Source organism: Amycolatopsis sp. NPDC088138 (assembly GCF_044741685.1).
In the GTDB taxonomy this organism is placed as follows: Bacteria; Actinomycetota; Actinomycetes; order Mycobacteriales; family Pseudonocardiaceae; genus Amycolatopsis.
In genome coordinates, this window is the sequence record NZ_JBIUTB010000001.1 from 850,825 (window position 1) to 961,852 (window position 111,028).

106 protein-coding genes and 2 pseudogenes (2 of these 108 running past the window's edge) are annotated in these 111,028 nt (G+C 71.6%); 68 read left to right on the plus strand and 40 right to left on the minus strand.

Features of this window, described 5'->3' with window-relative positions; genetic code table 11:
* A protein-coding gene (locus tag ACIOD2_RS03910) for an SRPBCC domain-containing protein (RefSeq protein WP_400534031.1) crosses the window boundary here: on the plus strand, positions 1-728 show its 3' portion. It extends 19 nt beyond the left edge of the window; only the last 728 of its 747 coding nucleotides appear in the window; the start codon falls outside the window, past its left edge; it ends in the stop codon at positions 726-728.
* A 31-nt stretch (positions 729-759) separates the two neighbouring features.
* Complete coding sequence (locus ACIOD2_RS03915) at positions 760-1,257, plus strand: DUF2975 domain-containing protein (RefSeq protein ID WP_400534032.1); 498 nt, start codon at positions 760-762, stop codon at positions 1,255-1,257.
* Between the two features lie 264 nt (positions 1,258-1,521).
* On the opposite strand, the gene ACIOD2_RS03920 is transcribed toward ACIOD2_RS03915, so the two are convergent.
* The 3 genes from ACIOD2_RS03920 to ACIOD2_RS03930 form a co-directional block, all read right to left on the minus strand.
* Entirely contained in the window at positions 1,522-1,746 is a 225-nt protein-coding gene (locus tag ACIOD2_RS03920) for a DUF5703 family protein (RefSeq protein ID WP_323327957.1), read from the minus strand.
* Positions 1,743-2,750 carry a YncE family protein gene (locus ACIOD2_RS03925; RefSeq protein ID WP_400534035.1) on the minus strand — a complete coding sequence of 336 codons (1,008 nt, stop codon included), beginning with the start codon at positions 2,748-2,750 and terminating at the stop codon, positions 1,743-1,745. The genes ACIOD2_RS03920 and ACIOD2_RS03925 overlap by 4 nt, the downstream gene beginning before the upstream one ends.
* A gap of 118 nt (positions 2,751-2,868) precedes the next feature.
* Positions 2,869-3,837: an aldo/keto reductase gene (locus tag ACIOD2_RS03930; protein ID WP_400534038.1), complete on the minus strand. Its 969-nt coding sequence runs from the start codon at positions 3,835-3,837 to the stop codon at positions 2,869-2,871.
* A gap of 87 nt (positions 3,838-3,924) precedes the next feature.
* Between ACIOD2_RS03930 and ACIOD2_RS03935 the strand changes: the two genes are divergently transcribed.
* The 4 genes from ACIOD2_RS03935 (at position 3,925) to ACIOD2_RS03950 (ending at position 9,024) form a co-directional block, all read left to right on the plus strand.
* Entirely contained in the window at positions 3,925-4,962 is a 1,038-nt protein-coding gene (locus ACIOD2_RS03935) for an LLM class F420-dependent oxidoreductase (protein WP_400534040.1), read from the plus strand.
* A gap of 1 nt (position 4,963) precedes the next feature.
* Complete coding sequence (locus ACIOD2_RS03940; protein WP_400534043.1) at positions 4,964-5,806, plus strand: undecaprenyl-diphosphate phosphatase; 843 nt, start codon at positions 4,964-4,966, stop codon at positions 5,804-5,806.
* A 351-nt stretch (positions 5,807-6,157) separates the two neighbouring features.
* Complete coding sequence (locus tag ACIOD2_RS03945) at positions 6,158-6,877, plus strand: histidine phosphatase family protein (protein ID WP_400534046.1); 720 nt, start codon at positions 6,158-6,160, stop codon at positions 6,875-6,877.
* Between the two features lie 92 nt (positions 6,878-6,969).
* On the plus strand, positions 6,970-9,024 hold the full coding sequence (locus ACIOD2_RS03950; RefSeq protein WP_400534049.1) for a M3 family metallopeptidase: 2,055 nt from the start codon (positions 6,970-6,972) through the stop codon (positions 9,022-9,024).
* 309 nt (positions 9,025-9,333) lie between these two features.
* Here ACIOD2_RS03950 and ACIOD2_RS03955 read toward each other — a convergent pair whose 3' ends face one another.
* On the minus strand, positions 9,334-10,014 hold the full coding sequence (locus ACIOD2_RS03955; RefSeq protein WP_400534052.1) for an SGNH/GDSL hydrolase family protein: 681 nt from the start codon (positions 10,012-10,014) through the stop codon (positions 9,334-9,336).
* 77 nt (positions 10,015-10,091) lie between these two features.
* On the minus strand, positions 10,092-10,670 hold the full coding sequence (locus ACIOD2_RS03960; protein WP_400534055.1) for a ClpP family protease: 579 nt from the start codon (positions 10,668-10,670) through the stop codon (positions 10,092-10,094).
* A gap of 97 nt (positions 10,671-10,767) precedes the next feature.
* Between ACIOD2_RS03960 and ACIOD2_RS03965 the strand changes: the two genes are divergently transcribed.
* Positions 10,768-11,643 carry a virginiamycin B lyase gene (locus tag ACIOD2_RS03965; RefSeq protein ID WP_400534058.1) on the plus strand — a complete coding sequence of 292 codons (876 nt, stop codon included), beginning with the start codon at positions 10,768-10,770 and terminating at the stop codon, positions 11,641-11,643.
* 52 nt (positions 11,644-11,695) lie between these two features.
* On the opposite strand, the gene ACIOD2_RS03970 is transcribed toward ACIOD2_RS03965, so the two are convergent.
* Positions 11,696-12,676, minus strand: coding sequence for a malate dehydrogenase (locus ACIOD2_RS03970; RefSeq protein WP_400534061.1), 981 nt, complete (start codon positions 12,674-12,676; stop codon positions 11,696-11,698).
* 106 nt (positions 12,677-12,782) lie between these two features.
* The gene (locus ACIOD2_RS03975) at positions 12,783-13,223 is read right to left on the minus strand and encodes a MarR family winged helix-turn-helix transcriptional regulator (RefSeq protein WP_400534064.1); all 441 of its coding nucleotides are present in this window, start codon (positions 13,221-13,223) and stop codon (positions 12,783-12,785) included.
* Between the two features lie 105 nt (positions 13,224-13,328).
* Between ACIOD2_RS03975 and ACIOD2_RS03980 the strand changes: the two genes are divergently transcribed.
* The 4 genes from ACIOD2_RS03980 to ACIOD2_RS03995 all read left to right on the plus strand — a co-directional run bounded on the left by ACIOD2_RS03980 (position 13,329) and on the right by ACIOD2_RS03995 (position 15,843).
* The gene (locus ACIOD2_RS03980) at positions 13,329-13,739 is read left to right on the plus strand and encodes a nuclear transport factor 2 family protein (RefSeq protein WP_400534066.1); all 411 of its coding nucleotides are present in this window, start codon (positions 13,329-13,331) and stop codon (positions 13,737-13,739) included.
* Entirely contained in the window at positions 13,739-14,107 is a 369-nt protein-coding gene (locus ACIOD2_RS03985) for a VOC family protein (protein WP_400534068.1), read from the plus strand. Before ACIOD2_RS03980 ends, ACIOD2_RS03985 begins: the two co-directional genes overlap by 1 nt.
* Positions 14,108-14,119: 12 nt before the next feature.
* Positions 14,120-14,971 (plus strand): TIGR03560 family F420-dependent LLM class oxidoreductase, encoded by an 852-nt coding sequence (locus tag ACIOD2_RS03990; RefSeq protein WP_400534071.1) that lies wholly within the window; start codon positions 14,120-14,122, stop codon positions 14,969-14,971.
* 242 nt (positions 14,972-15,213) lie between these two features.
* Complete coding sequence (locus ACIOD2_RS03995; RefSeq protein ID WP_400534074.1) at positions 15,214-15,843, plus strand: DUF4360 domain-containing protein; 630 nt, start codon at positions 15,214-15,216, stop codon at positions 15,841-15,843.
* Between the two features lie 228 nt (positions 15,844-16,071).
* Here ACIOD2_RS03995 and ACIOD2_RS04000 read toward each other — a convergent pair whose 3' ends face one another.
* Both ACIOD2_RS04000 and ACIOD2_RS04005 read right to left on the minus strand, forming a co-directional pair.
* Positions 16,072-18,156 carry an FUSC family protein gene (locus ACIOD2_RS04000; RefSeq protein WP_400534076.1) on the minus strand — a complete coding sequence of 695 codons (2,085 nt, stop codon included), beginning with the start codon at positions 18,154-18,156 and terminating at the stop codon, positions 16,072-16,074.
* On the minus strand, positions 18,153-21,275 hold the full coding sequence (locus tag ACIOD2_RS04005; RefSeq protein WP_400534079.1) for a GH92 family glycosyl hydrolase: 3,123 nt from the start codon (positions 21,273-21,275) through the stop codon (positions 18,153-18,155). Before ACIOD2_RS04005 ends, ACIOD2_RS04000 begins: the two co-directional genes overlap by 4 nt.
* Positions 21,276-21,343: 68 nt before the next feature.
* Here ACIOD2_RS04005 and ACIOD2_RS04010 point away from each other — a divergent pair, with 68 nt between their 5' ends.
* Positions 21,344-22,117 carry an alpha/beta fold hydrolase gene (locus ACIOD2_RS04010; RefSeq protein WP_400534082.1) on the plus strand — a complete coding sequence of 258 codons (774 nt, stop codon included), beginning with the start codon at positions 21,344-21,346 and terminating at the stop codon, positions 22,115-22,117.
* A gap of 21 nt (positions 22,118-22,138) precedes the next feature.
* Here ACIOD2_RS04010 and ACIOD2_RS04015 read toward each other — a convergent pair whose 3' ends face one another.
* Positions 22,139-22,678: a YciI family protein gene (locus ACIOD2_RS04015; RefSeq protein WP_400534085.1), complete on the minus strand. Its 540-nt coding sequence runs from the start codon at positions 22,676-22,678 to the stop codon at positions 22,139-22,141.
* Between the two features lie 79 nt (positions 22,679-22,757).
* A complete protein-coding gene (locus tag ACIOD2_RS04020; RefSeq protein ID WP_400534088.1) occupies positions 22,758-27,068 on the minus strand; it encodes a GH92 family glycosyl hydrolase in 4,311 nt (1,436 codons plus the stop codon).
* 334 nt (positions 27,069-27,402) lie between these two features.
* Between ACIOD2_RS04020 and ACIOD2_RS04025 the strand changes: the two genes are divergently transcribed.
* Positions 27,403-28,038 (plus strand): class I SAM-dependent methyltransferase, encoded by a 636-nt coding sequence (locus ACIOD2_RS04025; protein WP_400534090.1) that lies wholly within the window; start codon positions 27,403-27,405, stop codon positions 28,036-28,038.
* A 30-nt stretch (positions 28,039-28,068) separates the two neighbouring features.
* Positions 28,069-28,341, plus strand: a complete 273-nt coding sequence (locus ACIOD2_RS04030) for a hypothetical protein (protein WP_400534093.1) — start codon at positions 28,069-28,071, stop codon at positions 28,339-28,341.
* Here the strand turns inward: ACIOD2_RS04030 and ACIOD2_RS04035 are convergent.
* Entirely contained in the window at positions 28,338-29,636 is a 1,299-nt protein-coding gene (locus ACIOD2_RS04035) for a M20/M25/M40 family metallo-hydrolase (protein WP_400534096.1), read from the minus strand. The two genes, ACIOD2_RS04030 and ACIOD2_RS04035, sit on opposite strands and share 4 nt — an antisense overlap.
* Positions 29,629-30,456, minus strand: a complete 828-nt coding sequence (locus ACIOD2_RS04040) for a M55 family metallopeptidase (RefSeq protein ID WP_400534097.1) — start codon at positions 30,454-30,456, stop codon at positions 29,629-29,631. Before ACIOD2_RS04040 ends, ACIOD2_RS04035 begins: the two co-directional genes overlap by 8 nt.
* 179 nt (positions 30,457-30,635) lie before the next feature.
* Between ACIOD2_RS04040 and ACIOD2_RS04045 the strand changes: the two genes are divergently transcribed.
* Genes ACIOD2_RS04045 through mptB form a run of 5 tightly spaced genes read left to right on the plus strand, consistent with a single transcriptional unit; the run spans position 30,636 to position 37,611 of the window.
* A complete protein-coding gene (locus ACIOD2_RS04045; protein ID WP_400534099.1) occupies positions 30,636-32,468 on the plus strand; it encodes an ABC transporter substrate-binding protein in 1,833 nt (610 codons plus the stop codon).
* 2 nt (positions 32,469-32,470) lie between these two features.
* The gene (locus ACIOD2_RS04050; RefSeq protein WP_400534102.1) at positions 32,471-33,490 is read left to right on the plus strand and encodes an ABC transporter permease; all 1,020 of its coding nucleotides are present in this window, start codon (positions 32,471-32,473) and stop codon (positions 33,488-33,490) included.
* Positions 33,487-34,392: an ABC transporter permease gene (locus tag ACIOD2_RS04055; RefSeq protein ID WP_400534104.1), complete on the plus strand. Its 906-nt coding sequence runs from the start codon at positions 33,487-33,489 to the stop codon at positions 34,390-34,392. Before ACIOD2_RS04050 ends, ACIOD2_RS04055 begins: the two co-directional genes overlap by 4 nt.
* Complete coding sequence (locus tag ACIOD2_RS04060; protein WP_400534107.1) at positions 34,389-36,062, plus strand: ABC transporter ATP-binding protein; 1,674 nt, start codon at positions 34,389-34,391, stop codon at positions 36,060-36,062. The genes ACIOD2_RS04055 and ACIOD2_RS04060 overlap by 4 nt, the downstream gene beginning before the upstream one ends.
* A gap of 13 nt (positions 36,063-36,075) precedes the next feature.
* Positions 36,076-37,611, plus strand: a complete 1,536-nt coding sequence (gene mptB, locus ACIOD2_RS04065) for a polyprenol phosphomannose-dependent alpha 1,6 mannosyltransferase MptB (protein ID WP_400534110.1) — start codon at positions 36,076-36,078, stop codon at positions 37,609-37,611.
* A 4-nt stretch (positions 37,612-37,615) separates the two neighbouring features.
* Here the strand turns inward: mptB and ACIOD2_RS04070 are convergent, their stop codons facing one another.
* Genes ACIOD2_RS04070 through ACIOD2_RS04080 form a run of 3 tightly spaced genes read right to left on the minus strand, consistent with a single transcriptional unit; the run spans position 37,616 to position 40,853 of the window.
* Entirely contained in the window at positions 37,616-38,029 is a 414-nt protein-coding gene (locus ACIOD2_RS04070) for a TIGR03668 family PPOX class F420-dependent oxidoreductase (protein ID WP_400534112.1), read from the minus strand.
* Entirely contained in the window at positions 38,026-38,931 is a 906-nt protein-coding gene (locus tag ACIOD2_RS04075; RefSeq protein ID WP_400534114.1) for an LD-carboxypeptidase, read from the minus strand. Before ACIOD2_RS04075 ends, ACIOD2_RS04070 begins: the two co-directional genes overlap by 4 nt.
* A complete protein-coding gene (locus ACIOD2_RS04080) occupies positions 38,928-40,853 on the minus strand; it encodes a prolyl oligopeptidase family serine peptidase (protein WP_400534116.1) in 1,926 nt (641 codons plus the stop codon). Before ACIOD2_RS04080 ends, ACIOD2_RS04075 begins: the two co-directional genes overlap by 4 nt.
* A gap of 77 nt (positions 40,854-40,930) precedes the next feature.
* On the opposite strand from ACIOD2_RS04080, the gene ACIOD2_RS04085 reads away from it, so the two are divergent.
* The 7 genes from ACIOD2_RS04085 to ACIOD2_RS04115 all read left to right on the plus strand — a co-directional run bounded on the left by ACIOD2_RS04085 (position 40,931) and on the right by ACIOD2_RS04115 (position 46,538).
* On the plus strand, positions 40,931-41,506 hold the full coding sequence (locus ACIOD2_RS04085; protein ID WP_323328024.1) for a DUF3090 domain-containing protein: 576 nt from the start codon (positions 40,931-40,933) through the stop codon (positions 41,504-41,506).
* A 2-nt stretch (positions 41,507-41,508) separates the two neighbouring features.
* Positions 41,509-42,324 (plus strand): SCO1664 family protein, encoded by an 816-nt coding sequence (locus ACIOD2_RS04090; RefSeq protein ID WP_400534118.1) that lies wholly within the window; start codon positions 41,509-41,511, stop codon positions 42,322-42,324.
* Positions 42,324-43,211 (plus strand): aminoglycoside phosphotransferase family protein, encoded by an 888-nt coding sequence (locus ACIOD2_RS04095; RefSeq protein WP_400534120.1) that lies wholly within the window; start codon positions 42,324-42,326, stop codon positions 43,209-43,211. Before ACIOD2_RS04090 ends, ACIOD2_RS04095 begins: the two co-directional genes overlap by 1 nt.
* A 51-nt stretch (positions 43,212-43,262) precedes the next feature.
* Positions 43,263-44,075 (plus strand): DUF3097 domain-containing protein, encoded by an 813-nt coding sequence (locus ACIOD2_RS04100; protein WP_400534122.1) that lies wholly within the window; start codon positions 43,263-43,265, stop codon positions 44,073-44,075.
* A gap of 84 nt (positions 44,076-44,159) precedes the next feature.
* Positions 44,160-44,594 (plus strand): NfeD family protein, encoded by a 435-nt coding sequence (locus ACIOD2_RS04105; RefSeq protein ID WP_400534125.1) that lies wholly within the window; start codon positions 44,160-44,162, stop codon positions 44,592-44,594.
* Complete coding sequence (locus ACIOD2_RS04110; RefSeq protein WP_400534127.1) at positions 44,591-45,079, plus strand: SPFH domain-containing protein; 489 nt, start codon at positions 44,591-44,593, stop codon at positions 45,077-45,079. Before ACIOD2_RS04105 ends, ACIOD2_RS04110 begins: the two co-directional genes overlap by 4 nt.
* A 91-nt stretch (positions 45,080-45,170) precedes the next feature.
* Positions 45,171-46,538, plus strand: coding sequence for an SPFH domain-containing protein (locus ACIOD2_RS04115; protein ID WP_400535398.1), 1,368 nt, complete (start codon positions 45,171-45,173; stop codon positions 46,536-46,538).
* A gap of 186 nt (positions 46,539-46,724) precedes the next feature.
* On the opposite strand, the gene ACIOD2_RS04120 is transcribed toward ACIOD2_RS04115, so the two are convergent.
* From ACIOD2_RS04120 to ACIOD2_RS04130, 3 genes are all read right to left on the minus strand, one after another.
* Positions 46,725-48,077: an MFS transporter gene (locus tag ACIOD2_RS04120; protein ID WP_400534130.1), complete on the minus strand. Its 1,353-nt coding sequence runs from the start codon at positions 48,075-48,077 to the stop codon at positions 46,725-46,727.
* Between the two features lie 82 nt (positions 48,078-48,159).
* Complete coding sequence (locus tag ACIOD2_RS04125; protein WP_400534133.1) at positions 48,160-48,603, minus strand: hypothetical protein; 444 nt, start codon at positions 48,601-48,603, stop codon at positions 48,160-48,162.
* Positions 48,604-49,086 (minus strand): MarR family winged helix-turn-helix transcriptional regulator, encoded by a 483-nt coding sequence (locus tag ACIOD2_RS04130; protein WP_400534136.1) that lies wholly within the window; start codon positions 49,084-49,086, stop codon positions 48,604-48,606.
* Positions 49,087-49,162: 76 nt separating this feature from the next.
* On the opposite strand from ACIOD2_RS04130, the gene ACIOD2_RS04135 reads away from it, so the two are divergent.
* The 6 genes from ACIOD2_RS04135 to ACIOD2_RS04160 all read left to right on the plus strand — a co-directional run bounded on the left by ACIOD2_RS04135 (position 49,163) and on the right by ACIOD2_RS04160 (position 53,195).
* The gene (locus ACIOD2_RS04135; protein WP_400534139.1) at positions 49,163-49,783 is read left to right on the plus strand and encodes a TetR/AcrR family transcriptional regulator; all 621 of its coding nucleotides are present in this window, start codon (positions 49,163-49,165) and stop codon (positions 49,781-49,783) included.
* Between the two features lie 82 nt (positions 49,784-49,865).
* Positions 49,866-51,395, plus strand: a complete 1,530-nt coding sequence (locus ACIOD2_RS04140) for an FAD-dependent monooxygenase (protein WP_400534142.1) — start codon at positions 49,866-49,868, stop codon at positions 51,393-51,395.
* A 25-nt stretch (positions 51,396-51,420) separates the two neighbouring features.
* Entirely contained in the window at positions 51,421-51,807 is a 387-nt protein-coding gene (locus ACIOD2_RS04145) for a VOC family protein (RefSeq protein ID WP_400534145.1), read from the plus strand.
* Entirely contained in the window at positions 51,807-52,127 is a 321-nt protein-coding gene (locus ACIOD2_RS04150) for a metalloregulator ArsR/SmtB family transcription factor (RefSeq protein WP_323328049.1), read from the plus strand. The genes ACIOD2_RS04145 and ACIOD2_RS04150 overlap by 1 nt, the downstream gene beginning before the upstream one ends.
* Complete coding sequence (locus ACIOD2_RS04155; protein ID WP_400534148.1) at positions 52,124-52,600, plus strand: SRPBCC domain-containing protein; 477 nt, start codon at positions 52,124-52,126, stop codon at positions 52,598-52,600. Before ACIOD2_RS04150 ends, ACIOD2_RS04155 begins: the two co-directional genes overlap by 4 nt.
* Positions 52,581-53,195: a TetR/AcrR family transcriptional regulator gene (locus tag ACIOD2_RS04160; RefSeq protein ID WP_400534151.1), complete on the plus strand. Its 615-nt coding sequence runs from the start codon at positions 52,581-52,583 to the stop codon at positions 53,193-53,195. Before ACIOD2_RS04155 ends, ACIOD2_RS04160 begins: the two co-directional genes overlap by 20 nt.
* On the opposite strand, the gene ACIOD2_RS04165 is transcribed toward ACIOD2_RS04160, so the two are convergent.
* On the minus strand, positions 53,175-53,951 hold the full coding sequence (locus ACIOD2_RS04165; RefSeq protein WP_400534154.1) for an SGNH/GDSL hydrolase family protein: 777 nt from the start codon (positions 53,949-53,951) through the stop codon (positions 53,175-53,177). The two genes, ACIOD2_RS04160 and ACIOD2_RS04165, sit on opposite strands and share 21 nt — an antisense overlap.
* A gap of 100 nt (positions 53,952-54,051) precedes the next feature.
* Between ACIOD2_RS04165 and ACIOD2_RS04170 the strand changes: the two genes are divergently transcribed.
* Positions 54,052-54,738 (plus strand): class I SAM-dependent methyltransferase, encoded by a 687-nt coding sequence (locus tag ACIOD2_RS04170; RefSeq protein ID WP_400534157.1) that lies wholly within the window; start codon positions 54,052-54,054, stop codon positions 54,736-54,738.
* Positions 54,739-54,772: 34 nt separating this feature from the next.
* Entirely contained in the window at positions 54,773-55,459 is a 687-nt protein-coding gene (locus ACIOD2_RS04175; RefSeq protein WP_400534160.1) for an SRPBCC domain-containing protein, read from the plus strand.
* On the opposite strand, the gene ACIOD2_RS04180 is transcribed toward ACIOD2_RS04175, so the two are convergent.
* Positions 55,456-55,965, minus strand: coding sequence for a CGNR zinc finger domain-containing protein (locus ACIOD2_RS04180; RefSeq protein ID WP_400534162.1), 510 nt, complete (start codon positions 55,963-55,965; stop codon positions 55,456-55,458). The genes ACIOD2_RS04175 and ACIOD2_RS04180 overlap by 4 nt on opposite strands.
* A gap of 25 nt (positions 55,966-55,990) precedes the next feature.
* Between ACIOD2_RS04180 and ACIOD2_RS04185 the strand changes: the two genes are divergently transcribed.
* The gene (locus ACIOD2_RS04185) at positions 55,991-56,155 is read left to right on the plus strand and encodes a hypothetical protein (protein ID WP_400534165.1); all 165 of its coding nucleotides are present in this window, start codon (positions 55,991-55,993) and stop codon (positions 56,153-56,155) included.
* Between the two features lies 1 nt (position 56,156).
* Here the strand turns inward: ACIOD2_RS04185 and ACIOD2_RS04190 are convergent, their stop codons facing one another.
* Complete coding sequence (locus ACIOD2_RS04190; RefSeq protein ID WP_400534167.1) at positions 56,157-57,203, minus strand: site-specific integrase; 1,047 nt, start codon at positions 57,201-57,203, stop codon at positions 56,157-56,159.
* A 9-nt stretch (positions 57,204-57,212) separates the two neighbouring features.
* Positions 57,213-57,887, minus strand: a pseudogene (locus ACIOD2_RS04195) (alpha/beta fold hydrolase); the annotation flags it as partial.
* Between the two features lie 33 nt (positions 57,888-57,920).
* On the opposite strand from ACIOD2_RS04195, the gene ACIOD2_RS04200 reads away from it, so the two are divergent.
* A complete protein-coding gene (locus tag ACIOD2_RS04200) occupies positions 57,921-58,265 on the plus strand; it encodes a YciI family protein (protein ID WP_400534170.1) in 345 nt (114 codons plus the stop codon).
* A complete protein-coding gene (locus ACIOD2_RS04205; protein ID WP_400534173.1) occupies positions 58,262-59,464 on the plus strand; it encodes an RNA polymerase sigma factor in 1,203 nt (400 codons plus the stop codon). The genes ACIOD2_RS04200 and ACIOD2_RS04205 overlap by 4 nt, the downstream gene beginning before the upstream one ends.
* Here the strand turns inward: ACIOD2_RS04205 and ACIOD2_RS04210 are convergent.
* The 3 genes from ACIOD2_RS04210 to ACIOD2_RS04220 are packed head-to-tail and all read right to left on the minus strand — an operon-like array spanning position 59,437 to position 63,630.
* Positions 59,437-60,108, minus strand: coding sequence for a VOC family protein (locus ACIOD2_RS04210; RefSeq protein ID WP_400534176.1), 672 nt, complete (start codon positions 60,106-60,108; stop codon positions 59,437-59,439). The genes ACIOD2_RS04205 and ACIOD2_RS04210 overlap by 28 nt on opposite strands.
* Before the next feature lie 2 nt (positions 60,109-60,110).
* Positions 60,111-61,286 carry an LLM class flavin-dependent oxidoreductase gene (locus ACIOD2_RS04215; RefSeq protein WP_400534178.1) on the minus strand — a complete coding sequence of 392 codons (1,176 nt, stop codon included), beginning with the start codon at positions 61,284-61,286 and terminating at the stop codon, positions 60,111-60,113.
* A gap of 55 nt (positions 61,287-61,341) precedes the next feature.
* The gene (locus ACIOD2_RS04220; RefSeq protein ID WP_400534181.1) at positions 61,342-63,630 is read right to left on the minus strand and encodes an ATP-binding cassette domain-containing protein; all 2,289 of its coding nucleotides are present in this window, start codon (positions 63,628-63,630) and stop codon (positions 61,342-61,344) included.
* 393 nt (positions 63,631-64,023) lie between these two features.
* Here ACIOD2_RS04220 and ACIOD2_RS04225 point away from each other — a divergent pair.
* The 9 genes and pseudogenes from ACIOD2_RS04225 to ACIOD2_RS04265 all read left to right on the plus strand — a co-directional run.
* Positions 64,024-64,113 (plus strand): annotated as a pseudogene (locus ACIOD2_RS04225) (MarR family transcriptional regulator); the annotation flags it as partial.
* 719 nt (positions 64,114-64,832) lie between these two features.
* Positions 64,833-66,611, plus strand: coding sequence for an amino acid adenylation domain-containing protein (locus ACIOD2_RS04230; RefSeq protein ID WP_400534184.1), 1,779 nt, complete (start codon positions 64,833-64,835; stop codon positions 66,609-66,611).
* 56 nt (positions 66,612-66,667) lie between these two features.
* Entirely contained in the window at positions 66,668-71,089 is a 4,422-nt protein-coding gene (locus tag ACIOD2_RS04235) for an amino acid adenylation domain-containing protein (RefSeq protein ID WP_400534187.1), read from the plus strand.
* A gap of 51 nt (positions 71,090-71,140) precedes the next feature.
* Positions 71,141-72,391, plus strand: coding sequence for a 3-deoxy-7-phosphoheptulonate synthase (locus ACIOD2_RS04240; protein ID WP_400534190.1), 1,251 nt, complete (start codon positions 71,141-71,143; stop codon positions 72,389-72,391).
* Complete coding sequence (locus ACIOD2_RS04245; RefSeq protein WP_400534193.1) at positions 72,388-73,155, plus strand: 2,3-dihydro-2,3-dihydroxybenzoate dehydrogenase; 768 nt, start codon at positions 72,388-72,390, stop codon at positions 73,153-73,155. Before ACIOD2_RS04240 ends, ACIOD2_RS04245 begins: the two co-directional genes overlap by 4 nt.
* Positions 73,156-73,165: 10 nt before the next feature.
* The gene (locus tag ACIOD2_RS04250; protein ID WP_400534196.1) at positions 73,166-73,810 is read left to right on the plus strand and encodes an isochorismatase family protein; all 645 of its coding nucleotides are present in this window, start codon (positions 73,166-73,168) and stop codon (positions 73,808-73,810) included.
* Entirely contained in the window at positions 73,807-75,669 is a 1,863-nt protein-coding gene (locus ACIOD2_RS04255) for an anthranilate synthase family protein (RefSeq protein ID WP_400534199.1), read from the plus strand. Before ACIOD2_RS04250 ends, ACIOD2_RS04255 begins: the two co-directional genes overlap by 4 nt.
* The gene (locus ACIOD2_RS04260; protein ID WP_400534202.1) at positions 75,666-76,217 is read left to right on the plus strand and encodes a flavin reductase family protein; all 552 of its coding nucleotides are present in this window, start codon (positions 75,666-75,668) and stop codon (positions 76,215-76,217) included. Before ACIOD2_RS04255 ends, ACIOD2_RS04260 begins: the two co-directional genes overlap by 4 nt.
* Entirely contained in the window at positions 76,199-77,731 is a 1,533-nt protein-coding gene (locus ACIOD2_RS04265) for a 4-hydroxyphenylacetate 3-hydroxylase family protein (RefSeq protein WP_400534205.1), read from the plus strand. Before ACIOD2_RS04260 ends, ACIOD2_RS04265 begins: the two co-directional genes overlap by 19 nt.
* Before the next feature lie 64 nt (positions 77,732-77,795).
* On the opposite strand, the gene ACIOD2_RS04270 is transcribed toward ACIOD2_RS04265, so the two are convergent.
* The gene (locus ACIOD2_RS04270; protein ID WP_323328096.1) at positions 77,796-78,458 is read right to left on the minus strand and encodes an O-methyltransferase; all 663 of its coding nucleotides are present in this window, start codon (positions 78,456-78,458) and stop codon (positions 77,796-77,798) included.
* A 219-nt stretch (positions 78,459-78,677) separates the two neighbouring features.
* Between ACIOD2_RS04270 and ACIOD2_RS04275 the strand changes: the two genes are divergently transcribed.
* Genes ACIOD2_RS04275 through ACIOD2_RS04300 form a run of 6 tightly spaced genes read left to right on the plus strand, consistent with a single transcriptional unit; the run spans position 78,678 to position 84,318 of the window.
* Complete coding sequence (locus tag ACIOD2_RS04275; RefSeq protein ID WP_400534209.1) at positions 78,678-79,169, plus strand: VOC family protein; 492 nt, start codon at positions 78,678-78,680, stop codon at positions 79,167-79,169.
* Positions 79,166-80,080 carry a hypothetical protein gene (locus ACIOD2_RS04280; protein ID WP_400534212.1) on the plus strand — a complete coding sequence of 305 codons (915 nt, stop codon included), beginning with the start codon at positions 79,166-79,168 and terminating at the stop codon, positions 80,078-80,080. The genes ACIOD2_RS04275 and ACIOD2_RS04280 overlap by 4 nt, the downstream gene beginning before the upstream one ends.
* 3 nt (positions 80,081-80,083) lie before the next feature.
* Entirely contained in the window at positions 80,084-80,947 is an 864-nt protein-coding gene (locus ACIOD2_RS04285; RefSeq protein WP_400534215.1) for an LLM class flavin-dependent oxidoreductase, read from the plus strand.
* A 10-nt stretch (positions 80,948-80,957) separates the two neighbouring features.
* Positions 80,958-81,818, plus strand: a complete 861-nt coding sequence (locus tag ACIOD2_RS04290) for a PhzF family phenazine biosynthesis protein (protein WP_400534218.1) — start codon at positions 80,958-80,960, stop codon at positions 81,816-81,818.
* A gap of 1 nt (position 81,819) precedes the next feature.
* A complete protein-coding gene (locus ACIOD2_RS04295; protein WP_400534221.1) occupies positions 81,820-83,592 on the plus strand; it encodes a gamma-glutamyltransferase family protein in 1,773 nt (590 codons plus the stop codon).
* Between the two features lie 24 nt (positions 83,593-83,616).
* Positions 83,617-84,318 (plus strand): 3,4-dihydroxy-2-butanone-4-phosphate synthase, encoded by a 702-nt coding sequence (locus ACIOD2_RS04300; protein WP_400534224.1) that lies wholly within the window; start codon positions 83,617-83,619, stop codon positions 84,316-84,318.
* On the opposite strand, the gene ACIOD2_RS04305 is transcribed toward ACIOD2_RS04300, so the two are convergent.
* Entirely contained in the window at positions 84,233-86,941 is a 2,709-nt protein-coding gene (locus tag ACIOD2_RS04305; RefSeq protein ID WP_400534227.1) for a P-loop NTPase fold protein, read from the minus strand. The two genes, ACIOD2_RS04300 and ACIOD2_RS04305, sit on opposite strands and share 86 nt — an antisense overlap.
* Positions 86,942-87,027: 86 nt before the next feature.
* Between ACIOD2_RS04305 and ACIOD2_RS04310 the strand changes: the two genes are divergently transcribed.
* From ACIOD2_RS04310 to ACIOD2_RS04330, 5 genes are all read left to right on the plus strand, one after another.
* Positions 87,028-87,936, plus strand: coding sequence for an SAM-dependent methyltransferase (locus ACIOD2_RS04310; protein ID WP_400534230.1), 909 nt, complete (start codon positions 87,028-87,030; stop codon positions 87,934-87,936).
* Between the two features lie 204 nt (positions 87,937-88,140).
* Positions 88,141-89,217: a hypothetical protein gene (locus tag ACIOD2_RS04315; RefSeq protein WP_400534233.1), complete on the plus strand. Its 1,077-nt coding sequence runs from the start codon at positions 88,141-88,143 to the stop codon at positions 89,215-89,217.
* Positions 89,218-89,241: 24 nt separating this feature from the next.
* Complete coding sequence (locus tag ACIOD2_RS04320) at positions 89,242-89,589, plus strand: ArsR/SmtB family transcription factor (RefSeq protein WP_400534236.1); 348 nt, start codon at positions 89,242-89,244, stop codon at positions 89,587-89,589.
* Positions 89,586-90,014 (plus strand): SRPBCC family protein, encoded by a 429-nt coding sequence (locus tag ACIOD2_RS04325; protein ID WP_400534239.1) that lies wholly within the window; start codon positions 89,586-89,588, stop codon positions 90,012-90,014. Before ACIOD2_RS04320 ends, ACIOD2_RS04325 begins: the two co-directional genes overlap by 4 nt.
* Complete coding sequence (locus ACIOD2_RS04330) at positions 90,011-90,445, plus strand: YybH family protein (protein ID WP_400534242.1); 435 nt, start codon at positions 90,011-90,013, stop codon at positions 90,443-90,445. Before ACIOD2_RS04325 ends, ACIOD2_RS04330 begins: the two co-directional genes overlap by 4 nt.
* Here ACIOD2_RS04330 and ACIOD2_RS04335 read toward each other — a convergent pair.
* Positions 90,405-91,349 (minus strand): AraC family transcriptional regulator, encoded by a 945-nt coding sequence (locus tag ACIOD2_RS04335; protein WP_400534245.1) that lies wholly within the window; start codon positions 91,347-91,349, stop codon positions 90,405-90,407. The genes ACIOD2_RS04330 and ACIOD2_RS04335 overlap by 41 nt on opposite strands.
* 82 nt (positions 91,350-91,431) lie before the next feature.
* Here ACIOD2_RS04335 and ACIOD2_RS04340 point away from each other — a divergent pair, with 82 nt between their 5' ends.
* Both ACIOD2_RS04340 and ACIOD2_RS04345 read left to right on the plus strand, forming a co-directional pair.
* Complete coding sequence (locus tag ACIOD2_RS04340) at positions 91,432-92,259, plus strand: NmrA family transcriptional regulator (RefSeq protein WP_400534248.1); 828 nt, start codon at positions 91,432-91,434, stop codon at positions 92,257-92,259.
* A gap of 17 nt (positions 92,260-92,276) precedes the next feature.
* Positions 92,277-92,729 carry a DUF1772 domain-containing protein gene (locus ACIOD2_RS04345; protein ID WP_400534251.1) on the plus strand — a complete coding sequence of 151 codons (453 nt, stop codon included), beginning with the start codon at positions 92,277-92,279 and terminating at the stop codon, positions 92,727-92,729.
* 14 nt (positions 92,730-92,743) lie between these two features.
* Here the strand turns inward: ACIOD2_RS04345 and ACIOD2_RS04350 are convergent, their stop codons facing one another.
* The 5 genes from ACIOD2_RS04350 to ACIOD2_RS04370 are packed head-to-tail and all read right to left on the minus strand — an operon-like array spanning position 92,744 to position 96,741.
* Positions 92,744-93,229: an AraC family transcriptional regulator gene (locus ACIOD2_RS04350; protein ID WP_400534254.1), complete on the minus strand. Its 486-nt coding sequence runs from the start codon at positions 93,227-93,229 to the stop codon at positions 92,744-92,746.
* Positions 93,229-93,564 carry a YciI family protein gene (locus ACIOD2_RS04355; RefSeq protein WP_392772402.1) on the minus strand — a complete coding sequence of 112 codons (336 nt, stop codon included), beginning with the start codon at positions 93,562-93,564 and terminating at the stop codon, positions 93,229-93,231. The genes ACIOD2_RS04350 and ACIOD2_RS04355 overlap by 1 nt, the downstream gene beginning before the upstream one ends.
* 1 nt (position 93,565) lies before the next feature.
* Complete coding sequence (locus tag ACIOD2_RS04360) at positions 93,566-94,363, minus strand: alpha/beta fold hydrolase (protein ID WP_400534258.1); 798 nt, start codon at positions 94,361-94,363, stop codon at positions 93,566-93,568.
* Complete coding sequence (locus tag ACIOD2_RS04365) at positions 94,360-95,649, minus strand: RNA polymerase sigma factor (protein ID WP_400534261.1); 1,290 nt, start codon at positions 95,647-95,649, stop codon at positions 94,360-94,362. The genes ACIOD2_RS04360 and ACIOD2_RS04365 overlap by 4 nt, the downstream gene beginning before the upstream one ends.
* 21 nt (positions 95,650-95,670) lie before the next feature.
* Positions 95,671-96,741, minus strand: a complete 1,071-nt coding sequence (locus ACIOD2_RS04370) for a TetR/AcrR family transcriptional regulator (RefSeq protein WP_400534263.1) — start codon at positions 96,739-96,741, stop codon at positions 95,671-95,673.
* An 86-nt stretch (positions 96,742-96,827) separates the two neighbouring features.
* On the opposite strand from ACIOD2_RS04370, the gene ACIOD2_RS04375 reads away from it, so the two are divergent.
* The gene (locus ACIOD2_RS04375; protein ID WP_400534266.1) at positions 96,828-98,006 is read left to right on the plus strand and encodes a cytochrome P450; all 1,179 of its coding nucleotides are present in this window, start codon (positions 96,828-96,830) and stop codon (positions 98,004-98,006) included.
* Here ACIOD2_RS04375 and ACIOD2_RS04380 read toward each other — a convergent pair.
* Positions 97,989-98,765 carry a TetR/AcrR family transcriptional regulator C-terminal domain-containing protein gene (locus tag ACIOD2_RS04380; protein WP_400534268.1) on the minus strand — a complete coding sequence of 259 codons (777 nt, stop codon included), beginning with the start codon at positions 98,763-98,765 and terminating at the stop codon, positions 97,989-97,991. The genes ACIOD2_RS04375 and ACIOD2_RS04380 overlap by 18 nt on opposite strands.
* 79 nt (positions 98,766-98,844) lie before the next feature.
* On the opposite strand from ACIOD2_RS04380, the gene ACIOD2_RS04385 reads away from it, so the two are divergent.
* The 6 genes from ACIOD2_RS04385 (at position 98,845) to ACIOD2_RS04410 (ending at position 105,419) form a co-directional block, all read left to right on the plus strand.
* The gene (locus tag ACIOD2_RS04385; protein ID WP_400534271.1) at positions 98,845-99,771 is read left to right on the plus strand and encodes an ATP-binding cassette domain-containing protein; all 927 of its coding nucleotides are present in this window, start codon (positions 98,845-98,847) and stop codon (positions 99,769-99,771) included.
* Positions 99,768-100,550: an ABC transporter permease gene (locus tag ACIOD2_RS04390; protein ID WP_400534274.1), complete on the plus strand. Its 783-nt coding sequence runs from the start codon at positions 99,768-99,770 to the stop codon at positions 100,548-100,550. The genes ACIOD2_RS04385 and ACIOD2_RS04390 overlap by 4 nt, the downstream gene beginning before the upstream one ends.
* A 44-nt stretch (positions 100,551-100,594) precedes the next feature.
* Positions 100,595-103,111 (plus strand): DEAD/DEAH box helicase, encoded by a 2,517-nt coding sequence (locus ACIOD2_RS04395; protein WP_400535400.1) that lies wholly within the window; start codon positions 100,595-100,597, stop codon positions 103,109-103,111.
* On the plus strand, positions 103,108-104,202 hold the full coding sequence (locus ACIOD2_RS04400) for an SWIM zinc finger family protein (protein WP_400534277.1): 1,095 nt from the start codon (positions 103,108-103,110) through the stop codon (positions 104,200-104,202). The genes ACIOD2_RS04395 and ACIOD2_RS04400 overlap by 4 nt, the downstream gene beginning before the upstream one ends.
* A gap of 328 nt (positions 104,203-104,530) precedes the next feature.
* On the plus strand, positions 104,531-105,127 hold the full coding sequence (locus tag ACIOD2_RS04405; RefSeq protein ID WP_400534280.1) for a DinB family protein: 597 nt from the start codon (positions 104,531-104,533) through the stop codon (positions 105,125-105,127).
* Positions 105,128-105,158: 31 nt separating this feature from the next.
* Positions 105,159-105,419, plus strand: coding sequence for a hypothetical protein (locus ACIOD2_RS04410; RefSeq protein WP_400534283.1), 261 nt, complete (start codon positions 105,159-105,161; stop codon positions 105,417-105,419).
* On the opposite strand, the gene ACIOD2_RS04415 is transcribed toward ACIOD2_RS04410, so the two are convergent.
* Positions 105,403-106,614 (minus strand): FAD-dependent monooxygenase, encoded by a 1,212-nt coding sequence (locus tag ACIOD2_RS04415; RefSeq protein WP_400534285.1) that lies wholly within the window; start codon positions 106,612-106,614, stop codon positions 105,403-105,405. The genes ACIOD2_RS04410 and ACIOD2_RS04415 overlap by 17 nt on opposite strands.
* Before the next feature lie 77 nt (positions 106,615-106,691).
* On the opposite strand from ACIOD2_RS04415, the gene ACIOD2_RS04420 reads away from it, so the two are divergent.
* Positions 106,692-107,225 (plus strand): TetR/AcrR family transcriptional regulator, encoded by a 534-nt coding sequence (locus ACIOD2_RS04420; RefSeq protein WP_400534288.1) that lies wholly within the window; start codon positions 106,692-106,694, stop codon positions 107,223-107,225.
* 270 nt (positions 107,226-107,495) lie between these two features.
* Here ACIOD2_RS04420 and ACIOD2_RS04425 read toward each other — a convergent pair whose 3' ends face one another.
* The 3 genes from ACIOD2_RS04425 to ACIOD2_RS04435 are packed head-to-tail and all read right to left on the minus strand — an operon-like array spanning position 107,496 to position 110,196.
* Positions 107,496-109,118, minus strand: a complete 1,623-nt coding sequence (locus tag ACIOD2_RS04425; RefSeq protein ID WP_400534291.1) for an acyl-CoA dehydrogenase family protein — start codon at positions 109,116-109,118, stop codon at positions 107,496-107,498.
* Positions 109,102-109,707 (minus strand): TetR/AcrR family transcriptional regulator, encoded by a 606-nt coding sequence (locus tag ACIOD2_RS04430; protein ID WP_400534294.1) that lies wholly within the window; start codon positions 109,705-109,707, stop codon positions 109,102-109,104. Before ACIOD2_RS04430 ends, ACIOD2_RS04425 begins: the two co-directional genes overlap by 17 nt.
* A gap of 33 nt (positions 109,708-109,740) precedes the next feature.
* Positions 109,741-110,196: an SRPBCC family protein gene (locus ACIOD2_RS04435; protein ID WP_400534297.1), complete on the minus strand. Its 456-nt coding sequence runs from the start codon at positions 110,194-110,196 to the stop codon at positions 109,741-109,743.
* Between the two features lie 22 nt (positions 110,197-110,218).
* On the opposite strand from ACIOD2_RS04435, the gene ACIOD2_RS04440 reads away from it, so the two are divergent.
* A complete protein-coding gene (locus ACIOD2_RS04440; RefSeq protein WP_400534300.1) occupies positions 110,219-110,830 on the plus strand; it encodes a TetR/AcrR family transcriptional regulator in 612 nt (203 codons plus the stop codon).
* Here the strand turns inward: ACIOD2_RS04440 and ACIOD2_RS04445 are convergent.
* A protein-coding gene (locus ACIOD2_RS04445; protein ID WP_400534303.1) for a DNA topology modulation protein FlaR crosses the window boundary here: on the minus strand, positions 110,814-111,028 show its final stretch. The gene runs 241 nt beyond the window's last position; 215 of the gene's 456 nt are visible here — the last part of the coding sequence; the start codon falls outside the window, past its right edge; its stop codon occupies positions 110,814-110,816. The two genes, ACIOD2_RS04440 and ACIOD2_RS04445, sit on opposite strands and share 17 nt — an antisense overlap.

Consider the following 111,028-nt stretch of genomic DNA (forward strand, 5'->3'; position numbering starts at 1 on the left):
TGACCGACACCGCCGAGGTCGACGCGACGCCGGAGCAGCTGTGGGAGGCGATCGCCACCGGGCCGGGCATCGACTCGTGGTTCATGGGGCGCAACGAGGTCGAGGGCGGCACCGGCGGCGTGATCCGCGGCGCTTTCGGCGGTTACCAGCCGGAGTTCGGGATCCGCGAGTGGGATCCGCTCGAACGGCTGGTCTACGGCACCGAACCCGCGCCCGACGGCCGTCGTGTCGGGTACGAGTTCCTCATCGAGGGCCGCGAAGGCGGCAGCTCGGTGATCCGGTGCGTCACGAGCGGCTTCCTGCCCGGCGACGACTGGGAGGACGAGTTCGAGGCGATGACCACCGGCGGCGCGCTGTTCTTCCGCACGCTGGTCGAGTACGTCACGCACTTCGCCGGCCGCGCCGCGGTGCCGATCACGGTGTTCGGCCCGCAGATCCCGGACTGGGACGAGGCCTGGACGAAGCTCGGCACGGCACTGGGCCTGCCCGCGCGGCCCGCGCTCGGCGATCGGGTGCGGCTGGACGTGGACGGCCGCGTGCCGGCCGAGGGGGTCGTCTACGCGGTGAACGACCAGGCCGTCGGGATCCGGACGGCCGACGCGATGTACCGGTTCATCCGGGGCTTCCAAGGCGCGATGGTCGCGGGCCACCACGTCTTCACCCCCGGCGCGGACGCCGAAGTCGAAGAAAAGGCCTGGAGCGGCTGGCTGGTGCGCGTGTTCGATTGACATTCGAGCGGTAGGCATCGAATATCGATACATGCCTCGAATACTCGTCGCCGCCCTGCAGGCCATCGTCGCTTGTGCGTTCCTGGTCGGCCTGTACGCCCAGATCGTCGTGATCCCGACTTCGGCGGCCGACCAGGTCGAGCTGTTCCCGCCGCTCGCACCGCACCGGATACCACTCGTGGCGGCGGCGATCTTGTTCGTCGTCTGTGGCCAGGTCGCCCTGGTCGGCCTGGGAATGCTGCTGCGCCGGGCGGGCCGAGGTGCGGTCTTCGAGCGTGCGGCGCTGCCGTGGGCGAACGTCGTGGTCGGCGCCGCGGCGGGGGCGACCGTCGTCACCGCCGGGGTCTTCGTCTACGTGACCCTCGCCGACATCCCGTCACCCACCGACGGCATGGATGTCATCGGCGTCTGGCTCGGCACGGCCGCGGCAGCCGCGGTGGGCACGGCGGCGGTGCTCCTCCTGCTCGCCGGCCGGCACCTGCTGGTCAAGGCGATCGGCCTGCGCACCGAACTGGACGGGGTCGTCTGAGGGGGTTGAAATGTCCGTGAAGGCCACATTGAGGGACTCAGAGTCCCTCAATGTGGCCTTCACGGACTTGCCGGGAATGAGATCAGGTGGGCAGACCAGCTGGCCAGGCTCAGCGCTCGGGCTGGTCGGGGAGGTTGCCGATGGAGGAATCTGGACGTTCGGCGGCCAGGACTCTCCAGCGAGCGGTGGAGGCGATCGGCCCCGAAGCGGCCGAGCTTCAATCCCTCGGGTGCGTCCACCCGAGGTCGGCCGGAGCCCGTGGGATCAGGTGGGCAGGCCCGCGGGCAGGGTTTCCGCCGTCTTCTTGCGGCGCAGCCAGACCCTGCGGGTGCCGTCGGCGTAGAGCCGGACGTTCCGCAGTTCCCAGCCCGCGAACTCCGCGTGGATGGAGAGCTGGATCGCCGCCGCACGCCGGGACACGCCCGGGGGAAGGTGCAGGCGGCGGTACTCCCAATCCCCTTCGACCACCGCCTCGCTGACCGTCGTCATGGCTGGATCACCTGGGTCCCTTCTCCGGCGGCGGAGCCGATGATCACCCGGCCGCTCTGGTCGTCGACCCCCACCGAGTCCGGTTGGCGGACGGTGGGGAACCGGTACTTCTCCACTGGTTCGCCGCCGCGGACGTCGAACCCGACCACTTCGTTGCGTTCCGTCAGCGTCACCCAGGCGAGGCTCCGCTTCGCGTCGTAGGCGATCCCGTACGCGCCACCCGGCACCGGGAACCGCTGCCGCATGATCAGCGGTGACGCCGAGAACGCGATCAGCGCGCCCGCGCGCGCGTCCGTCACCAGGATCCGGCCGTAGGAGTCCGCGACCGCGTTGGCGGCGCCGTCACCCGCCCGCAGGCCCTCGTTGATCTTGCCGCCCGCGACGTCCACGGAGAACACGGCCGTCCGCAGCCGGTCGAGCACCACGACACCGTTCCCGGACGCCAGCACGTCGTCGGCGCTGTAGATCTGCCCGCCGATCGTCCGCGCGGGACCGTTCGCGGGCAGCACCTGGATGTCCTTCGCCGCGCCCATCGCGACCAGCCGATCGGCGCCGTAGGCGATGCTCGACGACGGCTGCCCGCCCGTCTTCGTCTCCGTGAGCTTCCGGTCCGGCAACGTCAGCTGCTGCACGACACCCTGATCCGGCTCGGCGATCTCCACCCGTCCCGGCGCCACGGTCAGCCGCGTGGCCTTGCCGTATAACGGCATACTCACCGGGGGTGACGCGAGCGCGTTCAAGTCGTAGAGCTGCAAAGACGGCTGCTGAGCAAGAGCGACGACCAGGGTCGATCCCGAAACGGCCACCGCGGAAACGGCGGCGCCGGGCAGCACCTGGCCGGCGGGCTGCACCGTGACGGCGGGGGAGACGGCGGCCTGCGCGGCCACCGGGTTCGCGACGATCTGCAGGTCGTCGCTGTCCGACTTGGCCGAGGAGCAGCCCGAGAGCACCAGAACACCGGCGAGCGGGATCGCGATCCGCGACGCGGCGGTGAGCCGACGCACGTTGGGGCCTCCGGTTTTTCCTCGGCGGACAGTCCTCACCAGCATCCTCCACGATCGTTCTGCCGTCACGTGCATGTCACCCAACAGACACCTGCCGTGGTGTTGATCACCGTGTCGATCATCGGGGCCAGCGTTCCGGGTACCCGACCTCGATCGCGCTGACGTCGTCCAGCGCCGACCGGATGGCGGGCGGCAGGGTGATCTCCTCCGCCGTCAGCGAGCCGGTGAGCTGGCCGGTGTCGCGGGCGCCGACGACCGGGGCGACCACGCCGGGCCGGTCGCGGACCCAGGCCAGCGCGACCGCGAGTGGGGACGTCCCGAGCCCGTCGGCGGCGGTCGCGACCGCCTGCACGATCCGCGCGGCGCGGTCGGTGCGGTGGTGCTCGACGTACCCGGCGAACACGCTTGAGGCGCCGCGGGAGTCGGCCGGCGTGCCGGTGCGGTACTTGCCGGTCAGCACCCCGCGCCCGAGCGGCGCCCAGGGCAGCAGCCCGATGCCGTGGTGCTCGGCGGCGGGCACGACCTCGCGGTCCACCCCGCGTTCCAGCAGCGAGTACTCGACCTGGGTGGAGACCAGCGGCGCGACCGCGGCGGCCCCGGCGGCGGCCGTGGCCAGCTGCCAGCCGGAGTAGTTGGAGACGCCGACGTAGCGGGCCTTCCCGCTGTTGACGGCGTACTCGAGCGCGGCGAGGGTTTCGGCGACCGGCACGGTCGAGTCCCACGCGTGCAGCTGCCAGAGGTCGACGTGGTCGGTGCCGAGGCGTTTCAGCGAGCCGTCGAGGGCGGAGAGCAGGGCGCCGCGGGAGGCACCGCCGCCGAACGGGCCGTCGGTGCGGCGGGCGACGGCCTTCGTCGCGAGAACGACGTCGTCGCGCGGTACGAGATCACCCAGAAGTGAGCCGAGCACCCGTTCGGCCTCACCCTCGCCGTAGATGTCGGCGGTGTCCACCAGGGTGCCGCCGGCGTCGACGAAGGCGACCAGCTGGCTCGCCGCTTCCTCCGCGTCGGTGTCGCCACCCCAGGTCATGGTGCCGAGCGCCATTCGCGAGACCCGCAGTCCCGAGCGGCCCAGCTGTCGCTTTTCCACGACCGCCGAGCCTAGTGGGCCGCCCCGCTCCGACCTGACCAAGGTGAGTCGTGTCGCCCACAAGGGCCCCCGTTAGGGTCTGGCCCCGTGCGACTCGGACTGAATCTCGGCTACTGGGGAGCGGGGAACGACCCCGCGAACCTGGCCCTGGCGAAACAAGCGGACGACCTGGGTTACGCCGTCGTATGGGCGGCTGAGGCCTACGGCTCGGACGCGGTGACGGTGCTCTCGTGGATCGCGGCGCAGACGTCGCGGATCGACGTCGGCGCCGCGGTGCTGCAGATCCCGGCCCGGACCCCGGCGATGACGGCGATGACCGCCGCCACCCTCGACACGCTCTCGGGCGGCCGGTTCCGCCTGGGCCTCGGCGTGTCCGGACCGCAGGTGTCCGAGGGCTGGCACGGCGTGCGGTTCGCCTCGCCGCTGGGCCGCACCCGTGAGTACGTCTCGATCGTGCGCTCGGCGCTGCGCCGGGAACGGGTGAAGTTCGAGGGGGAGCACTTCACGCTCCCGCTGCCGGACGGGCCCGGCAAGGCGCTGCGGCTGACCGTCCGCCCGGCGCGCAAGCACATCCCGCTGTACCTGGCCGCGATCGGGCCGAAGAACTTGGCTCTGACCGGCGAGATCGCCGACGGCTGGCTGCCCGTCTTCTTCTCGCCCGCCCACGCGGGGGAGCAGCTGGCGCAGATCCGGGCCGGTGCCGAGGCGGCCGGGCGGTCGATGGACGGCTTCGACGTCGTCCCGACCGTGCCGCTGGTCGTCGGCGACGACTGGCGGGCCTGCGCGGACGCCGTCCGCGGGTACGCGGCGCTCTACCTCGGTGGCATGGGCAGCCGGGAGAAGAACTTCTACAACCAGCTGGCCTGCCGCATGGGCTTCGAGGCCGAGGCGGCCGAAGTGCAGGAGAAGTACCTGGCCCGCGACCGGGCGGGGGCGATGGCGGCGGTGCCGCTGGAGTTCCTAGACGCGACGTCGCTGCTGGGTCCCAAGGAACGGATCGCGGAGAAGATGAGCCAATTCGCCGAAGCCGGCGTGACGACCCTGTCGGTGTCGCCGTTCAGCCCCGACCCGGCAGCCGCGCTGACCACGGCCGTCGAGGCGCTCGAGCTGGCGGGGGTGGCCTGACGTGGGGTGGTTCGAAGCGCTCGTCCTGGGCCTGGTCCAGGGGCTGACGGAGTTCCTGCCGATCTCGTCGAGCGCGCACCTGCGGATCGTCGCGGCGCTCGTCGGCTGGGACGACCCGGGGGCGGCGTTCACCGCCGTCACCCAGATCGGCACCGAGCTCGCGGTGATCCTCTACTTCGGCAAGAAGATCGGGAAGATCCTGCAGGCCTGGTTCTTCTCGCTCTACAAGCCGGACTGGCGCCACGACCCGGACGCCCGGCTGGGCTGGCTGATCATCGTCGGCTCGCTGCCGATCGTGGTGCTTGGCCTGCTGCTGCAGGACGCCATCGACAGCGCGTTCCGCGACCTGCGGATCACCGCGACCGTGCTCATCGTGTTCGGCCTGATCCTGCTGGTCGCGGACCGGATCGGGAAGCAGGACCGCGGCCTGGACGACCTCAACGTGCCGCACGGGCTCGGCTTCGGCTTCGCCCAGGCGCTGGCGCTGATCCCGGGCGTCTCCCGTTCGGGCGGCACGACCAGCGCGGGCCTGCTGATGGGCTACACCCGCGCCGACGCGGCCGAGTACTCGTTCCTGCTCGCGCTGCCCGCGGTGTTCGGGTCGGGGGTGTACAAGCTCAAGGACATCGGCTCGGGCGCGGTACCGGCCCAGTGGGGCCCGACGATCCTGGCCACGCTGGTCGCCTTCGGCGTCGGCTACATCGTGATCGCCTGGCTGATGGCCTACATCAAGAAGCGCAGCTTCGTCCCGTTCGTGATCTACCGCCTGGTCCTGGGTGTGCTGCTGTTCGTGCTCATCTTCACCGGCGCCCTGGACCCGAACGCGGGCCCGGTCGGCAGCTGATCCGGTCGGCGGCGCGAGGGTCTCCCCGCGTTGCCGTCCCGGGACCTTCGGCGCGGGTTCCCCCGCGTTCCCGCGCCGGAGCTGTGACTTCCCCAGGAACGGTCGGCACGCCGCGGTCCTCCCGCGTGTCGGCCGTTCCGGTCGGGGTGGCGGGCGGTGTGTCGTCGCCCACCGACTGGGGAGCCGGCTCACGAACCGGAGCGGTCAACGCACTGTCCGCAACGACCGCCGCACCGGTAGCCCGTGGCGCCTGGCGAGCGGGCGCCGTTGTCACCGGCCGATCGCCGCGGGTCGGCTGTGTTGCCGCCCATCACCCGGGAGGATGATCGGCGGCAACGTAGGGTGGGGCCTGTGAGTACGGTCATTCTGGTCAGGCACGGCAAGTCGACGGCCAACGGATCCGGCGTTCTCGCCGGCCGGTCCCCGAAGGTGAACCTCGACGACACCGGCCGGGGCCAGGCCGAGAAGCTCGTCGAGCGGCTCGACGGCGTCCCGCTGGCCGGTGTCGTCGTGTCGCCGATGCTGCGGTGCAAGCAGACCGTCGCGCCGCTGCTGGCGGCGCGGGGGATCGAGAAGGTCGTCGAGCCCGGACTGTCCGAAGTGGACTACGGCGACTGGACCGGCAAGGAGCTCAAGCACCTCGCCAAGGAACCGCTCTGGCGCGTGGTGCAGGCGCACGCGTCCGCCGCGGTGTTCCCCGGCGGTGAGGGGCTCGCGCAGATGCAGGCCCGCTCGGTGGCCGCCGTCCGGGCCCACGACCGCCGGATCGCCGCCGAGCACGGCGACCACGCCGTGTGGCTGCTGTGCAGCCACGGCGATGTGATCAAGTCCATCATCGCCGACGCCCTCGGCCAGCACCTCGACGCCTTCCAGCGGATCGTCGTCGACCCGTCGTCGATCTCGGTCGTGCGCTACACCGAGACCCGGCCGTTCGTCCTGCGGGTCAACGACCACAGCGCCGACTTGAGCGGCATCGTGCCGCCGGCGCCGAAGCCCGCGAAACGGGGCAAAAAGGCCGGCAAGGACGCCGCGAGCAGTGACGCCGTGGTCGGCGGTACCACCGGCCGGTGACCCGGGCCACCTACGGAAAGCGCTGACATCGTCACCGGGGGAGCCCGTAGGGTGGCGAGACCGAGTGTTTCCCCGACCAGGAGCCTGCCCCGATGATTTCGCCGGACAATCCGTTCGCCGCACCGAGCGACCTGCCCTACGCCCTGCCGCCCTTCGACCGGATCTCCGACGAGCACTACCGCCCCGCGTTCGAAGCGGGCCTGACCGAGCACGCGGCCGAGATCGAGCAGATCGCGGCGCAGGACGCCGAGCCGACGTTCGACAACACCGTGGTGGCCCTCGAACGCGCCGGTGAGCTGCTCAGCCGCGTGGCGAGCGTGTTCTACAACCTGGCCGGCTCCAACAGCACCGACGAGCTGCAGGCCATCCAGGCCGAGTTCGCGCCGAAGCTGGCCGCCCACCACGACGCGATCCACCTCAACCCGCGGCTGTTCGCCCGGATCGACGCGCTCCACACGCGGCGTGCGGAACTGGGGCTGGACACGGAGTCGCTGCGGCTGCTCGAACGCCGTCACACCGACTTCAGCCGCGCCGGCGCCGGGCTGGGCGAGGCCGAACAGGCCCGCCTGCGCGAGCTCAACGGGCAGCTTTCGACGCTGCAGACCAAGTTCCAGCAGAACCTGCTCAAGGACACCAACGAGCTGGCCGTCGTCATCGGCGACCGCGCCGAGCTGGCCGGCTTCGGCGACGGCGCGGTCGCCACCGCGGCCGAGGCGGCGACCGCCCGCGGCGAGGCGGGCAAGTACGTCATCAACCTGACCCTGCCGACCAGCCAGGCCTCGCCCCTGGAGACGCTGAGCGACCGGGACGTCCGCGCGCGCATCCACACCGCCTCGATGGCGCGGGGCAACCGCGGCAACGACTTCGACAACAACGCCGTCGTCGCCGAGATCGCGCACCTGCGGGCCGAACGCGCCGCGCTGCTGGGCTACCCGAACCACGCCGCGTACATCATCGCGGACGAGACGGCGAAGACCGCCGAAGCCGCCGCAGGCCTGCTCGAGCGCCTGGCGCCCGCGGCCGTCGCGAACGCCCGCACCGAGGCCGCGGAACTGCAGCAGCTGCTGGAGGCCGACGTCCCGGGCGCGAAGCTGCTCCCGTCGGACTGGCCGTACTACGCCGCCCAGGTCCGCCGTGAGCGTTTCGACGTCGACACCGAGGCGCTGCGGCCGTACTTCGAGGCCGACCGCGTTTACCTCGACGGCGTCTTCTACGCCGCGAACAAGCTGTACGGCCTGAGCTTCACCGAACGGCACGACCTGCCCGTCTACCACCCGGAGGTCCGGACCTTCGAGGTCTTCGACACCGACGGCAGCCCGCTGGGCCTGTACCTGCTCGACCTCTACACCCGCGACGCCAAGCGCGGCGGCGCCTGGATGAACACCTTCGTCGACCAGTCCGACCTGCTCGGCGACCGCACGGTCGTGGTGAACGTCCTCAACGTGAACAAGCCGCCGGCGGGGGAGCCCACCCTGCTGACCTTCGACGAGGTTGTCACCGCGTTCCACGAGTTCGGGCACGCACTGCACGCCCTGCTGTCGGCGGTGCGCTACCCGACGTTCTCCGGCACCAACGTGCCCCGCGACTTCGTCGAATACCCGTCCCAGGTCAACGAGATGTGGATGCTCTGGCCGGAGGTCCTGGCCCACTACGCCAAGCACCACGTCACCGGCGAGCCCCTGCCCGCCGACCAGGTCGAGAAGCTCCTCGCCGCCCAGCAGTACGGCGAAGGCTTCTCCACCACCGAATACCTCGCGGCGTCCCTGCTCGACCAGGCCTGGCACGGCCTCGGCGTCGACGACCGCGTGGCGGAGGTGCAGCGCTTCGAGACCGACGCCCTCGTGAAGGCCGGTGTCGCGCTCGAAAGCGTCCCGCCGCGCTACCGCACCACCTACTTCGCCCACATCTTCAGCGGCGGCTACAGCGCCGGGTACTACTCCTACATCTGGAGTGAGGTCCTCGACGCCGACACCGTCCAGTGGTTCCGGGAGAGTGGTGGCCTGACCAGGGAGAACGGCGACCACTTCCGCCGCACCCTGCTGGGGAAGGGCGGCAGCGTCGACCCGATGGACGCCTTCCGCGCCTTCCGAGGCCGCGACCCCGAGATCGAGCCGCTGCTGACCCGCCGGGGCATCAACGGAGTCTGATTCTCAACTGTATAACGCCCTATACTGCCGGGCGACTTCGTGAAAGTCGCCCGGCAGTACTGCTTCAAACCGGCAGGGCAGGGGAGGGGCGGCGCCGGTCGCTCGACGAGAGCCCATCGCGATGCGCCGGGACGCCGTCGAGGATCAAGTGGCCGCCGACGGTGGCGAGGAGATGGCGGCGGCCCGCTGCAAATGGTCTCGCCGGACCATCGCCGCTATCCGATCTTTAAGTGTATAACGCCCTATACTTCGGCCCGGTTTTGAGAAACCCAGGGCCAGCCACGAAAACAACGCACAGACCGGCGGGTGTCAGTCCACCAAGCGGAGCCAGGCTTCCGCGAGTGCGGCGTGGCCCGCCGGTGTCGGATGCACTCCGTCCGCGGACCAGTGTTCCGGTTCGGTCGTCCGGGCGAGGGTGGTGAACAACCGGTCGGCGTCGAGCAGGTGGGCGTCGTAGGCGGCGGCGAGTTCCCGCACGGCCTGGATCTTCGGGTCGAGGGTCGCGCGCCAGTCCGCTCGCTGGTCCGGGCCGATGCGCACGCCGCGGGGTTTGCCGTCGTGGTGGACTCCGGCCTCGATGACGCCGTGGACCGGCAGGAGGAACGGCTCGATGAGGACGACCTGCGTGCCGGTGTTAGCGAGGGGTGCGAGGAGGCGGTTGTAGCCCGCGGCGAACTCGTCGGCGGAGATGACGCGTCCTCGTGGGTCGAGGGTGTGCCAGGCGTTGTCGTTGGTTCCGACGAGGATCGAGACGACGTCGGGGCGGGCGTCGAGGACGTCGGCCTGCCAGCGGGCTTCGAGGTCCTGCACCTTGTCGCCGGCGTGCCCGGTGTTGAGCCAGGTGAGGGGCCGGCCGGGGTGGCGGAAGCACCATTCGCCGGCGACGAGGGCGGGGTAGCCGCAGCGGTCGGCGCCGTCGGGTCGCCAGAGGTCGGTGATGGAGTCGCCGGTGAACATCACGGTGCTGTCCGGCTTCAGGGTGATCGTCATGGGTCGAGCCTGGTGGGGGCCGCTGGCGGGGGACGCACAGCGCGCTGGCGTCCCCCGCCAGGGCGTGTCAGTGACTCTCAGGCGGTGACGATGCGGTCGACGAAGCCGTAGGCGAGGGCTTCGTCGGCGTCGAACCAGCGGTCGCGGTCGGCGTCGGCGGTGATCCGTTCGACGGTCTGGCCGGTCTGCTGCGCGGTGAGTTCGGCCATGCGGCGCTTCATCTTGCCGAACACTTCGGCCTGGATGGCGATGTCGGCGGCGGCGCCGCCGATGCCGGCGGAGGGCTGGTGCATGACGACGCGGGTGTTGGGCAGCAGGTAGCGCTTGCCGGGGGTGCCGGAGGAGAGCAGGAACTGGCCCATGGACGCGACGAAGCCGAGGCCCCAGGTGGAGACGTCCGGTTTGACGAGCTGCATGGTGTCGTAGATGGCCATGCCGGCGGTGACGGAGCCGCCGGGTGAGTTGATGTAGAAGGTGATGTCCTTCGCGGGGTCGTCGGCGGCGAGCAGGAGCAGCTGGGCGACGATCCGGTTGGCGACTTCGTCGGTGACTTCGGTGCCGAGGAAGACGATGCGGTCGCGCAGGAGCTGTTCGCTGACGGAGTCGTTGAAGGACTGGCCGGGTGCCTGCATGTCGGGTACGGCGAGAACGGTCATGGGGCCGACCGTAGGGTGCTGGGGGTGTGGTGGTGATCGTCGTTCGCTGTGGGCGTGCGAGTTTCGCTCCGGGCGATCACCAGGATGGGGGTGCGGTATGCCGTCGATCGAGGAGTTCCCGGTGCCGGGTGCGGGGCCGTACGGGATCGTGACCGGGCCCGATGGCGCGTTGTGGTTCACGCTGGTCCACAGCGGACAGATCGGCCGGCTGGGTGCTGACGGCACGACGACGTCGTTCCAGCTGGAACCCGCGTCGACCGGGCCGACGGTGATCACGGCGGGGCCGGACGGTGCGTTGTGGTTCACGGAGTACCAGGGGCACCGGATCGGGCGGATCACGACGTCCGGTGCGGTGTCGTCGTTCGCGGTGCCGACGCCGGAGTCCGGGCCGTACGGCATCGCGGCGGGGCCGGACGGGGCCTTGTGGTTCACGGAGATCAACGCGGGCCGGATCGGCCGGATCACCGTGGACGGTGAGGTCACGGAGTTTCCGCTGCCGGTCGAAGGTGCTTACCCGTCGATGATCACCACGGGTTCCGACGGGGCGTTGTGGTTCACCCTGAACCAGGCGAACGCCATCGGTCGCATCACGACGGACGGCGAGGTTTCGGTGTACCCGGTGCCGACCGAGGCGGCGGCGCCGGTGGGTCTCACGGCCGGGCCGGACGGTGCGCTGTGGTTCGTGGAGATCGGTGCCGGTCAGGTGGGCCGGATCGACGTCGACGGCAGTGTCGTCGAGTTCCCGTTGCCGGACCGTGCTTCGCGGCCGCACGCGATCGTCGCGGGTGGGGACGGCGCGTTGTGGGTGACGTTGTGGGGTGCGAACCGGGTCGCCCGCGTCGCGGTGGACGGCGGGGTCACGGAGCTGGAGCTGCCGACGCCGGGGTCGGAGCCGCACGGGATCGCCGTGGGGCCCGACGGTGCACTGTGGACGGCGCTGGAGATCGGAAAGCTCGCGCGGATCCCGTACTGACGCGAAAAGGGCCGCCGTCCACACGGGACGGCGGCCCTTTTCACACCACGGCTCAGATGAGGCCGAGCTTCTGCACGGTGTCGCGCTCCTCGACGAGCTCCGCGACGGAGGCGTCGATGCGGGCGCGGGAGAACTCGTCGATCTCGAGGCCCTGGACGATCTTGTACTCGCCGCCCGCGGCGGTGACCGGGAACGAGGAGATGATGCCCTCGGGGACGCCGTAGGAGCCGTCGGAGACGACCGCGGCGGAGGTCCAGTCGCCGTCGGCGGTGCCGTTGACCCAGGTGTAGACGTGGTCGATGGCGGCGGACGCGGCCGAGGCGGCCGAGGAGAGGCCGCGGGCCTCGATGATCGCCGCGCCGCGCTTGGCGACGGTCGGGATGAAGTCGCTCTCGAGCCAGGCCTGGTCGACCTCGACGCTCTTGCCGGCGACTTCGGCGTGCTGGACCGAGGGGTACTGGGTGGCGGAGTGGTTGCCCCAGATGGCGAGCTTCTTGATCTCGGTGACGGAGACGCCGAGCTTCTTGGAGAGCTGGGCGAGTGCGCGGTTGTGGTCGAGGCGGGTCATCGCGGTGAAGCGGTCGGCCGGCACGTCGGGGGCGTGCGACTGGGCGATGAGGGCGTTGGTGTTGGCCGGGTTGCCGACGACGAGAACCTTGATGTCGGAGGCGGCGCCGGCGTTGATGGCTTCGCCCTGGGGCTTGAAGATGCCGCCGTTGGCCTCGAGGAGGTCGCCGCGCTCCATGCCCTTGCTGCGGGGGCGGGCGCCGACGAGCAGGGCGATGTTGGTGCCTTCGAAGGCCTGCTTGGGGTCGTCGAAGATGTCGATGCCGGCCAGGAGCGGGAAGGCGCCGTCGTCGAGCTCCATGGCGGTGCCCTCGGCCGCCTTGACCGCCTGCGGGATCTCGAGGAGCCGCAGCTTCACCGGGACGTCCTGGCCGAGGAGCTGACCGGACGCGATGCGGAAGAGCAGCGCGTAGCCGATCTGGCCGGCGGCGCCGGTGACGGTCACGTTGACGGGGGCTTGGGTCATAGCGCTACTCCAGCTTGCTTTTGAGACGACTTTGGCTTGTGCCTTGGAGCCTATCCCTCTCCGTGGTGGCCGTACGGGTGCGTCCAGTCACTCTCGCTGGATCGATTCACGGGGTGGGTTCGTCGGTGACGTTGGCGGCGAGGCGGTGCAGGAGGCTCGCGAGGAGGGTGATTTCGTCGTCGGTGAAGCCGGCGCGGAGGCGTTTGTCGTGGGCGATGGCGGCGGTGGCGAGGTGGTGGAAGAGCTGCTCGCCCTGGTCGGTGAGTTCGACGACGTGGATGCGTCGGTTGCCGGGGTCGCGGCGGCGGGTGACGAGGCCGGTGGTCTCCATGCCGTTGAGGTGGTGGGTGAGGGTGGCGCCCTGGATGCCGACGGCGTTGGCGAGTTCGCGCTGGTTGGCGACGGTTCTGGTCTTGAGGGAGATGAGGATCTGCCAGATCGGCTGGGAGCTGCCGGCGGTGGCGAGGACGTGGTCGAAGGCGCGCGCGGCGGTTTTGGCGGTGCGGGCGAGGACGACGCCGATGGGGGCGGTGGTGGGTGGTGGCACGGGGTGACCGTACCGCAGAAGACGAGAGGTCTAAGCGTTTGACATCTAACGGTTAGACTTCTAACGTTTGCTCCATCAAGTCACCGACGGGCGGAGAGCGAGATCATGAGCAGCACCGAAGAGCAGGTCAAGGCCTTGGGACGCCGCTGGGCGGACGCCGAGGTGCGCGGGGACACCGAAGCGCTGGGCGCCTTGGTCACCGACGGGTTCCGGCTGGTCGGGCCGGTCGGGTTCGTGCTGGACCGGCCGCAGTGGCTGGCGCGCTACCGCACCGGCGAACTGGTCACGAAGTCCCTCGACTGGCACGACGTCGAGGTGCGGGAGTTCGGCGGCACGGCGATCGCGATCGGCGTCCACGAGCAGACCGCGTCCTTCAAGGGCAACCCGGCGGACGGGAAGTTCCGCGCCACGCACGTCCTGGTGCGTGAGGGCGGCGAGTGGCGGCTGGCCGGCATCCACCTCAGCGCGATCGGCGGACCGCCGCCGTTCACGCCCGCCGGGAAGGGTGCCGCGTGATGAGCGTGGAACTGAATCACACGATCGTGTGGGCGACGGACCGTGAGGCGTCGGCGGAGTTCCTCGCCGGGATCCTCGGGCTGCCGGTGGGCCCGGTGGACGGGCCGTTCCGGCCGCTGCCGGTCGCGAACGGCGTCACGCTGGACTTCGCGACCGCCGAGGGCGAAGTGCACGGGCAGCACTACGCGTTCCTCGTGGGCGACCGGGAGTTCGACGCGGCGATGTCGCGGCTGCGGGTGGCCGGGGTGCGGTTCTGGGCCGACCCGTTCCACCGCGTGCCGGGCGAGATCAACCACGAGTCCGGGGGCCGGGGTGTCTACTTCGCCGACCCCGACGGCCACAACATGGAACTGCTCACGCGGGCCTGAGAGGGGAGTGTTATGCGGTTCAGCGTCGGGATCACGGACTTCTCGTGGCCGGACAAGCTCACCGAGGAGCTGGCGGGGGTGACCGTGGCGGCGGAGGACGCCGGCCTGGACACCGTGTGGGTCGCGGACCACCTGCTGCAGGCCGACCCGAACAGTACGGCGGATTCGGCCATGCTCGAGGCGTACACGACCTTGGGGTTCCTGGCCGCGCGGACCAGCAGGGTCGGGCTGGGCACGATGGTGTCGGCGGTGACGTTCCGGCCGCCCGCGCTGCTGATCAAGGCCGTCTCCACGCTGGACGTGCTGTCCGGCGGCCGGGCGCGGTTCGGGATCGGCACCGGGCACCACGACGGCGAGGCGCGGGCGATGGGCCTGCCGTTCCCGCCGGTGGGGGAACGGTTCGAGCGGATGGAAGAGACCGTCCGGCTGGCGCTGCGGATGTGGGACGGCGACACCTCGCCGTTCGAGGGGACGCACTACCGGCTGGAGCGGCCGATCGGCAACCCGCGTCCGGCGCGGCGGCCGAAGCTGCTGATCGGCGGCGCCGGGGAGCGGAAGACGCTGCGGCTGGTCGCGCGGTACGCCGACGCGTGCAACGTCTTCGACATCCCGGACGGCGGGCGCACGGTCCGGCACAAGCTGGCGGTGCTCGCGCGGCACTGCGAGGAGATTGGGCGGCCGTACGGGGAGATCGAGAAGACGATCAGCACGCGGCTTGCGCCCGGCGAGACGGCGGAGTCGTTCGCTCACCGGTGCACGGATTTCGCCGCGTGGGGCATCGATCACGCGGTGGTGATCACGGCCGGCCCGTGGTCGGTGGCGGGGGCCGAGACGCTGGGGCGGGTCGCGGGCTTACTGGACTGACCGGACGTCGTGGGGGTGATCGTTCCGGGTAAACGGTGATCCACCGGCGCGAAATCGTTTTCCGGATATGTTTGAGGTTGTACCGGAATCAATAGACTCGCAGGTTGTCGGAATGTGAGCGATTTGCGCGTGCTGGGGCGACTACGCAGTGTTGCTCCGTTCAGCGGGGTTTCGGACCATGATCCTTTCGCTACCATGGTCCGGCCCCGGTCCCCAATCGGAATGAATTGGGAAGGATTCTGATGCTTTCTGCGGTCGTTGCTGCCGTAATGGCGCTGTCCTCTGTGGTGACTCCCCATTCCTGGAACACTCCTCCGCCGCCCGACAAAATCGTCATCGACGTCGTCAACGCCAACGGCACGGGCTGCCCGATCGGCACGTCGGCGGTGGCGGTTTCGCAGGACAACACGGCGTTCACCGTGACCTACAGCGCCTACACGGCGTTGGTGGGCGTCGGTGCCGGCCCGCTGGACGGGAGGAAGAACTGCCAGATCGGCCTGCGGGTGCACGTCCCGCAGGGGTTCACCTACGGGATCGCGCAGGCCGACTACCGCGGTTTCGCGCACCTGGAACGCGGCGCGACCGGTCTGGAGCGGGCGAACTACTATTTCCAGGGGAATTCGCCGACGGCCTACATCCAGCATCCGCTGACCGGTGCGTTCGAGGACGACTGGCATTTCACCGATTCGACGGAGGTCGGTGCCATCGTGTTCAAGCCGTGCGGTGAGGAACGCAATCTGAACATCAACACGGAATTGCGTGCGGCGGCGGGGACGTCGGATCCGAAGAAGACGACCAGTTTCGTCACGATGGACTCGACCGACGGCAGCATCACCACGACGTACCACTTCGCGTGGCTGGTCTGCCCGTAACGCACCGATGAGCCGGGGGGCGCGGGGGGGGGGGGGCGCGCCCCCCCCCCGGGGCTTTTAAGGGGGCGCGGGGGTCGGGGGGGGCGACCGGGGAGAGCCCCCCCCGGGGGGCGCGGCCGGCGTGGAGGGGGGGGTTCTTCCAACGCCCCCCCCCCCCCCCGGGGGCCGCCCCCCCCCCCCCCCCGGGGCGGGGGGGGGGGGGGGGGGGGCCCCCCCCCCCCCTTCCGGTCATTTCACGGGGACGCGGGGATCCGTGGCCTCGACGTGGAAGACACGCCCGAGGGAGACGAGGCCTTCGTCGAGGTGGCTGAGGCTGGAGAGGACGGCCCGGGTTTCGGCCTGCTCGACGCGGTCGGACACCGGGGTGCCGTCGTCACGCACGAGCGTCCCGGCTACCGGGCCACCCGGGTTCTCGAGGGCCTTGCGCAGGACGTCGATGTTGGCCAGCAGTCGCCCGGTGAACTGCCGGAGCCGCTCGACGTCGCCGCCGGCGAGCTGCCCGGGCTGGGCGCGCGCGGCGACGTGCCGGGCCCGGAAGGCGATGGTCTCCAGGGTGGTGAGCACGTGCCAGCCGTAGTCGCGGCGTGCGCTGCGGAAGTTGACCGGGTGGGTGAGGGGTTCGATCGTGGTCCGGACCTGTTCGACGGCGCGGTCGAGGTCGCGGGAGAGTTCGATGATGTTGACGTTCTCCTCGCCGGCGAGCAGGCCCTCGGTGTGTTCGAGGAACTCGGCGAGCTCGTCGAGGACCTCGGTGATGTCGTCGAGCATGACCGAGCGGGTGCGGACCGGGACGATGACGATCGCGGCGAGGATGCCGGCCGCGGCCCCCACGGCGGTCTCGGCGACGCGGATCCAGAGGACCGCGAAGCTGAACGTGCCGAGCAGGCTGTAGAGCAGCCCGAGCATGCTGGTGACGAAGAACGCCATCACGACCTGCGAGACGCGCGCGGTGTAGACCATCCCGAACACGCAGACCAGGATCAGCGCGAGCGTGGCCGGGGTGCTGCCGGCGACCAGGAAGGCGAGCAGGACGCCGCCGAAGATGCCGATCAGGGTGCCACCGAGACGGCGGACGCCCTTGACGAAGGTGGCACCGGCGCTGGAAGCGCCGATGAAGACCACGAACACCGTGAGCACGGCCCAGTACCAGCGCTGGTGGGACACCAGCTCCCCGCCGAGCACGGCGAGACCGCCGCCGACGACGGCCTGGATGGCACTGCGGGTCTGGTTGTCGTAGGCGAACCTCGGTGTCGGCTCGTCCTCTTCGTCTTCGTCGAGGAGGTCGGTCGTGGCCTCGGGGACGGCGGCGCGCTGGGCGCGGTCGTCGGCCAGCGCCAGCTCGGCCAGCGCCTTGCGGACGCCGTCGCCGGGGGCGGCGTGCTCGTCGATGCGGCTGCCCTCGACGAGCATCCGGCTGTACTCGCCGGTCTGGCTGATGAGCGGCAGTTCACGCGGGTCGCGTTCCATGAGGGCGCGGAAGCGGGCGAGCCGGGCGATCAGGTCGTCGCGGACCTCGGCGGTCAGCTCGTCGGAGCAGGTGCGCTGCACGGTGCTGGTGAGCCAGCCGACGGCGAGCTCGACCTCGATGGCGCGGCGGCGCAGCACGTCGGCCGCGCGGGCGTCGACGACGTCGGGGGCGGCGTCCTCGATGAGCAGGACGCACTCGTGCAGCCGGCTGATCGAACGGCGCAGCTGCTTGCGGGTGCGTTCGCTGCCGTTCACCGCGAGGTAGGCCTCGGTGGCGCGGACGACCTCGGCGAGCCGGGCGCGGAAGGCGCGGCGGACCCGGAGGAACTCCGCCTCGGGGTTGTGCCGCAGCAGCACGAACCGGACGACGGCGTTGGCCAGCACCCCGACGACCAGCGCGAGCAGCAGCTGCGGGACCTGCTTCAGGTGGGTCTGCAGGAACATCGGGAAGAAGAACAGGAAGAACCCGATGGAGCCGAGCGCGGTGCCGCGGGGGCCGAAGCGCTGGGCGTAGACCGCGACGAAGATCAGCATGACGAACACGATGCTGTCCATCGGCGGCAGCGCCGAGCCGAGGCTGGCCACGGTGATCGACGCGGTGCCGGTCAGGAACGCGAGGCCGAGGGTGACCGCCTGGCCGCCGGGAGTGGCGTCGTTGACGGTGAACGCCGTCATCATCGCGGCGATCGCGCCCACCAGCATCACCGTGAGCGGCAGGTGCGCCGGGAGCAGCGCGCCCACGGCCAGGATGATGCCGAGGACCGCAGAGCCGGCCAGGCGCAACCGGACCAGGCCGGGGTCGGCCGCCGCCAACCGGTCGAGCACGGCGGTGCGGAGGCGGTTCATCGGGCGAGCAGCTCCCATTGGGCGAGGGTGGCCCGGCGGCCGCCGGCGGCGGTGATCCGCAGGCGGTAGCGCGCGTGCGCGGCCGGGGTGGCGAGGACGAACGGGCGGGTCTGGCGGCGCCAGCGGAACAGCTCGCCGGTGCGTTCGTCGAGAGTCTCCCAGTCGGTGCCGTCGGCCGAGCCTTCCAGTACCCACGCGCTCGGGTCGCCGGAGCGGGTGCCGGAGGTGAGCGTGTACATCGTGACCTCGCGGGGTTCGCCGGTGACGGCGAACTCGATCGACGGGGTGGCGCCGCGGAAGGTGACCTGGGTGCCGGTGGTGTCGTCGAACAGGGCGTCGACGCCGGTGCCGTCGGAGCTGGTCGCGGTGCCGGTGAGGTCGGTGATCGGGTCCGGCTGCTGCGCTTCGGGCGGCGGGGCGCCCCAGGTCGTCGGCTCGGTGGTGAGGTCGAAGACGAGTTCGGCGCCGCCGGCGAGGGTGGCGTGGGAGATCGTCGTGGACTCGTGCGGTTTCCCGTCGACGGTCAGGCCGCGGACGTAGACCGTCTCCTCGGTGTTGCCGGGGGCGTGGACGACGAGCTTCTTGCCCTCGCCCAGGTGCACGGTCGCCTTTTCGAACAGCGGCGAGCCGATCGCGTAGCGCGGGCTGCCGACGGCCAGGGGGTAGAAGCCCAGCGCACTGAAGACGTACCAGGCGGACATCTCGCCGTTGTCCTCGTCGCCGGGGTACCCCTGGCCGAGCTCGCTGCCGAGGTAGAGCCGCCGCAGCACCTCGCGCACGACGCGCTGGGCCTTCGCGGGCGCGCCGGCGAGGTTGTAGATGTAGGGGATGTGGTGCGAGGGCTGGTTGGAGTGGCCGTACTGGCCCATCCGGACGTCGCGGGCCTCGGTCATCTCGTGGATCAGCCCGCCGTACGCGCCGGGCCGCTGTCCGGTCTCCGGGGTCGCGAAGAACGTGTCGAGCTTGGCTTCGAGACCTTCGTTGCCGCCGTGCAGCGCGGCCAGGCCGGGGCCGTCGTGCGGGGCGGTGAAGGCGGTGTTCCAGGCGTTGGTCTCGACGAAGTCGCCGCCCCACGCCGCCGGGTCGTACCCCTCGGGGGCGAACTTGCGGCCGCCGTCGCGCTTGCGGCCCTGGAAGAAGCCGATCTTCGGGTCGAAGTGGTGGACGTAGTGCTTCGCCCGCTCGCGGAAGTAGGCGGCGTACTCGGCGTACATCCGCGCCCGCGGCCCGTCGCTTTCCCGTGAAAGGGCCATCGAGAGGTTGGCCAGGCCGAAGTCGTTGACGCAGCCCTCCAGCGCCCACGACAGTCCTTCGTGGACGGACGTCGGCGTGTAGCCGAGGAAGATCGACTGGTCCAGGCCTTTCCGGCCGACCGCGCGGTGCGGCGGGGTGACGGTGGCGTTCTTCAGCCCGGCGTCGTAGGCGGCCTCGACGTCGAAGTTGCGGACGCCCTTGAGGTAGGCGTCGGCGAACGCGACGTCGGAGCTGGTGCCCGTCATCAGGTCGGCGTACCCCGGTGAGGACCACCGGGAGACCCAGCCGCCCTCGCGGTACTGCTGGACGAACCCGTCGATCATCCGGCCGCAGTGGGCCGGGGTGAGCAGCGCGTACGCCGGCCAGGTGGTGCGGTAGGTGTCCCAGAAGCCGTTGTTGACGAACATCTCGCCGTCCACGACCTTCGCGCCGGTGCGGCGGCGGGTGCTCGGCCACCGGCGGCGGATCACCGGGCTCGCGTGCCGGATCCCCTTCGGCGTGTTCTCGTGCGCGCTGTTCGGGTACAGGAACAGCCGGTAGAGGTTCGAATAGAGCGTGGTCCGCTGATCCTCGGTCGTGCCCTCGACCTCGATCCGGCCGAGCTGCTCCCGCCACAGCTCCCGCGCCTGCGATCGGACCTGCTCGAACGTCGTCCCGGCCGGGATCTCCAGCTCCAGGTTGCGCTTGGCCTGGGCGAGGCTGATCAGCGACGTCGCGATCCGCAGCGTCACCTCGGGCCCGTCGAACTCGAAGTACCCCGAGACTCGCCGCCACGGTCGGCGGTACTTGGTGCCGCGCGTGGCCGGGGCGTCGGTCTGGGCGTAGACGAACATCCGGCGCGCGCCGGCCGACAGGCGGCTGCGCACCCAGGTGTGGCCGGTGACGACGCCGGTGTCGGCGTTCAGCCGGAGGCCACCGCGGTGGCCGACGTTGTCGAACAGCAGCCAGCCGTGCTTGTCGGGGAAGGTGAACTTCAGGATCGCCGCGTGGTCGGCCGGGGCGAGGTCCGCGGTGACGCCGTTGGCGAAGCGGACGCCGTAGTGGTGCGGCGAGTCGGTCTCGTCGTCGTGGGAGAAGGCCAGCGCGCGCTTGCGGCGGTTCGGCTCCACCGGGCCGGTGCCGGGCATGACGTGGAAGGTGTGCCGGTCGCCCATCCACGGGCTCGGCTGGTGGCTCAGCGCCAGGGCCTGCAGCGCCGGGCGGTTCTGGTCGTCGTTGTGGCGGTGGTAGGAGTAGATCCAGTTGGTGACTTTCGCGTCGGTGACCGGGGTCCAGAAGTTGAACCCGTGCGGGACGGCCGTCGCGGGGAAGTTGTTGCCCCGGGAGTAGTCGCCGCTCGAGTGCGACCCGCGGGTCGTGCGGACCAGGTCGACGGGCTCACGCGGCGCCTCGGCCCGCTCGCCGACGCGGACGTCGTCGACCCAGCCGGTGATCTCGCCCTCCGGTGCCGCGGTGAGGAGCACGATCCGGCTGATCCGGCGCCCGGCGAACGCCCCCAGCGGGCGGCGCACGAGGTTCCACTGGTCCACCCAGAGCGTCTTGTCGTCCACCGGGGCGAACCCGGCCGACGTGCCGTCGGCGAACTCGACGTCCAAGCTCACCCAGGTGGCGTGGTACGCCGGGACCTCACCGTCGGACTGCGGGAAGACCACATAGGACAGCTCGGTGCGGCCGGTGACCGGCACGTCGAGTTCGAACAGGACACTGCGCGGCCGCTCGCTGTAGCGCAGCGCACGGGCCCCGGTGAAGCCGACGCCGGTCTTGGCCGTGGGGGAGCGGTCGGGGCCGCTGTCGACCCGCAGCGCGGGGTCCGCGGGCTGCGGCTCACCGGTTTCGAAGGACGAGAAGAACACGGCGTCGGGCATGTGCCCACCGTATCCGCCGATCGGCGTAGCGTGTGGCCCGGCAGACTCGGACGTGGGGGGAGGCGGCGGTGAGCACGCACACCGTCCGGCACGAGGGTGCCGAACTCACCTACGACCTGCGGGGTGCCGGCCCCCTTCTGCTCCTGATCGCCGGGCAGGGCGGCGAGGGCGCCCGCTTCGCCGGCCTGACGCAGCAGCTGGCGGACGAGTTCACCGTGCTGACCTACGACCGCCGCGGCACCGGGCGCAGCGCCGGCCGTGACACCGACTTCGACATGGCCCAGCAGGCCCGCGACGCCGCCGCGGTCATCCGCTCCGCCCGCCCCGCCGCCGCGCGCGCGGCGGTGTTCGGCCAGGGCGGTGGCGGCTCGATCGCGTTCGAACTGGCCGCGCACGTGCCCGACGTCGTCGCGGAGCTGGTCGTCCACGAAGCACCGAGCATCCCGCTGCTGCCGGACGCCCCGCAGCGCCTGGCGTTCGCCCGCGAGATCCAGGCCACCTACGAGAGCCGGGGCGTGGTGGCGGCACTGGCGCAGTGGGGCGCGTCCCCGGCCGACTTCGCCCGCCCCGAGGCCGCCGACCACTTCCTGCGCCGCGAGTTCCTGCCGATCGCGTGGCACAACCCGGACCTGGACGCGGTCCGCCGCACCGGCATCCCGGTGGTCACGGCCACCGGCGCCGAAAGCCGCGAGGAGTACTACACCCGCGGCGCCCGGGTCCAGGCCGAGCACCTGGCCTGCCGCTGCGTCGAGTTCCCCGGCGACCACTTCGGCTTCGTCGCCGAACCGGCCCTCTTCGCCGACGTGCTGGCCAAGGAGCTGACCGGCCTGCGCCGCGCTTGACCGCTGTCGTCGGCGACTCGCTCAGGACGGCCGGCCACCGAACTGCCAGGTGTGCACCTCGATCGCGGCGTAGCGGTCCGCGGTGAGGAGGGCGCGCGCGGCGTCCGGGTCCGGTGCCCGCAGCAGCGCCGCCGTGCCCAGCCACGCGGTGGCGTCGTCGGACAGCAGCGGCCCGTACGCGATCAGCTCGTCCCGCCCCGGCGGGACGTCGAGGTCGGCCGGTTCCCCGGCCCCGAAGCCGAGCACCAGGTACCCGTGACCGCCGGTGCGGCCGCCCGGGAAGTCCCACATCGTGCGGCCCAGGGTGTTGCGCCAGCGGCGCAGCAGCACGTCCCGGTACACCCCGGCCTGGTACCCGGGCTCGTCGAAGGCGAACGCCCGGGCGGCCGCCGGATCCGGCAGATCGACGACGTGCACGCTGCCGGTGGGCGTATCGCCGTCCATCGTGGGGCCGCGGGCGATCATCGTGAACCGGTCCATGTAGGACCAGTGCGCCGCCAGCAGCTCCCCGCGCAGCCCCGCCGACCCGGGCCGGTCCCGGTGGTAGCAGAAGAACTCCATCTCACCTCCGAAAGCCGTGAAGGCCACCTTGAGGGACTCAGAGTTCCTCAAGGTGGCCTTCACGGACCAAACTGGCGAACTAGATCTTCGCGCACTGCCCGGCGGACGGGCCGCGGACGGTGTTCGGCAGGTCGTAGTCCGTCGGGGCCGGCGAGTTGATCGCGCAGGCCAGCGGGCCGCCGATGGTGCTCGACGTGAGCACCGGCCCGTGGTTGCCGGTCAGCGCGACCGGGCCGCCGACCGTCGTCAGCTCGATCGACACCTGCCCGGTCACCCCGGTGATCGCCACCGGGCCGTCGACCTTGGTGCGGTTGAGCACCACCTGGGCGGCACCCGTCGCGGCGAGCGGTCCCTTGATCTCACCGCCGCGGACGATCAGCGAAGCGCCGCCGCCCACGGTGACCGGGCCCGAGACCGTCGCGTCCTGCAGGCACACCGTGCCGGACGAGACGTTGAGCGGCCCGGACGACGCACCGGTGATCGTCTTCGTGCAGGAGGCGTCCGGCTTGCCCAGCAGCTCGAACTCGGCCAGCTGCGCCGGGGCGCCGGTGCTGGTCGCGGTGACTTCGAGCTTGTAGTAGGCGTAGTGCGCCGGGTTGGCCACCTTGAACGCGCGGGTCTGCTGCCGCCAGGCGAAACTCTGGTTCGTCTGCTGGTCCGCGACCGCCCACGTCTTGCCGTCGTAGGAACCCTTCAGCGTCCAGCTCTTCGGGTCACCCGCACCGGTCTGGGACGTCAGCGTGTAGTGGCTGACGGCTTCGTCGGTCGAGTTGAGCTGGTACTGCAGGGCGCCGGTGACGGCGGCCTGGGTGCGCGAGGTGTTGTCGAGCAGCGCACCCGCGTTCGAGCCGTCCGAAGTGGACAGCGTGCCCCTGCCGTCACCGGTTTCGTCGTGCAGCGGTGTCGGAACGGCGTTGTCCTTCGTGATCGACGCCGGGGCGTCGTTCGGGGCGGTGCCCCACTTCGACGGGTTCGGGCCCATGTCGAAGTCGATCGTCCCGCCCTTGGCGATGACGTCCTGCGGCAGCGACGTGGAGCTGTACGCCTTGCCGTTGACCTTCACACCCTGGACGTAGACGTTCTTCGCGCTGTTCTTCGGCGCGTTGATCACCAGGTTCTTACCGCCGGCCAGGTGGATCGTCGCCTTCTTGAACAGCGGCGACCCGATCGCGTAGTTCGGGCTGCCCATCTGCAGCGGGTAGAAGCCCAGCGCGCTGAAGATGTACCAGGCCGACATCTCGCCGTTGTCCTCGTCGCCGGCGTAACCCTGGCCGATCTCGGCGCCGTTGTAGAGGCGAGAAAGGGCCTCACGGACCTTCGCCTGCGTCTTCGACGGCTGACCCGCGTAGTCGTACATGTAGAGCAGGTGGTGCGAAGGCTGGTTGGAGTGGCCGTACTGGCCCATCCGCACGTCCCGCGCCTCCCGCATCTCGTGGATCACGCCACCGTACGAGCCGGGGTAGTTGGCGGTCTCCTGGTCGGCGAAGAACTGGTCCAGCTTGTTCGCCAGGCCCGCCTGCCCGCCGTAGAGGTTGGCCAGGCCCTTGCCGTCCTGCGGCACGGTGAACGCCATGCCCCAGCCGTCGGTCTCGGTGTAGTCACCACCCCACGAGCGCGGGTCGTACTCGTCCTTCGTCTTGGTGAACTTGCCGTTCGCGTCCTTGCCCTGGAAGAACCCGACACTCGGGTCGTACAGGTTCACGTACTGCTGGGCGCGGCTGGTGAAGTACTCGTAGTTCTCCTGGTACTCCGCCTTGCGCGGGTCGTTCGGCGCGGCTTCGTCGGCCAGCTTCTTCGACAGGTTGGCGATGCCGAAGTCGTTGACGTAACCCTCGATCGCCCACGAGAAGCCCTCGCTGGCGGTGTTGGGCGTGTAGCCGAGGAAGATGCCCTGGTCCAGACCCTTGCGGCCGACCGCCGAGTTCGGCGGCGTCACCGTGGCGTTCTTCAGCGCCGCGTCGTAGGCCGACTTGACGTCGAAGTTCTTGACGCCCTTGAGGTAGGCGTCGGCGAACGCGACGTCGGAGCTGGTGCCCGTCATCAGGTCCGCGTAGCCGGGGGAGGACCAGCGCGCGATCCAGCCGCCGTCGCGATACTGCTGCACGAACCCGTCGACCATCTTCCCGGCCATGTCCGGCGTGAGCAGCGAGTACGCCGGCCAGGTCGTGCGGTAGGTGTCCCAGAACCCGTTGTTGACGTAGGTCTGGCCGTCGACCACCTTCGACCCGGTCTGGGTCGCGGTGTCCGGGCCCGCCTTCGGCGACACCGGGCTCGCGTACTTGTACACGGGCTTGTCGGCGGTGCCGGTGTTCTCGAACCCGGAGTTCGGGTAGAGGAACAGCCGGTACAGGTTCGAGTAGAGCGTCGTGAGCTGGTCCTTCGACGCGCCCTCGACCTCGATCACCTTCAGCTGGTCGTCCCACGCCTTCTGCGCGGCGGCGCGCACGGTGTCGAACGTCGCGGCCGGCGCGATCTCCATCGCCAGGTTCTTCTTCGCCTGGTCGAGGCTGATCAGCGACGTCGCGATCTTCATGTTCACCGTCTTGTCGGCACCGGCGTCGAACCGCAGGTACCCGGTGACGTTGTCGCGGCCCTGACCGGTGAGCTTGCCCCCGGCGCTGACGGGCTTGTCGAACGTCGCGTAGACGAACATCCGGCCCGCACCGGCGGACACGTTGGTCTCGGTGTAGCCCGAGAGCGTGCCGGTGGCGGTGTCGAGGGTCAGCCCGGCCGAGTTGTTGACGCTGTCGAAGATCAGGCTCGAGTCCGCGCCCGGGAACGTGAACTTCATCATCGCCGCGTGGTCGGTCGGCGTGATCTCGGTCTTGATCCCGTTCTGGAACTGCACCCCGTAGTAGTGCGCCCGCGCGACCTCGTCGCTGTGCTTGAAGGCCAGCGCCCGCGCGTCGCGGTTGGCGTCGGGCACCCCGGCGGCCGCGGACGGCATCACCTGGAACGCCTCGCGGTCACCCATCCACGGGCTCGGCTCGTGGCTCACGCTGAACGCCTGCAGCTGTGGCAGGTTCTGCGCGTTGTTCTGGGTGCTGTAGTTGTAGAGCCAGCTGCTCGACCCGGCGTCGGTGACCGGGGTCCAGAAGTTGAACCCGTGCGGCACCGCCGTGGCCGGGAAGTTGTTGCCACGGGAGAACGTGCTGTTGGCCATCGTGCCCCGCGTGGTGACCACGTTGTCGCTCGGGCGGGTGCTCGCGGGCGGGGTCGGGGTCGCCGACACCTTCACGTCGTCCAGCCAGCCCTGCAGCGAACCCGGGCCGTTCGGGTTGTCGTACCCGACGAGGATCCGGTCGATGGTCTTGCCCTTGGCGACCGAGCCGATCGCCGAGCGCACCAGGTTCCACTGGTTGGCGTAGAGGACCTTGCTCGCGCCCTGGCCCTCCGGGGTCAGCGGGAAGCCGTACTGGTCGGTCGCACCGAGGTTGCGCAGGTACGTGCCGTCGGTGAAGGCCAGGTCGATCGCGACGTTCGTGCTGGGGTACTTCAGGTCGCCGGTGATGAACTGCGGCTGCACCTCGTACGACAGCTCGGTCGAAGCCACGACCGGCACGTTCACGTCGAAGATCTTGTTGTACGACCAGCCGTGGCCGGCCTCGGTCTGGCTGCCCGAGTAGCGGAACGCCTTGAGACCGGTGAAGCCGACGCGGTTCTTGTTCGTGTAACCGCTGGTCGGGCCGGAGTCGGTGAAGCTGCGCATGTTCGGCAGCGGCGGCGGCGCCGGGTCGTCGTTGGCCAGCAGCAGCTCCGAGAGCTGCAGGATGTCCCCGCCGTTGTTGCGGGTCACGTTCAGCCGGAAGTACTTGTACGCCGCGGTCGGCGCGGCCAGCTTGTAGTCCTTCTGCTGGAACCGCGCGGTGAACGCCTGGTCGGCCTGCTTGTCCACGTCGGTCCAGGCGAGGGCGTCGTTCGAGCCCTGCAGCGTCCAGTCCTTCGGGTCGCGGTTGTCGAAGTCGTTGGCCGACGACAGCGCGTAGTGCGTGATCGAGGTGGGTTCCGACAGCGTGATCTGCGCCCACGCGGTCGGGTCCCAGGACAGCCACTTGGTGTCGGTGGTGCCGTCGACGAGGTTCGACACCACCTCGCCACCGTCGGTGTTCTCGCTGCTCGCGCTGGTCTCGGTGACCTTGCCGCGGATGTCACCGGGGATCGCGGTGCCGTTCGCGCCGTTGACGCCGAACGCGCGCGGCTTGCCCGCCGCGTCGGTGTCCACGGTGTCGGTCCACGTCGGCTGGGTGTCACCGGCCTCGAACGAGGAGGAGAAGTCGGCGGGGAGGGCGTCCTCGGCGGCGTAAGCGGCCGCCGGGAGGGCGACCAGGCCGGCGGCGACCACGGTGGCGGCCAGCATCATGGCGACCGGTGGTCTGGCGCTTCGGGGCATCATTGCTCCAAGCTCTGGAGGGATGAACTCGAGGCACCGTCGGTTCCCGACGGGCGGGACCCGGCGGCGCCCAGGAAGACAAACGCGCGGGTGACATCGATGTCAAGACCGGTCGGCAAACCTGGCCAGAACTGGACAACCCAACCAACGGGGGACCTGGTGGGAACCGTCCGGAGCCACGGCACACCCGCCGCCACGGAGGGATCGGCGACCGCTCCGCCGTCCGGCCGAGCACCGCCTGCGGCGACCTGGCCCGCGGGTTCACCCTGCCGGGCGCCGACCTCGCGCGAAAAAGCGGTCTCGCGGCTCGTGGGTCGTCGCTAGGGTCGCGATCATGACCCCGACGCCGGAGCCCGCTGACCGAGTCCTCGCCCGCGCCTCCCTCGCCGAAGGCAACCCCACAGGGTGGTTCGACCAGCTCTACACCGCCGCTTCCCGCGGGGAGGCCACGGTGCCGTGGACGCGCGGCAAGCCGAACGCGGCGCTCGCCGGCTGGCTGCGTCCCGGCGAAGGCCGCCGCGCGCTGGTCGTCGGCAGCGCGCTCGGCGACGACGCCGAGCTGCTCGCCTCGGCCGGCTGGGCGGTGACGGCCTTCGACGTCGCCCCGGCCGCCGTCGAGGCCGCCCGCGCCCGCTTCCCGGAGACGGGGGTCGACTACGTGGTGGCCGATCTGCTGAACCCGCCGGGGGAGTGGCACCAGGCGTTCGACCTGGTCGTGGAGATCATCAACATCCAGGCGATGCCCCGCGACTTCCGCGCGGCGGCGATCACGGCACTGGCCGGGTTCCTCGCCCCCGGCGGGACGGCACTGGTGTCGGAGGTGGCGGAGGAGAACGTCGCGCCGGAGCCGGGCCCGCCGTGGCCGTTCAGCCGCGCGGAGATCGAGTCGGTCGCCCAGGGCGGCGTGCGGCTGCTCAGCCTGGAGACCATCCACGACGGCCTCCGCTACTGGGCCACCTTCACCCGGTAACGCGCTCGGCCGGCCCGCGACTCACGGGGCATGTGGGCCGTCATCGGAGTCTGGGACATCGCGCCGGAGAAAATCGGCGAGCTGCGCGCCCAGGTGCCGCTGATGGCCTCGAGCAAGGTCGGCACGCCGGGGTTCGTCCACGGCACCTGGACCCTCGACGGCCACATGATCCAGGTCTACGCCGACGAAGCGAACGCCCGCCGCTACCACGACGACATGCTCGCCCAGGGGTTCACCGACCAGCCCGGGGTGCGGTGCGTCGTGTGGGCCGTGGCCGAGGTCGGCGCGGAGTCCCAGGTCTAGCAGCTCTCCAGGAACCGGGACAGCACCCGCGTCCCGAAGTGCAGGCCGTCCACCGGCACCCGCTCGTCCACCCCGTGCGCCATCGCCCGGTACGGGAAGCCCGCCGGCAGCCACAGCGGCGCGAAGCCGTAGTTCACGATCCCCAGCTGGGCGAACGCCTTCGCGTCGGTGCCGCCGCCCATGCAGTACGGCACCACCACCGCCTCGGGGTCCTCGGCCTGCAAAGCGGCAGCCATGGAGGAGAACCACGGCGAGTCCACCGGGGCCTGCACCGGCGGCTGGTGCGCGACGAACTCCCGCGTGACACCCTCGCCGAGCAGCTCGTCCAGCTCCGCGAACAACGCCTCCTCGGTGCCGGGCAGCACCCGGACGTCGACCTGCGCGGTCGCCGTCGACGGGATCACGTTCACCTTGTAGCCCGCATCGAGCATCGTCGGGGTGGTGCTGTTGCGGACCGTCGGCACCACCAGTGACCCCGCCGGACCCAGCGCCGCGACCGTCGCGTCCACTGTGTCCTCTTCGGACAAATCAACCGGGACACCGAGGGCGGCACCGGTCCGTTCCAGGAACGCCTGGACCGTCGGCGTCAGCGACACCGGCCAGCGGTGTGCCGCGATCCGGTGCAACGCGTCCACCAACCGGGTGACGGCGTTCTCGTCGTTGGGCCGCGAGCCGTGCCCGGCCCGGCCACGCGCGGTCAGCCGCAGGTGCGCGGTTCCGCGCTCGGCCGTCCCGACCGGGTAGAGGTGCACGATCCGGCCGTCCGCGGCCGGCACGTGATAGGTGTAGCCGCCCGACTCGCTGATCGCCGCGGCACAGCCCTCGAACAGCTCCGGGTGCGTGGCCACCAGCCAGTGCGCGCCGTAGTCCCCACGGTCCTCCTCGTCGGCGACGAACGCCAGCACCACGTCACGCCGCGGCCGCACCCCGCCGGCCAAGGCGGCCAGCACCATCGCGACGAAGTCCTTCATGTCGGTCGCGCCGCGGCCCCACAGGAACCCGTCGCGCACCTCGCCGGAGAACGGCGGCACCGACCAGTCCGCGGCGTCCGCCGGGACGACGTCCAGGTGCCCCTGCACCAGCAGGGCCGGCAGCGACGGATCGGTTCCCGCCACCCGCGCGATCACACTGGCCCGGCCCGGCGCGGCCTCGTAGATCTTCGACGGGATGCCCAGCCCCTCCAGGAACGCGGCGACGTACTCCGCCGCCGGCCGCTCGGGCTCGGCGTCACCCCCGCCGCGGTTGGTGGTGTCGAACCGGATCAGGTCCGCGCAGAGCTGGACGACGTCAGCCATAGATACCCTGCACCGCCCCCGCCGCGATCGCCGTCACGACCTTGAACGCCTTCATCGCCTCGGTCATCGTCGCCGCGTCGAACCCGACGCGCCGCACGCCGATCTGCTCCACGGTCGGGATCACCGCCGTCGCCTGGGCCAGGTGGCTCGCGTCGAACTCGACTTCGATCCGGTGCGGCCCCACCCGGCGCTCGAGCCGGCCGGCCTGCGCCATCGAGTCGGCGGCCGCGGTGGTCAGCAGCTCCGCAGTGCGCGCGGGCGGCAGGCAGATCGCCGCGTACCGGCTGACGCACTCCTTCACCTGGACCAGCTCCGCGTCCGGTGCGTAATCACGGGCGTCTTCGCATGTTTCGTCGTCACCCGAAACGAGCAGGACAGGCACGCCGTACTCCGCGGCCATCGCCGCGTTCAACCGGCCCTCGCTGGCCGGCACGTCGTCCAGCCACACCCCGGTGATCTGGTTCTCCAGGTAGGTGTGGGAAAGCACACCGTCGAACCCCGCACCGGCGTGGTAGCCGAGGAAAACGACACCGTCCACACCGGAGTCGACCCCCTGCATCATCGACAGCGGCTTGTGCCGCCCGGTCAGCATCCGCGCCCGCGGATCGAGGTCCTCCAGCAGCAGGTTCCGCTGCGAGGAATGCGCCTCGTTCACCAGAACGTCGCTGGCCCCGGCCTCGAACAGCCCGGCGAGCACCGCGTTGACGTCGCCGGTGAACAGCCGCCGGAAACGATCCCACTGCGGCGAACCGGGCACGACGTCGTCGGTCCAGGTGACGCCGGTGGCGCCCTCCATGTCCGCCGAGACCATGATGCGCATGCGGGGCACTCTAACCAGCCCGCGCGACCCGCGAGCACCGAATCCCGCCTTCCGAATGTCACGCTGAGTGACAATTGTCCGGTCGATAACGATCGGACACCTGCCGAGGCGGCAACATATTGCGCGGTTGTCCGGGTATGTGGTTACTTCTCGTCCTTGGGGAGGCTCACAGCGAGACGATGGGGTGGTTTTTGGTGCATTTCCACGGCAGAGTCGGCCGGTTCGGCCGCGTGGCGGCGGTACTGGCCGCGGCGACCTTGGCGGCGATCCCGCTGGCCGCGCCCGCACAGGCGCAGCAGGGCAAGGTGCTCCGGGTCGCCCTGACCACCGGCATCGACCACCTGAACCCGTTCACCGCGTCACTGGCCGCGGCCACCCAGGTCGGCCGCTTCGTCTACGAGTTCCTGACCATCCCCTCGGCCGAGACCGCGCAGGCCTCGCCTGCGCTCGCCGAGTCGTGGACCCCCTCGCCGGACAAGCTGACCTGGACGTTCAAGATCCGCTCCGGTGCCAAGTGGAGCGACGGCCAGCCGGTCACGGCCAAGGACGCCGCGTTCACGTTCAACCGGATGCTGCAGGACGAGAACGCCCGCACGGCCAACGGCAGCTACGTGACCAACTTCGACACGGTCACCGCCCCCGACGACACCACGCTGGTCATCAAGACCAAGACCGTGCAGTCGGACATGAACCTGCTCGACGTCCCGATCGTGCCCGAGCACGTCTGGGCGCCGATCAAGGACCTCAACGACCCCAAAACCGACGACATCTCGGTCGTCGGCGTCGGTGACGGGCCCTACCAGCTCACCGAGTACAAGCAGAACGAGTACGTGAAGTTCAAGGCCAACAAGAACTACTGGCGCGGCGCGCCGAAGGTCGACGAACTGCAGCTGCTCATCTTCAAGGACGCCGAGGCCGCGGTGAACGCGCTGCGCCAGGGCGAGGTCGACGTCATCAACCGGCTCACCCCGACCCAGTTCGACTCGCTCAACGGCCAGCCGAACATCACGACCAACGCCGCCCCGAGCCGCCGCTACGACGAGATCAACCTCAACTTCGGCGTCCAGAACAACCAGAACCAGCCGATCGGCAACGGCAACCCGGTGCTCAAGGACATCCGGCTGCGCAAGGCGATCGTGCAGGCCATCGACAAGCAGACGATCGTCGACCGGGTCGCCGGCGGCCACGCCGAGCTCGGCACCGGCGTCGTCCCGCCGATCTACCAGGCCTACCACTGGGAACCCCAGGGCGCCGACCAGGTCAAGTTCGACACGGCCGCCGCGAACACCGCGCTCGATCAGGCCGGCTACGTCAAGGGCGCCGACGGCGTCCGCACCGCCCCCGGCGGCGCGAAGCTGGAGCTGCGCCTGACCGGCCACTCGAACCGGCCCTACGACCAGCGCCTCGCGCAGTACGTCTCGGGCTGGCTCAAGGACATCGGCATCACGGTCAAGCAGGAGCTCGTCTCCGACGACGAGCTCAACGACCGCACCACCGCGGGCAACTACGACCTGGCGATCTCCGGCTACGCGACCAACCCGGACCCGGACTCCGCGCTGCAGCTGCACACCTGCGCGGCCCGGCCGAACGCCCAGGGCAAGGGCGCCACGACCGACACGTTCTTCTGCGACCCCGAGTTCGACGCCCTGCGCGCCAAGCAGCTCACCGAGACCGACGACGCGCAGCGCGCCACCACGGTGAAGCAGGCCCAGGCCCGCCTCGCGAGCCAGGCCGTCAACGTCGTGCTCGACTACCAGAACGCGCTCGAGGCCTACCGCTCCGACAAGTTCTCCGGCTTCACCACCCAGCCGCAGCCCAAGGGCGCGATCCTCGAGCAGTCCGGCTACTGGGGCGTCTACGGCGCCACCCCGGCCGGCACCGAGGCCGCGGCCGACTCCGGAAGCAGCGGCACGGTCGTGTGGATCGTCGTCGGCGTCATCGTCGTGGTGATCGTGGTAGGCGGCCTGGTGATCATCAGCCGCCGCAACAAGACCTCCGAAGACCGCGAGTAACGATGACCGCCCCCGAACAAGCCGCGGTGCTCGTCGATCCCGACGAGCACCGCGGCGGGACCGGCACCGCCCGGTTCGTCCTCAAGAAGGTCGTCGAAGCGCTCGTCAGCATCCTGCTGGTGATCGTGCTGTTCTTCTTCCTGTTCCGGATGCTGCCCGGCGACCCGGTCGCGACGATGATCCGCGACCGGCCCACCGACCCGAGGCAGATCGCGGAGCTGCGGGAACGCCTCGGCGTCGACAAGCCCGTGTTCCAGCAGTTCGGCGACTACCTGTGGAAGCTGCTGCACGGCGACTTCGGCACGTCCTACCTGGAGCAGCGCCCGGTCGCCGACATGATCGGCGAACGCCTCTGGCCGACGATCCTGCTGGTCGGCAGCGCGACCGTGCTCGCCGTCGCGCTCGGCCTGTGGCTCGGCACCCGCGCGGCCTGGCGCCGCGACAGCGCGTTCGACCGCACCCAGACCGGCATCGCGCTCACGCTGTGGTCGGTCCCGCAGTTCTGGCTCGGCCTGATCCTGCTGGTCGCGACCAACGGCCTGTTCCCCAGCCGCGGCATGCACTCCCCGGACGCCGCGCCGGACTTCTTCTCCCAGACCCTCGACGTGCTGCACCACCTGGTGCTGCCGTGCGTGACGCTGCTGGCGGTGTTCTACGCCCAGTACATGCTGATCATGCGCTCGTCGCTGCTGGGGGAGATGAACGCCGACTACCTGACCACCGCGCGCGCCAAGGGGCTGAAGGACGACCTCGTCCGCCGGCGCCACGCCGTCCCGAACGCGCTGCTGCCCACCACCACGCTGGTGTTCATGCAGTTCGGCATGGTCGTCTCGGGCGCGGTGTCGGTCGAGGCCGTGTTCAGCTGGCCCGGCCTCGGCCAGCTGACCTACCAGGCCCTGCACGGCCCGGACCTGCCGGTGCTGCAAGGGGTCTTCGTCGTCCTCGCCGGCGCCGTCGTGCTGATGAACCTGCTCGCGGAGCTGCTCTACCGCGTGCTCGACCCGAGGGTGCGCACCTCATGACGACCACCGAGACGATCGAATCGCCGCGGACGATCGCCTGGCGCCGCCGCCGCCACGCCGTGGCCCGCACCTGGACCGAGTTCGCCACCCAGAAGGGCGCGCTGGCCGGGCTGATCCTGCTCGCGATCACCGTCGTCATGGCGCTGCTGCTGCCGCTCATCAGCGACGAGGGCGGCCTCGACGTCACCAAGGCGGACGGCGGCGCGCTGCGCCCGCCCAGCGGCCAGTACTGGCTCGGCACCGACATCGACGGCCGGTCCGTGCTGCTCATGACGCTCTGGGGCACCCGGATCTCGCTGCTCGTCGGGTTCTCCGCGACCGTCCTGTCGGTGCTGATCGGCACGCTCATCGGCATCACCGCCGCGCACTTCGGCGGCTGGACCTCGACGATCCTGCTGCGGTTCACCGACTTCTTCCTGGTGCTCCCGTCGCTGGTGCTGGCCATCGCGCTCTCGGCGGTCCTCCCGCAGGGCACCACCACGGTCATCGTCGCGATCGGCCTCACCGCCTGGCCCACCACCGCGCGGCTGGTCCGCGCGCAGACGCTGACCATCGAAAGCCGGCCCTACATCGAGCGCGCGCGGGCCCTGGGCGGGGGACACCTGCACGTCGTGGGCAAGCACGTCCTGCCCGGCGTGCTGCCGCTCGTGCTGGCCAACACCACCCTGGTCGTCGGCAACTCCGTCATCGCCGACGCCACCCTGGCCTTCCTCGGCGTCGGCGACCCGAACGCCGTGTCCTGGGGCGCGATGCTCGAAACCGCGCTCAACAACGGCGCCGTCACCCGCGGCGCCTGGTGGAACCTGCTCCCGCCGGGCATCGCCATCGTGCTCGTCGTGCTCTGCTTCACCCTGGTCGGCCGGGGACTGGAGACCGTGCTCAACCCGAGGTTGAAGAAGTGACCCCGCTGCTGCAGCTCAAGGACCTCACCGTCACCTACGAGACGGCTGGCGGCGACATCCCCGCCGTGCGCGGGGTCGGCCTCACCCTCGACCCCGGCGGCACGCTCGGCGTGGCGGGGGAGTCCGGCTCCGGCAAGTCCACGGTCGCGATGAGCGTGCTGCGGCTGCTGCCGCGCACCGCGAAGATCAGCGGCGAGATCCTCCTCGACGGCGAAGACGTCACCGAGATGAAGTGGGGACGGCTGCGCGCGGTCCGCTGGGCCGAGGCGTCCGTGGTGTTCCAGGGCGCCATGCACGCCCTCAACCCGGTCCGCCGGATCGGCGAGCAGATCGCCGAGCCGATCCGGCTGCACCCGCCCGAGGGCCGGACCCCCACCGACGCCGAGGTCGACGCCCGCGTCGCCGAGCTGCTCACCCAGGTCGACCTGCCCCCGGGCCGCGCCGGCGCCTACCCGCACGAGCTGTCCGGCGGGCAGAAGCAGCGCGTGATGATCGCGATGGCCCTGGCCTGCTCGCCCCGGCTGATCATCGCCGACGAGCCGACCACCGCCCTCGACGTCATCGTCCAGGCCCAGGTCCTCGCCCTGCTCTCGCGGCTGGTCGCCGAGCAGGACATCGGGCTGATCATGATCAGCCACGACCTGTCCGTGCTCGCCGCCACCTGCGAGCGCATCGCCGTGATGTACGACGGCGAGATCGTCGAGGAACGCCCCAGCGCCGAGCTGATGTCCGACCCCCGGCACCCGCACAGCCAGGCCCTCGCGGCGGCGTTCCCGACCGTCGGCGACCCGGTGTCCCGGTTCGCCCCGGCCACCAGCACCCCACTGCCACCCGAACCGGCCTCCCGCGGTGCCGGCACCGAGCCGCTGCTGGAGGCGGAGAACCTGCGGGTGTCCTTCCGCGACCGCACCGGCAAGCGGATCGACGCGGTCGCCGGCGTCGACCTCACGGTGTCGCGCGACGAGATCGTCGCGCTGGTCGGCCAGTCCGGCTCCGGCAAGACGACACTCGCCCGCACCCTGCTCGGCCTGCAGAAACCCGACTCCGGTGTGGTCCGCTACGCCGGGAAGCCGGTCCCGTCCGGCGGTGCCGGGCTCAAGGCCTACCGCCGCCAGGTCCAGCTCGTGCTGCAGGACCCGACCAGCGCGCTCAACCCGGCCCACACCGTCTACGAGGCCGTCGCCGAAGGTCCCCGGATCCACGGCCTCGCCGACGAGCGCGCGGTCGTCCACCGGGCACTGGAGGCCGCGGAGCTGCGGCCCGCGGAGAGGTACGCCGACCGGCTCCCGCACGAGCTGTCCGGCGGCCAGCGCCAGCGCGTCGTGATCGCCGGGGCCCTGGCCCTGGATCCGTCGGTGGTGGTGGCCGACGAGCCGGTCGCGTCGCTCGACGCGTCCGTCCGCGGTGAGATCCTCGGCCTGCTGCTGCGCCTGCGGCGCGAACTCGGCCTGGCCGGGCTGGTGATCACCCACGACCTCGGGCTCGCCTGGAACATCGCCGACCGCGTCGCCGTGATGTACCGCGGCGAGCTCGTCGAAACCGGGACCGTCGAGCAGGTCCTGCTCGATCCGCACCACGAGTACACGAAATCCCTGCTGGCCGCTCTGCCCGGTGGCACCGCGGCCGGGAAACCCGGCACTGCGGGAAGGTCACCCAGGCCGGTTGTGTAACCTCCGAACGGAAATGGCGACCACCACCGACCCCGCGCAGACGTCCTCGACCGGACTGGCCGAGCGACTCCTCGTGCCCTCGCGCTTCCCGTACCGCACGATCGCGATGGGCACCGTCGGCAGCACGCTGCTCATGCTCGCCGCCTTCGGCGCCGGCGGCATCCTGATCAAGGACCCCGTGCTCGGCCACGGCCCGCTCTCGTGGATCCGCTACGGCCACGGGCGCATGCTGGCCAACGCCGTGCTCTACACCGGCTTCGGCCTCGTGGTGTGGGCGTGGGTCCGGCTCGGCCGCTACGTGCTGGCCGGCCGCATCGGCAGCCGGCCCATCCTGGTCGCCGCCGGCTGCTGGATGGCGCCGCTGCTCATCTCGCCGCCGCTGTTCACCCGCGACGTCTTCTCCTACCTCGGCCAGGGCGCCCAGCTGCTCTACGGCCTCGACCCGTACGCCAACGGGCCCGCCGAGCTCGACGTGCTGCCGAACGTGGTGCAGAACGTCCACCCGCTCTGGCAGACCACCCCGGCGCCGTACGGGCCGCTGTTCCTGCTGATCTCCAAGGGCGTTGTCGCCACCACCGGCGACAACATGATCCTCGGCGTCATCCTGATGCGCCTGGTCCTGCTGGTCGGCCTGGCCGGCACGCTCTGGGCGCTGCCCCGGCTGGTCAAGCACCTCGGCGGCAAGCTCCCGGTCGCGCTGTGGCTCGCCGTGGCCAGCCCGATGATGGTCATCCACCTCTTCGGCGGCCCGCACAACGACCTGATGATGCTCGCGTTCCTCACCATCGGCGTCCTCGCCGCCCTGGAACGCAAGCACGTCGTCGCCGTCGTCCTGGTCACGATCGGCATGCTGATCAAGCCAACCGCGGCGATCGCGCTGCCGTTCATCGTCTGGATGTGGGCCAACCACATGACCGGCGAGTCGAAGGTCCGCAACTTCCTGCGCGCCGGTGCCGCCTCGGTCGGGCTGTTCCTCCCGGTCTTCGTCGCGGGCACGTGGATCTCGCTGGGCTCGCTCAACCTCGGCTGGTGGTCCGGGCTCAAGGCCCCGCAGCTCATCGCCAACTGGCTGAACATCCCCACCGGCATCGGCGAGGTCTTCTACAACCTCGTGCACCTGATCGTGGACGTCCAGGTCTCGCCGTTCGTCACGGTCGCCCGCGCCGCCGGCATGCTCCTGCTGATCGCCATCGGCGTCCGCCAGTGGTGGCTCGCCCGCGGCGGCGGCAACGAGGCCGTCTACCGCGCCGGGATCTCGCTGCTGGCCGTCGCGATCCTCATGCCGCCGACGCTGCCGTGGTACCTGACCTGGGGTTTTGTGCTGCTGTCGGCGTTCAAGTGGCAGCCACGGCACCTCGCCATGGTGGTGGCGGTCGTGGTGTTCGTGACGCTGGTCTACTACCCGACGGGCGAGCAGGCCCTCTACGACTGGTGGTTCATCGCCCTGGTCGTGGTGGCCAGCCTGTACTCGGCGGCGTCGCTGCTGCGCCCGGACCCGCTCGGTCTCATCGACGCGTGGCGGCGCCCGGAGAAGTTCCTCCGCGACTGACCACTCACGACCCGGTCCAGCCCCGCCAGGTGTGCACCAGCGTCGAGACCACCGCGTGCTCCGGCGGCCGCTCGGCGTACTGGTCGTACTTCGCCACCAGCCACGAGACCGGTTCCTCGCGGTCCTCTTCCGACAGGACCCGGGCCACGCCGTCCGCGCGGGCCCACCACAGGCGTGACCAGTCCTCGTCGTAGCCGTCGGTCAGGAAGCACACCGCCGGGTTCTCCGCGATGTTCGCCAGCCGCCGCAGAGACGTCGTGGACTTCGGTTTGTGGTCCACGGCGAACACCACCTGGTCGCCGTGGACCGCGAACGTCACCGGGACCAGGTGCGGCACCCCGGAAGCCGACGCCGTCGCGAGCCGGGCCACCCGGGCCGCGGCGAAGCGGGAGCGCGCCTCGGCAGGAGACAGCCTCATGTCAGCACGGGGGAGTCGAACGTCAGCGTCCCCAGCTCCACGTCCAAGGTGACCGGCACGCCCAGCGGCAACGTCGGTGACGACGCCACGTGCCCGAACCCGAACTCGCCCAGCATCGGCACCCCGAGCGGCCCCAGGCGCTCCAGCAGCAGCGCCTCGACGTCCTCCGGTGCGCCGCACGCGGCCCACGAGCCCAGCACGATCCCGCGCACGCCCTCGAACCAGCCGCTGCGCAGCAGCTGCGTCAGCATCCGGTCCAGCCGGTAGATGCTCTCGGTGACGTCCTCCAGCAGCACCACCGCGTCCCGCGCCGACCCGTGCTCCGGTGTCCCGATCCCGCCCGCCAGCAACGAGAGGTTCCCGCCTGCGAGGGTGCCCGAGGCGCGGCCGGGCACCAACGGCGAAGCCGCCGCGCCCCGCACGACCAGGTTGCGCTCCGGCTCGAACAGCGTCCGCCGCAGGTGCTCCACCGCGAAGTCGTCGAACAGCACGCTCGCCGGCATCGGGGAGAACAAAGTGGACAGTCCCAAGTGGACGTCCACGGCCTGGTGCAACGCCGTGATGTCGCTCGACCCGGCCAGCACCTTCGGCCCCGCCTCGCGCAACGCCGCCCAGTCGACCAGGTCCAGCATCCGCTGCACGCCGTACCCGCCGCGCGCGGCCAGCACGCACCGGACACCCGGGTCGCACCACGCTTCGGTGAACTCCGCCGCCCGCGCGGCGTCCGAACCGGACAGATACGGCGGCGAACCCGCCGAAGCGCGCACGCACGGCCCGATCCGCAGCTCGACACCCCAGCCGCGCAGCACCGGGATCGCCTTCTCCAGCAGGTCGGCGGGCACCGGACCGGCCGGCGCCACCAGGGCGATCGTGTCGCCCGCCCGCAACCGCGGCGGCCTCATCGCGACAGCTCCAGCCGCGCCACACCCGGCGCCTCGAACCCGAAAACCTGGCCGTAGAAGGACAACTCGGCCTCCATCGCCGCGACGATCGTCTCCGCGCGGCGGAACCCGTGCTGCTCGCCGGGGAACCGCTGGTAGGCGTACGGGATCCCGCGCCCGGCCAGTCCGGCCACGAACCGGTCGGCCTGCTCCGGCGGGCAGATCCGGTCCTCCAGGCCCTGCTGGAGCAGCACCGGCCCGGCCAGCGCCCCGGCGTTCGCCAGCGGCGACCGGTCGACGTACCGCTGCCGGTGCTCGGGCAGCTCACCGACCAGCCCCTCCAGGTACCGCGACTCGAAGTCGTGCGTCTCGCCACCGTCGCCGGTCCACCCGGCGAGGTCGAGGATCGGGTACTGCACGGTGCCCGCGCGGTAGGTCGTCGTCGTGGTCAGCGACGCCGCCGCGGTGAACCCGCCGGCGCTGCCACCCCGCACCGCCAGCCGCTCGCCGTCGGCCAGCCCGGCCGCCACCAGCGCCTCGGCCACCGCGACGCAGTCGGCGACGTCGACCACGCCCCACTGCCCGCGCAGCCGCTCCCGGTAGGCGCGGCCGAACCCGGTCGACCCGCCGTAGTTGACCGCCGCGACGGCGAACCCGCGGCTGGTGAAGTACGCCAGCTCCAGGTCCAGCACCGGCAGGTGCTGACCGGTCGGCCCGCCGTGGACGTGCACCAGCAGCGGCGGCAGCTCACCCCCGGGCGCGGCGAACTCCGGGTTGGACGGCGGGTAGAGCACCACCGGCACCGTCTCGCCGTCCGCTGTCGTGAAGACCCGCTCGTCCGGCACCGGCACGTGCGACACGGCCAGTTCCGGCTGCTCGGTCAGGTCGGTCAGCAGGTCCGCGCCGATCGCGTAGTGGACGACCGCGGCCTCGCGGATCGGCCCCGACGCGACCCCGGCGACCCCGCCGTCGTGCGCGGCGAACCCGTTGCTCGACCACGCCGTCAGCTGGTGCGCCACGGTCGTCACCGAGCCGTCCGCCTCGTCGAGCACCGCCAGCCGCCCCGACACCAGCACCGCGTGCCGGCCGCCGCCCAGCGGGACGAACCAGCGCGCGCCCACCTTCCACAGCGGCCCGCCCAGCTCCTGTTCCACGGGCGCGAGGTTGGTCAGCGTCCCGTCGAGCCCGACGCGGTGGAGGTTCCACCAGCCGTCCGGGTCCAGCAGCGCCAGCAGCGTGTCCGCCGACTCCCACTCGACCTGGCAGACGGCGACGTCCGCGCCACCCGCGACCACCCGGTGCGGCCCGAACGTCCCGTCGTCGTGCACCGGAGCGACGCACAGCTCGGTGCCGTCCCACGGCATCGCCGGGTGGTCCCAGCCGAACCAGGCGGCGTGGCGCCCGTCCGGGGACAGTTTCGGCACGGTCAGGAAGTGGTGGCTCGCGCCCAGCACCCGCTCGGCACCGTCGGCCACCGCGATCGCGACCAGCTCGCGTTCGATGTCGGCCGGGCGCTCGCCGACACTGCGTTCCCGCACCGCCCACACCTCACCGGGCAGCCCGGGACGCAGGTCCCCGTACCGGACGCCCTGGGGTTCCGCGGGCTCCGGAGTGAGCGCCACCACACCTTCGGGCCGCTGGGCGTACACCCGCTGGTCGGCCCAGTGCGTGAACACCACCACACCCCCGGCGACGGCCCACGGCCGCCCGCCGTACTCGTGCAGCCGGTTGCGGACGTTCCACGGCGCCGGGAGCACGTCCTCGGTCCCGCCACCCGGAAGGGCCCGCACCAACGCCACCCGACCCTGCTCACCAGGCCTTGCTTCGGCCCACCACACCTCGTCCCCGACGACGTCGAGCCACTGCGGGCCACCGCCGGCGGCGGCCACGTCGGCGGCGGTGATGGGCGAGGACCAGGTTCCGTACGGCGAGATCCGAGACACCCCCAGAGGCTAGCGGCCCGCGAAGGGTGGGGCGGCGGATGCCGATCATGCGCCGGTGGCCTAGGGTCGTTGGTGCTATGTCTCGCGTAATCCACGTCTTCCGCCAGCCGGATCGCTTCGTCGCCGGCACCGTCGGCGAGCCCGGCGACCGCACCTTCTACCTCCAAGCCTCGGAGGACGTGCGGACGATCAGTGTCACCATCGAAAAACAGCAGGTCGTCGTCCTCGCGGAACGGCTGGGCTCGCTGCTCGAGGAGGTCGCCAGCCGCTTCGGCGCCGACGTCCCCGAAGACGCGCCCGACGACCTCGTCGACCTGGAGCCGCTCACGGTGCCGGTCGAGGAGGAGTTCCGCGTCGGCACCATGGGCCTCGGCTGGGACGCCGACAGCAGCGCCGTCGTCATCGAGCTGCTCGCCATCACCGAGGGCGAGGTCGACGAGACGGTCGTGCTGGACGACACCGAAGAGGGCCCGGACGCCGTCCGCGTCTTCCTCACCCCGGCCGCCGCGCGGGCCTTCGCCGAGCGCGCCGACCGCGTCGTCAACGCCGGCCGCAAGCCCTGCCCGCTGTGCGGCGAGCCGCTCGACCCGGCCGGGCACATCTGCCCCCGGCAGAACGGCTACCGGCGCGACACCGACGCGAGCGAAGACTGACCATGGCCGACACGCCGGCGGAACAGCCGGACCCGGCCGACCCGGCGTCCCGCGAGCTCGTCACCCACGGCCGCATCGACGTCGAAGGCCGGCTCGTCGACGCCTCCAACGTCACGCTGTTCTGCGCCATCGAGCTCGACGGCGTCACCGGCACCGTCGTGTACAAGCCGGTGTCGGGGGAGCGGCCGCTCTGGGACTTCCCCGACGGCACGCTCGCCGGCCGCGAGGTCGCCACCGCGATCATCGCCGAGGCCAGCGGCATCGGCTCGATCCCGCCGACCGTGCTGCGCGACGGCCCGTTCGGCCCCGGCATGGTCCAGCTCTGGATCGAGACCACCGAGGACGACCTGGTCGACGTCCGCGCGCCCGAAGAGGTCCCCGAAGACTGGCGGGTCGTGCTGCACGCCCACGACCGGGTCGGCGAGCCCGCGGTGCTGGCCCACGCCGACCACCCCGGGCTGCGCGACCTCGCCGCGCTCGACATCGTCGTCAACAACACCGACCGCAAGGGCGGGCACCTGCTGCCCGGCGTCGACGGCCGCGTCTACGGCGTCGACCACGGCATCTGCCTGCACACCGACCCCAAGCTGCGGACCGTGCTCTGGGGCTGGATCGGCGAGCCGGTGCCGCCGGACACCGTCGAGAAGCTCCGGAAGCTGCGCTCGGAGCTCGACGGCGGACTCGGCACCACGCTGTCCGAGCACATCACGAAGTTCGAGATCCGGGCGCTGGCCGAGCGCACCGACCTGCTGCTGGCCGAAGGGATCTTCCCCGAGCCCGGCGACGACTGGCGCGCGGTCCCCTGGCCGCTGTTCTGATGACAGCGGTCCTCGACGACGACGCGCGCGCCCGGCTCGTGACCCGCTTCGGCGCGGACGTGGCCGGACCGTGGTGTGACGCGCTCCCGGACCTGGTGGCCCGGCTGAGCGCCCGCTGGGGCCTGGCGGTCCGCGAGGCGCGGCCCGGCAACACCGGCCGCACCCTGCTGTGCACCGGCCCCGGCGGTGACCTGCAGGTCCTGAAACTGACCCCGGACCCCGAGATCGCCCGGCTCGAGGCCGCGGGGCTGCGCGCGTGGACCGGCTGCCTCCGGGCCGTGCAGCTCCTCGACACCGATCTCGACGCGGGCGCGATCCTGCTCGAAGGCCTGGTCCCCGGTACCGAACTGCGCGGCCGGGACGTCCCGTGGGCCGGGATCGGCGACCTGCTCACCCAGCTGCACAGCGTCACACCCCCGGACGGCCTCCCGTCGCTGACCGACCGGGTGACGTTCATGTACGACATCACCGGCCGCACCGTCCCCGGGTCCGCGGCCGAGCCCCACCTGACCCGCGAAGTGCTGGCCAGGGCCCGGGACCGGGCGCTCTCCCTGGCCGCAACCAGCGGTCCGGTCGCGGTCGTGCACGGCGACCTGCACCCCGGCAACGTCCTCGACGCCGGCCCCGAACGCGGCGTGGTCGCCATCGACCCCCGGCCCAGCGTCGGGGACCCGGCCATGGACGCCGTCGACTGGGCCTTCCTGCCGATGGCGGCGGGCGGCACGATCGACGACGGCATCAGCTTGCTCGCTCCGCACGTGCCGCACCTCGACGCCGAGCGCGTCCACGCCTGGTGCGTCGCGCTGGCCCCGCTGCTCGCGCACGGCCCGCTGCGCCGCGGTGAGCACACGCCGTTCACCGACGCCCTGCTGGAGATGGCGCGCTGACCGGCGTGGCGTCACCCACCGGAGTCACTCCGGCCACTACCTTCGCTGGTCGTGCGCTCCCACTCCTATGACGACGTGCTCGCCGGCCGACGCCGCAAGAAGGTGCCGGAAGTCCCCGCCGAGCCCGGCCTGGTCGTCGAAGACCCGGCCAGCGGCTACTGCGGCGCGGTGGTGAAGATCGAGTACGGCAACGTCGTGCTCGAAGACGCCAAGGGCCGCCACCGCGTGTTCCCGCTCGAGCCCGCCGGGTTCCTGCTGGAGGGCAAGCCGGTGACGCTCGTGCCGGTCAAGACCGTGAAGGCGCCGGTCAAGCAGGTGTCGGCGTCCGGCTCGGTCAAGGTGCAGGGCCTGCAGGCGCGCGTCGCCCGCGACTCGCGGATCTGGGTCGAGGGCAAGCACGACGCCGAGCTGGTCGAACGCGTCTGGGGACACGACCTGCGCGTCGAAGGCGTCGTCGTGGAACCCCTCGACGGGGTGGACGTGCTCTCCGACCGGATCGCCGAGTTCGGCACCGGACCCGGACGGCGCCTCGGCGTCCTGGTCGACCACCTCGTTCCCGGCAGCAAGGAGTCGCGGCTCGTCGAGGGCGTCCGCGACGAGAACGTGCTGGTCACCGGGCATCCCTACATCGACGTCTGGGAAGCCGTGCGGCCCGAGGCGGTCGGCATCAGGGCGTGGCCGAAGATCCCGCGCGGCACCGAGTGGAAGCAGGGGATCTGCGACGCGCTCGGCTGGGGGCAACCTTTTGAAGGCTGGCAACGTGTGCTGAGCGGGGTGAGCAGTTTCCGCGACCTCGAGACCCCGCTCATCGGGGCCGTGGAACGGCTCATCGACTTCGTCACGGAGCCGGCGGAAGAGGGCTGAATGTCTGATTTGTCCAAGGTCACGCGTGGGTCACGTCGAGTCACTACGCCGGTGCTAACCGGCACGATCTGAGAGCATGAAGCCATGGCATGGGCAGTGGTCTGGTTGATCGTCGGCATCGCCCTGATGATCGCGGAAGTCGTCTCCGGCGACTTCGTGCTGATCATGCTGGGCGTCGGCGCGCTGTTCGGCGCCGGAGCCGACGTGCTCACCGGGAACATCTTCATCGACGTCGCCGTGTTCGCCGTCGCCTCGGTCGGGATGCTCGTGCTGGTCCGGCCCGCGCTGAAACGGCGGTTCCTCGCCGGCACCGGTCACCGCACCGGCATCGAGGCCCTGATCGGCGCCCGCGCCGTCGTCGTGTCCACAGTGGATTTCGAGGCCGGGCAGGTGAAGCTGGCCGGCGACGTCTGGTCCGCGCGCAGCCTTTCCGAGGCCCACGAGCCGATCGCGCCCGGCACGTCCGTCACCGTCGTCGAAATCGCCGGTGCCACCGCCGTCGTGTCGGCCGAGCCGTGAGCCTCGGGATCGTCATCGTCCCCGAGGGCCGGGCCGCGGTGATCGAACGCGGCGGGCGGTTCCGCACCGTGCTCGGCCCCGGCCGGCACTTCGTGACGCCGTTCGCCGACAGCGTCCGGGCCCGCGTCGACCTCGGCGACCAGATCCTGTCGTGCCCGCCTCGGACCCTCGAAGCGGGCGACGGGCAAGAGGTCCTCGTCGGGTTCGAGGTCACTTTTGCCGTCACGGACCCGCGGCTGGCCACCTACGAAATCGGCAACCCGGCCATCGCGATCGAACAGCTGGCCCTGACCGCGCTGCGGCGGGACACCGGCCTGACGACCGCCGAGCGCGCCGTCGCCGCACCGGAGGACCTGCACCGTACAGTGTGGACGGTCCTGCACGAGACCACAGGACGCTGGGGGATCACCACCAAGGAGCTCGAGCTCACGGTGAGCCCGCCCGCGGCGCCCGGAACGCCGTCAACCGCGCAAGAATGGTACTAGGTAAGGGGAAGATCTCTTGACCACCACAGTAGCGATCGTCGTGGTCGTGCTACTGGCCCTATTCGTGATCATCACGGTAGCCAAGGCGATCATGGTCGTGCCGCAGGCGCAGTCGGCCGTGATCGAGCGGCTGGGCCGGTTCCGCACGGTGGCGTCACCGGGCCTCACCTTCCTGGTTCCGTTCCTGGACAAGGTACGGGCCCGGATCGACCTGCGCGAGCAGGTCGTCTCGTTCCCGCCGCAGCCCGTCATCACCGAGGACAACCTGACGGTCTCGATCGACACCGTCGTGTACTTCCAGGTCACCGACTCGCGTGCCGCGGTCTACGAGATCTCGAACTACATCGTCGGTGTCGAGCAGCTGACCACCACCACGCTCCGCAACGTGGTCGGCGGCATGAGCCTCGAGCAGACGCTGACCTCGCGCGACTCGATCAACACCCAGCTGCGCGGCGTGCTCGACGAGGCGACCGGCCGCTGGGGCATCCGCGTCGGCCGTGTCGAGCTGAAGGCGATCGACCCGCCGCCCTCCATCCAGGACTCGATGGAGAAGCAGATGCGCGCCGACCGTGAGAAGCGCGCCATGATCCTCACCGCCGAAGGTCAGCGGGAGTCCGCGATCAAGACCGCGGAAGGTCAGAAGCAGAGCCAGATCCTCTCGGCCGAAGGTGCCCGCCAGGCCACCATCCTCGCCGCCGAGGCCGAGCGGCAGTCGCGCATTCTGCGGGCGCAGGGTGAACGTGCCGCCCGGTACCTGCAGGCGCAGGGCCAGGCGAAGGCGATCGAGAAGGTGTTCGCCGCGATCAAGGCCGGCCGCCCGACGCCGGAGGTGCTGGCCTACCAGTACCTGCAGACCCTCCCGCAGATGGCGCAGGGCGACGCGAACAAGGTCTGGATGATCCCGAGCGACTACGGCAAGGCCCTCGAAGGCTTCGCCCGCGCCCTCGGTGCCCCGGGCGACGACGGCGTCTTCCGCTACGAGCCGGCGAAGGACGACGACGTCCCGGCCAAGCCCGACCTCGAGGACGAAGAGGTCTCCAGCTGGTTCGAGACGAAGAGCGACCCGAAGGTCGCCGAGGCCGTCGCGGCCGCGGAGGCCGTGGCCCGCCAGGAGGTCCCGGCACTCGGCGTGCCGAGCAGCGCCCCGCCGTCGCGGCCGCAGATCCCGCGTCCCGCGCAGCAGCAACAGCAGCAGGCACCGGAGATCGAAGCGGACGAGGACCGCGGCACCGAGGTCGCGCCCGCACCGCCGAAGCCGCCTTCGACGCCGCCGGCCGGCCTGCCCCAGCCGCAGTCGCCGCTGCAGTCCCAGCAGCCGCCGCAGGGTGGCTCGTACCAGCAGGGCCCGCCGCCGCAGACCCCGCCGCCGGGTCAGTTCGGCGGCCCGCAGAACCCGGGCAGCGGGCCGTTCCCGCAGCAGCCCCCGTTCGGCGGCCCCCAGGGCGGCCCGCGCCGCTGACGTCTGGTCCGTGAAGGCCTCGTGCCGGCCGCATCCGGCTGGCACGAGGCCTTCTTCGGTGACTGGCCCCTAGCCGCCGAGACCGCGTCCAACCACGGTTGCGGCTCGGGCCCGGGCACCGCGGAGATGGTCCGTGAAGGCCACCTTGAGGGACTCAGAGTCCCTCAAGGTGGCCTTCACGGCGTTTCAGGCGCGGGCGCGGCGGTAGACGCTCGCGTCGTCGATGTCGGCGTGGGAGCGGTCCTTCAGCCCGATCACGCAGAACACCGAGACGATCGCCGACAGCACGATGTAGCCCGAGATCGAGTACGGCGTCCCGGTCTGGTGCAGCAGCCACGTCGCCAGCAGCGGTGCCGGGCCGCCCGCGAACACCGACGCCAGCTGGTAACCCAGGCCTGCGCCGCCGTAGCGCAGGTGCGTAGGGAAGCTCTCGCCGATGAGCGCCGCTTGCGGCCCGTACTGCAGCGCGTGCGGGATGAACGACACCACCACGATCACGAACACCAGCGCGTGCCCGCCGCTGGTCAGGATCGCGAAGTAGGGGAACGCGATCAGCCCGGTGAGCACCACCCCGGTCAGGTAGACCTTTTTGCGGCCGTACCGGTCGGACAGCTGCGAGAACAACGGGATCATCAGCAGTTCCAGCGCGGCGCCGACGAGCACCGCGTTGAGCACGAACGTCTTGCTGAACTCGTGCCGCGCCACGACGTAGATCAGCACGTAGCTGGTGAACAGGTAGAACGGCATCTGCTCGCTGAACCGCACGCCGGAGGAGAGCAGGATTTCGCGCCAGTGCTGGCGGATCGCGTCGAGCACCGGGGTCTTCGCGGTTTCGCCCTTCTCGACGAGCTTGGCGAACATCGGCGTCTCGAGGATCTTCAGCCGGATCACCAGGCCGATCGCGACCAGGATCAGGCTGGCCAGGAACGGCAGCCGCCAGCCCCAGGAGTCGAACGCCTCGGGGGAGAGCGTCGCCGAGAGCAGCGTCATGCCGCCAGTGCCGAGCACCAGGCCGACCGGGACGCCGATCTGCGCGAAACTGCCGAGCAGCCCGCGTTTCTTCTGGTCGCCCCACTCCATCGCGAGCAGCACCGAGCCGCTCCACTCGCCACCGATCGCGATGCCCTGGACCAGCCGCAGCAGCACCAGGATCAGCGGCGCCGCGAACCCGATCGCCGACGTCCCGGGCAGCAGCCCGACGACACCGGAGGAGATGCCCATCAGCAGCAGCGTGACGATCAGCGTCGTCTTGCGGCCGATCCGGTCACCCCAGTGCCCGAAGATCGCGGCGCCGACCGGTCGGGCCGCGAAGCCGACCGCGTAGGTCGCGAAGGACTGCATCGCCCCGGCGTACGCGCTCGACGCCGGGAAGAACAGGTGCGGGAAGACCAACGCCGCGGCGGTGTTGTAGAGGAAGAAGTCGTACCACTCGATGGTCGTGCCGATCGCGCTCGCCAGCGCCGCACGCCGTACCTGCACCCGTCCCGATTTGCTGTCCGGTTCCACCTTGTGAGTGATTCCATTGTCTCCGAGGACCATCTCGCAACACCTCCGGTGACCGACGTCACACAACAGTGTGACGGTTCTCGACGATTTCGGCGATCGATGGCTCGGAAGTTGTTCACTCCGTGAAGAACCGACGCGTCGCCGGCGGGGCCCACAGCAGGACCACGACGGCGATCTGGACGGCGCCCACGAGCGGGATGACGACGTGGAACATCGCCGAGGACGACCACGAGAAGACGCTGAACACCACCGACAGCAGCTGGGAGACGGTCGTCAGCCGCCGGGTCCACGGCCGCCCGCCCGCGAGCTTCCACGTCAGGAGAAGGCACACCACCAGCAGGACGCCGTGGAAGACCGCACCCGAGGTCACCGCGATGGCGGCGGACCGCGCGACCTCGTCGGCGCCGAAGTCCGGGTGCTGGGCCGCGATCTCGTCGCGGAGCGTGCCTTCGCGGGCGAACATCACGATCGGCACCACGAGGTGGCTCGACGCCACCAGTGCCAGCAGGCCCCGGGCCCACTGGACGGCGGCCGGCACGCGGGTGGTGGTCATGGTCATCTAGCTCTCCTCGATCCGGTGAGCCCGGCGCCAGCGCGGGCCGGGTGTCGGTGTGGGCGGGTCGACGCGCCCGGCCCACGCCTCGTTCAAGCGGGTGATCAGCAAGCGCGCGGTGGTGACGTCCTCGGCCGGCCAGTCGGCGATGACCTCGGAGAACACCCGGGCGCCCGCTTCGACGGTCGCGACGATGTCCGCGCGGCCGGCTTCGCTCGAGCGGACGAGGAACGTGCGCTGGTCGTCCGGGTCCGGCTCGAACGAGACCTGCCCGGCCTGTTCCAGTGCGGTCAGGTGCCGGCTGGTGGCGGACGCGGTGAGCCCGAGCTCGGCCGCGATCGTGCCCGGCCGCACCGGTTCGTGGTCGCCGACCAGGCGGAGGATGCGCACTCGCGTCAGGTCGAGGCGCCGGGAGATCCGGCGGTGCCCCTGGTCGATCAGCTCCATCACCGCCAGGGCCAGTTCACTGCTTTCATTTCGTTGCGACACGAAACGAGTCTACCGCACTGGAAACTTGCCGAATCGGCAGGTTTGCAGATTCGGCAAGTTTCTGTACCTTGGAGTCATGGACCTCGACCACGGCGGGCTGCGTGAGCGCAAGAAGCAGGAGACCCGCATCGCGCTGAGCTGGGCGGCCATCCGGCTGACCGTCGAACGCGGGCTGGACAACGTCCGGATCGAGGACATCGCCGCCGAAGCCGGGGTGTCCACCCGGACCTTCAGCAACTACTTCGGCAGCAAGGGCGAGGCCATCGCGGCCCGCCAGTACGACCGGTCGCTGGCCATGGCGGCGGCCCTGCGCGAGCGGCCGGCCGGGGAACCGCTCTGGGAGGCCATCACCCACGCCGTGTTCACCGGGTTCACCCTCGGCGAGCCGGTCACCGAGCGGCACACGTCGGACCGGGCGTGGATCGACGGCGTCCGGCTGATGGTCGCCGAGCCCGCGTTGCAGGGCGAGATGCACAAGGCGATGGCCGCGGGGGAGGCCGAGTTCGCCCTCGCCGTCGCCGAACGGACCGGTACCGGCGCCGGTGACGTCTACCCGCAACTGGTGGCGGCCGTGGTGGCCGCCGCGCATCAGGTCGCCGTCAAGCAGTGGCTCGGCACCGAGCCGCCGCCGTCGATGGAAGCCCTGCTGCGGGACGTGTTCGGCCGGCTCTCCGCCGGCCTGCCCGAACCGCGCTGATCTCTTCGCACCACCTGGGGCGCCCGGCACCCGCCGGGCGAGTTCGTCGTGCCCTTTTCCTTCACACGCAAGGAGTTTTGCCATGGAAGACGTCGTCATCGCCGGAGCCGGACCCAATGGGCTCATGCTCGCCTGCGAGCTGGCCCTGGCCGGGGTCCGCCCGGTCGTCCTGGAACAGCTGCCCGAACCGAGCCCGGTGCCCCGCGCCAACGGGCTCGTCGGCCAGGTCGTGCGCCTGCTCGACCGCCGCGGCCTGCACGAGCGGCTGGCCGGCCCGATCGGCCCGCCCGTGCCCGCCTTCGTGTTCGGCGCGATGCGGCTCGACCTCACGCTCACCGAGCCCAACCCGCTGAACATCCTTCCCGTGCCGCAGCGGCGGATCGAAGCCGCGCTCGGCGAGCGCGCGGCCGAACTCGGCGTCGAGGTCCGCCGGGGCCACGCGCTGACCGGTCTTGCCCAGGACGACGAGAAGGTCACCCTCGATGTCGCCGGTCCGGAGGGGCCGTACGAGCTGACCGCGCGGTACGTCGTCGGCGCGGACGGCGGCAAGAGTGTCACCCGCAAGCTCTCCGGGATCGGCTTCCCCGGCGTCACCGAGGACCGCACGATCTCCTACAGCGCGAGCGCCACCGTGCCCGCGGACCTGATCGACGCCGAGACCGGCGGCCTGCGGGTGCCGGGCCACGGCGTGATCCCGCCGCTGTTCCACTACCGCACCGAGCACGGCCTCTTCGTCTACGCGACGCTCCCCACCGGTACCGGCGTCACCGCCATGGAGTGGACCGACGACGACGAGGACGACGACGACCGCCCGGTGACGCTGGACGAGGTCCGCGCGAGTGTCCGCCGGGTCCTCGGCTTCGACCTGCCGATCAGCCCGCCCGAAGGCGACGGCCCGCACCTGCTGCGCCGGCTCAAGGGCCGCAACACCCGGCTCGCCGACCGGTTCCGCGACCGCCGGGTACTGCTGGTCGGCGACGCGGCGCACGTCCACTCGGCGATCGGCGGGCCCGGGCTCAACCTCGGCCTGCAGGACGCCGCCGGCCTCGGCTGGAAGCTCGCCGCCGAGGTCAAGGGCTGGGCGCCGGAAGGCCTGCTCGACACCTACGAGGCCGAACGCCGTCCGGTCGCCGAGCGCGTGGTCATGCACACCCAGGCCCAGTCCGCGCTCATCGCGCCGGGCGGCGAGGTCACGGCGCTGCGGCAGCTGTTCGGCGAGCTGCTGCGGCAGCCGGGAACCGTGCAGCACATCGCGGACCTGATGTCCGGCGCCGACGTCCGCTACGAGCCGGGCACCGACCACCCGCTCGACGGCCGGTGGGCCCCGGACCTGGTGCTGGACAACGGAACCCGGCTCGCCGAGCTGACCAGGACGGCCCGGCCGCTGCTGCTGGACCTGACCCCGGCGGCCTCGCTCGGCGACGAACTGCGCGGCTGGACCGACCGCGTCGACGTCGTCACCGGGAAGGCGGCTCCGGAGGCGACCGCGCTGCTGATCCGGCCCGACGGGTACGTGGCCTGGGCGACGAGCGCGGCGGAGCCCGACGACGCCGACCGCAAGGCGCTGCGCGCAGCGTTGGAGCGGTGGTTCGGCACCCCCGTTGACATGTAGGAGATCTCCTACGTATTGTCGCCGCATGACGATCACCCACGTGCAGTTCCTGACCCTGCCCGTCGCCGACCACGCCCGCGCGCGGGACTTCTACGTCGGGAAGCTCGGCTTCGAGGCGCTCGTCGACCGGCGCACGCCCGAGGGCGGCCACTTCGTGATGGTGGCCCCCCAGGGCGCGCGGACCGGCTTGGTGCTCACCGACCAGCAGGTCACCGGGATCGAGGCCGGGCCGCGGCACTTCCAGCTGCAGACCACCGACCTCGACGCGGACGTCGCCGCGCTGCGGGCGGCCGGGGTCGAGGTCGCCGAGCCGGAGGAGCGGCCGTGGGGCCGGGCCACCTCGTTCCACGACGTCGACGGCCACAGCGTCGGCCTGCTCGAGGCGTCCGACTTCGGCAACTGGCCGCGCTAGTGCCGGTCAACGACGACGTCTTCGCCGCGCTGGCCAGCCCCGCGCGCCGGGAGGTGCTGCGGCTGCTGCTCGACGGCCCGATGGCCGCGGGCGCGATCGCCGAGCGGTTCGCGATGGCCCGGCCCAGCCTCTCGGAACACCTTCGCGTGCTTCGGGAGGCCGGCCTGGTCGACGAACAGCGGCAGGGCCGCAACCGCGTCTACCGTCTGGAAGCGGCACCGCTCGAAGAGGTCGCGGACTGGCTCACGCCGTACGAACGCTTCTGGCGGAGCAAGCTCGCCAACCTGCGTGACCTGCTCGACGAGGAAGAGGACCTGTGACCGACGACGACCCGACCGCCATCCACGTCGACCAGTTCCTCGCCCACCCGGCCCGCAAGGTGTGGCGCGCGCTCACCGAACCGGACCTGCTGGAACGCTGGATCAACATGCCCAACGACTTCGAACCCGTGGTGGGCCACCGGTTCGAGCTCTTGGCCGAGCCGGTGCCCGCGGCCGGGTTCGCCGGCGGACCGGTGGCGTGCGAGGTGCTGGAGGTCGAACCGGAACGCAAGCTCAGCATCCGCTGGGGTCCGCAGTGGACGGTCACCTGGCGGCTCGAGCCCGAAGGCACGGGCACCCGGCTCTTCCTCAGCCACGAGGGCTTCGACCCGGACGACGAGTTCCAGCGGATGTCCCGGCGGATCATGGGCAGCGGCTGGCGCTCCCACGTGCCGCGGGCCCTCGCCCGGCTGCTGGACACGCTGCCGGAGGACACACGGCTACCATCGGGTGGTGACCCCCGCCGCCGCTGACCCCCACGCGTCGAAGCCGCTGCGCGCGGACGCCCGGCGCAACCGGGCGCGCGTGCTGGACGCCGCCGAGACCGTGTTCGCCACCAAGGGCACCGGCGCGCCGACCGAAGAGGTCGCCCGCGCGGCCGGCGTCGGCATCGGCACCGTCTTCCGGCACTTCCCGACGAAGGAAGCCCTCCTCGAAGCCGTGCTCTACAACCGGCTGCAGCGGTTCGTCGACGAGGCCGAAACCGTCGTCGCGGCGGACTCCGCCGACCCGGGTGGCGCCTTCTTCACGTTCCTGACCAGCTGGATCGAGATGTCCAGTGCGAAGAACGCCTACTTCGAAGCGCTCACCGCGGCCGGGGTCACCGTGCCGAAGACCGAGTCCGACGTCGGCGCCCGGCTGATCGAATCGCTGGGTGTGCTGCTCTCGCGGGCCCAAGGCGCCGGCGCGGTCCGCGACGACCTCGTCGTCGGCGAGCTGATCACGGTGATCATCGGCACCGCGCGGGCCGCCGAGTACGCCGGCCCGGACGCGCGCCTGCGCGACCGGGCCGTGGCGATCCTCTTCGACGGGCTGCGCCCGCGCGCGTCAGCGGGGGAGAGCCGCTGAGCCGACCGGCTCGAGCGTCGGCCGCTTCGCGGTCATGGTGTCCCCGGACGACTCGCCACGCAGGCGCCGCCGCACCCACGGCACGGCGTGCTCCTGCGCCCAGCGGAGGTTCTGGCTGCGCCGCTCGGCCGGGCTGAGCACCTCACGCGGGCCCAGCTCGGCCGCGGTGAGCGGGTGCGGCACACCCAGGACGTCCAGCACCGCCATGGCGACCTCGGTGTGCCCGGAAGCGTTGAGGTGCAGGCGGTCCGGGGCCCAGCGCCGCCGGTCGCGCAGCTGCCGCATGGCCCACATGTCCACCAGCAGCGCGCCGTGGCGGGCGGCGATGCCGCGGACGTTCTCGTTGTAGATCGCGACCCGGCCGCGGATCGTGCGGAACAGCGGGTCCTCGACCCCGTCGACCCCGGTGAACAGCACGAGCCGGGCGCCGGTCGCGCAGATCCGGGCGACGGCGGCCTCATAGGCGTCCGTCAGCGCGTCGACGTCGACCTTCGGCCGCATCAGGTCGTTGCCGCCCGCGTAGAGCGTCACGAGGTCGGGCTCCATCGCCAGGGCCGGCTCGAGCTGCTCGGCGAGCACCTGGCCCAGCAGCTTCCCGCGGATGGCCAGGTTGGCGTACCGGAAGCCCGGCTCGTGGGCCGCGAGCTCCTCGGCGACGCGGTCGGCCCAGCCGCGCACGCCGTTCGGAGCGGCCGGATCGTCGTCCCCGACGCCTTCGGTGAACGAGTCCCCCAGTGCCACTAAGCGCTTGCTCATGTGATCCAGTCTAAGCAGCGACGCCGATCACCCTCGGACCCGGTTCCGCCCGTCGCGGAATCCCTGGCTCGGCTCCGGCCCGGGCCGGTACACGGGAAGCATGACGGCTTACGACGCGATCGCCGAGTGGTACGAGACGTCCTTCCTGGCCGGGCAGCGCGAAGATCCCCTCGCCATCCGGCCTGCCGTGCGCGAACTGCTCGGGCCGGGCGACGGGCCCTGCCTCGAGGTGGGCTGCGGGACCGGCGTGCACGCCGAGCTGATCCGGTCGCTCGGCCGGACCCCGCTCGGGGTCGACGTCTCCGAGGGCATGCTGCGGTACGCGTCCGGCCGGCTGCCGGTCGCGCGTGGGGACGCCGTGGCCCTGCCGTTCGCTTCCGGGTCGCTGCCCGCCGTCGTGGCCGTCATGGTGCACACCGACATGCCCGCCTACCCGGCCGTGCTCCGCGAAGTCGCCCGGGTCCTGGCGCCCGGCGGGGTGTTCGTGCACGTCGGCGTCCATCCGTGCTTCTGCGGCGGGTTCGCCGACCGCTCCGACGAACGCGCCGTCGTGATCCGGCCCGGTTACCGGGAGGCCGGCTGGACGACGGCGTCGTGGACCGACCAGGGCCTGCGCGACAAGGTCGGCGCCGCCCACCTGCCGCTGCCCGACCTGCTGCACGCGGTCCTCGAGGCGGGCCTGACGTTCGAGCGCTTCGCCGAGGGCGGCGAACCCAGCCCGATGGTTCTCGCCTGGCGCGCGGAAAAATCTCCTGGCCGATTGTCGAATGCCGTCGCGCCCGGATGACGCCCTCGTAAGAGACACGAGGGAGCTGGACATCATGGGCAAGGAATTCGAAGTCGGGTTCGAAGGCACGCTGGCCGCCACGCCGGAGGACTGCTGGCGCGCGGTCACCGTCGACGCCGGGAGCTGGTCGTGGCCCATCCGGTACGAGCCGCGTGTCGGCGGCGCGGAGACCGGGCTGACGTTCTACGGCGGCGAGGTCACCGTGTGGGAACCGGGGGAGCGCTTCGCGACCCGCTGCGAGAAGGACGGCTGGTTCAACCAGCTCGACTACACCTTCGAACGCCGCGGCGACGGCACCCACCTGAAGTTCGTGCACCGCGGGGTGTTCCTCGAGGACTGGGACACCAACTACGACGCTTGCCGCCGGCACACCGCGTTCTACTACCACTCGCTCGGCGAGTACCTGAAGCACTTCAACGGCCGCCCCGCCGAGTACGCGATGACCGAGGCGCCCGCGTCGTCCGCGAGCCCGGACGGTTTCACCAAGCTGAAGAACGCGCTCGGCGTGCCCGGTGACGTCGCCGTCGGAGACCACGTGGCCGACCTCGACGGCGTCGTCGACTACGTGACGCCGGCCTTCCTCGGCGTCCGGACCGCGGACGCGCTCTACCGCTTCTACGGCCGCAACGCCTTCGGCTGGCCGATCGGCGTCGGACGGCACCTCTTCGGCGGCACCGACGTCCGTGACTGGGAAGAATGGCTGGAGGGGGTGTTCGGCTAGGCCGTGAGCTGCCGGGCGCGGTGGTCGGCGACGTGGACGCGGGTCGCGCAGCGGGTCGAGCAGAACCGGCGGCGGCCGTTGCGGGACGTGTCCACGTACGCCGTTTCGCAGCCTTCGCGGCCGCAGATGCCCAGGCGGTCCGGCGCCTCGCACACCAGGTGGGCGAGGCCGCCGGAGGTGTAGGCGCGGACGCGGCCGACCGGACCGGCGTCCTCTTCGGAGTAGTGCAGATGGGGCGGTTTGCCGTCGTGGCTGGTGATGTACGGCCGGCACGCCGACTCCGCGAGCAGCTCGTTCACGAGCCCGACGCGGTCGGCGGGGGTCGCGGCGAACACCGGGCGCAGCCGGGCGGCCCAGGCGCCGATGCGCGTGGCCTCGTCGTCGGTCAGCGCGGTGATGGACATGCCGTTGCGGACCATGGCGTCGAACAGATCGCCCGCAGGCCCCGCGTTGACCAGTGCGGCGGCGACCTGTGCCGCCGGCCCGCCGTAAGGGTTGAAGTGCACTAAGTCATTACAGCACGATCGGGGCATGGACACCAACCGCTGCCCCCGCTGCGGCTGGCCGCTCGCCGAACTGCCCGCGGCCCAGCCCGTTTCCCGCCGGCTCGAGTACGTGCACTGCGTCTGCGGCAGCTGGCTCGCCCGCCTCGACGGCCAGGTCGTCGGCGCGACCAAAGGGCAGCTGACCCGGTGACTCAGAGGTCGAGCACGCCCGCCGCGTTGTCGTCCCACTGGTCGACGCGGCGGATGTACTCGTACAGCGCGCGGCTGCCGCGCACCCAGCGGCCCTGGTCGGCGATCGCGAGGTCGTCGGCCCCGGCCCGGCGCGCCTCCGTGGCGAACCCGGACCGCAGGGAGTGCCCGGTCACCGGGTACGGCAGCCCGGCGCGGACGCCGGCCCGGGTGAGGATCTGGTTGACGCCGGTCGTGCTCAGCGCCGGCACGCCGACGTTGCCGTGCCGGTCGACCCGGCGGAACGCGGGCCCGTCGCTGATCCCGGCACCCGAGCGCCACGCGTGCCACGCCCGGACCGGGTCGGTGTCCGGGCTCTCCCGGCGCGGCACGACCATGTCACCGGTGCTCTTGCCGTGCCGCACGGTCACCGACAGGCCCCGGCCGTCGACCGGCTCGACGTCGGTGACCAGCAGGTTCGCCAGGTCCGAGCACCGTGCGGCGATGGGGAACCCGATCAGCAGCATCGCCCGGTCACGCGCGCCGGCGAGGGTGTCGGGGCAGGCCCGCGACATCGCCCGCAGGTCGGGCAGCGTGACCATGGTGGCCTTGCCGCGGCCGCGCTTGACGCCTTCACGCGCGAGCCGCTGCCGATAGCCCTTCAACGCCCGCCAGGCCGCGCGGCTCGCCTCGGTGTCGATGACGACCTTGTGGTGCCGCAGCCCGGCGAGCGCGCCGGTCAGCCGCCGTTCGATCGTCGACGGCGCCGCCGGGGCCGCCCGCTCGGGCACCTCGGGCACGGCACGTTCGTCCGGCCGCAGCGTCCGGCCGCGTTCGAGCCACACGACGAACCCGGTCAGCGCGCCGATCGACGCCGACAGCGGCGGGATCCCGGTCTCGGCGGTGTAGTCCTGCCACACCTGCCAGTCCTGCGCGTACGCCTTGAGCGTGTTCGGCGGCCGCTGCCCGTCGACGTGCCGCGCGGCGGCTTCGTCCAGCAGCGCGAGCCGGTCTTCCGGGCTCGCGGCGGCCAGGGCCGCGTCGGTCACCGGTTCCAGGTCGCCAGGCACGCGCCGAGGTTACGGGATGTCGATCTCCGCGGGCAGGAACCCGCCGAGGGCGTCGGCCACCGCTTCGGGGCATTCCAGCGTCTGGATGTGCGGCGCGCCGGCCAGTACCTCGAACCGCGCCCCGCCGCCGATCCGGGCGGCGATGGCGGCCATGCCGTCGACCGGGATCGACGCGTCCGCGCCGCCGGCGATCGCCAGCGCGGGCGCCTTGAAATCGCGAAAGCGTTCGTAGACGTCGAGGCCGCCGTAACCGCGCCAGATCGAGGCCCAGGTGGCCGGATCGAACGAGGCGACGCACTCACGGGCGTACCGCACGCCTTCGGTGTCGGCGTCGAGCGCGGCCGCGGTGAACCACCGTTCCAAGGTCGGCTCGATCAGCGCGGCCATGCCCTCGGTCTCGGCGATCCGGGCGCGCTGCTCGAACGCCTCGGGCACCGGCCGGTCGGGCGCGGCCATCAGCGTCAGCGACGCGGCCTCCGCGTGCGCCCCGCCCAGCGACAGCCCGGCGATGTGCGCGGTCTCCACCTTGAGCGCGTCCAGCACTGCCATTAGGTCGGCGGCGGTGCCGTTCATCGTGAACGGCTTCGGCCGCTGTCCCGTGGCCGCGGACGTCGTACGCGAACACCCGGCGTCCCTCGGCGAGCCGGTCGAGCACGGATCCCACATCCGCCGGTGCAAACCGAGGGAGTGCGTGAATCCTCATGCCATGATCCTGCCGTGACGCGCTACCTGCTCAGCATCTACCAGCCCGACGGCCCGACCCCGCCGCCCGAAGTACTGGCCGAGGTCACCAAGAAGCTCGACGCGCTCAACGCCGACCTCAAGGCGGCCGGGGCCTGGGTGTTCGCCGGGGGACTGCACCCGCCGTCGTCCGCCACCGTCGTGCGGGCCGGGGAACCGCTGCACACCGACGGGCCCTTCGCCGAAGGCCGGGAACACCTCGGCGGGTTCACCATCATCACCGCACCCGACCCCGACGCCGCCCTCGCGTGGGGTCGCCGGCTCGCCGACGCCGTCGCGCCGCTGCCCGTCGAGGTGCGGCCCTTCAACGACGGCGCATGAGCGTCGAACGCGTCTTCACCGAGGAGTACGGCCGGGCGGTGTCCGTGCTGGTGCGGGTCTTCGGGAGCATCGACATCGCCGAGGAAGCCGTCCAGGACGCGTTCGCCGAGGCCGTCCGGCGCTGGCCGGACACCGGTGTGCCGCCCAGTCCGGCCGGCTGGATCATCACCACCGCCCGCAACCGGGCCATCGACCGGCTGCGCCGCGAGGCCGCGCGCGAGGACAAGCACGCCCAGGCCGCGCTGCTGCAGGCCGAGGCCGAACCCGTCGACGAGGGCGTCGTCCCCGACGACCGGCTCCGGCTGATCTTCACCTGCTGCCACCCGGCGCTGGCCCGCGCCGGTCAGGTCGCGCTGACCCTGCGGCTGCTCGGCGGCCTGACCACGGCCGAGATCGCGAGGGCGTTCCTGGTCGGCGAACCCACGATGGCCCAGCGCATCGTCCGCGCGAAGAACAAGATCCGCGACGCCGGCATCCCGTACCGCGTCCCCCAGGACGCCGACCTGCCCGACCGGCTGTCGGCGGTGCTCGCCGTGCTCTACCTGATCTTCACCGAGGGCTACACGGCCAGCGCCGGCGACGAGCTGGTCCGCGAAGACCTGTGCCGCGAGGCGATCCGCCTCACCCGCGTGCTGAGCGGCCTGATGCCGGACGAACCCGAGGTCTGGGGTCTGCTCGCGCTGATGCTGCTCATCGACTCCCGGCGCGCCGCCCGGACCACCGCCGACGGCGACCTCGTTCTCCTCGCCGACCAGGACCGCTCCCGGTGGGACGCCGGCCTGATCGCCGAGGGGCAGGAGATCGTCCGCCGCTGCCTGCGGCGGAACCAGCCGGGCCCGTACCAGGTCCAGGCGGCGATCAACGCCGTGCACAGCGATGCCCCCACGGACTGGGCGCAGGTCAAGCAGCTCTACGACCAGCTCCTCGCGCTCGCCCCGACCCCGGTGGTGGCGCTCAACCGGGCGGTCGCCGTCGCCGAAGTTGACGGGCCCGCCGACGCGCTGGCCCTGGTCGACGCCCTCGACCTCGCCGCGTTCCCCCTGTTCCACGCGATCCGCGCGGACCTGCTCGACCGCCTGGGCCGAGCCGGCGACGCGGTCGCGGCGTACACGACGGCGATCGAGCTGACCGGCAACACCGCGGAAAAGGCGCTGCTGGAACGGAAACTCGCTCAGGCCGCGGCCACACCCCAGAGGTGACCCCGCGGGTCGCGGAACCCGCCCCGGCCCGCCCCCGCGGACTCGGCGTCCCCGCCGTGGTCCCGGACCGCGTCGAGCACGCTGTCGACGTCCTCGACGGCCAGCACCGGGCTCGTGTAGTCCACCGGCGACTCGCACAACCGTCCACACCGGACGCCCTCGGCCGTGATGCCGTCGTCGAACCGCCAGCCGAACAGGCCGCCGTAGAACTCCTCGGTGGCGGCGACGTCGGTGCTGCCGATCTCGAAGAACCGCATGACGTTGGTGCTCGACGGTGCCGGCTCGAGTGTCCCCTGTGGACGTTCCCGCAGCGTGAGCGGGTTGCCGAGCACGTCGGCGACCATCGCGTCCGCGCCGCCGCCGGGCGTCTCGGCCACCGGTCTCAGCACGTCGGCGCCCAGCTCCTCGGCCCGCTCGGCCGACGCCGTCACGTCCTCACACGGTACGCTCAACGCGAGCGCGTCGCGGTGCCGGTCGGCGCGCAGCGCGCCCATCACCCCGGCCGAGTCGTGCGGGCTGATGCGCTCGTAGCCGGGCGCGCCGATCACCACCGGGAAGGCCCAGTCGAACACCTCGCGGTGGAACCGGCGGCTGGCCCACGGATCGGTGCTGATGATCTCGAACCAGTCGGGTGCCCCGGCCATCGTCACCAGCTCCAGCCGCGTTCGGCGGGCGGGGTCCAGACGTTCGCCTTCTGCAGGTACGGGAAGACCTCGCCCATCAGCTGGATCTGCTCGGCGTCGTACATCACCGGCAGGAACATGAACCCGCGGACGCCGGTTTCGCGGTGCAGGTCCAGCAGCTGCTCGGCGACCGTCTCCGGCGAGCCGACCAGCACCTTGCTGCCGCAGGCGAGGCCGAGCGTGCGGGCGATGTCGTCGAACTCGCCCTCGTAGTTCTCCTGGTAGGTCTCGCTGCCGCCCATCAGCTCGGTCGCGATGTCGCGCGCGGCCCCCATGTCGAGCGAGTCGCGGACCCACGCGAACTTCTCCTGGGCGTCGGCGTCGGTCCTGCCGAGCAGCACCCCGACCGCGCCGGCCATGTTGACGTCCACCGGGGACCGCCCGGCCGCCTCGGTCCGCTCGGCGAGCGAGTCGACGGTCTTGCGGACCTTCGAGTAGTCGTCGGGCAGCGGGGTGAACGCGAAGTCGCAGGTGCTCGCGATCAGCTCCTGCCCGGCCGCCGACACCCCGGCGTTGAACAGGCACGGCCACGGCTGCTGCTCGATGTGCGGGCCGATCAGGCTGCCGCGCAGGTCGTGGTACTCGCCGTGGAACTCGACGTGCTCACCGCGCGCCGCCCACAGCGTCTTGACCGCTTCGACGGCCTCGGCGGTGATCTTGTACCGCAGGTCGTGGTCGGTGTCGGTCGGCGCGCCGAGCAGCTCGGCCTCCGGCGTCTTCCAGCCGGGCACGATGTTCCAGCCCCAGCGGCCGCCGCTGAGCGCGTCCAGGTTGGCGCCGAGGCGGGCGATGACACCGGGGGAGAGGTAGCGGGTGTGCATGGTGGTGACGACACCGATGTGCTGCGTCGCGGCCATCACGACCGGCGCGTAGATCGGCGCCGAGATGTGCGGCTGGGCGTGCCCGATCCGGGCGCTGTTCTCGCCGTGGGTGATGTAGCCGTCGGCGAAGAAGACGTAGTCCATGCCGATGTCTTCGACGCGGCGGGCCAGGTCCATCTGGGTGGCCGGGTCGAGCGAGTCCGGGTTGCGGTCGGCGACGGCTTTCGACGTCGCGGTGGGGGTCGGCGAGCTGAGCCACATGAAGCCGAATCGCAGCTGCCCGTCGGGGAGGCGGTCCTTGGTGGTTCCACGGGACATGCGCATCTCCTGTCGGATAGTTGTTCTTCTTTCAGGTCAACGGGAAACGCCGAAATCACTTGGCGTGGTCGAGATCCGCGCGCAGATATTCGGCGGTGTAGGACTTCTTGTCCTTGAGCAGGTTCTCCGGGGTGCCCTCGAACAGCACCCGGCCACCGTGCCGGCCGGCCTCCGGGCCCAGGTCGATCACCCAGTCCGCGTGCTTGACGACGTCGAGGTCGTGCTCGATCACCACGACCGTGTTGCCGCCGTCCACCAGCCGGTCGAGCAGGTCGAGCAGGTGCCCGATGTCGGCCATGTGCAGGCCGGTGGTCGGTTCGTCGAACAGGTACACGTTGCCGGTCTCGCGCAGCCGGTGCGCGAGCTTGACCCGCTGCCGCTCACCACCGGACAGCGTCGACAGCGGCTGCCCCAGCGTCAGGTACGACAGTCCGACCTCGGTCAGCAGCTCCAGCTTCTTGGTGATCGGCTCTTCGGTGAAGTAGCCGAGGGCCTCCTCGACGGTCAGCGCCAGGACTTCGACGACGTTCTTGCCCCGCAACGTCTTGTCCAGCACCTCGGGCCGGTAGCGCCGGCCGTCGCAGGCCTCGCAGATCGTCGTCACCGGGTCCATGTAGGCCAGGTCGGTCTCGATGACCCCGCGGCCCTTGCACTCCGGGCAGCCGCCTTCGGAGTTGAAGCTGAACAACCCCGGCTGCGCGTTGTTGGCCTCGGCGAACAGCTTCCGGATCACGTCCATGACGTCCAGGTAGGTCGCCGGCGTCGATCGTGTCGAAACCCCGATGGCCGACTGGTCGATCATCACCGCGTCCGGGTGCTGCCGCCGGAAGGATCCCGAGATCAGCGTGCTCTTGCCCGAGCCCGCCACCCCGGTCACCACGGTGAGCACGCCGGTGGGCACGTCGACCGACACGTCGTGCAGGTTGTGCAGGTCGGCCTTCCGGATCGGCAGCTGCCCGGTCGGCTCGCGGAAGCCCTCCTTGAGGCCCGGGATGTGCGTCAGGCACTTGCCGGTGAGCGTCGACGCGCGGCGCAGCTGCTTGACGGTGCCCTCGAACACGACCTCGCCGCCGTGCGTGCCGGCGCCCGGGCCCATGTCGACGACGTGGTCGGCGATGTCGATGACGTCGCGGTCGTGCTCGACGACCAGCACGGTGTTGCCCTTGTCCCGCAGCGCGCACAGCAGCTCGTTGAGCCGGTGCACGTCCCGCGGGTGCAGCCCGACGCTCGGCTCGTCGAAGACGTAGGTGAGGTCGGTGAGGCTGCTGCCCAGGTGCTTGACCGTCTTGAGCCGCTGGCCCTCACCGCCCGACAGCGTCGAGGTCTCGCGGTCGAGGCTGAGGTAACCCAGCCCGATCGACTCGACGCGCTCCAGTGCCGCGAGCGCGCCCGCGAGCACCGACTTCGCCGCCGGGATCTCGATCGCCTTCAGCTCGGCGATCAGCTCGCTGACCTCCAGCGCGCAGTGGTCGGCGATGTTCTTGCCGTTGATCTTCGACGCCAGCGCCGCCTTGTTGAGGCGGCCGCCCTTGCAGACGGCGCACGGGCCGGCGACGACGATCTTCTCCACCTCGCGGCGGTCGCGTTCCTTGAGCGTGTCGAGGCCGTTCTTGAGGTAACGGCGGTTGAGCTTGACAACGACACCCTCGTATTCGTTCGAGTAGTTCTGCCGCTTGCCTGAGCGGTCCACCCGGAACCCGCCGCCGTGCAGCAGCAGCTCCCATTCCTTCTTGGTGAACTTCTTCAGCGGTTTGTCCGGATCGAACAGTCCGGACTGCGCGTAGAGCTGCCACATGTAGGTGCCGATGGCGAACAGCGGGGAGTCCAGCGCGCCTTCGTTGAGCGTTTTGTCCTGGTCGATCAGCAGGTCCAGGTCCAGCTTGGTGGTCTTGCCCAGACCCTGGCACTCCTCGCACATGCCCTGCGGGTCGTTGAACGAGTAGAGGTTGGACGACCCCGCGCTCGGCTTGCCGTACCGGGAGAACAACACCCGCAGCATCGCGTGGATCTCGCTCATCGTGCCGACCGTGGAGCGGGCGTTGCCGCCGATCGGCTTCTGGTCCACCACGATCGCCGTCGACAGGTTCGACATCCGTTCCGCGCGCGGGCGTTCGTGCTTGGGCAGCCGGTTGCGGACGTACCAGCTGAAGGTCTCGCTGAGCTGCCGTTGGGACTCGACGGCGATCGTGTCGAACACGATCGACGATTTCCCTGAGCCCGACACGCCCGTGAACACGGTGATCTCGCCCTTGGGGATGCAGAGCGACACGTTCTTCAGGTTGTTCTCGCAGGCACCTTCGAGCACGATGTGGCCGCCGGTGCGCCGTGTCTGCTGGTTGGCCATGACCTGCGCCTCCTCGTCCCGGGGCCGAAGCCGCGCGACCCGGTGGTCGGCTGGACGATTGATTGCCGTTCGGCAATCACTTTACCATCCCGAGTCCTCCGCGGCAGCGCACGGACGACCGGTCGCAGGCCGGGACCGGCGCGTGGCCTGCGGGCGAACGGAAGGTGATATCCTCGGATCTTCCGATTGCGGTGCGCTTTCCCTCGAAAGCGGAGGTGGGTTATGACCAAGTTCCACGGTTCCCCGACCGCTCCGCCGGGCCCGCCCGGCGAACTCGAGAACGCGTTGTCCTACCTGCAATGCGTGCTGGTGGCGCGGCGCACGCGCGCGACGCCGGAGAAGATCACCTGGTCGCAGTACGACGTGCTCGAAACCCTGCGGATCCACGGCCCGATGACGCCTTCGGCGATCGGCGAGTCCCTGGGCATTTCGCGGCAGAGCACGTCGAAGGTGCTGCGCGTGCTCAAGGACCAGTACCTGATCGAGCAGGCCTCCCGCGGCACCGACCGGCGGGAGCAGACGACCTCGCTGACCGCGGAGGGCGAGGAGTTCCTGATGCGGGCCGCGCAGGGCCGCCGGGAGACCGCCAAGGTGGCCGACGTGGCGCTGACCTCGGGTGAAGCCCAGATCTTCGCCGAGCTCTGCCAGAAGGTCGCCGACGCCCTGCACTCCACACCCCAGCCTTTCCCGCTTCGCGACGTCTGAGCCGCGCGGTCACGCCTGGCCCCCAGACGCTCACATCCCGTTACGGGTTCCCTGCTGCTCGGCGGCCCAAACGCGCCGTTCGCCGCCGTCACCCGGCGTGCACGCGGCCGCGTTCCGGGCTGCCTCTGGCACGCCTCCGCCGATCGGGTCAACGCGCACCGCTGTCTGCCGTCAATCCTCAATGGATCCGCGCGCTCGGGTTGCGGGCACCACGGCCGCCGGTACGGTACGCGCGCGAAATGAAATGATTGTTTTCCTATTATCCGGTAAACGATTTCAGGCTGCGAATATCGACGCTGGGTGATCTCGGGATTTCCTTGACCGAAGTCGCGTACGGTGGCATTTTTCTTGCCGCGCAGACATTTTCGCGGCGGGTTGACAGTCCTCGGAGCCCTTTGCATACTGGTTGCTGAAAAGAAATCATCTCGCCTGAATTGATCATAACCGCCACTGCGTGCGGTGAAGGCGATCGCCATCGGCACCGAACAGGGGGATCCATGCCCGTCGACGGAAACCCGGCCGTGCCCGGACTCGTGCTGCCACGGCTGTTCGAACGCGCCGCCGCGGACCATCCACATCGGACGGCGCTGAGCGGCGACGGTCCCGAGGTGTCCTACTCGGACCTCAACACCCGCGCCAACCGCCTGGCCCGGACGCTGCGCCTGATGCAGGTGCGCGACGGTGCCTCGGCCGGCCTCTACCTGGACCGCTCGGCCGACCTCGTCGTGACGCTGCTCGCGGTGCTCAAGGCCGGCGGCTGCGTCGTCCCGCTCAACCCGGCCTACCCGGCCAAGATGATCCGCCACATCGTCGAGGAGACCGGCCTGCGCACGATCGTCCACCAAGGACAGCCGTCGCTGGCCGAGGCGGACCTGCCGGTGCGGCAGGCGCACGTCGCCGACCTGCTGAAGGAAAGCGCCACCCAGGACGAACACGACCTCGAGCAGGCGCCGGCCGCCGAGGACGACGCGTTCGTGCTGTTCACCTCCGGTTCCACCGGCCGGCCCAAGGGTGTCCGGCTCGCCCACCGCGGCCTCGCCCGGCTCGCGGTCGCGGACCCGAAGCTGACGATCACGCCGGACGACTGCCTGGTGCAGCTGGCCGCGTTCTCCTTCGCCGCGTCCGGCAACGAGTTCTGGCTGAGCCTGCTCAACGGCGCCGAGCTCGTCCTGATGCCGCCGGGTCTGCCGTCGCTGTCCGACCTGCGTGACGTGATCACCAAGCACGGTGTCAGCGTGCTGAGCCTGCCTTGTGGACTGTTCAACCTCTTGGTCGACAACGAACTCGACGCCCTGCGCGAGCTGCGCGTGATCATGGTCAGCGGCGACTTCCCGTCCCCGGCCCACCTGGCGACCGCGGCCGAGAACACCACCGCGGCGATCTTCAACGGCTACGGCTGCACCGAAAACTCCGCGATCTCCTCGCTGTACCCGATCACGCCCGAGGTCCGCGACCTGGACCGCGTCCCGGTCGGCAAGCCGCTGACCGGCGTCACCATGGACGTGCTCGACCAGGACCTCGCGCCGTGCCCGCCCGGCGACGTCGGCGAGCTGTGCATCGGCGGCACCGGCGTCGCCAACGGCTACCTGAACCTGCCGGACGCCCAGGCCGGGAAGTTCGTCGACGGCGGCACCCGCTACCGCACCGGTGACCTCGCCCGGCTCACGCCCGACGGCGACGTCGTCCTCGTCGGCCGGTCCGACAGTCTCGTGAAGATCCGCGGCTTCCGCGTCGAAACCAGCGCCGTCGAACTCGCGCTGAAGTCCTTCGACGACATCGAGCACGCCGTCGTCAAGGCGTTCGGGAACGAAGCGAACGAAAAGAGCCTCGTCGCGTTCTACACGACTTGGAGCGGACAGGAAATCGGCACCGGCGAGCTGATCGCGCAACTCGCCGACTCCCTGCCGGACCACATGATCCCGTCGGACTTCCGCGCGCTCGACGCGATGCCGGCGAACCTCAACGGAAAGATCGACCGGGCCGCACTGCACGACCCGCGCGCCCGGCCAGTAGAAGAAAAGGAGCAGCGCATGACGAACCCCCTCGAAACCGTCATTCTCCAGATGTGGCGCGAGATCATCGGCAGTGACGACTATTCGGTCACCGACCCGTTCGTCGGGCACGGCGGCAATTCCCTGCACTTCGTGAAGTTCGCGTCGGGCTTGCAGTCGGTCTTCGCGGTCGAGGTCCGGCCCGAGGACGTCTTCCGGCACGGGACCGTCCGCAAGCTCGCCGAACACGTCGAATCCCTGCGAACCGGCGCCGCCGCCCGGTGAGCGGCAGACCGAACCGACGCACGGGGGGCCGCGATGATCGGAGAGGTACTGACACCATGGAGAACCCACTCGAGTCGGTGATCCGCCGGGCCCGCTCCGGCGTCACCGTCGACGGTGTGGCCGGCCACGAGCAGTTCGCCGGGCTGCTCAGTGCGCTGCTGGGGATCACGCTGGGGGCCGACGACGTCCGGCGCCACGAGGACCCCGCGGACCTGGCCCGGCACATCGACGACCTGCGCGGCGGCCCGCCCGGGCTCACCGCGACCTGCGACAGCGGCCCGGCACCCGCCTCCTACGGGCAGCGCGGCATCTGGTTCATCGACCAGTACTCGCCGCGCCCGGCGGCCTACAACGCGCCGTTCGTGTTCACCGTCAAGACCCCGCTGGACACCGGCGTGCTGCACGAGAGCCTGCGCGCGGTCCTGGCCCGCCACGAGATCCTGCGCACCACGTTCTCCGCCGAGGACAGCGAGGTGTTCCAGCACGTCACCCCGGAACCGGCCGGCGACTTCTCGACCGTCGAGCTGAGTGCCGAGCGGCCGCTGGACGACGTCGTCGCCGAAGTCGTCGACACCGAGTTCGACCTGGGGACCGGCCCGCTGGTCAAGGTGGTCTGCGCGGCCGAGCCCGACGGGCCGACGCACGTCGTCTGCAGCATCCACCACATCGTCTTCGACGCGGCCTCGGCCGGGGTGTTCCTCACCGAATGGTTCACCCGCTACCACGCCGCGCTCGCCGGGGACCCGTTCGACGAGGGCCCGGCCCGGCCGCAGTACCGCGACTTCGCCCGCCGCCAGCGGGAGACCGTCCGCGACGACAAGCTGAACGACCTGCTGGGGTACTGGGAAGAGCGGCTCGCCGGGCCGCTGCCGCTGCTGGACCTGCCGACGGACCGGCCGCGGCCGCTGGAGCAGTCGCACCGCGGCGACATCGTCCGGTTCGACCTCCCGCCGGAGCTGACCGAGCGGGTCCGCGCGCTCGCCGCCGACGAAGGCGTCACGCTGTTCATGCTGCTGGAAGCGGCGTACGCGGCGTTCCTGCACCTGCACACGCGCCAGGACGACGTCCTGATCGGCAGCCCGGTCTCGCTGCGGGACCTGCCCGAGACGGCCGAGATGCTCGGCTACTTCGTCAACATGGTCGTCTTCCGCCACGGCCTGCGACACGACCTGCCGCTGCGGGAGCTGTACGCGCAGGCCGGCACCGAGGTCACCGAAGCGCTGCGGCACAAGGACGCGCCGTTCGAGAAGGTCATCGAGCGGGTCAACCCGCCCCGCAGCCCGAGCCACGCCCCGGTCTTCCAGACCATGTTCGTGCTGCCGGACTCCGACTGGGCGGCGCTCGACCGGCTCGGCCTGGACGCTGACCTCGACCTCTACGTCAGCCGCAGCTCGAAGTACGACCTTTCGCTGATCGTCGAGCAGGACGGCACCGCGCTGCGCGGCGTGTTCGAGTACGACACGGCGCTGTTCGACCGCGAGACCGTCGAGGAGTTCGGCGACCGGTACGTCCGGCTGCTCGAAGCCCTCGTCGCGCACCCCGGTGGCACGGTCGGTGAGCTGGGGCTGCTGTCCGCCGAGCAGGAGCAGGAGGTCCTCGCGTGGTGCGCGCCGCCGGCGGAGGACACCACCCGCCGCCCGGTCGCGGAGCTGTTCGAGACGCAGGCCGCGGTCACCCCGGACGCGCCCGCGCTGGAACACGGCGACCGCGTTCTCACCTACCGCGAGCTCAACGGCCGCGCCAACCGGCTGGCCCGCGACCTGCGGGCGAAGGGGGTGGGACGCGGTGACCGCGTCGGGATCCACGTCCCGCGCTCGCCGGAGATGGTCGTCGCGCTGCTCGGCGTCCTGAAGGCGGGGGCCGCGTACGTGCCGGTCGACCCGTCCTACCCGGCCGAGCGGATCGAGTACATGCTGGCGGACTCCGGCGTCGCGCTCGTGCTGGAGTCGGTCGAGCCGGAAGCCACCGACGAGACCGACCTGGGGCGGTTGAAGAGCGGCGACGACGAGATCTACGTGATCTACACGTCGGGCTCCACCGGACGACCAAAGGGTGTCGTGCTCACCGAAGCCACCGTCACCAACCTCGTCGAGTACATGCGCCGGACCTCGCCGATCGGCGCGACCGGGCGGACGCTGCAGTACATGACGCTGTCCTTCGACGTCTCGGTGATGGAGATCCTGGGGACGCTCTGCGCCGGCGGCACGCTCGTGCTGATCGACGAGGACCTGCAGAAGGACCTGCACCGGCTCAGCGGTTTCCTGCGTGAGCACCGGATCTCCCGGACCTACCTGCCGTACGTCGCGGTGCAGCAGCTGGCCGCGGTCGCCGAGGACAAGCCGTTCCCGGATCTCGTGGAGGTCGCCTCCGTCGGCGAGCAGCTGGTGATCACCCCGCAGATCCGTGCGTTCTTCGCGCGGCGGCCGGAGATCCGGTTCCTGAACATGTACGGGCCGTCCGAGACGCACCTGGCGTCCGCGCACGAGCTGAGCGGCGACCCGGCCGGCTGGCCGGAGGCGCCGTCGATCGGCGGCCCGATCGGGGGCCTGTCGATGCTGGCCCTCGACGACGGCGGCCGGCTCGTCCCGCCCGGGGTGCCGGGGGAGCTGTACCTCGGCGGCGACCTGGTCTCGCCGGGTTACCACGGGCTGCCCGAGCAGACCCGCGAACGGTTCGTGGAGACGCCGTTCGGGCGCCTCTACCGCACCGGCGACCTGGTCCGCTACGACCGCCACGGCGAGTTCGACTACCTCGGCCGCGCCGACACCCAGATCAAGATCCGCGGCTACCGCGTCGAACCGGCCGAGGTCGAGGCGGCGCTGAACGAGCTGCCCGAGGTCAGCGCGTCCGCGGTGGCCGCGGTGACGTTCGGCGCCGGCGACCGCCGCCTGGTCGGCTACCTCGTCACCGAGCGGGAGCCCGACCCGGTGCAGGTGCGGTCCGCGCTGTCCGGGTCGCTGCCGGACTACCTGGTGCCGTCCCACTTCGTGCGGCTCGCCGCGCTGCCGATCGCGCCCAGCGGCAAGATCGACCGCAAGGCCCTGCCGGACCTGTTCGTCGCGGGCACGACGACCACGTCCCGGCCGCCGGAGACCCCGACCGAGCAGGCGATCGCCGAAGCGTGGACCGAGCTGCTGGGCACCGGCGGCGTCGGCCTCGACGAGGACTTCTTCGCCGCGGGCGGGCACTCGATCCTCGCCACCGAGCTGATGTACCGGCTGCGCAAGCGGTTCGACGTCGACGTGCCGCTGCGGGTGTTGTTCGACAACCCGACCGTGGGCGGCATGGCCACGCGCATCGACGCGCTGCGGTCCGGCGAGGACACCGGCGACCGTGTCGACCTGCGGGCCGACGTCCGGCTGGCCGACCACATCCGCGTGCCCGACGGCGCCCCCGTGGCGACCGCCGAGGACGTCCTGCTCACCGGGGCGACCGGGTTCCTGGGGATCCACCTGCTGCGCGAGTTGCTGGCCGAGACCACCGGCCGGGTCCACTGCCTGGTCCGGGCCACCGACGCCGACGCCGCGTGGGACCGGATCGCCGCGACGGCCGACCGTTACGGCATCGGGAAGTCCCTCGACCGCGACCGGATCACGGCCGTGGCGGGTGACCTGGCCGCCGACCGGCTGGGACTGTCCGAAGCGGACTACGACTGCCTTGCGCACCGCGTCGGCACGATCCACCACACGGCGGCGCACATCAACTTCGTCGCGCCGTACGCCTCGGTGAAACAGGCCAATGTGGACGGTCTCGCCCGGATCGTCGAGTTCGCCGCGGCCGGGCCGGTCAAGCCGGTGCACTACACCTCCACGGTGGCGGTGTTCTCGCCGAAGCCGCGGCCCCAGGCGATCACCGAGGACGACGTCCCGGACGACTCCGACGACCTGACGATCGGCTACACCCAGAGCAAGTGGGTCGCCGAAGAGGTCGCGCGGCTGGCCCGCGACCGCGGGGTGCCGGTGGCGATCTACCGCATCGGCCGGATCGCCGGCGACAGCGAGACCGGCGCGCTGCAGTCCGAGGACTTCCTCTGGCGGCAGGTCAAGAGCTTCCTTGAGCTCGGCGTCGTCCCGCCGCCCGAGGAGCACGACACCGACCTCCTGCCGGTCGACTTCGTCGGCCGCGCGCTGGTCCGGCTGGCGAAGGCCCGGCCCGCCGGAAACGACACCTGGCACCTGTTCAACCCGGGCATCAAGACCTTCGACGTCGTCTACCGGGCCATTCGCGAGCTGGGGTATCCGCTGCGCGAAATCCCGGTCGGTGAATGGCGCGCCGCGCTGGCCGACGGCGACAACCCGTTGTCCGCGATGGCCCCGCTCTACCAGGAGGGGGCGCTCGACATCGGCGACAACGTCTACGGCAACGAGCGCACCGGGCGCGAGCTCGCCCGGCTGGGCCTGCGCTGGCCGGAGATCACCCCGGCCGTGTTCACGAAAATGATCGGCTATTTCCGTGAAACGGGCGAATTCACCGGCTGACGCCGATTCGCCCCCGTGCTCCCGATATCCGGCTCAAGCAAGGAATGCGTGATGAGGAAGACGCTGCCCGCACGAGCCCGGCCGGTACTGCACCGCGCCGCCGATCCGTGCGACGAGACCCTGTCCGACTACCCCGCGGCCCAGCAACCCGACTGGCCCGACCGGACGGAGGTCGCCGACGTCCGCGACACGCTGTCCGAGCGTGAGGACGTCGTCGGCCCCGCCGAGGTGCTGCAACTGCGGTCCCTGCTGGCCCGCGCCGCCGAAGGCGAGTTCTGCGTGCTTCAAGCGGGCGACTGCGCCGAGGACCCGGCCGACACCGGCGTCCGGGCCGTGGCCCGCAAGATCGGCATGCTCGACACGCTCGCCGAGATCATGCGGGTCGGCTCCGGCCGCCCGGTGCTCGAGGTTGGCCGGATCGCCGGCCAGTACGCCAAGCCGCGCTCGCAGAACGTCGAGAACGTCGACGGCCACGAGCTGCCGGTCTACCGCGGGCCGATCGTCAACAGCCCCGAACCGACCGCCGAGGCGCGCCGGCCCGACCCAGGCCGGATCCTGGACGCGCATGAGGCCGCCCTCGGCGTCCGCGCGTCCATCGGGCGGCTGGGCCGCGGCACCGGCGCCGACCCGGCCGGCCGGATCTGGACCAGCCACGAGGCGCTGCTGCTGGACTACGAGGTCCCGCTGGTGCGCCGGATGCCCGGCGGCCGGAGCTACCTCGCCTCGACGCACTGGCCGTGGATCGGCGAGCGGACCCGGCGCTCGGACGGCGCCCACGTGCACCTGCTGTCCACTGTGGTCAACCCGGTCGCGGCGAAGGTCAGCGCGAAGGCACCGATCGAGGACGTCCTGAAGCTCTGCGAACAGCTCGACCCCTACCGCACACCCGGGCGGCTCACGCTGATCCCGCGGTTCGGCGCGGCCCGCATCGGCGAGCTCGCGCCGCTGGTGCGGGCGGTGCGCGACGCCGGGCACCCGGTGCTGTGGCTGTGCGACCCGATGCACGGCAACACCGTCGTCGCCGACGACGGGCTCAAGGTCCGCTGGCTCGAGGACATCATGAACGAGCTGCGCCAGTTCGTCCGGATCGTCACGGGGGAGGGCGGCGCCTGCGCCGGCCTGCACATGGAGGCCTCGCCCAGCGAGATCTCCGAGTGCCACGGCGCCGGCATCACGGCGTCCCGCGGGCCCGGTTACACCACGCTGTGCGACCCGCGGCTCAACCTCACCCAGGCCGTCGCGCTGACCGCGCACTGGCAGCCCGAGGCGGCCCACGAACTCAGGACGGAGCTGGCGTCATGACCGTGACCCTGGTGACCGGCGCGGGCAGCGGCATCGGCGCCGCCACCGCGACCCTGCTCGCCGAGCGCGGGCACACCATCGCGTTGTTCGACCGGGACGAGGACGCCCTCGCCCAGGTCGCGAAGCCGCTGCTGGACGAAGGCCGCAGCGTCGAGACGCACGTCGTCGACGTCACCTCCAGCACGGAGGTCGACGCCGCCGTCGAGCGCGTCGAGACCGGCTTCGGGCCGATCAGCGGACTCGCGAACGTGGCCGGCGTGCTGCGGCTGGGCCGGGTGAGCGAACTGTCCGACGAGGACTGGAACGCGACCTTCGCGGTCAACGCGACCGGCGTGTTCCACGTCTGCCGGGCCGTGTCGCGCCGGATGGCGTCGCGCAAGAGCGGCTCGATCGTCACCGTCGCGTCGAACGCCGCCGGGGTGCCCCGCAGTCACATGGCCGCCTACGCCGCGTCGAAGGCCGCCGCGACCAGCCTGACCCACAGCCTCGGCGTGGACCTCGCGCCGCTCGGCATCCGCTGCAACGTCGTCGCGCCGGGCTCGACCGACACGCCGATGCTGCGTTCCATGTGGACGGACGATTCCGGGGCGGCCGCCACCATCCAGGGCGACCCCGGTCAGTTCCGCCTGGGTATCCCGCTGGGCCGGGTCGGCGCGGCCGAGGACGTCGCCCGCAGTGTGGCGTTCCTGCTCTCGGACGAGGCCCGGCACGTCACCCTGGCCACCCTGCTCGTCGACGGCGGCGCCGCACTGGGCGCGGTCTGAGGAGGCCCTGATGACCGGCATCACGATCGAACCGTACGACCTGCCCACCACCGTCCCGGCCAGCACCGCGGACTGGCGGGCGCACCCGTCCCGCGCGGCCCTGCTGATCCATGACATGCAGCGCTACTTCGTCGGCTTCTACCCCGAGGACGGCGAACTGCGGCGCACGCTCGTCCGCAACGTCGTCCAGGCGCGGGAAACCGCCGACCGCCTCGGCATCCCGGTGTTCTACACCGCCCAGCCCGGCTCGATGACCAGCGAGGACCGGGGGCTGCTGCACGACATCTGGGGTCCGGGCATGAAGGCCACTCCCGCCGACCGCCAGGTGATCGACGAGCTGACGCCGACCCCGTCGGACGTCGTGCTGACGAAGTGGCGCTACAGCGCCTTCTTCCGCACCGACCTGCTCGACCGACTGCGGGCCGCCGGGCGGGACCAGCTGATCGTCTGCGGGATCTACGCGCACGTCGGCTGCCTGGTCACCGCCGTCGAGGCGTTCACGCACGACATCGAGACGTTCTTCGTCGCGGACGCCGTCGCCGACTTCGGCCCGGACGAGCACCGGCTCGCCGTCGGCTACGCGGCCGCCAACTGCGCGGTCGCCACGACCACCGCGGCGCTGGTCGGTGAGCTGGAAGGCGCGGTGGTCGCGTGAGTCCCCTGCCCATCCGCGCGGGGTCGCCGTACGCGATCCTGCACCGGCCCGGCAGCGGCCGCGGCGACCAGGTCGAGATCGTCTCCGGCCCGGTCCGCACGGCCGAGCGGCTGGCCGACCTGACCCTGGACGACGGCTCGTGGGAAGGCCGAGGCCGGCACACGAAGCTGGTCCTGCTCCCGTACCGGCAGCTCGCCGAACGCGGGTACGACTGCCCGGACGACCAGGTCCCGTTGCAGGTGATGGACATCGAGTCCCAGGCGACGCTCACCGTCGCCGAGACCCTCGAGGCACTGCCCGACACCGTCCCGCCGCTCGAAGACCGCGCGTTCGACCTCGGCGACGACGAGTACGCCCGCACCGTCGAGCGGATCCTGGACGACGAGATCGGCGCCGGCGAGGGCGCGAACTTCGTGCTCTCCCGCAGCCTGCGCAGCCGGTTTCCCGGTTTCGACGACGACGTCGCGCGGGCGGTCTTCAAGCGGCTGCTGGGCGCGGAAGCCGGCGCGTACTGGACGTTCCTGGTCTTCACCGGCGAGCGCTACCTGCTGGGCAGCACGCCCGAGCAGCACGTCCGGCTGTTCGACCGCACGGTGACCATGAACCCGATCAGCGGCACCTACCGCTATCCCGAAGGCGGCGCCGACGCCGAAGGTCTCCTCGAGTTCCTCCACGACGAGAAGGAGGCCGACGAGCTCTGCATGGTCGTCGACGAGGAACTGAAGATGATGGCCGAGCTGTGCGACCGCGGCATCCGGGTGTCCGGGCCGCGGCTGCGGCGCATGTCGCGGCTGGCGCACACCGAGTACTCCCTGGAGGGCGAGACCGGCAAGCCGCTGACGGAGGTGCTGCGGCACACGCTGCTAGCGCCGACCGTCACCGGCAGCCCGCTGGTCAACGCCTGCCGGGTGATCCGCCGGTACGAGCCGCAGGGGCGCGGTTACTACAGCGGCGTCATCGGGCTCGTCGGCAGCGACGACGACGGCCGCCGTTCCCTGGACTCGGCGATCCTCATCCGCACCGCCGACATCTCGCCGGGCGGCGACGTCCGGCTGGCCGCCGGGTCGACCATCGTCCGCGAGTCCGCGCCGCTGTCGGAAGCCGCCGAGACGACGGCGAAGGTGTCGGCCGTCCTGAAGTCTCTTTCCGGCGAAGCCCGCCGGTCCGCGGCACCGCCGCCTTCGACGTCGTCCGAGGAAGTGCGTTCGGCGCTGAAGGCACGCAACGACGGGAAGTCCCGCTTCTGGCTCGACGGCGCCCGGCCCGGCACCGGGCCCCGGGTGCGGATCACCGTCGTCGACGCCGAAGACGCGTTCACCTCGATGCTGGCCTACCAGCTGAAGTCGGTGAACTGCGACGTGACGACGGTGCCGTGGGACGCGGGGGAGCTGCCGGACAACGACCTGGTGCTGCTCGGCCCGGGACCGGGTGACCCCAACGACGTCGAAGGCGCGAAGGTCGGCCGGCTGCGCGCGCTGGCCGCGGACCTGCTGCGCGAAGGCCGTCCGCTCGTCGGCGTCTGCCTGGGCCACCAGGTGCTCTGCGCCGAACTCGGGCTCCCCGTCCAGCGGCTCGCGCGGCCCAACCAGGGCCGTCAGGCGCACGTGACCATCGACGGCACGCGCCGCGCGGTCGGGTTCTACAACAGCTTCGCCGCACGCACGGCCGACGACCGCGTCGCGGTGCCCGGCCGTGCCGACGCGGAAGTAGTGCGAGGCCTCGACGACCAGGTCATCGGCCTGCGCGGGCCGGGACTGGCGACCATCCAGTTCCACGCCGAGTCCTTCCTCACCGAGGACGGCCCGGCGATCCTGCGCGACGTCGTCGACCACGCCACCACCGAAGGAGGCAGCTCATGACCACGATCGCCCCGGCGTTCGACCGCGCCCGGCTGAGGACCTTCCTCGGCCACTTCACCACCGGCGTCACCGTCGTGACCTACCGGCGGGGCCCGGAGGTGCGCGGCGCGACCGTCAACGCGTTCACGTCCGTGTCGCTGGACCCGCCGCTCGTGCTGGTCTCGCTCGACCGGCGCAGCCGCTCGGTCAAGCAGCTCGACAGCGGGCCGTTCGTGGTGAACATCCTCGCCGAGGACCAGCAGGACGTCGCGATGCACTTCGCGGGAAAGCCGCTGGCCGACGACGAAGTGCCGTGGGTCGACCTCGAGTCGCCGGTGCCGCGGCTGGGCGGCACGGTCGGGCACGTCGAGTGCACCCCGTGGCGCGCCTACGACGGCGGCGACCACGTGCTGCACGTCGGCGAGGTGACCGGCCTCGACCTGGCCGGCGGGCGTCCGCTGCTGTTCTTCGGCGGCGAGTTCCCGCGGCTGGCCGAAGACCCCGAAGCACCGCACTGGTCGTGGTCGCTGGACGACCCGACACCCCAACGATGGGAGGCAGGCAAGTGAGCGAGACGACGACCCGGCCGTTGACCGGGGACGAGTACCTGGAGAGCATCCGCGACGGCCGCGAGATCTGGGCCTACGGCGAGCGCGTCGACGACGTCACCAAGCACCCGGCGTTCCGCAACACCGCCCGGATGACCGCGCGGCTGTACGACGCGCTGCACGACCCGGCGAAGAAGGACGTCCTGACCACGCCGACCGACACCGGCAGTGGCGGGTTCACGCACAAGTTCTTCCGCGCCCCGAAGTCCACACAGGACCTGATCGGCGACCGGGACGCGATCGCCGAGTGGGCGCGGATGAGCTACGGCTGGCTCGGCCGCAGCCCGGACTACAAGGCGAGCTTCCTCGCCACCCTGGGCGTCGACCCGGGTTACTACGGCGAGTTCGAAGGCAACGCGCGCCGCTGGTACGCCGAGGCGCAGGAGAAGGTCCTCTTCTGGAACCACGCGATCATCAACCCGCCCGTCGACCGGCACAAGGCGGCCGACGACGTCGGGGACGTGTTCGTGCACGTCGAGGAGGAACGCGACGACGGCCTGGTCGTCAGCGGCGCCAAGGTCGTCGCGACCGGCTCGGCCCTGACGCACGGCAACTTCATCGCCCACTACGGCCTGCCGGTGAAGAAGCGCGAGTTCGCGCTGGTGGCGACGCTGCCGATGGACTCGCCGGGGCTGAAGCTGATCTGCCGGCCGTCCTACGCGCTGCAGGCGGACACGACGGGCAGCCCGTTCGACTACCCGCTCTCGAGCCGGCTCGACGAGAACGACACGATCTTCGTGCTCGACAAGGTGAAGATCCCCTGGGAGAACGTGTTCGTCTACGGCGACCAGGCCAAGGCGGCGACCTTCCTGTCGGCGTCCGGGTTCCTGAACCGCTCGACGTTCCACGGCGTGACGCGCCTGGCCGTGAAGCTGGACTTCCTGGCCGGGCTGCTGCTCAAGGGCGTCGACGTCACCGGCACCAAGGACTTCCGCGGTATCCAGACCCGCATCGGCGAGGTCATCGCGTGGCGGAACATGTTCTGGGGGCTGAGTGACGCGATGGCGCTCAACCCGGACCCGTGGAAGGACGGCGCGCTGCTGCCGAAGCTCGACTACGGCATGGCCTACCGCTGGTTCATGACGATCGGCTACCCGCGGGTGCGGGAGATCATCCACCAGGACCTGGGCAGCGCGCTGATCTACCTGAACTCGCACGCGAGCGACTTCCAGAACCCGGAGCTGCGGCCCTACCTGGACAAGTACGTCCGGGGTTCGTCGGGCTACGACGCGGTGGAGCGGGTCAAGCTGATGAAACTGATCTGGGACTCCGTCGGCACCGAGTTCGCCGGCCGCAACGAGCTCTACGAGCGGAACTTCTCGGGCAACCACGAGAACGTCCGGATCGAGATGCTCACCGCGCAGCAGGTGTCCGGGCAGGTCGACGGTTACAAGGGCTTCGCCGAGCAGTGCCTGGCCGAGTACGACCTCGACGGCTGGACCGCGCCGGACCTGATCAACCCCGATCGGCTCTGACATGGGCCACGACGTGACGGAGGGCCTCCCCGCGGTGCGGGAAGGCCCTCCGGTCATGCGTTGCTCAGCTCTCCACGAGCATCAGGCAGAACCCGTCGTGGCCACGGCTGCCGACGGTCTGCACGGTCGTCGCGGTGACGCGCGGCTCGTCGGCCACCAGCTGGTTGAACCGCCGCACGCCCTGCACCGCCGGGTTGGGGCTGTCGGCCTCGACGACGAGCCCGTCGAGCACCACGTTGTCCACGACGATGACGCTGCCCGGGCGGGTGAGCTTCAGGGCCCAGCCGAAGTACTCCGGGATGTTCGCCTTGTCGGCGTCGATGAACACGAGGTCGAACGGCTCGCCGCCCGCCAGCTCCGGCAGGGTGTCGAGCGCCTTGCCGACGCGCAGGTCGACCACGTCGGACAGGCCGGCGTTGTCGATGTTGCGCTGCGCGACCTCGGCGAAGGACGGTTCGGCCTCCAGCGTGGTCAGCGTGCCGCCCTCGGGCAGCGCCCGGGCCAGCCAGATCGCGCTGTAGCCGCCGAAGGCGCCGATCTCGAGGATGCGGCGCGCACCGTGGGTGCGCGCGAGCAGGTGGAGGAACTTGCCCTGGTTGGGTGCCACCGCGATCTCCGGCAGCCCGGCCTCGGCACTGGCCTTGGCCGCGAGGTCCAGGGCGGCGTCGTGCTCCACCATCAGGTTCGAGGTGTAGGTGTCGATTTTCGTCCACTGGTCTTCGCTCATGTCTCCCGATGCTACTTGAGGAACGCGCTCGGCTATAGGGATAATGGAACTATTTTTCCCGCCAACTTGATTTCCTGAAGGCAACCACTGTAGTCTCGAAGGAGATCGGGCGGTTGTTTCCGCCGCCGCCCCCGGTAATCGATCAAGCCACTCTCCAAGGCGCCGTCTGGGAATTTCTCCGGCGCCGGAAGAAAGGATGGCGACATGTCCGAGAACGCCGTGGCGACCCTCGAGTCGCCCCGCCTTGCCCCGCTCCGCGCGGCCACGTTCCACCACCTGGGGATCCAGACCGCCGACCTCGCCAACTGCGTGTCCTGGTACCAAGAGTTCTTCGGCTGCAAGGAGAACTGGTCCCTTGACGAGTTCTCCGAGCTGACCACCAGCCGCCTGCCGGGCATCGTCAAGCTCGTCGAGCTGCGGGCCGGCGGTACCCGGTTCCACCTCTTCGAACGCGCAGGCAAAGGCACCGAGGCGCCCGATCCCGGCGACGCGCAGTTCCAGCACGTCTGCATGGAGGTCGGCTCGCCGGAAGAAATGTCCGCTTGGCAGCGGCACTGGACCCGGCTGTACGAATCGGGTCGATTTCAATTCACCCGCGACGAACCGGCGACGGAGATCGTCACCGACGACGACGGTGTGCAGAGTTTCTACGCATTCGACGTGAACGGCCTGGAATACGAGTTCACCTGGATTCCGGAGGCCGCGTCATGACCGTTCCCGTGCTGACCGAGGTCCCCGTGCGCGAGGGGTGGGACTTCGGTGACTTCCCCTACGGCCTCGAACCGCTGACCATCCCCGGCGCGGGCACCGAACCCGGCGGTGACGGCCCGTGCTCCCGCTTCGCCGGGCTGTGCACGCACCTGGAGCACATCTCCCACAGCGGGGTGCCGGGCCCGGTCGAACCCGTCGAGTCGTCCGACCGGCTGTACTGGTTCCGCTGGATCACCGGCCACCAGGTGACGTTCGTGCTGTGGCAGCTCGTCGCCCGCGAACTCGCCATGGCCGAGCGCGGCGAACGTGACCGCGAGGCCGCACTGGCCTCGGCGGCGCTGTTCACCCGCGGTTTCAGCGCGATGCTGCTCTACACCAGCTCGACCCCCATCGCCGTCTACCACGAGGTGATCCGGCCGAGCATGTTCCTGCAGCACCGCGGGTTCAGCGGCACGTGGGCGCCGGACTTCGCCCCGGTCCGCGACCTCTACCGCGGCAAGGGCCTGCCCGACGACGATTCGCCCGGAGTCAAGGCTCTACGCGACGAAGTCGGCTTCTACCAGCGGGTCCACGGCGGGATCGCGGCCAAGCTGGTGCCGAGTGGACGGTCGCTGCTGCAGGACGCGGCGGGCGCGGCCGAGGCGCCGCACCCGGACGTGCTCAGCGCCGTCTACGACAACTACTTCATGACGCTGCGGGCGCCGACGTCCCTGCCGGACGTCGTGGCCCAGCTGCTGCGGCGGCTCAACGCCGTGGCGCTGGACGTGTCCGAGAACGGCGTCGACTCCGTGTCCGACGCCGAGGACCCGCCCGCCGAGCTGACCAGTCCCGAGGTCCGCTCGTGCGAGGCCGGGTTCGTCGGCCTGCTCGCCGACGTCGCCGCGTGCGCCGCCGGCTCCCCGGCGGACTGAGCCGTGCGCCACGGCATCGTCCTGCTGCCCGAGCAGCGCTGGTCCGCCGCGCGGGACCGCTGGCGCCGCGCCGAAGAGCTCGGGTTCGACCACGCCTGGACCTACGACCACCTGATGTGGCGCTGGCTGCGCGACGAGACCTGGTTCGGCTGCCTGCCGACGCTCACCGCCGCGGCCGGGGTGACGTCGAAGATGCGGCTCGGCTCGCTCGTCGCGACCCCGACGTTCCGCCACCCGGTGTCCTTCGCCAAGGAGCTGATGACGCTCGACGACATCTCGGACGGGCGGCTGATCTGCGGCGTCGGGTCCGGGGCCGGTGGGTACGACGAGAGCGTCTTCGGCGCGGAGCCGGAAGGCGGCCGGGCCGGGCGGTTCGCGGAGTTCCTCGAGCTGACGGACCTGCTGCTGCGGCAGCCGGTGACGTCGTACGAGGGCCGCTACTACCGCTGCGAGGGCGCGCGGATGGTCCCGGGCTGTGTGCAACGCCCGCGGCTGCCGTTCGCGGTCGCCGCGACCGGCCCGAAGGCGATGGGCCTGGCCGCGCGGTACGCCGAAACGTGGATCACCGCGGGCGCGCCGGGCCGGTTCGACGCGCGGCGCTGGGACCTGGTCGTGCCGGAGCTGAAGGACCAGCTCCGGGCGTTCGAGGACGCCTGCGCCGCGGCCGGCCGCGATCCGGCGTCGGTGGGAAAGCTGCTGGTGACCGGCGCGACCGTCGGGGGCGTGCTGGACTCGGCGGAGTCCTTCCGGGACGCCTCGGGCACCTTCGCCGACCTGGGGTTCACCGATCTGGTCGTGCACTGGCCACGGCCGTCCGAGCCCTATCAAGGGGACGAGCGCGTCCTCGACGAGTTGGACCTCGCCTGAAAGGAGCAGCATGCCCGCGTACGAGATCGTCAACATGTTCGCCGACCACGTTTACGCCGGCAGCGCGCTCGGTGTCGTCCCGCGGGCCGGTGACCTCGGCACCGCGGGCATGCAGGCGCTGGCCCGCGAGATCAACCAGACCGAGACGGCGTTCGTGCTGCCGCCCACCGGGACCGGCGCGGACTACCGCGTCCGGGTGTTCACGCCCGAGGCGGAGTCGCCGTTCGGCGGGCATTCGAGCGTCGGCACCGCGGTGACGCTCGCGCGGCTGGGCCTGGTGCCCGCCGGGCGGGTCGTGCAGGAGTGCGGGCCGAAGCTGCTGCCCCTGGACGTCTCCGCCGAAGCGGGCAAGATCACCGCGAAAGACCCCCTGGAGAGCGAAAAGCTCGATGCCGGGGTGCTGCTCGGCGCCGTCGGCCTGCCCGCCTCCGCGGTCGACGGCGCCATGCCCGCCGCGTGCGGCTTCGGCCCGGCGTTCCACTTCCTGCCGGTGCGCGCCGACGCCGTCGCCGCTGCGAAACCGGACTTCGCGCGGATGGCCGACACCGACCTCACCGACGTCCTGGTGTTCAGCTGGGACGCCGCGACGAACACCGCCCACGGCCGCCTGTTCGCGCCCGGCTACGGGATGCCCGAAGACCCGGCCTGTTCCTCGGCCGCACTCGGCCTCGGCGTCTGGCTCGTCGAGGCGGGGTGGTTCCCGGGCGGCGACTTCACCCTGCGCCAGGGCCGTGAGCAGGGCCGTCCGTCCACTTTGCACTGCTCGGTCCAGGTCACCGACGGCCGGCCGGTGTCGGCGTCGGTCTCCGGCGCCGTGCTGTCCGCCGGTGCGGGCGAGCTGGCCGATCCGGACCGTGAGAAGGGAAGCTGACGTGCTCGACCGACCCGAACTGCTCGGCACCCGGGGTGCCGTCTCCTCCACGCACTGGCTGGGCTCCGCTGCCGGGACCGCGATGTTCGACCTCGGCGGCAACGCCTTCGACGCCGCCGTCGCCGCGGCGTTCGTCATCCAGGTCGTCGAACCGCACCTCAACGGACCGGGCGGCGACGTCCCGATCCTGGTCCACGACGGCGCGACCGGCGAGGTCGAGGTGATCTGCGGGCAGGGCCCGATGCCGGAAGCCGCCACGCCGCAGGCGTTCCGCGACCGCGGGGTCGACGCGATCCCCGGCTCCGGGCTGCTGCCGGCGGTCGTTCCCGGCGCGTTCGGCGCGTGGCTGCGGTTGCTGCGCGACCGCGGCCGCCTGGACCTCGCGACGGTGCTCGCCCCGGCCATCGCCTACGCCGAGGACGGGTATCCGCTGCTGCCGAAGGCGGCGGACATGATCGACGTCCTGGCGCCGCTGTTCCGCCAGGAATGGACCGGTTCGGGCGAGGTCTACCTGCCCGGCGGCCAGCCGCCGAAGGCCGGGGCGCGGCTGTGCAACAAGCCGCTCGCCGCGACCTACCGGCGGATCGTTGCCGAGGCCGAAGCCGCCGCGGGTGGGCGCGAGAACCGGATCGACGCCGCCGTCAAGGTGTTCTACCAAGGGTTCGTCGCCGAGACGATCGACAGGTACCTCGCCACGACCGAGCCGCTGGACTCCACCGGCCGCCGCAACGGCGGCCTGCTGACCGGGCACGACCTGGCGTCGTGGCAGGCGACGGTCGAGCCGACGGTCTCCGCTGGCTACCGCGGCCACACCGTTCACAAGGCCGGCCCGTGGTCGCAGGGCCCGGTGTTCCTCCAGCAACTCGGCCTGCTCGAAGGCTTCGACCTCGCCGCGATGGACCACGGCGGCGCCGAGCACCTCCACACGGTCGTCGAGAGCGCGAAGCTCGCCTTCGCCGACCGGGAGGCCTTCTACGGCGACCCGGCCCACACCGACGTCCCGTTGAAAGATCTCCTGGATCCGGCGTATGCCGCCGCGCGTCGTGAGCTGATCGGACGGCGGGCGTGCGGTTCGTTGCGCCCAGGCTTGGACGGCTGGTTCCCGGAACCCCCGCTGCCCGGTTCGCCGGACCCGGATTGGCGCGCCCAGCTGGCGGACGGGATCCCCGCGGTCGTCAAGCTGACCGCGGCCAAGGGCGACACGTGCTGCATCAGCGCGTCGGACCGAGACGGCAACATGGTCGTCGCGACCCCGAGCGGCGGGTGGCTGAAGAGTTCCCCGGTCATCCCCGGGCTCGGGTTCCCGCTCGGCACGCGCGGGCAGATGGCGCTGCTGGACGAGGGGCACCCGAACACGGTCGCGCCGGGCAAGCGCCCGCGGACCACGCTGAGCCCGACCCTGGTGACCAAAGACGGACGGCCGCACCTGGCGTTCGGCACCCCGGGCGGTGACCAGCAGGACCAGTGGACGCTGAACTTCTTCGTCAGCCACGTCGACGGCGGCTTGCGGCCCCAGGCGGCCGTGGAGCAGCGGGCGTTCCACACCGACCAGGTTCCGTCGTCGTTCGCGCCGCGTTCGGCCCGCCCGAACCGCCTGGTCGTCGAGAACAGCTGCCCGCCCGAGGTCGTCGAGGAGCTGCGTTCTCGCGGTCATGACGTCGCGCTCGCGCCCGACAAGTCGCTGGGCAAGGTCTGCGCGACGGGGTTCGACGGCGACCTCGTCCTGGCCGCGGCGAGCCCGCGCGGGCAACAGGCCTACGCCGTCGCCCGCTGATTTTGGAGGTGCGCTGTGCAATCCGTGCTGGAACTGTTCCCGAGCCGGCAGGCGCTGGCCGAAGTCACCGACGAGCTGGGCCGCGGCCGCCCCGCGATCGTCCACAACGGACGTGAGGCGGTGTTCGTCCTGCCCCTGGCGGAGGTTTCCACCGCGGCGGTGGCGTTCCTGGTCCGGCACGGCTCGGGCCTGCTCGTCGCGGCGTTACCCCGGCGACGCTGCGACGACCTGGGCCTGCCACGGATGTGGGGCGCGTTCGAGCAGCCGTCGGACTACTGCGTGACGGTCGACGCGGCCGAGGGCGTCACCACGGGCATCTCGGCCGCCGACCGCGCGACGACGTTGTCCCGCCTGGCCGACCCGTCAGCGGGACCGGCGGACTTCCAGCGGCCGGGCCACGTCCTGACCCGCGCGACCCACCCGGACGGCGTCACCGGCCACGCGGGTTTCGCCGAAGCGGCGGTGGACCTGGCGGAGCTGGCCCACTGCGGCCCGGCGGCGGCGTACACGCACGTCGTCAGCCCGGTCGACCCGACACGGCTGGCCAGGCCGGGGGAGCTGGACCCCCTGCGCGGGAAGTGCGCGCTGCCGGCGGTGAGCCTGGCGATGCTACGCGGGTTCCGGACGCAGCTGGCCGCGGTCAGCGGTTCCCGGGGGACAGGACGTAGGAGAACCGCCGCACCCGCGGCACCCAGGCCTGGAAGACGCCGACGTCCGGCAGGGTGATCGCGTCCGACAGCTCCGCCAGGGTGTGGTGCAGGTGTTCCCACTGCGGCACTTCGGCGGCGGGCACCGCGCCGACGGCCGGGCTCTCCCAGTGGCCTTCGGCCTCGAACGGCCGCAGGTCCCCGACGAAGTCCGGCCAGGACGCCTCCGCGGGCCGCCGGAGCAGCGCGTCGGCGAAGCGGCCGAGCAGGCGTCCGTGGGCGGTGAACGTCGCGAGCAGGACCACCACCGCTTCGTACTCGCCACCGAGGAACGCCGAGGCGTCCGAAAGATCGCGGGTCGAACGCAGCATCCGGTAGAGGTTGATCAGGCGCTTCGCGTCGCACGGGGTGTCGATCAGCCGGTCCAGGCGGGACAGGAGTGCGATCTCCGGCGCGGTGAGGGGCCGGGGGATCTCGGGCCGTACCGTCGGATCGAGCTGAGCGGCCACCTGCGAGCCCGGCTCGACCGGGATGGCGGTAGGAGACTCGACGACGAGGGTCTCCGGACGGTCCGCGGGCTCGTCACGGCTTTCCGCGGGCCGGGCGGTCTCGACCATGCTCAGCAGCAGCCGGTTGAGGCTGCCCTTCGGCATCCGGGGTAGCACCAGGGGGATGTTGAGGATCTTCTCGAGGTAGTCCTCCGGCGTCACGTGCCAGCCGTCGGGCCGTGTGCCGGCGTCGGCTTCGATCAGCCGGTCGTAGTGCGTGCTGAGCGAACGCAGCAGCCAGCGCGGATCCACGCCGACGACCACCACGAACAGGTCGAAGGCGAGCAGCAGGTGCACCGCCTGCAGGACGTCGACGACCTGCTGCGGGCTGCAGCGGTCGAGGTCGTCGATGTAGAGCACGATCCGGTCCATCGGCCGCGCCGGGTCGCCCGGCGCCACCGGGGCCGTCATCAGCGCGACGAGCTTCTCGAAGTCCTTGCGGATGGTGGAGATCAGCCCGAGGTTGCCGCGGTAGTCCTCACCGCGGGAGCGTTCGGCGAGGAAGGCGTAGAGGCGGCGTCCGGGTGTCAGCTCGGCCAGCTGCCGGCCCAGCTCACCGGTCCGGGCGACGACCTCCTCCAGCTGTGCTTCGGCGAGCCGCTGGTCGGCTTCCGCCTTGCGCAGCGCGACACGCTCCCGCCCGGCGTCGCCGTCCCCGCCGATCCGCAGCTCGTCGGCCAGCGTGCGCAGGCGCCGCAACCCGCTGCGGGCGAAGCCCAGCAGCGTCAGGCCGACGCCGGTCAGGGCGGTGAAGAGCCCGACGGCACCCGCCAGCACCTCCTTGACCTGCGGGACGAACGCGCTGACGCACACACCCGCCAGCAGCACGAGCGCGGCGAGGGCGATCGCGCCCTTGCCGGCCCGGTGCATCGACGTCCGGCGCAGCTCGGCGGCTTCGTCCAGGGTGCCGCGTACCTCGTCGGCCAGCAGCCGGCCCTGCTCGGCCGGGTCGGTGACGCCGAGCTGACGCCACAGGCCGTCGTACTGCGCGCGGAACGTCGAGGACCGGCGCAGCGCGCGCAGCAGGTCTCCCGCCCGGACCCGGCGGTCCTTCTCGGCGTCGCCGATCTTGCGCTTGAGCTCGGCGGCCTCGGCTTCGGCGCGTTCGGTCACCGCGGTCAGCTGCTGACGTTGCTCGAGCGCCGCGGCGAGCTGGTCACGCAGCCGGGCGCCCTCCCGCAGCCGGGCCTGGTGTTCGGCCTCCGGCTCGCCGGTTCGGCGGGCGGGCTCGGCGAGCTGGCGGAAGATCTCGTCACCGAGGCTGGCCCAGAGGTTCGCGTCGGCGTAGTGCCAGGCGTTGAAGCCGACCTGCGCGATCTTGCCGCAGTGGCCGGGTGTTCCTTCGAGGGCTTTCACCTGGCCGCGCAGCATGCCCATGAAGAAGCTCTTGCCGGAGCCCCATTCGCCGAACACCCCGATCGACAGCGGCAGCGGCGTGTCCTGGGCCGCGATCACGGTGGCCAGCATCGAGACGTAGGGCTTGACGCCGAGGTGGTCCCGCTCGAGCGGGATCGATTCGTTGGGGTCGACCAGGTCCCGGGTCATCCCGCCGGCCAGTTCGACCGAAGAGAACACCGGCCGGCGCAGGCGCTGGTTCTCCCAGGCGGTGCGGATGGCGTCCACGTGCTCCTGCGACCGGGCGAAGAAGAAGACCTGGAAGACCGAGGTCTGGGTGGCGAGTGCGCCCTTGATCATCGCGGCGGCGGACACGAGCGGGGTGATGCTCAGCATCCCGGTGCCGAACAGCGGCAACCCGACGGAGGTGGCGCCGCGTTCCGCGGCGGCGGTGATGACCGCCGCGGTGGCCGTGGTGATCGCGGCCGGGGTCGGGTCGTTGTTGCTTTCGGGGTCGTGGAGCGAGGCCAAAGCCGCCAGCCGCAGCGGGAGCTCGCCGGTGTGCGCGGCCAGGTCGACCAGAGTGGGCGAGTCCGGCGTGATGGAGCCGAGCTGGACCGAGTCCCATGCCGCTCCGGGGAACTCGTTCAGCAGCGCCGCGGCGACCCCGCCGAAACTGCCGCCGACCGAGGCGGCCAGCACTTCGACGGGCAGCTCCCACGGCCGGTCGGTCAGCGCGACCTCGTAGTGGACGCCCGAAATCGCCTCCAGGGGCGTGGCGCCGGGGTGCGTCGGCGAGGGCATCGCTGATTCGGACATCGCCGCTCTTGATACCACGGGGGGTGAGCCCGCGTCCTAGGATCGCCTCGCGCACGGGCAGGCACGGCGAAAGACGGGGGCAGCACATGACTTCCACCAGGCACGACGGAGACACCTGGGACTTGGCGTCCAGCGTCGGGACGACCGCCACCGCGGCGGCCGCGGCCCGGGCGATCGCGACCCGCGAGGATCGGTCGCTCATCGACGATCCGTTCGCCGAGCCGCTCGTGCGGGCGGTCGGGGTCGACCTGCTGACCCGGCTGGCCAGCGGGGAACTGCCTCCCGGCGACCTGGTCGAGCAGTCGGCGATCGACGTGGCCAAGGTCCGGACCAGGTTCTACGACGACTTCTTCCTCGACGCGGCGAACGCCGGCATCACGCAGGCCGTGATCCTGGCCTCGGGGCTGGATTCCCGCGCGTACCGGCTGGCGTGGCCCAGCGGGACCGTGGTGTACGAGCTCGACCAGCCGCAGGTCATCGAGTTCAAGACCCGCACGCTGGCCGAGCTGGGCGCCGAGCCCACCGCCGAGCGGCGGGTGGCCGCGGTCGACCTGCGTGACGACTGGCCCGCCGCGTTGCGCACCGCCGGCTTCGACCCGGCCCGGCCGACCGCGTGGAGTGCCGAAGGCCTGCTGGGCTACCTGCCGCCGGAGGCGCAGGACCGCCTGCTGGACACCATCACCGAGCTCAGCGCGCCGGGCAGCCGGGTGGCCACCGAGAGCAGGCCCAACCCGAAGCCGGGGGACGAGGAAGCGACGAAGGAGAGCCTGAACCGCACGGCCGAACGCTGGCGTGCGCAGGGTTTCGAAGCCGACATGGCGAAGCTGCGCTACTACGGCGAGCGCAACGAGGCGGCTCCCTACCTGACCGGCCTCGGCTGGACGCTGGAGGGGAGGACCATCCGGGAGCTGCTGGCCGCCCATGGCCTCCCGCTGAAGGACGACGACCTGCGCATGGGCGGCGTGCTCTACGTCAGCGGATCTCTCACCAAGTAAGCGATCTACCCCCTCCGGAAGCCTTCCGGAGGGGGTACCCAGTTTTTGAGGGCCTCTTGGCGCCCCTCAAGTCGCCTGCGGATCTCCCGGCCCATCTGAGTTCGGATATGTGACCTTATCCAAACTCAAGCACGTCATTATCTATCTTCTAATTTTGAACAGATAGTTCTAGTTCTAATTAGAAGATTTGATAGGCTCTCGATCATGACGGAAGACGCTGGTCAAGCCCGGGTTTGCGAGTACCGCCGCTGCGGAGCGGCTCTGCCGCCCGCCGTGGGCCGGGGGAGCCGCGCCCGGTTCTGCCAGGACGGGAAGACCTGGGGACGGCGGAACCTCACCTGCCGCGACGCCGAAGCTGTCCTGGCGGACGCCGAGTCCCTCCGAGAGAGCGACACCGCGCTCGACGACACCGCCGTCACGGCGCTGGCAGGGCAGGTAGACCGGGTGCTGGAACCGGCACGCGGGCTCGTCGAGACGCTGACGACCCTGCGCCACCAGCTCGAGGCGACCACCACCACTGCCCTCGCCGAGCGGGACGCCGCCCTGGCCGAGGCCGACGAGCACCGTCTCCAGCGCGGCCGGGCCAACGCCGAAGCCACCCAGGCCCGCGAGATCGCCCAAGAAGCCGTGCAGCGGGCGGGTGTGGCGGAGAAGGAGAAGACGACCGCGGTCCACGAGCGCGATCAGGAACGCGCCGTGCGGAAGGCCGCCGTCCAGGAGCAGCAGCGTGCCGAAGGTCAGCTGGCCGCCGTCCGAGACGAACTCGCCCGGGTCGCCGAACGGGCCGAGTCGGCCGCGACCCTCGCCGGGGAGCGGGCCACGACGATCGCCACCCTCACCGCCGAACTCACGGCCACCCGCACCGCGCTCGACGAAGAACGCGGCCGTGGTCAGGCCGCGAACCTCCGAGCGGAAGCCGCGACCGTCCGCGCCGAGTCCGCCGAAACCCGAGCAGAAGCCGTCTCACAGAAGCTCGACGCCGCGCGCGAGGAGCACGCGAAGGCGCGCGAAGAGGCTGCGAAGGCCCATCAGGAGGCCGCGGACCGTGCGCAGGCTGAGGCTGGACGTCTCCGGGCCGGCTTCGACCAGCGGCTCGCCGAGCTGCAGGCGTCCCACGAGCAGACGGTCCGATCCATGCACGAGACCACCACGAACCTGGGTGCCGAGCTGCGCACCTGTACTGCCCGGGCCGACGCCGCCGAGCACCGGATGAGCCAGGTACGCGCAGCCTTGAAGGGCGAAGACGTCCCGGCAACACTTAAGCAGTTACTTGACCAATGAGCCGAGCGAGCCTAACTTAAGTACATGCTTAACCATGACGAGGCGCTGGACCTGGTGTTCCGCGCCCTGGGGGACCGCACCCGGCGGGCCCTGGTGGAGCGGCTCGTGCGCGGTCCGGCGTCGGTCAGTGAGCTGGCCGCGCCGCTGACCATGTCGCTCGCCGCCGTCGTGCAGCACCTGCAGGTGCTCGAAACGGCCGGGATCGTGCGCTCGGAGAAGGTCGGCCGGGTGCGCACCTGCCGGATCGAGCCCGAGGCGCTGCGCACCGGCGAGCACTGGCTCGGGCACCAGCGCACCGCGTGGGAAGGCAGGCTCGACCGGCTCGGCGACGTCCTCGGCGAGCCCGGAACCTCCGAAGGGAGCACGACATGACCGTCACGCACGCCACGTTCACCCTGGAACGCACCTACACCGCCACACCGTCGCGGGTGTTCGACGCCTGGGCGGACCCCGCGGCCAAGGCCCGCTGGTACGGCGGGGAAACCCACGAGCTGGACTTCCGCGCCGGCGGCCGCGAGGTGACCACCGGAACCGCGCCGAACGGCACCAAGCTGGCGGCGACCTCGACGTATCACGACATCGTGCCCGGCGAGCGGATCGTCTACTCCACCACGCTGACCGGCGGCGACACCCTCGCGACCGTCTCGACGACCACCGTCGAGCTGGTCCCCGACGGTGCCGGCACCCGCCTGGTCCTCACCGAACAGGGAACCTTCCTCGACGGCGCCGAGGAACCCGCCTGGCGTGAGCAGGGCACCGGCGACTGGCTGGACAAGCTCGGCGAGGAGCTGAAATGACCCCCGCGGCGCTGATCGAAGCCCGCGTCGCGGCCGTAGCGGCGAAGGACTTGGACGCGCTTCTCGCCTGCTACGCCGAGGACGTCACCCTGTTCGACGCGGTCGGCCCGTTGCGCGACGCGGGCCGGGAAGCGGAACGGACCCGGCTGCGGGAGTGGTTCGGCGCCTACCGGTCGGCGATCGAGCTGGACATCCGGGACCTGGAGGTGGTCGCCGACGGCGACGTTGCCTTTGCGTCCTACCTGTTCCACGTCAGCGGCACGATGCTCGACGGAACCGACGTGGCGATGTGGGTGCGCTCGACCGCCGGTCTCCGCCGCGGCGACGACGGCTGGAAGATCGTCCACGAGCACAGCTCGGTCCCGTTCGACGGCGCCACCGGCGAAGCGCTCACCCGGCTGCGGCCCGGGTCCGGTACTGCTGCGGGCTGACGCCGAACTCGCGCTTGAAGGCCGTGCTGAGGGCGAACGCGCTGCCGTACCCGACCTGGTGGGCGACCGCGCCGATCGTCGCGTCCCGTTGCTGGCGCAGGAAATCCGCGGCGAGTGCGAGCCGCCAGCCGGCCAGGTAGGCCATCGGCGTCTCGCCGACCGTCGTGGCGAACCGGCGGGCCAGTGCCGCACGCGAAACGCCCGTGTTGGCGGCGAGCTTGGCGACCGTCCACGGCTCGGCGGGCTGGTGCTGCAGCAACCGCAGCGCCTGGCCGACGATCGGGTCGTCGTGGGCGCGGTACCAGGCCGGCGCGCTCGTGTCGGGCCGGTCGAACCAGGTCCGCAGCGCCGCGATGAGCAGCAGGTCCAGCAGCCGGTCGAGGACGGCTTCCTGACCGGGGACGTCCTTGCCGATCTCCCCGGCGAGCAGGCCGACCAGCGGGGTCGGCCAGTCGGTGGCGCGCAGCACGATCAGCACCGGCAGGGCCGCCAGAAGCCGCTTGCTGAGTTCACCTTCCATGCCGTAGGTGCCGGTCAGCAGCACGACCGGGCCGTCGGTGCCGTGACCCCAGGTCCGGACGCCGAGGTCGGCGTAGTCGGTGAGGTGCCCGCCGTCGGGCGTCCGGCATTCCTGCCCGGGCAGGATGATCGCCTGCGGCGGCGTCCCGGGGTGGTCGGCGACGAGGTACGGGTCCGGGCCGCGGGCGATCGCGACGTCACCTTCGCGCAGCAGGACGGCTTCGCCGGTATCGGGCACGATCCACGCTTCGCCGCGCACCACCGAGACGACGGTCAGCGGCGCCTGATCCTCGATCCGCAGCGACCACGGCGGGGTCAGCACCGACCGCAGCAGGAACGCGCCGTGCGCGCGGGGGCCGTCGAGCAGAGCGGCGAGCGGATCCATGCGCCCGAGTGTAGACGATGAAACATGCTATCGAGTCTCTGAACTATGGAGAGTCTCACCGTGGGCCGGTTGACTCTGTGTCATGACGAACGAAACGAAATTCCTGGTGGTGGGCGGCACCGGCAAGACCGGCCGCCGGGTGGCGGACCGGCTGCGGGAGCGCGACCTGCCGGTGCGGATCACCTCGCGGCGGGGCGCGCCACCGTTCGAATGGGCCGACCGTGACACCTGGGCGCCGGTGCTCAAGGGCGTCGACGCGGTGTACCTCACCTACTACCCCGACCTGGTCGTGCCCGGCGCGGCCGACGACATCCGCGCGTTCACCGAGCTGGCCGTCGCCGAAGGCGTGCGGCACCTGGTGCTGCTTTCCGGCCGCGGCGAGGAGGAAGCCGAGGCGTGCGAACGGATCGTCGCCGACGCCGGCACCGGCTCGACGGTCCTGCGCTGCAGCTGGTTCGCCCAGAACTTCAGTGAGCACTTCCTGCTCGACGCGGTCCGCGGCGGCGAGATCGCCCTGCCCGCGGGGGCGGTGACCGAGCCGTTCCTCGACGTCCGTGACATCGCCGAGGTGGCGGTGAAGGTGCTGACCGAGCCCGGGCACACCGGTGAGCTGTACGAGCTGACCGGGCCGCGGCTGCTGAGCTTCGCCGACGCCGCCGCCGATATTTCGGCCGCGTCGGGGCGGGATGTCCGCTATGTTCCGGTTTCCGCGGAGGACTACGCCGCCGCGGCCGTCGAGTACGGCGTCCCGGCGGACGAGGTCGGCGCGCTGACCGAGCTGTTCACCCGGGTGCTCGACGGGCGCAACGAGTCGGTGACGCACGACGTCGAACGGGTGCTGGGCCGTCCGGCGACGGATTTCGCCGAGTTCGCGCGGGACGCGGCCGCGACCGGGGTCTGGGCCCGGTGAAGGGGAAGGTGACACCGATGTCGACGGTGGTGCTGGTGGCCGCGGTGATCGCGGCCGGGTTGATCGCCGGGCTGTTCTACGCCTACTCGTGCTCGGTGATGCCGGGGCTGGCGCGGGGTGACGACAAGACGTTTGTCGAGGCGATGCGCGGGATCAACGTCGCGATCGTCAACCCGGTCTTCATGCTGACGTTCCTGGGGGCGCCGGTGCTGGCGGGGGTGGCGATCTTCCTCGACCCGGGGCCGCGGCCGTGGGTGATCGCGGGGTTCGTGTGCCTGGCGGCGATGCTGGTGATCACCGGGGCGCTGAACATCCCGCTCAACAACGCGCTGGAGAGCGGCGGGACCGACTACGCGGCCCTGCGGGCGCAGTTCGAGACGTCGTGGGTGCGCTGGAACGTGCTGCGCACCGTCGCGAGCACGGCGGGCTTCGGCTGCCTGGTCGCTGCGGTGCTCACCCGCCGTGGGTGAGCACCGCGACGACGTCAATCCGCGAGGCGGAAGAGCAGGTCGGTGACCCACTGCGCCGGGTCGGGAACCTCCAGGGGGTTGGTGCGCAGGACTTCCAGACGGCAGCCCCACTCCTCGCCGTCGGGTCCCTCGGTGCGGTCCCACGTGACGCCCTGCTCGGAGCCCCAGGTCAGCACCGACTGCGTCGCGGCGGCCAGGCCGTCCGGAGCGCCGACGTAGGTGTCGAGGACGTACTTCCCGGCGGGCAGCTCGTCGCTGAACGCCGGTTCCGCCGGGGTGAAGTCACCCTCGATCGGGACGCCGGCCTCGACCGTGAAGCGCATCCCCGGGTGGATGACGCGGTAGCGGAAGAACGGCGTCCCGGCCAGGGTGATCCCCTGGGCGGCCAGCGTGCCGATCAGCGGCGGCAGCCGGTCGGCGATCCGGGGGAACTCCGGGATCCTGAGGGTGGCGCGCTCGGCGACGTACCGCTGGGCGGGCCGGTCCACGATGGACGGCATCAGGCGAACTCCTCGGGTGGCCGGATCGGGCGGACCTCGATACTGCCGTAGGTGGCCGCCGGGTGCTTGGCCGCGATCTCGAGGGCTTCGTCGAGGTCGTCGCAGTCGAGGACGACGTACCCGCCGACCTGTTCCTTGGCCTCGGTGAACGGCCCGTCGGTGAGCAGCACTTCGCCGTCGCGGACGCGGATGGTGGTGGCTTCCGACGGCGGGCGCAGGCCGCCCCCACCGCGGATCTTGCCGCGGCGTTCGAGGTCCTCACCCCAGCCGTCGCAGCCGTCGTACTGGTGTTCTTCGGCGGTCTCGTCGCCGCAGATCATGAGCAGGTACTGCACGTCAGCTCTCTTTCAGGACTTCGCGCAGGCGCGCGGCGAAGGCGGCGGGCTCGGCGAGGAACCCGCCGTGGTCACCCGGGAACGGTTCGGCGGTCAGGCCGAGGTCGGCGGCGAGGCCCAATCCCGCCTCGTGAGCGGGCAGGCCGGCGGCTTTCCCGCCGACGCCGACGACCAGCCGGGTGCGCACCGCGCGCAGGGCGTCGAGGTCGGGGTCGTAGGCGCCGATGGCGGCCATGAGGTGGCCGAAGAAGTAGGCGAAGTTGCCTTCCATCACCTTCATCTGGGCCAGTTCCCCGGGCGTGGGGTCGGCGGGCGGGCTGATGTCGAACCCGCCCATCTCCGAGAACGCGGCGATGGCCGCGCCGACGCCGTGCTCGCGGTAGATCGCGGGGATGTCCGGGCTGTCGAGCACCGCGGGACCGAGGTGACGCGTGACCGGCGGTTCGTGCAGGACGACGGTGCGGACCTGGCCGTGGTGGTGCACGACGTACTCGAGCATGGTGATGGCGCCGCCGCTGTTGGCGAAGACGTCGGCGGGGCCGTCGCCGATCTCGGCGAGCAGCCGGTGGACGTCGTCGGCGTGCTCGCGGAGGGTGTCGCCGCCGGGTTCGCCGTCGAGGGGGCTGCGGGAGATGCCGCGGGGGTCGTACGTGACGACGGTGTGGTCCTCGGCCAGCAGCGGTCCGATCGCGGCGAACATCGTCGAGTCGGCGGCGCCGCCGGGGATCAGCAGCAGGACGGGGCCGCTGCCGGTGACGTCGTAGGTGATGCGGGCGCCGGGGACGGCGAGGGTGGTCATGGCGGTTCCTCCGGGGGTCGGGGTTCGCCTACCCGACGGATGGGATCGGCCGGAACAGACACCGCTTCGGAAATTCTTCGGGTGAGGTAGCTGCGCTCGGCAGCGGTCGTGGCCAGCTCGCGGGCCGTCGCGTACCACTGGGCGGCTTCGGCGTGGCGGCCCAGCCTGCGGAGGAAGTCGGCGCGGGTGGCCGGGAGCAGGTGGTAACCCTCGAGCGGGCCGGCCAGCTCGTCGAGGAGCGCGAGCCCGGCCAGCGGCCCGTCGGCCATGCCGACGGCGACGGCCCGGTTGAGCTCGACGACCGCGCTGGGGACGAACTTGCGCAGCTCGCGGTAGAGCCCGGCGACCTGGGCCCAGTCGGTGTCGGCGGGCGTGACGGCGGTGGCGTGACAGGCCGCGATGGCCGCCTGGATCTGGTACGGCCCGGGGTGGCGTCGCCGCAACGCCGTCTCGAGCAGCTGCGTGCCCTCGGCGATCAGGGTGGCGTCCCAGCGCGTGCGGTCCTGTTCCTCCAGCGGGACGAGCACGCCGCCGGGGCCGACGCGGGTCGCGCGGCGGGTGTGCTGCAGCAGCATCAGGGCGAGCAGGCCGAGGACCTCGGGTTCATCGGGCATCAGCCGGGCCAGGACGCGGCCGAGCCGGACGGCTTCCGCGGCGAGGTCGGGTCGCAGCAGGTCGGGTCCGGCGCTGGCGGAGTAGCCCTCGTTGAACGTCAGGTACAGCACGCCGAGCACGGCGGCGGTGCGTTCGGGCAGCAGGTGCGCGGGCGGGACGCGGTACGGGATGCGCGCGTTGCGGATCTTGCGTTTCACCCGCACCAGCCGCTGCGACATGGTCGCTTCCGGGACGAGGAACGCCCGCGCGATCTCGGCGGTGCTGAGCCTGGCCAGCGTGCGCAGGGCGAGCGCGACCTGGGCTTCGGTGGCCAGCGCCGGGTGGCAGCAGGTGAAGATCAGCCGCAGCCGGTCGTCGGGAACACCGCTGTCGTCGTGGTCAGGGCCTTCGGGTATCTCGGGGACGTGCATCAGGCCGGCCTCCCGGAGCTTGGCGGCGCCGAGGGTTTCGCGCCGGAGCCGGTCGGTGGCGCGGTTGCGCGCGGTGGTGGTGAGCCACGCGCCGGGCCGCTTCGGGACGCCGTCGCGGGGCCAGGTGCGCAGGGCGAGCGCGAAGGCCTCCTGGGCGCACTCCTCGGCGAGGTCCCAGTCGCCGGTGATCCGGATGAGCGTGGCCACGACCTGGCCCCACTCCTCACGGAACGCCTCGGCGACCGCGTTCTCGACGTCCACCACCACTCCTCCCGGTTGCTGTCACCGTCCCGACGAACGGCCCGGCCCCGATTCGACAGCTACGGCGTGGCAGGCGCCGAACCCCTCGGCGCGCGCGACGATCCGGCCGCCTTCGACGCGGACGGCGGTTTCGGTGGCGTCGCTGACGGCGGTGACCCCGGCGGCCGCGGCCAGCGCGCCCCCGGCGTCGGAGACGATCCGCAAGCGCGGTTCCCGCGGCGCCGGGAACGCCTGGTCGAGGCAGACGCGCAGGTCGGCGACGGCGAGCCGGGCCAGCGGGGCGAGCTCGCCGGGATCGCTGGTGACGAGCGCGACGGTGACGTCGGCCCCGGCGCGGACGGCCTCCTCGAAGGCGGCGGCGCGGTGCAGCCCGAGGACCGTGACGACGCCGTCGCCGGGACGCACGGTGTCGCCGGTGAGCAGGTCGAGCGCGCCGGGCGGGTTCCACGGCTCGTCGGCGGCCCGGGCCTGGGACGTGATCGGCGGGGTGTCCGGCCAGTCGTCACCGAGGTCCAGCTCCAGCAGCCGGGCGCACGCGGTGACGATGTGGAACGGCTCGCCGAAGCCGGGCGCGGCGGCGGCGAGCTGGCTCGCGCCGTGCAGCGTGGTCAGGGCGGCTTCGGCGACGCGCACCAGGCGCCGCCCGGGCCGGAGGCGTTCGAGGGCGAGACCGAGCAGGATCGCGTCGATCCGCATGAGCTGCGCGAACGGCCGGCGGGTGTGCTCGTCGGCGAGGATTTCCGGCAGCAGCTCGCGGGTGAGCCGGGCTTCTTCGCTGTCGCTGTCGGTGGCCAGGGGGAGGCGGGCGACCCAGGCGCGGGCGAACGCGGCGAGGGCGTCCGGCGCGCTGGGGTGTGACGCCGGGGTGGCGGGCCGGGGTGCGTGTTCGGCGAGCTCGGCCAGGACGGCGAAGTAGAGCGCGCGTTTGCCGGGGAAGTTGGAGTAGACCGCGCCGCGGGTGAGCTCGGCGCGTTCGGCGATGACGTCGATCTTGGTGTCGCGGAAGCCGCGCCGGGCGAACTCGTCGCGGGCCGCGGCGAGCACCTTCGCGCGGTTGCGTTCCTGGGTTGCCGCCCTGCTGAGTCCGGCCATCGTCCTCCTTGCCCCGGTGTTGCCGATCAAGATACCGTGACCATCCAGATGATATGAACATCTGATCTGAACATGTGGAGTTCCTGATGATCCCCGAGATCTACCTGACCGACATCAAGGTGCTCACCGACCCGTTCACCGCCTACGACCAGGCCCGCGAGGCGAGCGCGGTGGCCCAGCTGGTGATCCCCGGCTTCGGCCCGTTCTGGGCGCTGACCCGCTACACCGAGGCCCGCGCGATGCTGGCCGACCCGCGGTTCGAGGTAAAGCCGGAGAGCTTCCTGCGCCCGCCGGGCATCCCCGAGCACTGCCTCGAGTACATGCGGACGATGGCCGAGCAGGACGGCGCCGAGCACCTTCGGCTACGGCGCCTGGTGGCGCCCGCCTTCACGCCGAAGCGCGCCGCGCAGTTCCGCCCGCGGCTGGCAGCCATCACCGGGCGGCTGCTCGACGAGCTTCCTTCGCACGCCGAGGACGGTGTCGTCGACCTGATCCCGCATTTCGCCCGGCCGCTGCCGATGGACGTCATCTGCGAACTGGTCGGCATTCCCGCCGCGGAACGGCCGCGCTGGCGGGAGTACGGCGCCGCCGTCGCCGGCGGGGTCGGCCAGGACTTCGCCGCGGCGATCCCGGTGATCATCGAGGGTGCGAAGGACGTCGTCGCGCGCAGCCGGGCCGAGCCGGGTGACGACCTCATCGGCGACCTGGTGCGTGCTCAGGCGCAGGACGGTGACCGGCTCACCGACACCGAGCTGGTCACCCTGGTCTGGCACCTGGTGCTGGCCGGGCAGACGCCGGTGAACCTCATCGCCAACGCCGTCGAAGCCCTGCTCACCCACCCGGACCAGCTCGCCCTGCTGCGCGCCGATCCGGCGTTGTGGCCGGGTGCGGTGGAGGAGCTGATGCGGTGGTGCAGCCCGCAGTTGCTGACCACGCCGAGGTTCGCGCGTGAGGACGTCGAGATCGACGGCACGCTGATCCGGGAAGGTGAGCGGGTGACCGCGGCGATGGTGGCCGCCGACCGTGACCCGCGGGTGTTCGACGGCGCCGACCGGCTCGATATCACCCGGTCCGGGCCGGCGCAGCTGGGGTTCTCGCACGGGCCGCACTTCTGCCTGGGCGCGTCGATCGCGCGAGTGCAGACGGAGGTGGCGCTGTCGTCGCTGTTCGGCCGCTTCCCTGACCTCGCGCTGGCCGTCGACGACGTTCAGCGCACACCGGACGGCGGGACCTGGCGGCCGTCGGCGCTACCGCTGACGCTCTGACACCAGGGCCTCGATGCCGTCGAGGACGCGGGCGAGACCGAAGCGGAAGCTGTGCGCGGCGTCGGACGCGGCGTTGTGCGTCTCGCCCGCGGCCTGGCCGACCCGGGAAGCGAGGGGGAAGTTCGCCGCGTCGGCGGCCGGGATGCCGGCCAGCACCGGCGCGGCGCGCTCCCACCACTGCAGGTCGGTCAGGCCGCTGGCGCGGACCAGGCGGGCGGCGTCGACGGAGGTGCGCGCGGTGGCGCGGACGAGGCCGTTGACGATGGTGATCACGGAGTCCATCTCGACGTCGTCGAGGCCGATGCCGTCGATCGCGCGCAGTTCGTGCTCGTACTTGGTGAAGGTGTGCGGGCCCAGGACCGAGCGGGTGGTGGCGGCCTCCAGTAGCCACGGGTGCCGGTGGAAGTGCGCCCAGGCCGCTTCGGCGATGGCGGTCAGCGCCGCACGCCAGCCGAGGCCGGGTTCGGGGACCGGCAGCTCGCCGCGGACGTGGTCGATCATCAGCTCGAGCAGCTCGTCCCGGCCGGGGACGTAGGTGTAGAGCGACATGGGGGAGACGCCGAGGTGCTCGGCGACGTGGCGGATGGTCACCGCGTCGAGGCTGTCGGCGTCGGCGAGGGTGATGCCGGCCCGGACGACGTCGGCCGTGGTCAGCTTGGGTTTCGGGCCGCGTCGCGGGGGCCCGGAGACGCCCCAGAGCAGCTCGATCACCCGTCGCGGGCCGGTGCCGCCGTCGTCCTCGGTGCTCACGCCGCTCATTCTGCCCACCGGTTCCTCGTACGTTGTACAGAGTTGTGCTAACCTCTTCTTCGTACACAGTACAGAGTTAAGGGGGAAGATGACTCTGCAGATCCAGGCCGAGGGACTTCGCAAGCGCTACGGCGACGCGTACGCCCTCGACGGGTTCGATCTGTCGGTCCCGGCCGGCACGCTGCACGGCCTGCTGGGACCCAACGGCGCGGGCAAGACCACCGCCGTCCGCATACTGAGCACGCTCCTGCGTCACGACGGCGGCGTCGCGCGCGTGGCCGGGTTCGACGTCGCCACCGAACCGGCGCAGGTCCGCTCGGCGATCGGGCTGGTCGGCCAGCAGGCCGCGGTCGACGAACTGCTCTCCGGACGCCAGAACCTGGTGCTGTTCGGCCGCTTGCACCACCTCGGCCGCCGCGAGGCCACCCGCCGCGCCGACGACCTCCTGGACCGCTTCGACCTGGCGGACACCGGTGCGAAGCCGGTCTCCGCCTACTCCGGCGGGATGCGGCGACGGCTGGATCTGGCCGCGTCGCTGCTCGCGGCGCCGCGGGTGCTGTTCCTCGACGAGCCGACGACCGGGCTCGATCCGCGCAGCCGCACCGAGGTCTGGAAGGCGGTGCGGTCCCTGGTCGCCGACGGCACGACCGTCCTGCTCACCACCCAGTACCTGGAGGAGGCCGATCGGCTGGCCGACCGGATCTCGCTGGTCGAGCACGGCCGCGTCGTCGCCGAAGGCACCCCGGCCGAGCTGAAGGGTTCGCTCGGCGCGACCCGCATCGAGCTGGTCCTGACCGATCCGGACGTCGTGGGCGCGGCGACGGCGCTGCTCGCTCGCGTCACCGGAACCGAGCCGGTCACCGAAGAACTGCGGGTGAGCGCGCCGGCCGAGCCGTCGATGCTGACCGACGTCGTGCGCGAGCTGGCGGCGACCGAGCTGACGTTCGCCGATGTGGCCCTGCGGCACCCGACACTCGACGAGGTCTTCCTGCAGCTGACGGGGGTGGCGCGGTGAACTGGGCGATCACGGACGGCTGGACGCTGACCCGGCGCTACCTCGCGCACCTGGCGCGGCGCCCGGCCCGGCTGGCCACGGTGGTGGCGTTCCCGATCCTGATGGTGCTGATCTTCGCCTACCTGCTCGGCGGCGGGATGACCGTGCCGGGCGGTGGCTCCTACCGCGAGTTCCTGATGCCGGGGATGTTCGGCATGACCATGGCGTTCGGGCTGTCGGGGACGATGATCGCGGTGCTCGACGACGCCACCAAGGGCGTCACCGACCGCTTCCGGTCGCTGCCGATGGCGCCGTCGGCGGTGCTCACCGGCCGGGTGGCCGCGGACCTGGTCAACGCCGTGCTCGCGCTGGCCGTGCTGCTGGGCTGCGGCTTCGCGGTCGGCTGGCGCCCGCACGGCAGCTTCGGCGAGACGCTCGCCGCGTTCGCGCTGCTGCTCCTGCTGCGGGTGGCGCTGGTGTGGGCCGGGATCTACCTGGGCCTGCTGACCACGGACCCGTCGATGGTGACGCTCGCCCAGACACTCGAGTTCCCGTTCGGGTTCCTCTCCAGCGCGTTCGTCGCGACGGCGACCATGCCGGCGTGGCTGGGAACCGTGGCCGAGTGGAACCCGTTGTCCTCGACGGTGACGGCCGCGCGGGTGCTGTTCGGCAACCCGGGCGCGGCGGGGACGTCCTGGGTGAGCACGCACCCGGTGCTGCTGGCGGTGCTCTGGCCGCTGGTCCTGCTCGCGGTGTTCGTGCCGTTGTCCGTGCGCCGATACGGGAGGCTGGGGAACTGAACGCCGATTTCCTGCCCGGGGAACCCCCTCGGGCCGGGCACATCCTGCTCGACTCACGACCACTGTCCATAACGGACGGTCTACGCGAACTGCTCACCACCGCGGACGTCGAACCGTCCGTGGTGTTCTGGGCGACGGCGGCGAAGGCCGCACTGCGGCTGGTCGCCGCGGGACGGCTGCTGCCGGGCGTCACCGACGCCGGGCACGACGCCTGGCGCGTCGGACCGCTCGAACCGGCGGAAGCCGCGTGGCTGCGGGACCTCGCTGCCGCGATGCCGGTGGACGACCGGGCGCCGGGTCCGCTGCTGCGGGCGTTCCTCGACGCCGTCGCCGACACCCTGCCCCGCACTCCCGCCGCGGCGAAGGCGGCCGGGACGAAGTTGTTCGCCGCGGTCGCGCCCCAGCGGGCCGACGCCGTCCGCGACTGGGCGGACGAACTGGCCGCGGGCCTCGACTCCGGCATCCGCGTGTCGCTGCGGGTCGAGGCACCCGACGGGTTCGACGCCGTCCGCTACCGGGCCGTCGTCCAGGTCCGCAGCCTCGCCGACCCCGGGCAGGTCGCGGACGCCGCGGAGCTGTGGGAGACCGGCCGGTTCGGCCCGCGCGCCCGCATCGACGTCGTGCTGGCGTTGCGGCGGGGCGCGCAGGTGTGGCCGGCGCTGAGCCCGCTGCTCACCTCGGCCGTCCCGGACGAGCTGGCGCTCGCCGGCGACGACCTGACCGAGCTGGTCACCGCCGCCGCCCCACGGCTGACGGCGACCGGGATCGACGTGCACTGGCCCGCCGAGCTGGCCGGTTCACTGAGCGCCCGTGCGGTGGTCGTCGCCGGGGACACCCCGGGTGACCTGCCGTCGTTCTTCGGCGGCGGCCGGGCGCTGGCGTTCGACTGGCAGCTCGCCCTCGGCGGCGAGGTGCTGACCGAGGCGGAGCTGGACGCGCTCGCCGAGGCACGGCGTCCGGTGGTGCGGCTGCGGGACCGCTGGGTGCTCGTCGACCCGGCGCTCGCGGCGAAGGCCCGCGAGCGGACGCTCAAGCCGCTGACCCCGGTGGACGCGCTCGGCGCCGTGCTGACCGGCACCACCGAGGTCGACGGCGAACCCGTCGAGGTCGTCACCGAGGGCTGGCTGGCCGACCTGCGGGAACGGCTGTCCGCGCCGCCGGAACCGCAGGTGCCGCCGTCCGGGCTGGCCGCGTCGCTGCGGGACTACCAGCTGCGGGGGCTGCAGTGGCTGGCGACGGTCACGGAGCTGGGGCTCGGCGGGTGTCTCGCCGACGACATGGGGCTCGGCAAGACCGTCACGCTCATCGCGCTGCACCTGCACCGGGCGGCCGGGCCGACCTTGGTGGTGTGCCCGGCTTCCCTGCTGGGCAACTGGGAACGCGAGATCCGGCGGTTCGCCCCCGGTGTGCCGGTCCGGCGGTTCCACGGCTCAGCCCGGTCCCTCGATAACGTCGACGGGTTCGTCCTGACGACCTACGGCACGCTGCGCACCGATCCCGCGCCGCTGGCCGACGTCCGGTGGGGGCTGCTGGTCGCCGACGAGGCCCAGCACGTCAAGAACCACCGCTCCAGCACGGCGAAGGCGTTGCGGCTGGTGCCGGCGTCGGCGCGGGTGGCGCTGACCGGCACGCCGGTGGAGAACACGCTCTCGGAGCTGTGGGCGATCCTCGACTGGACGACCCCGGGGCTGCTGGGGTCGCTGACCGAGTTCCGGGCGCGCTGGGCGAAGCCGATCGAGGCGGGTGACCCGGCGACGGCGGAACGGCTGGCCCGGCTGCTGCGGCCGTTCCTGCTGCGGCGGCGCAAGTCCGACCCGGGCATCGCGCCGGAGCTGCCGGCCAAGACCGAGACGGACCGGCCGGTGGCGCTCAGCCCGGAGCAGGTGGCGCTGTACGAGGCGGTGGTGCGGGAGATGATGGCCGACATCGCCGCGAGCGACGGGATGGCGCGGCGCGGCCGGATCGTGAAGCTGCTGACCGCGTTGAAGCAGATCTGCAACCACCCGGCCCAGTACCTCAAGGAGCCGGGCGGCCGGTCCGGGAAGCTGGAGCTGCTCGACGAGCTGCTGGACACGATCCTCGCCGAGGGTGGCGCGGTGCTGGTGTTCACCCAGTACGTCGCGATGGCCCGGTTGCTGGAGCGGCACTTGGCCGAGCGTGGGATCGGCACGCAGCTGCTGCACGGTGGCACGCCGGTCCCGCGCCGGGAAGAGCTGGTGCAGCGGTTCCAGGACGGCGCGGTGCCGGTGTTCCTGCTGTCGCTCAAGGCGGCGGGTACCGGGCTGAACCTGACGCGCGCCGACCACGTCGTGCACTTCGACCGCTGGTGGAACCCGGCCGTCGAAGACCAGGCGACCGACCGGGCGTACCGGATCGGGCAGACCCGCCCGGTGCAGGTGCACCGGCTCGTCGCCGAAGGCACGATCGAGGACCGGATCGCGGCGATGCTGCGGGAGAAGCGGGCTCTGGCCGACGCGGTGCTGGCCGGGGGCGAGGCGGCGCTGACCGAACTGTCCGACACCGAGCTCGCGGAGCTCGTCGAGCTGAGGAGCCGCGGATGAGCGACGACCGTGTGCGGGGCTTCCCCGCGTTCGGGGCGACCGGGACGCGCGGGCGGTTCGCGACGTCGTGGTGGGGCCGGGCGTGGGTGAGCGCGATGGAGGACACCGCGCTGGACCTGCGGCAGCTCAAGCAGGGCCGCCGGTACGCCGCGGCCGGGCTGGTCGGGCCGATCACGGTGAGCCCGGGCCGGATCGCGGCAGTGGTCGATGACGTGGACGGTGGCCCGTACCGCACCCAGCTCACGCTGGCGGAACTGTCCGAAGAGGACTGGGTGCGGTTCCTCGACCGGGTCGCCTCGCGAGCCGGGCACCTGGCGGCGCTGCTGGACCGGGACATGCCACCGGACCTGGTGGCGGCGGCCGACGACGCCGGCGTCCACCTGCTGCCGGTGATCGGCGACCTGGACCCGGAGTGCGACTGCCCGGGCTGGGAGCTGCCGTGCAAGCACGCCGCGGCGCTGTCGTTCCAGGCGTCGTGGCTGCTGGACGCGGACCCGTTCGTGCTGCTGCTGATGCGCGGCCGGGGCGAGCGCGAGATCCGGGAGGAGCTGGAGAGCCGGACCGCGCCACCGCCGGACTTCTCCGCCGACGTCGACCGGACGCCGGGGGAGCTGCCCGACCTGGCGGAGTTCCGGCCGTCCGGCGCGCCGTCGATCCCGGCCGCGCCGGGGGTGCCCGCCGAGGCGTTCGCGCTGCTGGTGGCCAACGCTTCGGCGCAGGCCGGCTCGGTGCTGGCCGGGGATCCGTGGCCGGGCCGCCGGCAGGACACGGTCCGGTTGGCCGCGCGGTTCCCGTCCGCGCCGCTGGGCGACGGCCTGGAGTTCGACCGGGCGGTCGCGGCGTGGTCGCACGGTGGCCGCGCCGGGCTCGACGTCCTCGACACGACGTGGACACCGCCGAAGCCGGTGGTGGCGGCCGCGCGGGCCGCCCTCGCCGACGTCGAGCCGGTGTTCGAACGCAACCACTGCACGCTCGGCGAGACGCAGCTGCGCCTGGACCACCAGGGCCGATGGCACCCGTACCGGCTCGAAGACGGCGTGTGGTGGCCGGCCGGAGCTCCCGAGACCGACCCGGGTCTGCTGCTGGGCTGAAATTCCCGGTATCCAGCGCGGACCTCGCTGTCTCCTGTCCCGTGACGGCGGGTTCCGCCGGGCCACTGGGGGTGCGGGGGCCCGGGGGCCCGCCCCGGGGCCCCCCCCGGGCGTTTGTGGGGGCCCCGGGCGAGCGGGCGCGGGCTGGGCCACACCGCCCCTATGCCACGCGACCCACCCGCCGCGCGGGGAAGCCGGGGCGCGCCCCGCGCCGGCCGGGGGGGGGGGGGGGGGCCCCCCGGGGGGGGGGGGGGGCGGCCGCCCCCCCCCCCCCCCCCCCCCCCCCCGCCCGGTCCTTTTGTCGGTGCCCGGCGCTAGCGTGCGCGGCATGGACCTCTCCGCCGATCTGCACCGCTACCTCCAGGCGTCGCGGGAAAGCCTGCTCGCGACGCTCGACGGGTTGAGCGAGTACGACGTCCGCCGCCCGATGACGCCGACGGCGACCAACCTGCTGGGCCTGGTCAAGCACCTCGCCGGGATCGAGTTCGGGTACCTCGGCGACTGCGTCGGCAGGCCGGCGCCCGTGACGCTGCCGTGGGTCGAGGACGAGTCGGTCTGGGACAGCGCGGACATGTGGGCCACGGCCGAGCAGACCCGTGCGGAACTGGTCACCCTCTACCGCCGGGCGTGGCAGCACTCCGACGAATCGATCGCCGAGCTTCCCCTGGACGCGCCGGCCTCGGTCGAGTGGTGGCCGGAGGAGCGCCGGCAGACGACGTTCGGCTCGCTGCTGGTGCGCGTCGTCGACGAGACCGCGCACCACGCCGGGCACGCGGACATCCTCCGGGAGCTGATCGACGGCCGCCCGGGCGGCGACCACGACTCCGCCGGGGACGCAGGCTGGTGGACCCGGCACCTGGACCGCGTCCAGCAGGCCGCCGACCGGCATCGGGAAGCGGGACCGGTCCCCGGGGGATCTTCATAGGGTTCGTGGCACCACGAACCGAGGAGGATCCATGGGGGACCGGTCCGGAACGATCGTCCTGGTGCTCGTCCTGGTGCTGGTGTTCGCGGTCCCGGCCGTGATCACCGTGTTCAAGGGCAAGTACGGTTTGGTCCTGCTCGGGCTCCTGTTCCACCCGTGCTGGTGGTTCGGCGCGATCCGGCTCGCGAAGCCGGACTCCTTCTGGGCCGGGTACTTCTACGACCTGCGGAAGCTGCAGCGCGCCCAGGCCCGGTACGCGCCGCGGCAACCTGCCCCTAGCCCACCGGCGTGACCGCGTAGTCCTTGACCGGCATCGAGTCGTGCATCCGCACGCCGCCGGTGTTGAGCTTCGCGATCGCCCGGGTCACCCCCGCAGGCAGCGCCGAGATCAGCTGCCCGCCGCGCGCCAACGCCCAGACTCCGGCGCGGGAACCCGGGATCAGGCTCCGGGCCGCACCCAGCGCGAAGGCGCGGCTCTTCCGCACCAGATCACCCATCTCCTGTTCGTAGGCGGCGAACGCGCGGGAGTGGTCGCCGCCCGCCGCCGCCAGTTCTCCGGCGAGGACGTACGCGCCGAGGACCGCGAGGCTGGTGCTGCCGCCGACGGCCGGGCCCGGGCAGTACCCGGCGTCGCCGACCAGGGTGACGCGGTCCTTCGACCAGGTGTCGCGCTGCAGCTGCGTGATCGAGTCGAAGTAGAAGGTGCGCTCGCCGTCCAGCTCGGCCAGCCAGCCGTCGACCTGCGGATGCATCCCGGAGAACGCTTCCCGGAGCAGCTGCTTCTGCCGGAAGGTGTCGCGGTGGTGGTAGTCGAGCGGCTCGTCGCGGCGGAAGAGGAACACCGCGCGGGCGTCGTCCATGTGCCGGGCGCTGTAGATCGCCGCGGTGCGCCCGGCACCGAGGTGGGCGACGGTCCGGCCGTCGAGGCCGAGGGTGTCGGGCAGGGACAGGACCGCGAGGTAGGCGCCGATGAACCGGGTCTGCCCGGCTTCCTCGCCGAAGGTCAGGCGGCGGACGTTCGAGTGCAGCCCGTCGGCCCCGACGACGACGTCGAACTTCCGCGGCGCGGCGTGCTCGAAGGTCACCGAACCGTCGGGGGAGACGGCCGTGATCGAGTCGCCGAACAGGTACTCGACGTCGTCGCGGCCGGCTTCGTAGTAGATCTCGCTGAGGTCGTCGCGCATGATCTCGACGTGCCGGTCCGAGGTGGCCTGGAAGATCTTCGACAGGTCGACCCGCGTCGGCCGCCGGGTGCCTTCCCGGTGCAGCGTCATCCGGGTGGTACCGGTGGCGAGCGCCTCGACCTGCGGCAGCACGCCCATCCGTTCGGTGATGTCCATGGCCGGGCGGAAGAGGTCGACGGCGTGGCCGCCGGTCTTGCGCAGCGCCGGCGCGCGCTCGACGACGGTGACGTCGAAGCCGTACTTGGTGAGCCAGTAAGCCAGCACCGGACCCGCGATGCTGGCGCCCTGGACGAGTATCCGCATGAGTACCTCCCTGACTTAACGGTAGGTAAGTTGTACCACGAGTCCTTACCTATCGTTAAGTCAGTTATGCTGTGACGGTGCCGAAACCCTCCGACACCAAGCAGCGCATCCTGGCCACCGCACGCGACCTGTTCACACAGCAGGGCGTCCAGCGCACCAGCCTCCAGGACATCGCCGACCGCCTCGGCATCACCAAGCCCGCGCTCTACTACCACTTCCAGTCGCGCGAAGACCTGGTGCGCAGCATCGTCCAGCCGCTGCTCGACGACGGCGAGAAGTTCCTGGTCGAGCAGGAGGCCCGCGGCGACGCACCCGTCCGGGAGCTGATCGAGGGCTTCTTCGACTTCAACTACCGGCACCGCGAAGACGTCATCATGCTGCTCACCGAGACGCCGACCCTGGCCGACCTCGGGCTCATCGACAAGGCCCTCTCCTGGCGCACCCGGCTCACCGAGCTGATCTCCGGCCCCGAACCCACGCTCGAGCAGGCCGCCCGCGCGATCCTCGCCCTCGGCGGCCTGCAGGACGTCTGCATGCAGTTCCCCGACGCCCCCGTCGACGAACTGAGGGCCGCGGCGACCGCGGCGGCCCTCGACGCCCTCGGCCACTAGCGCACCGCGGCGCGCTCACCCGCCGAAACCCCGCCGGCGGTTCCGCACGAGCGGCGCATGGCGGGCCGTGGACAACTAGCCCCTGTCGTCAGCCGAAAGACGCTGCGGCGCACCCGCCAGGGTTCCATGCGGAGCGCATGGCAGGCCGCCCGTCAACGAGCACCCTGCCTGCAGTCAGAAGACAGGGCGCACTTTGCCGGGTGCTCGCCCGCCGAGGGTTCCACGTCGAGCCGCCGTCAACGAGCGCCCGCCGCCAGCCGGAAGATGCCGCTAGCGCACCGCGGCGCGCTCGATGATCGCGCCCGTGTCGACGCCCGCCGGCAGGGTGCCGAAGGCGATGCCCCAGTCGCCGCCGAAGCGGGACGCGCAGAAGGCGTCCGCGACCGCCGGGTGGCCGTGGCGCACCAGCAGCGAACCCTGCAGCACCAGGGCCAGCGACTCGACCAGCCGCCGCGCGCGGTACTCGATGCCGTCCAGGTCGGTCAGCTCCTTGCGGACCCGGTCGACCGCGTCGTCCAGCCGCGCGTCGCCGCCGGCCGCCAGCTCGACCTCCTCGAAGAACGCCGCCACCGACTCCGGCTGCCGGCCCATGGCGCGCAGCGCGTCCAGCGCCGCGACGTTGCCCGAGCCCTCCCAGATCGACGTCAGCGGCGCCTCGCGGTAGAGCCGCGGCATCCCGGACTCCTCGACGTACCCGTTGCCACCGAAGCACTCCAGCGCCTCCGCCGCGTGCGACGGCGCCCGCTTGCACACCCAGTACTTCGTCACCGCCAGCCCGAGCCGCCGGAACGCCTGCTCCTGCGGGTCGCCGGGCCGGTCGCCCGCGGCCGCGAGCCGCATCGCCACCGTCGTCGCCGCTTCGGACTCCAGCACCAGGTCGGCCAGCACGTTCGCCATCAGCGGCTGGTCGACCAGCGCCTTGCCGAAGGCGTACCGGTGGGTGGCGTGGTGCACCGCGCGCACCGCACCCAGCCGCATTCCCGACGCGCTGCCGAGCGCGCAGTCCAGCCGAGTGTTGTTGACCATCTCGATGATCGTGCGGACCCCGCGGCCCTCCTCGCCGACCAGCCAACCGACCGCGTTGTCGTACTCGACCTCCGACGACGCGTTGGACCGGTTGCCCAGCTTGTCCTTCAGCCGCTGCAGCCGGATCGGGTTGAGCGAGCCGTCCGGCAGGACGCGGGGGAGCAGGAAGCACGAGAGCCCGCCCGGCGCCTGCGCCAGGGTGAGGAACATGTCCGACATCGGCGCGGAGGTGAACCACTTGTGCCCGACCAGGGTGTAGCTGCCGTCGGCCGACGGGGTCGCCGTCGTGGTGTTCGCGCGGACGTCCGAGCCGCCCTGCTTCTCCGTCATCGACATGCCCGCGATCAGCCCGCGCTTGGTGGTCGGCTCGCGCAGGCCGAAGTCGTACTCGGTCGCCGCCAGCAGCGGCTCGTACCGCGCCGCCAGCTCCGGGTTCGCCCGCAGCGCCGGGATCGCGGCGTAGGTCATCGAGATGGGGCAGCTGTGCCCGGCCTCGGCCTGACCCCAGACGTAGAACTTCGCCGCGCGCGCCGCGTGGACGCCCTCACGCGAGTCACGCCAGGGCGTCCCGTGCAGCCCGTGCTCCACCGCGACCGTCATCAGGTCGTGCCAGTGCGGGTGGAACTCCACCTCGTCGATCCGGTGGCCGTACCGGTCGTGCGTGTGCAGCACCGGCTCGTTCTCGTTGACCAGCCGGCCCCAGTCCTGCACCAGCTCGGTGCCGGCGAGGCGGCCCAGCTCGTGCACTTCGGCCGCGGCCCACCCGGCACCGGCCCGTTCGAGTCCGTCGAGCAGCGCCGGGTCGTCGGCGACGTCGTGGCCGTTCAGCGGCGGGACCTGGTTGACGACCTCATGCGTGGCGGGCATCGGAACCTCCTAGAGCGCGAATGACGAACGTGCGCAGCGCGGCGACGTCCTGTTCGTTTCCACTGGTCAACGGGCCGATCAGGACCTCGGCGGCGGCCCCGACCAGCGCGGCGGCGGTGAGCCGGCCGTCCTGCGGCGGCAACGAGCCGTCGCGGACGCCGGACGCGACGTGCTCGGCGACGACGTCGGTGAACGCGCGGCGGAACTCGAGCCGTTCGGCGTCGATGAGGGCGTCGACCGGCTCGGCCAGCAGGGCGTAGGCCTGCCGAGGTGCCTTGAGCGCCCGCTGGGCGAACGTCTCGAACACGGCCAGGACCCGCTCGGCGGGATCCCCGAGCCCCGCCGACGCCGCCCGGACCGCCTCGACCTCCCGCGTCACGACCTGCCGGAACACGTGCACGACCAGCTCGGCCTTGGTGGGGAAGTGGCGGTACACACTGCCGACGGCCACCCCGGCCCGGTCGGCGACCGCGGCGACGGAGCACCCGCCGTAACCGTGCTCGGCCAGTTGCTGGGTCGCGGCGGCGACGATCGTCTCGCGCTGCGCGTCGAGGCGTTCCTGCACCTTCGGGGTGCGGCGGTAGGGCACGTCAAGAAGTGAAGCACTGATTCATTGCTTCAGTCAACGCTCCAGGAGCCGCTTCGCGCCCCGTACCTCGTCCTCGACGTCGGCCCGCAGCTTCCGCCGCAGGATCGGCTCGAGCAGCCGGCGCAGGGGAGCGGCGAACCCGAACGCGATCCGCCGCGTCACCCGGATCCCGCCGTCCACCGGCACGCAGGAGAAGGACGCCTCGAACGTCGACACCCGGCGCGCCAGCCGGTTCTCAGGCCGATCGGGGAGTCGGACGTCGACCCGCTCGCCGGGGGTCAGCGTCATCCGCGACACGATCTTCGGGCCCGGTCCCAGCCCGGGCAGCGCCGAGCGGAACCGGAACTCGGTGACGTCCCCCTCGCTGCGGACCCAGTCGATCCGGCCCAGCTTGCGGTCGACCTCCGCGTACCGCCGCGGGTCCATGACCAGCGCGAGAAAGGCCTCCGGCGAGCACGACACGAACTCTTCCACGGTCACTTCAACCATAGAAAGAGAGTAGTTTCTCACTATGGCTCGAACAACCCCCGGTGTCACCCGCCGCCGCATCCTCGACGAGGCCGTCCACCTCTTCGCCACCCGCGGCTACGACACGACCTCCGTCGCCGACATCCAGACCGCCTGCGGCCTCAACCCCGGCTCCGGCGCGCTCTACAAGCACTTCCCGTCGAAGGCCGCGCTCCTCGAAGCCGCCGTCCACGACAACCTCGAACGCCTCACCGCCCGCACCGCCGAAACCGCCGACGCGCAGCTCCCGGACGACCCCCGCGAAGCCCTGCGCGTGCTCGCCGACGTCGTCTGGGCCTTCATGGCCGCCGACCGCGACCTCATCCGCCTGATGATCCGCGAGTTCACCGGCTTCCCCGAGCTGTTCGAGCGCATGTGGCAGGGCGTCGTCGCCACGGTCTACACCCGCGGCACCGCCTGGATCACCACCCTGCGGGACCAGGGGCGAGCCGACGTCACCGACCCCGAAGCCACCGCCGCCGTGCTCGTCGCGGCCCTGACCTACTACCCGATCCTCGACGTCCTCATCGGACACACCCCCGGCGACCTCGAACCCGGCCGCTTCCTCGCCGCCTGGACCGACCACGCCGTCGCGGCCCTCAACCTGCGGTACTGAGGAACCGTTCCGCGGCCGCGGGGGAGCGCAGCTCCACGACGTCCACATCGGACGCCGCCAGTGCGCGCCGCAGCCCGGGCAGCGACCGCCGCCGGTAGCCCAGCACCCACCACCAGAAATCCGCCCGCTCCCGGCCCCGCCGCACCGCCCGCCACCCACACCGCACCAGCGAGAAGTTCAGCAGCACCACCGTGTCCG

Excerpts from the sequence above, each read along its gene's own strand:
- ACIOD2_RS04425 (WP_400534291.1), bottom strand. The coding sequence starts at position 109,118 with ATGCCCGCCACGCATGAGGTCGTCAACCAGGTCCCGCCGCTGAACGGC.
- ACIOD2_RS03965 (WP_400534058.1), top strand. The coding sequence starts at position 10,768 with ATGCCGTCGATCGAGGAGTTCCCGGTGCCGGGTGCGGGGCCGTACGGG.
- ACIOD2_RS04095 (WP_400534120.1), top strand. The coding sequence starts at position 42,324 with ATGACAGCGGTCCTCGACGACGACGCGCGCGCCCGGCTCGTGACCCGC.
- ACIOD2_RS04185 (WP_400534165.1), top strand. The coding sequence starts at position 55,991 with ATGGACACCAACCGCTGCCCCCGCTGCGGCTGGCCGCTCGCCGAACTG.
- ACIOD2_RS04270 (WP_323328096.1), bottom strand. The coding sequence starts at position 78,458 with ATGAGCGAAGACCAGTGGACGAAAATCGACACCTACACCTCGAACCTG.
- ACIOD2_RS04025 (WP_400534090.1), top strand. The coding sequence starts at position 27,403 with ATGACCCCGACGCCGGAGCCCGCTGACCGAGTCCTCGCCCGCGCCTCC.
- ACIOD2_RS04330 (WP_400534242.1), top strand. The coding sequence starts at position 90,011 with ATGACCCCCGCGGCGCTGATCGAAGCCCGCGTCGCGGCCGTAGCGGCG.
- ACIOD2_RS04435 (WP_400534297.1), bottom strand. The coding sequence starts at position 110,196 with ATGGTTGAAGTGACCGTGGAAGAGTTCGTGTCGTGCTCGCCGGAGGCC.
- ACIOD2_RS04040 (WP_400534097.1), bottom strand. The coding sequence starts at position 30,456 with ATGCGCATCATGGTCTCGGCGGACATGGAGGGCGCCACCGGCGTCACC.
- ACIOD2_RS04085 (WP_323328024.1), top strand. The coding sequence starts at position 40,931 with ATGTCTCGCGTAATCCACGTCTTCCGCCAGCCGGATCGCTTCGTCGCC.
- ACIOD2_RS04140 (WP_400534142.1), top strand. The coding sequence starts at position 49,866 with ATGGAAGACGTCGTCATCGCCGGAGCCGGACCCAATGGGCTCATGCTC.
- ACIOD2_RS04290 (WP_400534218.1), top strand. The coding sequence starts at position 80,958 with ATGCCCGCGTACGAGATCGTCAACATGTTCGCCGACCACGTTTACGCC.
- ACIOD2_RS03995 (WP_400534074.1), top strand. The coding sequence starts at position 15,214 with ATGCTTTCTGCGGTCGTTGCTGCCGTAATGGCGCTGTCCTCTGTGGTG.
- ACIOD2_RS04400 (WP_400534277.1), top strand. The coding sequence starts at position 103,108 with ATGAGCGACGACCGTGTGCGGGGCTTCCCCGCGTTCGGGGCGACCGGG.
- ACIOD2_RS04070 (WP_400534112.1), bottom strand. The coding sequence starts at position 38,029 with ATGAGGCTGTCTCCTGCCGAGGCGCGCTCCCGCTTCGCCGCGGCCCGG.
- ACIOD2_RS04115 (WP_400535398.1), top strand. The coding sequence starts at position 45,171 with ATGGTCGTGCCGCAGGCGCAGTCGGCCGTGATCGAGCGGCTGGGCCGG.
- ACIOD2_RS04020 (WP_400534088.1), bottom strand. The coding sequence starts at position 27,068 with ATGCCCCGAAGCGCCAGACCACCGGTCGCCATGATGCTGGCCGCCACC.
- ACIOD2_RS04250 (WP_400534196.1), top strand. The coding sequence starts at position 73,166 with ATGACCGGCATCACGATCGAACCGTACGACCTGCCCACCACCGTCCCG.
- ACIOD2_RS04165 (WP_400534154.1), bottom strand. The coding sequence starts at position 53,951 with ATGAGCAAGCGCTTAGTGGCACTGGGGGACTCGTTCACCGAAGGCGTC.
- ACIOD2_RS04235 (WP_400534187.1), top strand. The coding sequence starts at position 66,668 with ATGGAGAACCCACTCGAGTCGGTGATCCGCCGGGCCCGCTCCGGCGTC.
- ACIOD2_RS04215 (WP_400534178.1), bottom strand. The coding sequence starts at position 61,286 with ATGTCCCGTGGAACCACCAAGGACCGCCTCCCCGACGGGCAGCTGCGA.
- ACIOD2_RS04145 (WP_400534145.1), top strand. The coding sequence starts at position 51,421 with ATGACGATCACCCACGTGCAGTTCCTGACCCTGCCCGTCGCCGACCAC.
- ACIOD2_RS04440 (WP_400534300.1), top strand. The coding sequence starts at position 110,219 with ATGGCTCGAACAACCCCCGGTGTCACCCGCCGCCGCATCCTCGACGAG.
- ACIOD2_RS04125 (WP_400534133.1), bottom strand. The coding sequence starts at position 48,603 with ATGACCATGACCACCACCCGCGTGCCGGCCGCCGTCCAGTGGGCCCGG.
- ACIOD2_RS04310 (WP_400534230.1), top strand. The coding sequence starts at position 87,028 with ATGACTTCCACCAGGCACGACGGAGACACCTGGGACTTGGCGTCCAGC.
- ACIOD2_RS04320 (WP_400534236.1), top strand. The coding sequence starts at position 89,242 with ATGCTTAACCATGACGAGGCGCTGGACCTGGTGTTCCGCGCCCTGGGG.
- ACIOD2_RS03915 (WP_400534032.1), top strand. The coding sequence starts at position 760 with ATGCCTCGAATACTCGTCGCCGCCCTGCAGGCCATCGTCGCTTGTGCG.
- ACIOD2_RS04220 (WP_400534181.1), bottom strand. The coding sequence starts at position 63,630 with ATGGCCAACCAGCAGACACGGCGCACCGGCGGCCACATCGTGCTCGAA.
- ACIOD2_RS04015 (WP_400534085.1), bottom strand. The coding sequence starts at position 22,678 with ATGGAGTTCTTCTGCTACCACCGGGACCGGCCCGGGTCGGCGGGGCTG.
- ACIOD2_RS03955 (WP_400534052.1), bottom strand. The coding sequence starts at position 10,014 with ATGACGATCACCCTGAAGCCGGACAGCACCGTGATGTTCACCGGCGAC.
- ACIOD2_RS04055 (WP_400534104.1), top strand. The coding sequence starts at position 33,487 with ATGACGACCACCGAGACGATCGAATCGCCGCGGACGATCGCCTGGCGC.
- mptB (WP_400534110.1), top strand. The coding sequence starts at position 36,076 with ATGGCGACCACCACCGACCCCGCGCAGACGTCCTCGACCGGACTGGCC.
- ACIOD2_RS04175 (WP_400534160.1), top strand. The coding sequence starts at position 54,773 with ATGGGCAAGGAATTCGAAGTCGGGTTCGAAGGCACGCTGGCCGCCACG.
- ACIOD2_RS04380 (WP_400534268.1), bottom strand. The coding sequence starts at position 98,765 with ATGAGCGGCGTGAGCACCGAGGACGACGGCGGCACCGGCCCGCGACGG.
- ACIOD2_RS04340 (WP_400534248.1), top strand. The coding sequence starts at position 91,432 with ATGACGAACGAAACGAAATTCCTGGTGGTGGGCGGCACCGGCAAGACC.
- ACIOD2_RS03920 (WP_323327957.1), bottom strand. The coding sequence starts at position 1,746 with ATGACGACGGTCAGCGAGGCGGTGGTCGAAGGGGATTGGGAGTACCGC.
- ACIOD2_RS04305 (WP_400534227.1), bottom strand. The coding sequence starts at position 86,941 with ATGTCCGAATCAGCGATGCCCTCGCCGACGCACCCCGGCGCCACGCCC.
- ACIOD2_RS04030 (WP_400534093.1), top strand. The coding sequence starts at position 28,069 with ATGTGGGCCGTCATCGGAGTCTGGGACATCGCGCCGGAGAAAATCGGC.
- ACIOD2_RS03980 (WP_400534066.1), top strand. The coding sequence starts at position 13,329 with ATGAGCAGCACCGAAGAGCAGGTCAAGGCCTTGGGACGCCGCTGGGCG.
- ACIOD2_RS04090 (WP_400534118.1), top strand. The coding sequence starts at position 41,509 with ATGGCCGACACGCCGGCGGAACAGCCGGACCCGGCCGACCCGGCGTCC.
- ACIOD2_RS04035 (WP_400534096.1), bottom strand. The coding sequence starts at position 29,636 with ATGGCTGACGTCGTCCAGCTCTGCGCGGACCTGATCCGGTTCGACACC.
- ACIOD2_RS04005 (WP_400534079.1), bottom strand. The coding sequence starts at position 21,275 with ATGCCCGACGCCGTGTTCTTCTCGTCCTTCGAAACCGGTGAGCCGCAG.
- ACIOD2_RS04370 (WP_400534263.1), bottom strand. The coding sequence starts at position 96,741 with ATGGCCGGACTCAGCAGGGCGGCAACCCAGGAACGCAACCGCGCGAAG.
- ACIOD2_RS04385 (WP_400534271.1), top strand. The coding sequence starts at position 98,845 with ATGACTCTGCAGATCCAGGCCGAGGGACTTCGCAAGCGCTACGGCGAC.
- ACIOD2_RS04335 (WP_400534245.1), bottom strand. The coding sequence starts at position 91,349 with ATGGATCCGCTCGCCGCTCTGCTCGACGGCCCCCGCGCGCACGGCGCG.
- ACIOD2_RS04280 (WP_400534212.1), top strand. The coding sequence starts at position 79,166 with ATGACCGTTCCCGTGCTGACCGAGGTCCCCGTGCGCGAGGGGTGGGAC.
- ACIOD2_RS03970 (WP_400534061.1), bottom strand. The coding sequence starts at position 12,676 with ATGACCCAAGCCCCCGTCAACGTGACCGTCACCGGCGCCGCCGGCCAG.
- ACIOD2_RS04265 (WP_400534205.1), top strand. The coding sequence starts at position 76,199 with ATGGGAGGCAGGCAAGTGAGCGAGACGACGACCCGGCCGTTGACCGGG.
- ACIOD2_RS04375 (WP_400534266.1), top strand. The coding sequence starts at position 96,828 with ATGATCCCCGAGATCTACCTGACCGACATCAAGGTGCTCACCGACCCG.
- ACIOD2_RS03985 (WP_400534068.1), top strand. The coding sequence starts at position 13,739 with ATGAGCGTGGAACTGAATCACACGATCGTGTGGGCGACGGACCGTGAG.
- ACIOD2_RS04135 (WP_400534139.1), top strand. The coding sequence starts at position 49,163 with ATGGACCTCGACCACGGCGGGCTGCGTGAGCGCAAGAAGCAGGAGACC.
- ACIOD2_RS03950 (WP_400534049.1), top strand. The coding sequence starts at position 6,970 with ATGATTTCGCCGGACAATCCGTTCGCCGCACCGAGCGACCTGCCCTAC.
- ACIOD2_RS04415 (WP_400534285.1), bottom strand. The coding sequence starts at position 106,614 with ATGCGGATACTCGTCCAGGGCGCCAGCATCGCGGGTCCGGTGCTGGCT.
- ACIOD2_RS04360 (WP_400534258.1), bottom strand. The coding sequence starts at position 94,363 with ATGACCACCCTCGCCGTCCCCGGCGCCCGCATCACCTACGACGTCACC.
- ACIOD2_RS04405 (WP_400534280.1), top strand. The coding sequence starts at position 104,531 with ATGGACCTCTCCGCCGATCTGCACCGCTACCTCCAGGCGTCGCGGGAA.
- ACIOD2_RS04410 (WP_400534283.1), top strand. The coding sequence starts at position 105,159 with ATGGGGGACCGGTCCGGAACGATCGTCCTGGTGCTCGTCCTGGTGCTG.
- ACIOD2_RS04210 (WP_400534176.1), bottom strand. The coding sequence starts at position 60,108 with ATGGCCGGGGCACCCGACTGGTTCGAGATCATCAGCACCGATCCGTGG.
- ACIOD2_RS04230 (WP_400534184.1), top strand. The coding sequence starts at position 64,833 with ATGCCCGTCGACGGAAACCCGGCCGTGCCCGGACTCGTGCTGCCACGG.
- ACIOD2_RS04050 (WP_400534102.1), top strand. The coding sequence starts at position 32,471 with ATGACCGCCCCCGAACAAGCCGCGGTGCTCGTCGATCCCGACGAGCAC.
- ACIOD2_RS04260 (WP_400534202.1), top strand. The coding sequence starts at position 75,666 with ATGACCACGATCGCCCCGGCGTTCGACCGCGCCCGGCTGAGGACCTTC.
- ACIOD2_RS04000 (WP_400534076.1), bottom strand. The coding sequence starts at position 18,156 with ATGAACCGCCTCCGCACCGCCGTGCTCGACCGGTTGGCGGCGGCCGAC.
- ACIOD2_RS04350 (WP_400534254.1), bottom strand. The coding sequence starts at position 93,229 with ATGCCGTCCATCGTGGACCGGCCCGCCCAGCGGTACGTCGCCGAGCGC.
- ACIOD2_RS03960 (WP_400534055.1), bottom strand. The coding sequence starts at position 10,670 with ATGACCGTTCTCGCCGTACCCGACATGCAGGCACCCGGCCAGTCCTTC.
- ACIOD2_RS04170 (WP_400534157.1), top strand. The coding sequence starts at position 54,052 with ATGACGGCTTACGACGCGATCGCCGAGTGGTACGAGACGTCCTTCCTG.
- ACIOD2_RS04245 (WP_400534193.1), top strand. The coding sequence starts at position 72,388 with ATGACCGTGACCCTGGTGACCGGCGCGGGCAGCGGCATCGGCGCCGCC.
- ACIOD2_RS04345 (WP_400534251.1), top strand. The coding sequence starts at position 92,277 with ATGTCGACGGTGGTGCTGGTGGCCGCGGTGATCGCGGCCGGGTTGATC.
- ACIOD2_RS04205 (WP_400534173.1), top strand. The coding sequence starts at position 58,262 with ATGAGCGTCGAACGCGTCTTCACCGAGGAGTACGGCCGGGCGGTGTCC.
- ACIOD2_RS03990 (WP_400534071.1), top strand. The coding sequence starts at position 14,120 with ATGCGGTTCAGCGTCGGGATCACGGACTTCTCGTGGCCGGACAAGCTC.
- ACIOD2_RS04075 (WP_400534114.1), bottom strand. The coding sequence starts at position 38,931 with ATGAGGCCGCCGCGGTTGCGGGCGGGCGACACGATCGCCCTGGTGGCG.
- ACIOD2_RS04240 (WP_400534190.1), top strand. The coding sequence starts at position 71,141 with ATGAGGAAGACGCTGCCCGCACGAGCCCGGCCGGTACTGCACCGCGCC.
- ACIOD2_RS04120 (WP_400534130.1), bottom strand. The coding sequence starts at position 48,077 with ATGGTCCTCGGAGACAATGGAATCACTCACAAGGTGGAACCGGACAGC.
- ACIOD2_RS04105 (WP_400534125.1), top strand. The coding sequence starts at position 44,160 with ATGGCATGGGCAGTGGTCTGGTTGATCGTCGGCATCGCCCTGATGATC.
- ACIOD2_RS04325 (WP_400534239.1), top strand. The coding sequence starts at position 89,586 with ATGACCGTCACGCACGCCACGTTCACCCTGGAACGCACCTACACCGCC.
- ACIOD2_RS04315 (WP_400534233.1), top strand. The coding sequence starts at position 88,141 with ATGACGGAAGACGCTGGTCAAGCCCGGGTTTGCGAGTACCGCCGCTGC.
- ACIOD2_RS04045 (WP_400534099.1), top strand. The coding sequence starts at position 30,636 with ATGGGGTGGTTTTTGGTGCATTTCCACGGCAGAGTCGGCCGGTTCGGC.